This is a genomic window from Paraburkholderia fungorum, from assembly GCF_902833645.1.
GTDB classification, from domain to species: Bacteria; Pseudomonadota; Gammaproteobacteria; order Burkholderiales; family Burkholderiaceae; genus Paraburkholderia; species Paraburkholderia fungorum.
In genome coordinates this window covers 227,821-341,636 of sequence record NZ_CADFGE010000003.1, presented here as the reverse complement: position 1 = coordinate 341,636, position 113,816 = coordinate 227,821, and the positions used below count along the sequence as shown (strand labels likewise).

109 protein-coding genes and 4 pseudogenes (2 of these 113 only partly in view) are annotated in these 113,816 nt (G+C 62.2%); 65 read left to right on the top strand and 48 right to left on the bottom strand.

Translation table 11 applies throughout. From position 1 onward, the window contains the following. From HWX91_RS12700 to phnA, 3 genes are all read right to left on the bottom strand, one after another. Positions 1-143, bottom strand: the 5' portion of a protein-coding gene (locus HWX91_RS12700) for a 2-aminoethylphosphonate--pyruvate transaminase (RefSeq protein WP_042273624.1). Its footprint begins 1,021 nt before the window's first position; the window shows 143 of its 1,164 coding nt (coding positions 1-143); the start codon lies at positions 141-143; its stop codon lies off the left edge, out of view. A gap of 382 nt (positions 144-525) precedes the next feature. Next, positions 526-1,983 carry a phosphonoacetaldehyde dehydrogenase gene (gene phnY / locus HWX91_RS12695; protein ID WP_028194088.1) on the bottom strand — a complete coding sequence of 486 codons (1,458 nt, stop codon included), beginning with the start codon at positions 1,981-1,983 and terminating at the stop codon, positions 526-528. 34 nt (positions 1,984-2,017) lie between these two features. Then, positions 2,018-3,253 (bottom strand): phosphonoacetate hydrolase, encoded by a 1,236-nt coding sequence (gene phnA / locus HWX91_RS12690; RefSeq protein ID WP_028194087.1) that lies wholly within the window; start codon positions 3,251-3,253, stop codon positions 2,018-2,020. A gap of 426 nt (positions 3,254-3,679) precedes the next feature. Between phnA and HWX91_RS12685 the strand changes: the two genes are divergently transcribed. The 9 genes from HWX91_RS12685 to HWX91_RS12645 all read left to right on the top strand — a co-directional run bounded on the left by HWX91_RS12685 (position 3,680) and on the right by HWX91_RS12645 (position 14,102). Continuing rightward, positions 3,680-4,771, top strand: coding sequence for a putative 2-aminoethylphosphonate ABC transporter ATP-binding protein (locus HWX91_RS12685; RefSeq protein ID WP_028194086.1), 1,092 nt, complete (start codon positions 3,680-3,682; stop codon positions 4,769-4,771). Next, positions 4,768-6,495, top strand: a complete 1,728-nt coding sequence (locus tag HWX91_RS12680) for a putative 2-aminoethylphosphonate ABC transporter permease subunit (RefSeq protein ID WP_028194085.1) — start codon at positions 4,768-4,770, stop codon at positions 6,493-6,495. Before HWX91_RS12685 ends, HWX91_RS12680 begins: the two co-directional genes overlap by 4 nt. A 31-nt stretch (positions 6,496-6,526) precedes the next feature. Beyond that, on the top strand, positions 6,527-7,915 hold the full coding sequence (locus HWX91_RS12675; RefSeq protein WP_028194084.1) for an FAD-dependent oxidoreductase: 1,389 nt from the start codon (positions 6,527-6,529) through the stop codon (positions 7,913-7,915). A 36-nt stretch (positions 7,916-7,951) separates the two neighbouring features. Further along, positions 7,952-8,191, top strand: a complete 240-nt coding sequence (locus tag HWX91_RS12670; RefSeq protein WP_028194083.1) for a hypothetical protein — start codon at positions 7,952-7,954, stop codon at positions 8,189-8,191. A gap of 250 nt (positions 8,192-8,441) precedes the next feature. Beyond that, positions 8,442-9,449, top strand: a complete 1,008-nt coding sequence (locus HWX91_RS12665) for a putative 2-aminoethylphosphonate ABC transporter substrate-binding protein (RefSeq protein WP_042273802.1) — start codon at positions 8,442-8,444, stop codon at positions 9,447-9,449. Between the two features lie 209 nt (positions 9,450-9,658). Further along, entirely contained in the window at positions 9,659-10,378 is a 720-nt protein-coding gene (locus tag HWX91_RS12660; RefSeq protein WP_028194081.1) for a phosphonate utilization associated transcriptional regulator, read from the top strand. Between the two features lie 274 nt (positions 10,379-10,652). After that, a complete protein-coding gene (locus HWX91_RS12655; RefSeq protein ID WP_244144058.1) occupies positions 10,653-11,150 on the top strand; it encodes an amidase family protein in 498 nt (165 codons plus the stop codon). A gap of 494 nt (positions 11,151-11,644) precedes the next feature. Further along, on the top strand, positions 11,645-12,877 hold the full coding sequence (locus HWX91_RS12650) for an alkaline phosphatase family protein (protein ID WP_028194080.1): 1,233 nt from the start codon (positions 11,645-11,647) through the stop codon (positions 12,875-12,877). A gap of 4 nt (positions 12,878-12,881) precedes the next feature. Beyond that, the gene (locus tag HWX91_RS12645) at positions 12,882-14,102 is read left to right on the top strand and encodes a cytochrome-c peroxidase (RefSeq protein ID WP_102857523.1); all 1,221 of its coding nucleotides are present in this window, start codon (positions 12,882-12,884) and stop codon (positions 14,100-14,102) included. Positions 14,103-14,314: 212 nt separating this feature from the next. On the opposite strand, the gene HWX91_RS12640 is transcribed toward HWX91_RS12645, so the two are convergent. After that, positions 14,315-15,286: a helix-turn-helix domain-containing protein gene (locus HWX91_RS12640; protein WP_028194078.1), complete on the bottom strand. Its 972-nt coding sequence runs from the start codon at positions 15,284-15,286 to the stop codon at positions 14,315-14,317. Positions 15,287-15,379: 93 nt separating this feature from the next. Here HWX91_RS12640 and HWX91_RS12635 point away from each other — a divergent pair, with 93 nt between their 5' ends. Then, positions 15,380-16,624: a DUF1479 domain-containing protein gene (locus tag HWX91_RS12635; RefSeq protein WP_028194077.1), complete on the top strand. Its 1,245-nt coding sequence runs from the start codon at positions 15,380-15,382 to the stop codon at positions 16,622-16,624. Positions 16,625-16,968: 344 nt separating this feature from the next. Then, complete coding sequence (locus HWX91_RS12630; RefSeq protein WP_042273620.1) at positions 16,969-17,808, top strand: FkbM family methyltransferase; 840 nt, start codon at positions 16,969-16,971, stop codon at positions 17,806-17,808. 40 nt (positions 17,809-17,848) lie between these two features. Here the strand turns inward: HWX91_RS12630 and HWX91_RS12625 are convergent, their stop codons facing one another. Beyond that, on the bottom strand, positions 17,849-18,850 hold the full coding sequence (locus HWX91_RS12625) for an AraC family transcriptional regulator (protein WP_028194076.1): 1,002 nt from the start codon (positions 18,848-18,850) through the stop codon (positions 17,849-17,851). A gap of 246 nt (positions 18,851-19,096) precedes the next feature. On the opposite strand from HWX91_RS12625, the gene HWX91_RS12620 reads away from it, so the two are divergent. The 9 genes from HWX91_RS12620 (at position 19,097) to HWX91_RS12580 (ending at position 27,834) form a co-directional block, all read left to right on the top strand. Next, positions 19,097-20,152 carry a beta-keto acid cleavage family enzyme gene (locus HWX91_RS12620; protein WP_028194075.1) on the top strand — a complete coding sequence of 352 codons (1,056 nt, stop codon included), beginning with the start codon at positions 19,097-19,099 and terminating at the stop codon, positions 20,150-20,152. A 153-nt stretch (positions 20,153-20,305) separates the two neighbouring features. Further along, positions 20,306-21,625 (top strand): MFS transporter, encoded by a 1,320-nt coding sequence (locus HWX91_RS12615; protein WP_028194074.1) that lies wholly within the window; start codon positions 20,306-20,308, stop codon positions 21,623-21,625. A 113-nt stretch (positions 21,626-21,738) separates the two neighbouring features. Beyond that, positions 21,739-22,719, top strand: coding sequence for a quinone oxidoreductase family protein (locus HWX91_RS12610; protein ID WP_028194073.1), 981 nt, complete (start codon positions 21,739-21,741; stop codon positions 22,717-22,719). Positions 22,720-22,729: 10 nt separating this feature from the next. Then, positions 22,730-23,578 (top strand): TauD/TfdA dioxygenase family protein, encoded by an 849-nt coding sequence (locus HWX91_RS12605; protein WP_028194072.1) that lies wholly within the window; start codon positions 22,730-22,732, stop codon positions 23,576-23,578. A gap of 19 nt (positions 23,579-23,597) precedes the next feature. After that, complete coding sequence (locus HWX91_RS12600; RefSeq protein ID WP_028194071.1) at positions 23,598-24,158, top strand: RBBP9/YdeN family alpha/beta hydrolase; 561 nt, start codon at positions 23,598-23,600, stop codon at positions 24,156-24,158. Next, on the top strand, positions 24,145-24,507 hold the full coding sequence (locus tag HWX91_RS12595) for a Rieske (2Fe-2S) protein (protein WP_028194070.1): 363 nt from the start codon (positions 24,145-24,147) through the stop codon (positions 24,505-24,507). The genes HWX91_RS12600 and HWX91_RS12595 overlap by 14 nt, the downstream gene beginning before the upstream one ends. 42 nt (positions 24,508-24,549) lie before the next feature. Next, on the top strand, positions 24,550-26,178 hold the full coding sequence (locus HWX91_RS12590) for a 3-(methylthio)propionyl-CoA ligase (RefSeq protein WP_028194069.1): 1,629 nt from the start codon (positions 24,550-24,552) through the stop codon (positions 26,176-26,178). Positions 26,179-26,271: 93 nt separating this feature from the next. Next, positions 26,272-27,417, top strand: a complete 1,146-nt coding sequence (locus HWX91_RS12585) for a porin (RefSeq protein ID WP_028194068.1) — start codon at positions 26,272-26,274, stop codon at positions 27,415-27,417. Positions 27,418-27,447: 30 nt separating this feature from the next. After that, a complete protein-coding gene (locus HWX91_RS12580) occupies positions 27,448-27,834 on the top strand; it encodes a BON domain-containing protein (protein WP_028194067.1) in 387 nt (128 codons plus the stop codon). A gap of 54 nt (positions 27,835-27,888) precedes the next feature. Here the strand turns inward: HWX91_RS12580 and HWX91_RS12575 are convergent, their stop codons facing one another. After that, positions 27,889-28,413, bottom strand: coding sequence for a thioesterase family protein (locus tag HWX91_RS12575; RefSeq protein WP_028194066.1), 525 nt, complete (start codon positions 28,411-28,413; stop codon positions 27,889-27,891). A 314-nt stretch (positions 28,414-28,727) separates the two neighbouring features. Here HWX91_RS12575 and HWX91_RS12570 point away from each other — a divergent pair, with 314 nt between their 5' ends. Beyond that, entirely contained in the window at positions 28,728-30,407 is a 1,680-nt protein-coding gene (locus tag HWX91_RS12570; protein WP_028194065.1) for an ABC-F family ATP-binding cassette domain-containing protein, read from the top strand. Positions 30,408-30,818: 411 nt separating this feature from the next. Next, entirely contained in the window at positions 30,819-31,499 is a 681-nt protein-coding gene (locus HWX91_RS12565; RefSeq protein WP_028194064.1) for a hypothetical protein, read from the top strand. Between the two features lie 168 nt (positions 31,500-31,667). On the opposite strand, the gene HWX91_RS12560 is transcribed toward HWX91_RS12565, so the two are convergent. Then, positions 31,668-32,177: a hypothetical protein gene (locus HWX91_RS12560; RefSeq protein WP_127837969.1), complete on the bottom strand. Its 510-nt coding sequence runs from the start codon at positions 32,175-32,177 to the stop codon at positions 31,668-31,670. A 340-nt stretch (positions 32,178-32,517) separates the two neighbouring features. Continuing rightward, on the bottom strand, positions 32,518-33,429 hold the full coding sequence (locus HWX91_RS12555; RefSeq protein WP_028194062.1) for a LysR family transcriptional regulator: 912 nt from the start codon (positions 33,427-33,429) through the stop codon (positions 32,518-32,520). Between the two features lie 95 nt (positions 33,430-33,524). Between HWX91_RS12555 and HWX91_RS12550 the strand changes: the two genes are divergently transcribed. Beyond that, positions 33,525-34,811: an MFS transporter gene (locus HWX91_RS12550; RefSeq protein WP_028194061.1), complete on the top strand. Its 1,287-nt coding sequence runs from the start codon at positions 33,525-33,527 to the stop codon at positions 34,809-34,811. A gap of 30 nt (positions 34,812-34,841) precedes the next feature. Here HWX91_RS12550 and mug read toward each other — a convergent pair whose 3' ends face one another. Then, positions 34,842-35,420, bottom strand: a complete 579-nt coding sequence (gene mug / locus HWX91_RS12545; RefSeq protein ID WP_042273616.1) for a G/U mismatch-specific DNA glycosylase — start codon at positions 35,418-35,420, stop codon at positions 34,842-34,844. 95 nt (positions 35,421-35,515) lie between these two features. Further along, a complete protein-coding gene (locus tag HWX91_RS12540; RefSeq protein WP_030099061.1) occupies positions 35,516-36,277 on the bottom strand; it encodes a CerR family C-terminal domain-containing protein in 762 nt (253 codons plus the stop codon). Between the two features lie 191 nt (positions 36,278-36,468). Here HWX91_RS12540 and HWX91_RS12535 point away from each other — a divergent pair, with 191 nt between their 5' ends. Genes HWX91_RS12535 through HWX91_RS12525 form a run of 3 tightly spaced genes read left to right on the top strand, consistent with a single transcriptional unit; the run spans position 36,469 to position 40,692 of the window. Continuing rightward, positions 36,469-37,611, top strand: coding sequence for an HlyD family secretion protein (locus tag HWX91_RS12535; protein WP_028194060.1), 1,143 nt, complete (start codon positions 36,469-36,471; stop codon positions 37,609-37,611). Continuing rightward, complete coding sequence (locus HWX91_RS12530; protein WP_042273612.1) at positions 37,589-39,208, top strand: MDR family MFS transporter; 1,620 nt, start codon at positions 37,589-37,591, stop codon at positions 39,206-39,208. The genes HWX91_RS12535 and HWX91_RS12530 overlap by 23 nt, the downstream gene beginning before the upstream one ends. After that, the gene (locus HWX91_RS12525) at positions 39,208-40,692 is read left to right on the top strand and encodes an efflux transporter outer membrane subunit (protein ID WP_375792408.1); all 1,485 of its coding nucleotides are present in this window, start codon (positions 39,208-39,210) and stop codon (positions 40,690-40,692) included. Before HWX91_RS12530 ends, HWX91_RS12525 begins: the two co-directional genes overlap by 1 nt. Positions 40,693-40,860: 168 nt before the next feature. Here HWX91_RS12525 and bamE read toward each other — a convergent pair whose 3' ends face one another. From bamE to HWX91_RS12510, 3 genes are all read right to left on the bottom strand, one after another. Next, positions 40,861-41,247 (bottom strand): outer membrane protein assembly factor BamE domain-containing protein, encoded by a 387-nt coding sequence (gene bamE / locus HWX91_RS12520; RefSeq protein ID WP_052719745.1) that lies wholly within the window; start codon positions 41,245-41,247, stop codon positions 40,861-40,863. A 139-nt stretch (positions 41,248-41,386) separates the two neighbouring features. After that, positions 41,387-41,842, bottom strand: a complete 456-nt coding sequence (locus HWX91_RS12515) for a DUF1269 domain-containing protein (RefSeq protein WP_028194057.1) — start codon at positions 41,840-41,842, stop codon at positions 41,387-41,389. A gap of 154 nt (positions 41,843-41,996) precedes the next feature. After that, positions 41,997-42,515 (bottom strand): YhbY family RNA-binding protein, encoded by a 519-nt coding sequence (locus HWX91_RS12510; RefSeq protein WP_028194056.1) that lies wholly within the window; start codon positions 42,513-42,515, stop codon positions 41,997-41,999. Positions 42,516-42,797: 282 nt separating this feature from the next. Here HWX91_RS12510 and HWX91_RS12505 point away from each other — a divergent pair, with 282 nt between their 5' ends. The 3 genes from HWX91_RS12505 to lon all read left to right on the top strand — a co-directional run bounded on the left by HWX91_RS12505 (position 42,798) and on the right by lon (position 46,337). Next, the gene (locus HWX91_RS12505) at positions 42,798-43,301 is read left to right on the top strand and encodes a DUF1269 domain-containing protein (RefSeq protein WP_028194055.1); all 504 of its coding nucleotides are present in this window, start codon (positions 42,798-42,800) and stop codon (positions 43,299-43,301) included. Between the two features lie 186 nt (positions 43,302-43,487). After that, positions 43,488-43,892 carry an Hsp20/alpha crystallin family protein gene (locus HWX91_RS12500; protein WP_028194054.1) on the top strand — a complete coding sequence of 135 codons (405 nt, stop codon included), beginning with the start codon at positions 43,488-43,490 and terminating at the stop codon, positions 43,890-43,892. A 33-nt stretch (positions 43,893-43,925) separates the two neighbouring features. Next, a complete protein-coding gene (lon, locus tag HWX91_RS12495) occupies positions 43,926-46,337 on the top strand; it encodes an endopeptidase La (protein ID WP_028194053.1) in 2,412 nt (803 codons plus the stop codon). Positions 46,338-46,376: 39 nt separating this feature from the next. Here lon and HWX91_RS12490 read toward each other — a convergent pair whose 3' ends face one another. Continuing rightward, on the bottom strand, positions 46,377-46,931 hold the full coding sequence (locus tag HWX91_RS12490; RefSeq protein ID WP_028194052.1) for a hypothetical protein: 555 nt from the start codon (positions 46,929-46,931) through the stop codon (positions 46,377-46,379). A gap of 70 nt (positions 46,932-47,001) precedes the next feature. Then, the gene (locus HWX91_RS12485) at positions 47,002-47,973 is read right to left on the bottom strand and encodes a Dyp-type peroxidase (RefSeq protein WP_208459033.1); all 972 of its coding nucleotides are present in this window, start codon (positions 47,971-47,973) and stop codon (positions 47,002-47,004) included. Between the two features lie 46 nt (positions 47,974-48,019). Between HWX91_RS12485 and HWX91_RS12480 the strand changes: the two genes are divergently transcribed. From HWX91_RS12480 to HWX91_RS12445, 8 genes are all read left to right on the top strand, one after another. Then, a complete protein-coding gene (locus tag HWX91_RS12480; RefSeq protein WP_127837968.1) occupies positions 48,020-48,238 on the top strand; it encodes a hypothetical protein in 219 nt (72 codons plus the stop codon). Positions 48,239-48,381: 143 nt separating this feature from the next. Continuing rightward, positions 48,382-48,723, top strand: a complete 342-nt coding sequence (locus tag HWX91_RS12475) for a hypothetical protein (protein ID WP_028194049.1) — start codon at positions 48,382-48,384, stop codon at positions 48,721-48,723. Between the two features lie 213 nt (positions 48,724-48,936). Beyond that, complete coding sequence (locus tag HWX91_RS12470) at positions 48,937-51,108, top strand: ATP-binding protein (RefSeq protein WP_028194048.1); 2,172 nt, start codon at positions 48,937-48,939, stop codon at positions 51,106-51,108. Next, positions 51,105-52,736, top strand: a complete 1,632-nt coding sequence (locus HWX91_RS12465) for a response regulator (protein WP_028194047.1) — start codon at positions 51,105-51,107, stop codon at positions 52,734-52,736. The genes HWX91_RS12470 and HWX91_RS12465 overlap by 4 nt, the downstream gene beginning before the upstream one ends. After that, the gene (locus HWX91_RS12460; protein ID WP_028194046.1) at positions 52,733-53,365 is read left to right on the top strand and encodes a response regulator; all 633 of its coding nucleotides are present in this window, start codon (positions 52,733-52,735) and stop codon (positions 53,363-53,365) included. Before HWX91_RS12465 ends, HWX91_RS12460 begins: the two co-directional genes overlap by 4 nt. 134 nt (positions 53,366-53,499) lie before the next feature. Then, on the top strand, positions 53,500-53,745 hold the full coding sequence (locus HWX91_RS12455) for a hypothetical protein (protein WP_042273609.1): 246 nt from the start codon (positions 53,500-53,502) through the stop codon (positions 53,743-53,745). 30 nt (positions 53,746-53,775) lie between these two features. Next, positions 53,776-53,985 (top strand): hypothetical protein, encoded by a 210-nt coding sequence (locus tag HWX91_RS12450; protein ID WP_028194045.1) that lies wholly within the window; start codon positions 53,776-53,778, stop codon positions 53,983-53,985. 157 nt (positions 53,986-54,142) lie between these two features. Then, complete coding sequence (locus HWX91_RS12445; RefSeq protein WP_028194044.1) at positions 54,143-55,015, top strand: hypothetical protein; 873 nt, start codon at positions 54,143-54,145, stop codon at positions 55,013-55,015. A gap of 49 nt (positions 55,016-55,064) precedes the next feature. On the opposite strand, the gene HWX91_RS12440 is transcribed toward HWX91_RS12445, so the two are convergent. Together HWX91_RS12440 and HWX91_RS12435 are read right to left on the bottom strand one after the other, a co-directional pair. Then, positions 55,065-55,904, bottom strand: a complete 840-nt coding sequence (locus HWX91_RS12440) for a transposase (protein ID WP_052660599.1) — start codon at positions 55,902-55,904, stop codon at positions 55,065-55,067. An 86-nt stretch (positions 55,905-55,990) separates the two neighbouring features. Next, complete coding sequence (locus HWX91_RS12435) at positions 55,991-56,368, bottom strand: hypothetical protein (RefSeq protein WP_244144057.1); 378 nt, start codon at positions 56,366-56,368, stop codon at positions 55,991-55,993. A gap of 160 nt (positions 56,369-56,528) precedes the next feature. On the opposite strand from HWX91_RS12435, the gene HWX91_RS12430 reads away from it, so the two are divergent. Continuing rightward, complete coding sequence (locus tag HWX91_RS12430) at positions 56,529-56,930, top strand: DUF302 domain-containing protein (protein WP_028194043.1); 402 nt, start codon at positions 56,529-56,531, stop codon at positions 56,928-56,930. Positions 56,931-56,939: 9 nt separating this feature from the next. On the opposite strand, the gene HWX91_RS12425 is transcribed toward HWX91_RS12430, so the two are convergent. After that, positions 56,940-57,233, bottom strand: a complete 294-nt coding sequence (locus tag HWX91_RS12425; RefSeq protein ID WP_028194042.1) for a DUF1330 domain-containing protein — start codon at positions 57,231-57,233, stop codon at positions 56,940-56,942. Between the two features lie 339 nt (positions 57,234-57,572). On the opposite strand from HWX91_RS12425, the gene HWX91_RS12420 reads away from it, so the two are divergent. The 8 genes from HWX91_RS12420 (at position 57,573) to HWX91_RS12385 (ending at position 67,701) form a co-directional block, all read left to right on the top strand. Then, positions 57,573-58,736: a porin gene (locus HWX91_RS12420; RefSeq protein ID WP_081832895.1), complete on the top strand. Its 1,164-nt coding sequence runs from the start codon at positions 57,573-57,575 to the stop codon at positions 58,734-58,736. Between the two features lie 78 nt (positions 58,737-58,814). Continuing rightward, positions 58,815-59,705, top strand: a complete 891-nt coding sequence (dapA, locus tag HWX91_RS12415) for a 4-hydroxy-tetrahydrodipicolinate synthase (RefSeq protein ID WP_028194040.1) — start codon at positions 58,815-58,817, stop codon at positions 59,703-59,705. A 42-nt stretch (positions 59,706-59,747) separates the two neighbouring features. Next, positions 59,748-60,917: an iron-containing alcohol dehydrogenase gene (locus HWX91_RS12410; protein WP_028194039.1), complete on the top strand. Its 1,170-nt coding sequence runs from the start codon at positions 59,748-59,750 to the stop codon at positions 60,915-60,917. After that, positions 60,914-63,262 carry a 4-hydroxythreonine-4-phosphate dehydrogenase PdxA gene (gene pdxA, locus HWX91_RS12405; protein ID WP_081832894.1) on the top strand — a complete coding sequence of 783 codons (2,349 nt, stop codon included), beginning with the start codon at positions 60,914-60,916 and terminating at the stop codon, positions 63,260-63,262. The genes HWX91_RS12410 and pdxA overlap by 4 nt, the downstream gene beginning before the upstream one ends. 143 nt (positions 63,263-63,405) lie before the next feature. Further along, complete coding sequence (locus HWX91_RS12400; protein WP_028194037.1) at positions 63,406-64,830, top strand: sodium:solute symporter family protein; 1,425 nt, start codon at positions 63,406-63,408, stop codon at positions 64,828-64,830. Positions 64,831-64,864: 34 nt separating this feature from the next. Then, positions 64,865-66,043, top strand: coding sequence for a sialidase family protein (locus HWX91_RS12395; protein WP_028194036.1), 1,179 nt, complete (start codon positions 64,865-64,867; stop codon positions 66,041-66,043). Between the two features lie 149 nt (positions 66,044-66,192). Then, positions 66,193-66,960, top strand: coding sequence for a DeoR/GlpR family DNA-binding transcription regulator (locus tag HWX91_RS12390; protein WP_028194035.1), 768 nt, complete (start codon positions 66,193-66,195; stop codon positions 66,958-66,960). A 45-nt stretch (positions 66,961-67,005) separates the two neighbouring features. Next, positions 67,006-67,701: an SDR family NAD(P)-dependent oxidoreductase gene (locus HWX91_RS12385; RefSeq protein WP_028194034.1), complete on the top strand. Its 696-nt coding sequence runs from the start codon at positions 67,006-67,008 to the stop codon at positions 67,699-67,701. A gap of 75 nt (positions 67,702-67,776) precedes the next feature. Here the strand turns inward: HWX91_RS12385 and HWX91_RS12380 are convergent, their stop codons facing one another. The 3 genes from HWX91_RS12380 to HWX91_RS12370 are packed head-to-tail and all read right to left on the bottom strand — an operon-like array spanning position 67,777 to position 71,253. Further along, entirely contained in the window at positions 67,777-69,087 is a 1,311-nt protein-coding gene (locus HWX91_RS12380; RefSeq protein WP_028194033.1) for an MFS transporter, read from the bottom strand. 31 nt (positions 69,088-69,118) lie between these two features. Beyond that, positions 69,119-70,024, bottom strand: a complete 906-nt coding sequence (locus HWX91_RS12375) for an HpcH/HpaI aldolase/citrate lyase family protein (RefSeq protein WP_042273605.1) — start codon at positions 70,022-70,024, stop codon at positions 69,119-69,121. Continuing rightward, the gene (locus HWX91_RS12370) at positions 70,021-71,253 is read right to left on the bottom strand and encodes a Zn-dependent hydrolase (RefSeq protein ID WP_028194032.1); all 1,233 of its coding nucleotides are present in this window, start codon (positions 71,251-71,253) and stop codon (positions 70,021-70,023) included. The genes HWX91_RS12375 and HWX91_RS12370 overlap by 4 nt, the downstream gene beginning before the upstream one ends. A 141-nt stretch (positions 71,254-71,394) precedes the next feature. Here HWX91_RS12370 and HWX91_RS12365 point away from each other — a divergent pair, with 141 nt between their 5' ends. Next, entirely contained in the window at positions 71,395-72,348 is a 954-nt protein-coding gene (locus tag HWX91_RS12365) for a LysR family transcriptional regulator (RefSeq protein WP_028194031.1), read from the top strand. 58 nt (positions 72,349-72,406) lie between these two features. Here HWX91_RS12365 and HWX91_RS12360 read toward each other — a convergent pair whose 3' ends face one another. From HWX91_RS12360 to HWX91_RS12345, 4 genes are all read right to left on the bottom strand, one after another. Next, entirely contained in the window at positions 72,407-73,333 is a 927-nt protein-coding gene (locus HWX91_RS12360) for a 2-hydroxyacid dehydrogenase (protein ID WP_028194030.1), read from the bottom strand. Positions 73,334-73,355: 22 nt separating this feature from the next. Next, positions 73,356-74,159 carry a class II aldolase/adducin family protein gene (locus HWX91_RS12355; RefSeq protein WP_081832892.1) on the bottom strand — a complete coding sequence of 268 codons (804 nt, stop codon included), beginning with the start codon at positions 74,157-74,159 and terminating at the stop codon, positions 73,356-73,358. Between the two features lie 102 nt (positions 74,160-74,261). Beyond that, positions 74,262-74,945 (bottom strand): RraA family protein, encoded by a 684-nt coding sequence (locus HWX91_RS12350; RefSeq protein WP_244144056.1) that lies wholly within the window; start codon positions 74,943-74,945, stop codon positions 74,262-74,264. A gap of 21 nt (positions 74,946-74,966) precedes the next feature. After that, complete coding sequence (locus HWX91_RS12345) at positions 74,967-76,319, bottom strand: MFS transporter (protein WP_042273603.1); 1,353 nt, start codon at positions 76,317-76,319, stop codon at positions 74,967-74,969. Between the two features lie 204 nt (positions 76,320-76,523). On the opposite strand from HWX91_RS12345, the pseudogene HWX91_RS12340 reads away from it, so the two are divergent. The 4 genes and pseudogenes from HWX91_RS12340 (at position 76,524) to HWX91_RS12330 (ending at position 78,100) form a co-directional block, all read left to right on the top strand. Then, positions 76,524-76,864, top strand: a pseudogene (locus tag HWX91_RS12340) (PadR family transcriptional regulator). Beyond that, positions 76,861-76,956 (top strand): annotated as a pseudogene (locus HWX91_RS41455) (DUF1700 domain-containing protein); the annotation flags it as partial. The pseudogenes HWX91_RS12340 and HWX91_RS41455, both read left to right, overlap by 4 nt. 35 nt (positions 76,957-76,991) lie before the next feature. After that, complete coding sequence (locus HWX91_RS40665; RefSeq protein ID WP_244144055.1) at positions 76,992-77,315, top strand: hypothetical protein; 324 nt, start codon at positions 76,992-76,994, stop codon at positions 77,313-77,315. A gap of 17 nt (positions 77,316-77,332) precedes the next feature. After that, positions 77,333-78,100 carry an SDR family oxidoreductase gene (locus tag HWX91_RS12330; RefSeq protein ID WP_028194026.1) on the top strand — a complete coding sequence of 256 codons (768 nt, stop codon included), beginning with the start codon at positions 77,333-77,335 and terminating at the stop codon, positions 78,098-78,100. A gap of 227 nt (positions 78,101-78,327) precedes the next feature. Here the strand turns inward: HWX91_RS12330 and HWX91_RS12325 are convergent, their stop codons facing one another. Continuing rightward, positions 78,328-78,900: a chromate transporter gene (locus tag HWX91_RS12325; RefSeq protein WP_042273601.1), complete on the bottom strand. Its 573-nt coding sequence runs from the start codon at positions 78,898-78,900 to the stop codon at positions 78,328-78,330. A gap of 2 nt (positions 78,901-78,902) precedes the next feature. Then, positions 78,903-79,469 (bottom strand): chromate transporter, encoded by a 567-nt coding sequence (locus tag HWX91_RS12320; RefSeq protein ID WP_028194025.1) that lies wholly within the window; start codon positions 79,467-79,469, stop codon positions 78,903-78,905. A 204-nt stretch (positions 79,470-79,673) separates the two neighbouring features. Between HWX91_RS12320 and HWX91_RS12315 the strand changes: the two genes are divergently transcribed. From HWX91_RS12315 to HWX91_RS12305, 3 genes are all read left to right on the top strand, one after another. Continuing rightward, the gene (locus HWX91_RS12315) at positions 79,674-79,820 is read left to right on the top strand and encodes a hypothetical protein (RefSeq protein WP_156034495.1); all 147 of its coding nucleotides are present in this window, start codon (positions 79,674-79,676) and stop codon (positions 79,818-79,820) included. Between the two features lie 192 nt (positions 79,821-80,012). Further along, positions 80,013-80,726 (top strand): alanyl-tRNA editing protein, encoded by a 714-nt coding sequence (locus HWX91_RS12310; RefSeq protein ID WP_028194024.1) that lies wholly within the window; start codon positions 80,013-80,015, stop codon positions 80,724-80,726. 28 nt (positions 80,727-80,754) lie between these two features. Further along, positions 80,755-81,609 (top strand): AraC family transcriptional regulator, encoded by an 855-nt coding sequence (locus tag HWX91_RS12305; protein WP_028194023.1) that lies wholly within the window; start codon positions 80,755-80,757, stop codon positions 81,607-81,609. A gap of 37 nt (positions 81,610-81,646) precedes the next feature. Here the strand turns inward: HWX91_RS12305 and HWX91_RS12300 are convergent, their stop codons facing one another. From HWX91_RS12300 to HWX91_RS12240, 13 genes and pseudogenes are all read right to left on the bottom strand, one after another. After that, positions 81,647-82,045, bottom strand: coding sequence for a hypothetical protein (locus tag HWX91_RS12300; RefSeq protein ID WP_028194022.1), 399 nt, complete (start codon positions 82,043-82,045; stop codon positions 81,647-81,649). Between the two features lie 103 nt (positions 82,046-82,148). Next, positions 82,149-82,817, bottom strand: coding sequence for an RraA family protein (locus HWX91_RS12295; RefSeq protein WP_028194021.1), 669 nt, complete (start codon positions 82,815-82,817; stop codon positions 82,149-82,151). An 8-nt stretch (positions 82,818-82,825) separates the two neighbouring features. Then, positions 82,826-83,866: an amidohydrolase family protein gene (locus HWX91_RS12290; protein ID WP_028194020.1), complete on the bottom strand. Its 1,041-nt coding sequence runs from the start codon at positions 83,864-83,866 to the stop codon at positions 82,826-82,828. A 40-nt stretch (positions 83,867-83,906) separates the two neighbouring features. Beyond that, positions 83,907-85,244, bottom strand: a complete 1,338-nt coding sequence (locus HWX91_RS12285) for an MFS transporter (protein WP_028194019.1) — start codon at positions 85,242-85,244, stop codon at positions 83,907-83,909. 183 nt (positions 85,245-85,427) lie between these two features. Beyond that, complete coding sequence (locus HWX91_RS12280; RefSeq protein WP_028194018.1) at positions 85,428-86,327, bottom strand: LysR family transcriptional regulator; 900 nt, start codon at positions 86,325-86,327, stop codon at positions 85,428-85,430. Beyond that, a pseudogene (locus HWX91_RS12275) lies at positions 86,324-86,834 on the bottom strand (LysR substrate-binding domain-containing protein); the annotation flags it as partial. The pseudogene HWX91_RS12275 and the gene HWX91_RS12280, both read right to left, overlap by 4 nt. Before the next feature lie 217 nt (positions 86,835-87,051). Beyond that, complete coding sequence (locus HWX91_RS12270) at positions 87,052-88,524, bottom strand: NAD-dependent succinate-semialdehyde dehydrogenase (protein ID WP_028194017.1); 1,473 nt, start codon at positions 88,522-88,524, stop codon at positions 87,052-87,054. A 280-nt stretch (positions 88,525-88,804) separates the two neighbouring features. After that, complete coding sequence (locus HWX91_RS12265; protein WP_028194016.1) at positions 88,805-89,134, bottom strand: hypothetical protein; 330 nt, start codon at positions 89,132-89,134, stop codon at positions 88,805-88,807. Between the two features lie 139 nt (positions 89,135-89,273). Then, positions 89,274-90,632: an MFS transporter gene (locus HWX91_RS12260; RefSeq protein ID WP_028194015.1), complete on the bottom strand. Its 1,359-nt coding sequence runs from the start codon at positions 90,630-90,632 to the stop codon at positions 89,274-89,276. A 78-nt stretch (positions 90,633-90,710) separates the two neighbouring features. Beyond that, entirely contained in the window at positions 90,711-91,931 is a 1,221-nt protein-coding gene (locus HWX91_RS12255; protein WP_028194014.1) for a porin, read from the bottom strand. 315 nt (positions 91,932-92,246) lie between these two features. Continuing rightward, on the bottom strand, positions 92,247-92,591 hold the full coding sequence (locus tag HWX91_RS12250) for a cupin domain-containing protein (protein WP_028194013.1): 345 nt from the start codon (positions 92,589-92,591) through the stop codon (positions 92,247-92,249). Between the two features lie 59 nt (positions 92,592-92,650). After that, positions 92,651-93,640: a M14 family metallopeptidase gene (locus tag HWX91_RS12245; protein ID WP_028194012.1), complete on the bottom strand. Its 990-nt coding sequence runs from the start codon at positions 93,638-93,640 to the stop codon at positions 92,651-92,653. Positions 93,641-93,677: 37 nt separating this feature from the next. Beyond that, positions 93,678-94,760, bottom strand: a complete 1,083-nt coding sequence (locus tag HWX91_RS12240) for a tartrate dehydrogenase (RefSeq protein WP_028194011.1) — start codon at positions 94,758-94,760, stop codon at positions 93,678-93,680. A gap of 123 nt (positions 94,761-94,883) precedes the next feature. Here HWX91_RS12240 and HWX91_RS12235 point away from each other — a divergent pair, with 123 nt between their 5' ends. Continuing rightward, a complete protein-coding gene (locus tag HWX91_RS12235) occupies positions 94,884-95,825 on the top strand; it encodes a LysR substrate-binding domain-containing protein (protein WP_028194010.1) in 942 nt (313 codons plus the stop codon). Positions 95,826-95,881: 56 nt separating this feature from the next. Here the strand turns inward: HWX91_RS12235 and HWX91_RS12230 are convergent, their stop codons facing one another. Then, the gene (locus tag HWX91_RS12230) at positions 95,882-96,586 is read right to left on the bottom strand and encodes a response regulator (protein ID WP_028194009.1); all 705 of its coding nucleotides are present in this window, start codon (positions 96,584-96,586) and stop codon (positions 95,882-95,884) included. Between the two features lie 4 nt (positions 96,587-96,590). Then, positions 96,591-98,345 carry an ATP-binding protein gene (locus HWX91_RS12225; RefSeq protein WP_221306721.1) on the bottom strand — a complete coding sequence of 585 codons (1,755 nt, stop codon included), beginning with the start codon at positions 98,343-98,345 and terminating at the stop codon, positions 96,591-96,593. Between the two features lie 177 nt (positions 98,346-98,522). Here HWX91_RS12225 and HWX91_RS41295 point away from each other — a divergent pair, with 177 nt between their 5' ends. Together HWX91_RS41295 and HWX91_RS12215 are read left to right on the top strand one after the other, a co-directional pair. After that, positions 98,523-98,885 carry a DUF2866 domain-containing protein gene (locus HWX91_RS41295; RefSeq protein WP_375791902.1) on the top strand — a complete coding sequence of 121 codons (363 nt, stop codon included), beginning with the start codon at positions 98,523-98,525 and terminating at the stop codon, positions 98,883-98,885. A gap of 175 nt (positions 98,886-99,060) precedes the next feature. Further along, positions 99,061-99,399, top strand: a complete 339-nt coding sequence (locus HWX91_RS12215) for a hypothetical protein (RefSeq protein WP_028194007.1) — start codon at positions 99,061-99,063, stop codon at positions 99,397-99,399. Here HWX91_RS12215 and HWX91_RS12210 read toward each other — a convergent pair. Together HWX91_RS12210 and HWX91_RS12205 are read right to left on the bottom strand one after the other, a co-directional pair. Then, entirely contained in the window at positions 99,373-99,600 is a 228-nt protein-coding gene (locus HWX91_RS12210) for a winged helix-turn-helix domain-containing protein (RefSeq protein ID WP_081832891.1), read from the bottom strand. The two genes, HWX91_RS12215 and HWX91_RS12210, sit on opposite strands and share 27 nt — an antisense overlap. Positions 99,601-99,617: 17 nt before the next feature. Next, a pseudogene (locus HWX91_RS12205) lies at positions 99,618-99,977 on the bottom strand (POTRA domain-containing protein); the annotation flags it as partial. A gap of 337 nt (positions 99,978-100,314) precedes the next feature. On the opposite strand from HWX91_RS12205, the gene HWX91_RS12200 reads away from it, so the two are divergent. The 3 genes from HWX91_RS12200 (at position 100,315) to HWX91_RS12190 (ending at position 103,341) form a co-directional block, all read left to right on the top strand. After that, complete coding sequence (locus HWX91_RS12200; protein WP_028194005.1) at positions 100,315-100,512, top strand: hypothetical protein; 198 nt, start codon at positions 100,315-100,317, stop codon at positions 100,510-100,512. Next, positions 100,505-100,912: a hypothetical protein gene (locus tag HWX91_RS12195; RefSeq protein ID WP_028194004.1), complete on the top strand. Its 408-nt coding sequence runs from the start codon at positions 100,505-100,507 to the stop codon at positions 100,910-100,912. The genes HWX91_RS12200 and HWX91_RS12195 overlap by 8 nt, the downstream gene beginning before the upstream one ends. A gap of 146 nt (positions 100,913-101,058) precedes the next feature. Further along, positions 101,059-103,341, top strand: a complete 2,283-nt coding sequence (locus tag HWX91_RS12190; protein ID WP_028194003.1) for an LPS-assembly protein LptD — start codon at positions 101,059-101,061, stop codon at positions 103,339-103,341. Between the two features lie 18 nt (positions 103,342-103,359). Here HWX91_RS12190 and HWX91_RS12185 read toward each other — a convergent pair whose 3' ends face one another. The 4 genes from HWX91_RS12185 to HWX91_RS12170 all read right to left on the bottom strand — a co-directional run bounded on the left by HWX91_RS12185 (position 103,360) and on the right by HWX91_RS12170 (position 107,316). Next, complete coding sequence (locus HWX91_RS12185) at positions 103,360-103,857, bottom strand: Lrp/AsnC family transcriptional regulator (protein ID WP_028194002.1); 498 nt, start codon at positions 103,855-103,857, stop codon at positions 103,360-103,362. 53 nt (positions 103,858-103,910) lie between these two features. Continuing rightward, positions 103,911-105,308 (bottom strand): aspartate aminotransferase family protein, encoded by a 1,398-nt coding sequence (locus HWX91_RS12180; protein ID WP_028194001.1) that lies wholly within the window; start codon positions 105,306-105,308, stop codon positions 103,911-103,913. A 190-nt stretch (positions 105,309-105,498) separates the two neighbouring features. Next, complete coding sequence (locus HWX91_RS12175) at positions 105,499-106,425, bottom strand: 2-hydroxyacid dehydrogenase (RefSeq protein ID WP_028194000.1); 927 nt, start codon at positions 106,423-106,425, stop codon at positions 105,499-105,501. A gap of 6 nt (positions 106,426-106,431) precedes the next feature. After that, positions 106,432-107,316: a GNAT family N-acetyltransferase gene (locus HWX91_RS12170; protein ID WP_028193999.1), complete on the bottom strand. Its 885-nt coding sequence runs from the start codon at positions 107,314-107,316 to the stop codon at positions 106,432-106,434. Positions 107,317-107,613: 297 nt separating this feature from the next. Here HWX91_RS12170 and HWX91_RS12165 point away from each other — a divergent pair, with 297 nt between their 5' ends. The 5 genes from HWX91_RS12165 to HWX91_RS12145 form a co-directional block, all read left to right on the top strand. Next, positions 107,614-109,089 (top strand): aldehyde dehydrogenase family protein, encoded by a 1,476-nt coding sequence (locus tag HWX91_RS12165; protein ID WP_028193998.1) that lies wholly within the window; start codon positions 107,614-107,616, stop codon positions 109,087-109,089. Positions 109,090-109,297: 208 nt separating this feature from the next. Beyond that, positions 109,298-109,966 (top strand): haloacid dehalogenase type II, encoded by a 669-nt coding sequence (locus tag HWX91_RS12160; protein WP_028193997.1) that lies wholly within the window; start codon positions 109,298-109,300, stop codon positions 109,964-109,966. 60 nt (positions 109,967-110,026) lie between these two features. Then, on the top strand, positions 110,027-111,301 hold the full coding sequence (locus HWX91_RS12155; protein WP_028193996.1) for an NAD(P)/FAD-dependent oxidoreductase: 1,275 nt from the start codon (positions 110,027-110,029) through the stop codon (positions 111,299-111,301). Between the two features lie 68 nt (positions 111,302-111,369). After that, positions 111,370-112,986, top strand: coding sequence for an ABC transporter substrate-binding protein (locus HWX91_RS12150; protein WP_028193995.1), 1,617 nt, complete (start codon positions 111,370-111,372; stop codon positions 112,984-112,986). A 109-nt stretch (positions 112,987-113,095) separates the two neighbouring features. Further along, positions 113,096-113,816, top strand: the 5' portion of a protein-coding gene (locus HWX91_RS12145) for an ABC transporter permease (RefSeq protein WP_028193994.1). 233 nt of this gene lie beyond the right edge of the window; the window shows 721 of its 954 coding nt (coding positions 1-721); the start codon lies at positions 113,096-113,098; its stop codon lies beyond the right edge, outside the window.

The window sequence follows — 113,816 nt, the reverse complement described above, 5'->3', positions numbered from 1 at the left end:
TCGACGAAGTTCGCGTCTCGCGAGCCCCAATCGTGCAGCATCGCAGCCTTGACGGTGCGCGAGGTAGTAAGCGGCCCGGGAGTCAGCAACAACGGATCGCCCGTTTCGGAAGCAGCCACTGCGGTATATGTTGAGCTGGTCATCAAAGTTCTCCTCTGCAAGTCCGTTTGGCACCTGTATCGACGCATGAAATTCGCGCTAAGGTTTGCAACAAAGTCAGTCGATACGCCACAAAAAACACATTCTATGTCTTAGGGAGACTGCCTCGGAGAGTCCGGCGTTCCCCGTAGCATGGTCCGGATGCGACGTAGTTAAGTGAAAGCAGCAACCATAGCAGTGGCCGTTCATGCGCGCTAGAGCAAGCACCTTGGTCAAGCTTGAATTGAGCGAGGGCGCCGACGCCGGTGCGGCCATAACGATCGCGACGCCCAGACGAAGATGCGTGCGCGAATGGAGGAGAACATGTCGGAATCATTCTTCCCGATGTTCGCGGCGTTCGCCGGAGACACCGGGAAAAATCGATACTCAACTCCAGGGCAACGAGTATGTCTTCACGTGAGTGAAACTCTTCATCGCTTCCTGCACCCCTTCCTTGTAACCCAGACCCGAGTCCTTGATGCCGCCGAACGGCGTGAGTTCAAGCCGATAACCGGGTACTTCACGCACATTGACACTGCCGACTTCAAGTTCGGCGATGAAGCGCGTGATGTAGTCCATCCGATTCGTGCAGACCGAGGACGACAGTCCATAGTCGGTCGAATTCGAGATCCGGATCGCGTCGTCGATGTCGCGGAAGCGGATAACTGGCGACACCGGTCCGAAGGTTTCGTATTTGACGAGCGGCATATCGGGCGTCACGTGGTCCACGACGGTCGGCGAGTAGAGCGCGCCTTTGCGAATGTTGCCGTACAGCAGTTTCGCGCCGCGGCTCACCGCGTCGTTGACCTGCGCTTCGAAGAACTTTGCTGCGGCCTCGTCGATGACGGTGCCCATATCGGTGGCCGGGTCTGCCGGGTCGCCATAGCGCACCGCGCGGGTCTTTTCCACCAGCAACTCCACAAAACGGTCGGCCACCGCTTCATGCACCAGCATCCGCTTGACCGCCGTGCAGCGTTGGCCGGAGTTCTTGTACGAGCCCGACACGGCGAGCGTGCTGGCCTCGTCGAGATCGGCGTCCTCCATGACGATAATCGGGTCGTTGCCGCCAAGTTCGAGCACTGCACGCCGGTAGCCCATTTTCTCGGCGATGTATTTGCCGATCGGCACGCCTCCGGTGAAGGTGATCAGATCCACATGCTCGTTGGTGATCAGTTCGTCGGCAATCTCTTTGGGGTCGCCGGTGAGAACCTGCAGCATTTCCTGAGGCAGGCCGGCGGTGTACAGGATGTCGGCGAGCAGATAGGTGGACAGCGGCACCTTTTCCGACGGCTTGACCACGATCCGGTTGTTCGTCGCGATGGACGGCACGATCTTGTGCGCGACCTGGTTCATCGGGTGGTTAAACGGCGTGATGGCGGAAATCACGCCCAGCAGAGGATCGCGCAACGTATAGACGCGCCGTTTCTTGCCATGGGGCGTCAGATCGCAGGAAAATACCTGGCCGTCGTCCTTGAGCGCCTCGTTGGCGCCGAAGATCAGCACGTCGCTGACACGGCCCGCTTCGTACAGGGAGTCCTTCCGGCACAGCCCGGCTTCGGCGGTAATCAGCGCGGAAATCTCTTCGGTGCGCTCCCGCACGATCTCGGCGGCGCGCCGCAGGATCTGCGAGCGCTCGTAGCGGGTGAGTCTGGCGCGGTAAGCGTGGGCGTACGCGAAGGCGCGCTTCACGTCGGCGAGCGTCGCCTTGGGCACGGTGCCGACCAGTTCGCCGTTGTACGGATTCAGAACCTCGATGACCTGTTCGCGCCGGATCTGTTCTCCGCAGATTCGAAGGGCTTCATGACGGACCGGCAAAGATGGCCGCGATTCCACGATGGCATTCATGCTGTCTCCTGATGTGCAAGAAGGTTATTGACGACTATTGAAGGTGGTTGAGCGCGAGGTCGAGGATGTCGAAATTGCGCAGACGCTTTCTCTGGGACACGGCCTGTGTCACCGGGCGGCTGAAAAGCAGCGGCACTGTCTGTTCGGAGAGACCGCCGTGCGAGCGCAGCGGGGCATTGAGACCCGACAGGTCGTGGCGCGATTCGCTGGTGCCGAGCACGACATGCCGCCCGGAAACCACGATGATGTCGCCGAGTCGATCACGCGGCAGCTCGAAGCGCTCGCAGCCTTCCGCGCCAGTGAGCGCCAGTTCGATGCCTGTGCGCTCGCGCAGTTTGGCCAGTACTCGAGCCTGATCGACCGAAGCCGGCAGGTAGATCGTGGCAAACGAGCCCAGGGCTCCGTGGTGCACCACATACGGATCGGTAATCGGCAGGATCACACGTGCCACGCCGGCGCCGAGCCATGCGTCCAGTTCGTCCTGCAGATAGATCACATTCGGCTTGCCGGCCGCGTCATGCTTGTCGTTCATGCCGTGGTCCGCCGTAATCGCGACGGTGGCCCCGAGTTCGGCCATGCGTTGCAAGTAGGGGTCCATCATTTCGTAGAACGCGTTGGCCCCGGTGCTGCCCGGTGCGCACTTGTGCTGCACGTAGTCGGTGGTCGACAGGTACATCAGGTCGATGGGGCGGGTCTCGAGGAGGCGCACGCCGGCCGCGAACACGAACTCGGACAGGTCGGCGCTGTACACGTCCGGCACCGGCTTGCCCACCAGCTCCACCACACCTGTGATGCCGTTTTCGGCCTGAGTGACTTCATCGGCTTTCTCGGACGAGAAGCAGATACCGTTCAGTTTGTTGCCAAGCAGGCGGCGCAGTTTGTCCTTCGCGGTAACGACCGCGACCTTTGCACCCGCATCGGCGAACGCGGCCAATACCGTCGGTGCGCGCAGGTACTTCGGGTCGTTCATCAACACTTCGGCGCCGCTCTCGCGATCGAAGAAGTAGTTGCCGCTAATGCCGTGCACCGAGGGGGGCACGCCCGTCACGATCGACAGGTTGTTCGGGTTCGTGAAGCTCGGTACGACACAGTCGCCTTTGAGCGCGGCTCCATTTTCCAGAATCCGGGCCAGAAACGGAGCGACCCCGGCGCGAGCCGCCTCCGTCAAATAGTCGTATTCGCAACCGTCCACACAGACCACGACGAGAGGCTGGTCCATCCACCGGTAGTCACGCCCATTTACGTTGAGCGTTCGAGTGTTCGTGTTCATGAGGTTTTCCTTTGAGCGATCAGGTGAGGGTTGAGAGCGGTATTCCGATGCGCCGGGTTTCGCTGCGAGCGGTCTGAATTAGGGGTTTCCACGGGACGCATCGAAAAGTGTTTTTGCATGCTTGACATTAAACTTCGTGAATCGTAGATTGTCAACAACATGCAGATGGCAAAATACACTCTACGGTTACACGGCCCGCAAGCCCTCAGCCGGGCGAAATTTCGTGGGCATCGACGTATGGGGTCAGAAGGCGGCCGTGTCGGTCGAGCGGATGAGTGTTCTTGCCCGATAGCCATGGGTTCGGGAGGAGACCGCGCGACCGCGAAGCCGTAGTCGCCGTGAAATCAAGGAAGTGCGGGCGTTGTCGGCTAAGACCAGGAAGGGCCAGAGCACGGCGGCGGAACAGTAATTTCCAGGAGGATGACGATGTTGGATTACCTGCGCATCGAAGGGATTCACAAGCAATTCGGTTCGACCCCGGTTCTGAAGGATGTCAATCTGACAATCTTCAAGGGGGAAATGGTCTGTTTTCTGGGCCCTTCGGGTTGCGGCAAGACCACCTTGCTGCGAATCATCGCGGGTCTGGAGACGCAAAGCGCGGGCACCATCGCGCAGGCCGGCAAGGACATTTCGATGCTGCCGCCCATGCTGCGCGATTACGGCATCGTGTTTCAGTCGTACGCGCTGTTTCCGAATCTCACGGTCAACGAGAACGTCGCCTACGGTCTGACGAACCGGAAAGTGCGCAAAGCGGTGATCCGCGAGCGTGTGGCCGAACTGCTCGCGCTCGTCGGTCTGCCCGATAGCGGCCCAAAACATCCCGGTCAACTGTCCGGCGGCCAGCAGCAGCGCATCGCTCTCGCGCGGGCGCTGGCTACTTCGCCCGGTCTGTTGTTGCTCGACGAACCTCTGTCTGCGCTCGATGCGCGGGTGCGGGTTCGTTTGCGTCAGGAGATCCGCCAGCTGCAACAGCGTCTCGGGGTGACGACGATCATGGTGACGCACGATCAGGAGGAGGCGCTTTCGATGGCCGACCGCATCGTGGTGATGAATCACGGCGTGATCGAGCAAATCGGCACACCGACCGAGATTTATCGCGAGCCCGCAACGCCGTTCGTTGCCGACTTTGTCGGCAAGGCCAACATTCTGCCGGCCACCGTGAGTGCGAACGGCGCGATCCAGGTGGGTGACGTCGGCCTGAACTGTGTGAAGGTGAGCGAGTCGCTCAAGGGCGGTTCGCGAGTGTCGCTGTTCCTGCGTCCGGAGGATCTCGTCGTGCGGGGCGTCGACACGAAAGCCGGCAACACGCTGAGTGGCCGTATCGGGAAGCTGGAATTTCTGGGAGCATTCTGCCGGGTCAGCGTTCAGGTGGACGGCATGCCCGGGACCGAAGTACTGGCCGATCTGTCGTATCACGATATGACTGAATTCGACCTGCAGGAAGGCTCGGTGCTTAATCTCGCTGTCCTCGGCAACCGCGTGCGGATCTTCGGTGAAGACCAGCGGAGGGTGCAATGAGTACGACACTCACCGAACCGGGAAAAGACGCGATGCTTGCCGAAGTGCGGCAACGTACTCACTGGCAGGATCGCATCGGCCATGCCGGGATGCTGCTGATGGGATGTTTTCTGCTGCTGGCCCTGCTTGCGCCGCTCACGATGGTCATCATGCGATGCGTCGAGGATCGCGATGGGCGCTTCGTCGGTCTCGCCAATTTCACGTCGTATTTCCGGACCCCGGCACTGTGGAATTCGGTCGGACATTCGCTGTTCATTGCAGTCTCGGTGACGGCGATTACGATTCCGCTCGCCTTCACGTTCGCGTACGCGCTAACGCGCAGTTGCATGCCGCTCAAGGGACTCGTGCGCAACATCGCCCTGATTCCGCTTCTCGCACCGACGCTACTGTCGGCGGTGTCGTTTATTTACTGGTTCGGCAACGCGGGTTTGTTGCGGCGCTGGACAGCCGGTCACAGCATCTATGGCGCACCGGGAATCATCGCCAGTCTGGTGTACGCGGCAATGCCGCACGTGCTGATGATCCTGATTACTGCGCTGTCATTGACGGACGCCCGCCTGTATGAAGCCGCAGACGCAATGGGTACGAGCCGTTTGCGCAAGTTCTTCACGATCACGCTGCCCGGCGCGAAGTATGGGCTGATCAGCGCGACCATGGTGGTGTTCACCATCTGTGTGAACGACTTCGGCGTACCGATCGTGATCGGCGGCTCTTACAACGTGCTGTCCACCGACGTGTACAAGCTCATCGTCGGTCTGCAGGATTTCAATACCAGCGCGGTGGTGAGCATCTTGCTGCTGTTGCCGGCACTCCTTAGCTTTGCTACCGACTTTTTCGTCAGGCGCAAACAGCGTTCGCTGCTTGGCGCGCGCTCGGTGCCATATGAACCTAAGAGGTCGCGCGGTTTCGACCTGGCGATGCTGGCGTACTGCAGTGTCGTGTGTTTTCTGATGATGGCGATTGTCGGGATTTCGATTTATGGCTCGTTTGTCCACTTCTGGCCGTACAACCTGACGCTCGGGCTGAGTCATTACCGGATGGGGCTCATCGGCGCGGGCATCATCGGCGCATACAAAAACAGCCTGGAAATGGCGGCGCTGGTCGCGACAGCGGGGACTATGCTGGTGTTTGGCGGAGCCTATCTGATCGAGAAAACGCGCGGTATGGATTGGCTGCGCCCAGTCATCAATCTGTGCGCGGTTTTGCCGATGGGTGTGCCGGGTCTCGTACTTGGGATTGGTTATATCTTCTTCTTCAATCATCCGGCCAATCCCCTTAATTTTCTCTACGGGTCGCTGCCGCTGCTTGCCATCGTCACGATCATTCACTACTACTCGTCGAGCCATCTGACCGCCATTACCGCGCTCAAACAGATCGACAACGAGTTCGAGGCGGTATCCGCGTCGCTGAAAGTGCCGTTCTATGCCACGTTTTTCCGCGTCACCGTGCCGGTATGTTTGCCGGCCATTCTGGAAATCAGCCGCTATTTCTTCATTAACGGCATGACGACGATCTCGGCGGTTGCCTTCCTTTATTCGCCGGGGACGCAACCGGCGTCGGTGGCGATCCTGAATCTCGATGAAGCCGGACAAATCGGGCCGGCCGCGGCGATGGCAACGCTGATTGTGGTGACCTCGACCCTCGTGTGTGTGCTCTATGCGTTAGTGAATCGCTTTCTGTTGGCACGCACGCAACGCTGGCGCTATACGTCGCGCAACCGATAACACACCCTGGCAGAGCAAACAGGAAATAACGATGAGACCTTTCTGGCTTGAACAGGCACTGCGCGGCGAAGCGTCTGACGCGCCGGCTTTGCAGGGCGCGGTAAACGCCGATGTGTGTATCGTCGGCGGCGGCTTTACCGGTCTTTGGACAGCGCTGCAATTAAAGCGCGCCAATCCGCATCTGGATGTCGTGCTGATCGAAGCGGATATTTGCGGTGCGGGTGCGAGTGGCCGTAACGGCGGTTGCTTGTTGACCTGGGAAACCCGTTTTCTCACACTGCGCCGACTATTCGGCGAAAGTGAGGCACTACGGCTCGTAGAGGCTTCTCGCCAGACGGTCGATAAGATCACGGCCTTCTGCCGCGAGCATCGAATCGATGCGCAGATTCGCGTCGACGGCACGTTATACACCGCGACGAGCGCCGCTCAGATCGGCAGCGCCGAGGCCGTCAAAGCCGCGTTGGATGAACGCGGCATGGGCTCATTCGTCAGTCTCGACGTCGAAGAAGTCCGCCGGCGCGCAGGGTCGAAGCGGCACCTCGCGGGTGATTTCTCGCCTGTCGCCGCGACGGTGCAGCCCGCCTTGCTCGTGCGCGGATTGCGGCGCGTCGCCTTGGAGATGGGCGTTCGCCTGTACGAGAAGACCGCCTTCGAATCGCTGAGTTATGTGCCGGGTCCGCTGGTCCGCACGACGTACGGAGAGGTGCGCGCAAAGCGCGTTGTACTGGCGATCAACGCGTGGATGGCAAAAACCTTCCCGCAGTTCGAGCGCAGCATTGCGCTCGTATCGAGCGACATGATCATCACCGAACGCGCACCTGAAATTCTGGAGCGTCTGGGATTCAGGAACGGTCTGTCGGTGCTGGATTCACGGACCTTTGTCTACTACTACCGCACTACGCCCGATGGCAGGCTGATGCTCGGCAAGGGCGGCAATACGTTTGCGTATGGCGGCCGCGTGCTGCCGGTATTCGATCAACCCTCGCCGTATCGGGCGGCGCTCGCGCGCGATCTGAGCGGTTTTTTTCCTGAACTCGCGTCGGTGCCGATCGCCGCAAGCTGGAACGGGCCGTCAGATCGGTCGGCCACCGGATTGCCGTTCTTTGGCCGGCTCGACGAACGGCATGACGTGTTCTACGGCTTCGGCTATTCAGGCAACGGCGTCGGTCCGAGCTATATGGGCGGCGAGATCCTGTCTTCACTCGTACTCGGTCTCGACAATGCATGGACGCGCTCACCGCTCGTTCGTGGGCCGCGCGGCGTGTTCCCGCCGGAACCGATTCGCTACGTGGGTTCACTGGTCGTACGCGACGCGATTCGCCGCAAGGAAAGCGCGGAGGACGCCGGCGCCAAACCCTGGTTCTTCGATGTCGCGCTCAGCCGTCTCGCGCAAGCGGCGGGCAAGTCCGACAAGGCGTGACATCTATCAGATCTACTAACAGTACGGAGACGAAACGTGAATGCGACCTTTCACGCGCCGGAGGATCCGGCTTACGAGTTCCGCACGTTCTACCAAAAGGTCAGGGCCAAGGGCTTCATCCTTTACCAGGGAAACCTGACTGAAGTCGATACGTTTCGTGTCGGATGTATTGGTGACGTCGACCGCGATGTCATGCGCAGCGCAGCAAGGGCGATCGAGAAAACACTCGCGGAAATGGGCGTGAAGCAGATTTCACCCCACAAGATCGTCGCGTAAGAGCACGAAGACGGTTGCGTCGCCCGCGCGGCTCACCTGGGTGTTGGTGGCAATTTCGTTAGCGTTCTGGATTGAAAGGCGGACTGGCCACTGTTGTCAGCGGCAATCTCATCACGTCAGCGCATTGATACGCCGGCGACGGTGAGGTCTTTGTGAAAAATCCTCATACCGGGAGTAAGAAATGTTCAAGCAAACAGTCACCGCTCAGCGCAGCGCGCGCCCTTTGCACCGTGTCCGTACGATCGCGCTAATGACGACTGCCGCGATAGCGCTGCTGGTCGGCAGCACGGCTACGGCGGTCGCCAAGACCACGCTGCTGGTCTATACAGCGCTCGAGGACGAGCAACTCAAGCCGTACGCGGACGCATTCGAGCAAGCCAACCCGGACATCGAGATCAAATGGGTACGTGACTCGACTGGCGTGATCACAGCCAAGATTCTTGCCGAAAAGAACAACCCCCAGGCCGATGCGATCTGGGGCCTCGCGGCCACCAGCATCGCGAAGTTCGAAAGCGACGGCATGTTGTTGCCGTATGCGCCGAAGAATCTGCCTGCCATGAGCGCTGCGTACCGCGACCCTAAATCGCCGCCGAACTGGTTTGGCATGGATGTATGGGGCGCGACGATCTGCTTCAACACCGCGGCTGCCGCGGAGCAGCATTTGCCTAAGCCGCAGAGCTGGCAGGACCTGACGAAACCGGTCTACAAGGGCAAGATCGTGATGGCGGACCCTGCCTCCTCGGGGACGGGATATTTCGACGTGACCGCATGGTTGCAACTGTTCGGCGAGCAGGGCGGCTGGCAATTCATGGATGCGCTCGACAAGAACATCGCGCAGTACAACCATTCGGGTTCCGCGCCGTGCACGATGGCTGCATCAGGTGAGTATCCAATCGGAATCTCGTTCGAATACCGCGCGGCTACCCTGAAGGCGCAGGGCGCACCGATTGATCTTGTGTTCCCGAAGGAGGGGCTGGGTTGGGATCTGGAGGCGTTCGCGATCATGAAGAACACGACGAAGCTGGACGCGGCGAAAAAGCTTGCCGACTTTGCGTCGAGCCGGGAAGCGAACTCGCTGTACGCGAGAAGCTATGCGATCACGGCAGTGCCTGGGACGGCCAAACCGCTGCCGAATGTGCCGGCGAATTACGCCAGCCTGCTGGTCAAAAACGACTTCACGTGGGCGGCAAACAACCGCGCCAAAATCCTTGCGCAATGGGCTCAGCGCTATTCGTCGAAGAGTGAGACCAGGCAGTAGCCCGGAAAATCAGCGCGAAGCGACCAAAGAGAACTTGCGGATGCGCCGCGCCGCAATGGATCTTTCCACTGACGCCTATGCCGCTGCCGGCGCGACCCTGTCTCCAGACGTTCCTGCGGCACTCTTCAAATGCCTTACCCAGCCGTCATTTTGTTGACAGTTGACGATTCAGTCTGCTAATGTTAGACATTAATTCTGCTCTGTCCGCCATGAGTGACGCGCCATCGATCGGTACAATCCAGTTGCTTAAAAAGCACTCGCTTACAACGCTGGTGCAGGACGAGCTCGAACGCCTGATTCTGCGTGGCGAACTCGCTCCGGGTGACAAGCTGAACGAGGCACAACTGGCCACTCGGCTGGGCGTCTCGCGCGGTCCGGTGCGGGAAGCTTTTCGCGCGCTCGAACAGGCGGGATTGCTGCGCACGGAAAAGAATCACGGCGTATCGGTGAAGATGTTGTCCCTTAAGGAAGCGGAAGAGATCTATCAGGTCCGCGCCATGTTGGACGAACACATTGGCCGATTGCTGGCCAATGGTATCTCGGCCGAACATCTGAACTCGCTGCGCCAGATTGTCGAGTCGATGAAACGCGCGCAGAACAGTCACGACGCGCAGACTTACGGCCACCTGAACCTGCAGTTTCATGACACGATGGCTGCGGCGGTCGGCAACGAGAAATTGCTCGATACGTACCGGGGTCTCGTCCGCGAACTCAGTCTGTTCCGGCAAACAGCCCTGACGCTTGACGAAGAAGCGATCGAGCAGTCTGCTCACGAGCACGAAGCGATCATCGAGGCAATTGCCGCTGGTGATTCGAATCTCACTGAGAGTTTGATCCGAAGCCACCTGGATCATGGCCGGGAACGCATACGGCGGTCGCGTCAGGTCCGCGAGGCGAACGAGCAGAGTTCGGTGCCCGAGGTGAATTGAGCGGCTTGCTTGCGCAGTCGCTCAATGTCCCGCTCGCGAAACCGGCCAAGTTCGATGATGTCGAATCGGTGGGTGTAGTAATCGAGCGTCTCCGCCTTCCCCAACACGATGACGGTCTCCGCCGCGCTGCCATGTCGATGAAGATGTGACTCGCGTCACTGCTCGTCCGAGTGTCCCCAACTGGCCTCGAGATTGGCTTGAGCGAATATCCGCATAGGCGCTGGTGCAGGTGCACGGTCCGTGATCAGCAAATCGACCGGATCTGGTGCGGAACGTGGAATTCGGGAGCTGGAACGCGCTTGCCGGCTTGGGGCAACACGGCGGCCTGGTGGCGGCGGAGGCGTGGGCATGGCACGTCGATCTGATCGCGAGGCAGGGGAATCGGTATGACCTGCGGGTTTTGTCCCGCATCCGTTTCGGCAGCCAGCAAAGTACGGCGGAGTACCAGCGTACCAAGGCGCGCCGTGCGCTGTTATGCCGGCAGGCTGACGGCGAGTTGCAGCCGTCCGATGCGATGGTGTGTCCAACTGTGCCGATCGTTGCCCCACGGATTGCGGATCTGGCTGATGAAAGTGTCTATACGTCGACAAATCGGCTGCTGCTGCGCAATCCGGCAATTGCCAACATGCTCGATCTATGCGCGTTATCCGTGCCTTGCCATGAGGCAGGCAAGGCACCGGTTGGCCTGATGTTGATGGGGCGGCACATGGGCGACCGGCGTCTGCTTGCGATCGGTGCCAGCGTCGAAGCGGTTCTGCGTAAAACCGGCTGACTTCTTCGTGCATGGAATCAGCGCACGGCGCCTCTTTGCTATCGCCGACAGCGCGATCCTGGCGGCCCGATCCCTGCGGCCTGATGCACCGTTATGCGCGTCCGTCGCTCGCGGCCCTCATCTGCCCGAAGCGTCCACTCCATGATTGAAGTCCCGCACCGCTTGACAGATTTGCTCTGCTGTATTCACGACGAACGGACCGATTGAACCGGTGGCCGTGCCGTTGTCGCTGCGCCGGCAGCGTGGACCGCGGAGCTGCAGTCGTCGTTTCTCCCTAGTCGAGATGGACTACGTGCGGTTAAGCCTGCCATGTTAGCCTCGCCATGCACCAAAAACGGCGGCTCCGATCGCGGGATACACCGGTTCTTTTGCCAATGGGCCGTGATGGGTGATCGCGGGTTAATCGATTCAATCTGATTTAGTTCGGTATACAAAATAATAGAAAGGTATATCGAACCAATCAGCTTGGTAAAACACAATTAAAAGGGAAAGGAATGTCAAAACGCACCCGGATGCGCACACTTTTCGCTGCCATTTCTGCCGCCTTAATTGGCGTTATCGTTGCCGCATGCGGCTCATCGTCTTCATCGATCGCACAGACCGGGCAGCAGCAGATTCGCCACGTCTTCGTCATCACGCTCGAAAACGAAAACTACGCGACCACGTTCGGCGCCAATAGCAAGGCGCCATATCTGTCGCAGACGCTGGCTTCGCAAGGCGCGTTGGTGCAGCAGTACTACGGCACCGGGCACGTGAGCCTCGACAACTACATCTCGATGATCAGCGGTCAGGCGCCGACGCCGGAAACGGATAATGATTGCCCGATCTATCAGGATTTCACACTGACCGGCATGACGCCCGATGGTCAGGCGATCGGCTCGGGCTGCGTGTATCCGGCCAGCATCAAGACATTGCCGGACCAGTTGAAGGCCGCCGGCTACACCTGGAAGGGCTATGAAGACGACATGGGTAACGACCCGACGCGCGAAGCCGCTACGTGCGGCCACCCGACGCTCAACACGACCGACCTCACGCAGATTGGAGAAGCACCGAGTGCAGCGGTACCGCAGGGCGATCAGTACGCGACGCGTCACAACCCGTTCATGTACTTCCACTCAATCATCGATTCGCCCGATTGCGGCCAGAACGTCGTAAATCTGAACAGGCTCACCACCGACCTGCAGTCGATCTCGACCACCGCCAACTTCAATCTGATCACGCCGAACCTGTGCGACGACGGTCACGATTCGCCGTGCGTGAACGGCCAGCCGGGCGGTCTGACGAGCGCGAATACGTTCCTGCAGAAATGGGTGCCGATTATTACCGCCTCGCCGGCATTCCAGAAGGACGGCCTGCTGATCATCAACTTCGACGAAAGCAGCTACGCGTCCGTGACCCAGCCTTCGGCGGGCCAAACGCAACTGACCTTTGCGGGGACAACCTGCTGTAGCCAGCAGCCCGGCCCGAATCTGCCGGCGTTCCCGCAGACTTCGTCGCTGTCATACAAGGGCGCGACGATCAACCTGACCAAGCAGAGCTTCGGCGGCGACCAGACCGGCGCGGTGATGATTTCGAGGTTCATCAAGCCGGGGACGGTGTCGACGGTGCAGTACAACCACTACTCGATGCTCAAGAGCATTGAAGACATCTTCCAGCTGGGTTATCTGGGCTACGCGGGGCAGGCCGGCCTGGTCGGATTCGGCAACGACATCTTCACGAACCTCTAAGCCGATGATGGTCTCCGCAACGCGATTCGCAGCGCGCGCTGTACTGGCGGGCGCTGCACTGCTACCGATAGCAGCGTGCGCGACGCCCAACGACGCACAGCCCGTCTACAGCGACGCCGCGGCGCTCGGCAAGCTGATGTTCTTCGATGCGTCGTTGTCGGGCTCGGGCAAGATGTCGTGCGCGAGCTGCCATAGCCCGTCGCACGCGTACGGCCCGCCTAACGGGCTGGCCGCGCAGTTCGGCGGCCCCGACATGCACCGGCAAGGCACGCGCGCCGTGCCGAGCTTGCGCTACGTGCTGAACCGCACGCCGATGTGGAGTCATGCGCAGGCGGCCAGCCTGTCCGAGCGGCTGAGCGAGACGGACAACGCACCGGTTGGCGGCTTCGGCTGGGACGGGCGCTTTAACCAGTTGCACGATCAGGCGAGCTTCGCGCTGTTCAATCCCAATGAGATGGCCAACCGGGACCCGGCAGCCGTCCTCGCGAAACTGGAGCGGGCGCCCTATGCCGCCCGCTTCAGAGAAGTGTTTGGCCAGAACATTTTTGCCGACCGCACCAAAGCGTTCGCGCAGGCGATGGCCGCGATCGAGCGTTTCGAGCTCGAAGATCCAAGCTTCCACCCCTACACCAGCAAGTTCGATTACTACCTCGACGGCAAAGTGCAACTGACGGCGCAGGAGTTGAGAGGCAAGAAACTGTTCGACAGCCCGACGGGCGGCAATTGCGCCTCCTGCCACATCGACCAGGTAGGCGTCGACGGCTCGCATCCGCTTTTCACCGACTTCAACTTCCAGGCGCTCGGTGTGCCGCGCAATCCTGAGTTGCGTGCGAACGCCGACCCGAAGTACTTCGATATGGGGTTGTGTGGGCCGTTGCGCACGGATCAGTCGGGCGACAAAAGCAACTGCGGACTCTTCAAGTCGGTGTCGCTGCGTAATACGGCCACTCGTCGGGTGTTCTTCCACAACGGCCGCTTTCATACGCTGAAGGACGCACTGCGCTTTTACGTGCAGCGCGACACCAATCCGGCGAAGTGGTATCCGAAAGACGCGCACGGCAAGGTCGATAAATTCAACGACCTGCCGGTTGCGCTGCGGGTGAATGTCGATACGACCGATGAACCGCTCACGCGTAAAGCGGGCGAGCGTCCCGTGTGGTCGGAGCAGGATATCGACGACGTGGCTGCATTTCTTACGACGCTAACTGATGGATACAAGCGCTAACGGCTTGCAGATTCTGAGCGGCGGCAACCTGAGGCACTGGTAAGCCGCCCACCAGTTGCCGCGCTTTCGCTTCCAGAATCTGCTTCGCGTCAGAGTGAACCGCGTCAGCCTTCGCGAACAACCCGAGTCTCGAACATGAGTACGTCCGGGCAATTCGTCCTGGCGCACTGCCGGTCCGCCAGCGCCGCAAATTCCTGAAGCGCGCGGCATGATTAGCCAGTCTCTGAGTCGTCTCGCTGACCCGCCAATGTCCGATGCCTTTGAAGCGATGGCGATCGTTCTTTCAGGCGCGCATCTACTTCCTGATCCGCCGCGCCCGCCGATGTGAACAGCCGTCGATATTCAGCCGGCGTGGTTTGTTTGGCGGCCCTGAACTGCCGATTGAAATTGGCGATGTTCGCGAAGCCCGAACGGGTCGCGATGACGGCGACCGGCAGAGCGGTATCAGACAGCATCCGGCATGCGTGCCCGATGCGAACCCGGGCGATATAACGGCCGACGCTTTCACCGATATGCTGAACGAAGTAACGCGTCAGTGTGCGTTCCGACAGGCTCGCAGCCGCGCAGAGTTCCGAGATGCGCAGCGGTTCGGCAAAGCGCGCATCAATCATCGAAAGAACCCGGTTGATCCGTTCGGGTTCGTGGCCGGACGGCCCCGTGGCAGGATGATTGAAAGCACTGGGCGAGGCGAGCGGTTGGCCCGGTGCGTCGGCGAGCATGCACAATATATCGAGGGCGGCGCTTAGGCGCTCGCGTGCCTCGTTCGAGAGTAATTGCGTCAGACGCTCACGCATCGATTCGCCAGCAGGCGGCTCGAACGCCAACCCACACGCGGCCCTGCGTAACAGCTTGCGCAGCGGTTCGTATTCGGGGCAGCAATCCGCCATACGCCGCGCCCAATCGCCGTCGAACCAGATAACGATGGCGACCTGCGGCGCAGATGGGTCGATCGAACGATTCGATGCCCAGGTGTGGGGAAGATCCGGCGGCACGAGGACGAGATCCTCGGCTTCATATGCGTTGACCGAGTCGCCGATGTAGCGCTTGCCATGGCTGTTCATTGTCAGCGTGAGCTCGTACTCGGGATGGTGATGCCACTCGAACGGAATACGCGGAAGCCGCCGATGGTAAACCCGGAGCGAACAGTCCTTGCCGAACTCGACGTGTTCATAGGCTGGTTTCATGGCCGGAAACGCAAATTAATTGGCTGAATAGTATCACCATGGAGTGCGTTCACATCATATCCTCGCCCATATCCAATCGATAGGGAGACAGTCATGGCGTTGAAAATCGAGGACCTGCCGAGCGCGATCCGGCAAGCGAAAAGAACGTTGCGCGCAGCGTTGCCGAACTACCGGGAGGTCTTCGCCGAAGTCGAAGAATCGATCGGCGCCGAGGCGCAACGAATCGCCGCGCAACGCGATCGAGGTGAGGATGTCATTCCCGAGATCCAGTTTTCCGACATCACCGAACAACGCGTCACCGCGGACCAGATTGCGCTCGTCAAGGCACGCGGTGCATGCGTGATCCGGAAGGTATTCCCTCGTGCGCTGGTGCAGGGCTGGGACGAGGATATTGCCCACTATGTCGATCGCAATAACCTCGACAAGCACCTGGAAAACCGCGCCGAAGACAAGTACTTTGGACAACTGGCGTCCAGCAAGCCGCAGATCTATGGCGTGTACTGGTCGAAGCCGCAAGTGCTGGCCCGTCAGTCGGCTGCATTGACCGAGGCACGTGTATTCCTGAACCGGTTGTGGCGCAACGAGAGCGAGGGCCGCGTGCACTTCGATCCGGAGCGCGTGCCGGCTTATGCCGACCGATTGCGCCGCAGGCCACCGGGTTCCGCGTCGCTCGGCTTGTCGGCGCATTGCGATGGCGGCTCGGTCGAGCGCTGGATCGAAAGCAATTTCCGCCAGGTGTATCGCCATGTGTTCGCGGGGAACTGGCGAGACTACGATCCGTTCGACGCGGCGTTCCGACCTGACGTGGAAGAGATCGCGTCGCCCGCCGTATGTTCGATGTTTCGCACGTTCCAGGGCTGGACCGCCCTGACGCCGCAAGGTCCGGGCGACGGCACGCTGCAACTCGTACCGATTGCCAACTCGATGGCGTACATCCTGCTGCGCGCGCTACAGGACGATGTTGCCGAGGACGACCTATGCGGTGCGATGCCTGGGCGGGCGCTGTCCATCAAGCCGGAGTTTCATGCGCCGTTGTTCGAGGCGCTGTCGTCGATTCCCAAAATGGAAGCGGGCGACACGGTGTTCTGGCACAGCGACGTGATCCACGCGGTCGAAGACGAACATAAGGGCGCGGGTTACAGCAACGTGATGTACATCGCCTCGGCGCCCGCATGCGCCAAGAACGACGCTTATCTGAAGCGTCAGTTGCCGAGCTTTCTCAAAGGTGAAAGCCCGCCTGATTTCCCGGCCGATCATTTCGAAGTGGATTTCACCGGACGCGCGACGGTTGACGATCTGACACCGCTTGGCAGCGCGCAACTCGGGTTTGACCTGTAGCTCGAAAAAGACGCCTTACTCGCGCCGAAACGGGCACGCATGCGTGCTCGTTATGGTCGATTGCGAGTGTCTAATTCTTCAGAGGAAATCTCGTCAATTTACGAGGATGTACGCTTTTTGCGGACTACTCGCTGTCACGCTTTCTGGCTGCTATTCTGTTGAGCATCATCGTCGGAACCCATGCCACGAACCGCCTTATTCTCCATTGAAGAACCCGGATCGCCTCGATCCTTGCAGGCCGTATATGGACCGGCAGCAATCGTATTTCCCCAAGTCTCGCTACACGTGGCCGCAGATGCAGCAGGATTCCGACCGCACTCAACGCGCGAACAGGAGGCTTTGTCATGTCCATGCTTCAACGAGTTGCCCGATTGCCAAAGAAGTCCTTCGATATGGTCAAAAACGCCACCGTGATTGACAAGCGAAAGCTCTATGCGACATGGGAACATATTCAACTGACAAAACTACTGGCGTACCTCGATGTCGATTGCGTTTTCGATATCGGGGCCAGCCAGGGCGAATACGCCGAGATGCTGAGAAAGAAAGCGGCTTATAAAGGCTACATTTTTTCGTTCGAACCCAATCCGCACGATGCCCGTATCGCTCGGGAACGCGCCGAGGGCGATGACAAGTGGACCGTAATTGAGCTAGCCATTTCGGAGTCGGACGGCGACGCACAGTTCAATGTGATGCGTGCAAGTCAGTTCAGCTCACTGAGCGCGCCGAAGAATGACGATGTCGAGCTGTTCCGCCATGTGAATTCGGTCGCGGAGACCATTACGGTAAAGACAGAGCGCCTTGAAACCACGCTACGGCGCTTGCGCGCCGAGTACGGATTCGAACGCCCGTTTCTGAAAATGGACACGCAAGGTTTCGATGTCAAGATCGTGCAGGCCTCAGCGGGCATCATGCGAGAGTTCGTTGGGATGCAAAGCGAGTTGGCGATCGCGAAGCTTTACGAGACCTCGGTCGACTTTCGCGAGGCCATCACGGAGTACGAACGTTGCGGATTTTCGCTCAGTGCTTTCGTTCCAAACAATTCGGGACATTTCCCCTGTCTTCTGGAGATCGATTGCGTGATGATTCGCTCCGATCTCGCGCCAAGTTGGCTCGCTCTCGGTAACGCGCCCGAAAGTTCGGCCTTCCCGGTGTTCGATCCGAACCAGGTATGGTGGACGTCCTGAAAGGGCGCATGCGCATTGCGAGGTGTTTCGCGCAACGCGATCATTTCAGATGACTGTTGCGCCAGTCACGCGGCGTCACGCCAAAGCGTGAATTAAACCAGTTCGTGAAGGAACCCTGCTGCGAATAGCCTAGCAGTGCGGCAACCCTTCCGATGGGATAGCGTGGATTGCTCATGTAGCGCACGGCAAGTTCGCCTCTGACTTCCTCGACCAGACGCGAGAAGCTGGTCTGCGCCAGTTCAAGTTGGCGTTGCATGGTGCGAACGCTTAGACGTAGATGGCGGGCAACCCGTTCGACGGTGGCCTGCTCGATGGGCAGCAACAAGTAGATCGCCTTGCGTACTTCCAGCGCGGTCGAATCGACACCCGTCACGTTGAGTGAATCCGCGAGGCTCTCGGCATATCGCACCAGCTCCGGGTCAGCGGCGGGATTCGGGTAGTCGAGATCGGCGGCCGCACACACGAAGCCATTGAAATCGCTACCGAACTCCAACGGACAGCCGAAGAACCGGCGATGAAACGTCAGGTCCTTCGGTCCCTGATGAACAAAATGGACTGCGCGCGGTTTCCAGTGATCGCCAAGCAGGGCGCTCGAGTGGCGCCAGAGAACACCGACCGCGAGTTCGATCGCCTGATTCGTTGGGATGCCCGGCTCGACGACCAGTTCTTCGCGGATGGTAACCGTTTCGCCCACGTCCTCGACGTACACAGCAAGCGCTTCGTTCAACAGATGCCGGTACTCTGCCGTGGCCAGCAATACCTCGCGCAGTGTGCGCTTGTGCGCGAGCAGGACATTGACCACCCCGGTACCGAACTTCTGCCGGGTCTCGGCCATCTGCAGTGCGAAAGTCGGGCATGACGCCTTTTCGGCCGTCAGTTCCAGCAGTCGGCACGCAGCGGCTGCCGGAATGCGATCGTCCGGATTCGCAAGCGCTGCGGTATCGATTCCGACCTGCTGTGCAAGCTCGACCGGGTTCAGTCCGGCCCGCCGCGTCACATCGAAATAGCCGCTCATGGCCACCGAGCGCAACATCGTTTCCATTGCTGTGTCTCCGCGCCCGTCTCGCAGGCTGCGCCGCTGTGTCCGGTCATGAAATGCCTGCTGCGCGCCCATACTGGTGTTAACACGCAGTGGCATGAAATCCTAAAAGGATGGCGCCCAATCACAAAAGTGTAACGCAGGATTGCCGTATCGTGCGATCTCAACGGTTCATCATGTTCCGACCAGTTTTGATGCGGCGAGCCGTGCCGCGAGCGTCGGAACACCGTCCCCTAATTGGAGAACACGATGCAATTCCTCGACGATTCGCTGCACCCCGAGAACCAGGACAAGGTTGTCATCACGACTGCTCCCTACGGCCCGGAATGGATGCCCGAAGACTTTCCGGAAGACATTCCGGTGACGATGGAGGAGCAGATCCAGAAGGCCGTCGATTGCTACAACGCCGGCGCGACCGTCCTGCACCTGCACGTGCGTGAACTGGATGGCAAGGGCTCCAAGCGCCTGTCGAAATTCAACGAACTCATCGCGGGCGTGCGCGCGGCCGTGCCGGACATGATCATCCAGGTGGGCGGTTCGATCTCGTTCGCGCCGGAAGACGACGGCCAGGCCGCGAAGTGGCTGTCCGACGATACGCGTCACATGCTGGCCGATCTCGATCCGAGGCCGGATCAGGTGACGGTGGCGATCAACACCACGCAGATGAACATCATGGAATTGCTCTATCCGGCGTACCTGGAAGGCACCTCCTTGTCCAATCCCGCGCTCATGGCCGCTTATAGCGAAATGACGGTTCCGGCCGGTCCGGCATGGGTCGAGGAGCACCTGCGCCGCCTGCAGGCCTCGGGCATCCAGCCGCACTTCCAGCTCACGGGCATCCATGCGCTCGAGACACTCGATCGTCTGGTGCGCAAAGGCGCCTACAAGGGGCCGCTCAATCTGACGTGGATCGGGATCGGCGGGGGCTTCGACGGCCCGAACCCGTTCAACTTTTTCAACTTCGTGCACCGCGCGCCGGACGGCTGTACGCTCACGGCCGAGTCGTTGCTCAAGAACGTATTGCCGTTCAACATGATGGCGTTGTCCATGGGCCTGCATCCTCGCTGCGGCATCGAAGACACGATCATCGACCAGCACGGCAACCGGATGACTTCGGTGCAGCAGATCGAGCAGTGCGTGCGCGTGGCGCGCGAACTGGGCCGCGAGATTGCGTCCGGCAAGGAGGCGCGCGACATCTACCGCATCGGCGTGCAGTACGAAACGGTCGACGAGACGCTCGCGGCCAACGGCATGGCGCCGAATCGCAAGGTTGGCGTGAAGAATCTGCCGCTGCGCGCGGCGTGAGCGGTTGGAATGCCGCTGACGCTTTGCGGATGTCGAGTTTCAAGGTAGGGCTCCCCGGTATGCCGGGGAGGGTTGCACGGTATCCATAAAGGCCGCCTTTGCCCAACTGGTCAAAGGCGGTCGCCAACGAGCTGGACACGAAGGAGACGACTCATGTTCACGCATGCCGAGCCGACGACGGCCGATGTTTCGACGACGCAAAAAGACGTGCGCGCGTATGCGTGGGTGGTATTTGCGCTGACGGTCGGCTTGCTGCTTTCTGACTACATGTCGCGGCAGGTGTTGAATGCGGTGTTTCCGATGCTCAAGGCCACATGGAACCTTTCCGACACCCGGCTCGGTTCGCTGAGCAGTGTGGTCGCATTGATGGTCGGCGTGCTCACCTTTCCGCTGTCGGTGCTTGCCGACCGCTGGGGCCGCGTGAAGAGCATCGTCCTGATGGCGGCGATGTGGAGTCTCGCGACGCTCGGCTGCGCGCTCGCGACGAACTATGGCGAGATGCTGCTCGCGCGCGCCTTCGTCGGTATCGGTGAGGCCGCCTATGGCAGCGTCGGCATCGCCGTCGTCCTCAGTATCTTTCCGGCGCGGCTGCGCTCCACGCTCACGGCAGCGTTCATGGCTGGCGGGGCGTTTGGTTCAGTGCTGGGTATGGCGCTAGGCGGTGCAGTCGCCGCTCACCTGGGCTGGCGCGCGGCGTTCGGCGCAATGGCGGCCCTGGGGATCGTGCTGCTGGTTCTCTACCGGTTTGCCGTCACCGAAAAACGGCTGGCGCTGCTGCAGCCTGCCAGTGTGAGCCGGCAAGCGCAGGGCCACGGTGTATGCATGAGCTTGCGCGCGCTGATGAAAGGACTCTTTTCGACGAAGTCGGTCGTATGCGCCTACGTTGGCAGCGGCATCCATCTGCTGGTCCCGGCAGCCGTATGGGCGTGGATGCCCAGCTTCCTGAATCGCTACTACGGCATGTCCACCGGCAAGGCCGCCATGAGTGCGGCAATGTTCGTACTGGCAACCGCTTTCGGCATGGTGGTGTGCGGGATTCTGACCGACCGGCTCAGCAAGCATGGACGGGAAAGGAAGTGGAGCACGGCCATCGCCTTCTGTCTGATCTGTTTCGTGCTGCTCACGATCGGTTTCCGGATGCCGGCGGGTCCGGCACAGCTCGTCGTGATTGGCGCCGGCATGTTCTTCAGCGCGGGCGCGACCGGCCCCTCGGGTGCAATGGTGGCGAACCTCACCCCGCCGTCGATCCATGCGTCGGCATTTGCCACCCTGACGCTCGCGAACAACCTGCTGGGGCTGGCCCCCGCTGCCATCCTGACGGGTATCGTCGCTGACCGGGTCGGGCTGCTCGGCGCGCTGCAATTCGTGCCGTTCGCACCGCTCGTCGCAGCGGCCGCCTTCTTCATCGGCAAGCGGAATTACGGCGTCGACCTCGATCGCGTGAGTGCCCTGCGTGAACAGGCCGGCTGCTGACCCGACCGTCACCCGCGAGGTCTGGACCTGACAAGTGCGCCTGAGAGCAGGACAGGCAGGTCCGTCACGCGCCAAATAAATTCGCAGTTCAAGTAAAGGATAGGAGAATCGATATGGCAAAAGCAGTGCGTTTCCATGAAACCGGCGGACCCGAAGTATTGCGCTATGAAAACGTTGAAGTGGGCAATCCCGGTCCTGGACAGGTTCGCTTGCGCCACGAGGCAGTGGGCCTGAATTTCGCCGACACCTACTTCCGCACCGGCCTGTACCCCGTGCCGCTGCCCGCAGGCATGGGTGTCGAGGCTGCAGGCGTGGTCGAGGCAATCGGCTCCGAGGTGACCAACGTCGCGGTTGGCGACCGCGTGACCTATACCGGCTTTCTCAACACACTCGGTGCCTACAGCACGGAACGCCTGGTCCCGGCGGCGCCGCTCATCAAGCTGCCGGCTGCGATCTCCTGCGAAACCGCTGCCGGTATGACGATGCGAGGCCTGACCTCGTCATACCTGATGCGCCGCATTCATGATTTCAAGGCGGGCGACACCATCCTGCTGCATGCGGCCGCCGGCGGTGTCGGCCTGATTGTGTCGCAATGGGCGAAGCTGCTGGGCCTCAACGTGATCGGCACGGTTTCGAACGAGGCCAAGGGCGAGGTGGCTCGTGCGCATGGCTGCGACCACATCGTCTACTACAGCCGGGAGGATGTTGCGAAGCGCGTGCGCGAACTGACCAACGGCGTCGGCGTGGACGTCGTGTTCGACAGTGTCGGCAAGGATACTTTCGAGTCATCGCTCGATTCGCTCCGGCGCCGTGGCCTGATGGTCTGCGTCGGCACAGCCTCCGGGCCGATCCCGCCGTTCAATCCACAGATTCTGGCAATGAAGGGCTCGCTCTACCTGACGCGCCCCGCGCTGGCGGACTATATCGCGGACCCCGCCGAGAAGGACGCACTCGCCGGCGAACTCTTCGGACATGTCGCCGCGGGCCGCATCAAGATCGAACTCAATCAGCGTTACGCGCTGGAGGACGCGGCGCAGGCCCACCGCGACCTTGAATCGCGCAAGACGACCGGCTCGTCCGTCTTCGTCATCTGAGGAGAACAGCATGCGAGTCGAACAATTGACGTGCGCCATCGGTGCCGAACTGGTCGGCGTGAATCTTGCCGATGCCATCGACGACGACGGCCTGTTTGCAGAAATCCGCGCGGCGCTGCTCAAACACCGGGTGTTGTTTCTGCGCGATCAGAACATCTCGCGCGCCGAGCATGTTGCGTTCGCGCGCCGTTTTGGCGAACTGGAGGACCATCCCGTTGCCGGCAGCGACCCGGAATATCCTGGCCTCGTGCGCATCTACAAGAACCCGGATCAGCCCAACGACCGGTATGAAAACGCGTGGCACTCGGATGCCACCTGGCGCGAGGCGCCGCAGTTCGGCGCTGTCCTGCGCTGTGTGGCGTGCCCGCCCGTCGGCGGCGACACGATGTGGGCAAACATGGTCCTCGCCTACGAGAACCTGCCCGACCACGTCAAGCTGCAGATCGCGGACCTGCGTGCTCGCCATAGCATCGAGGCGAGCTTCGGGGCTGCAATGCCGATCGAAAAACGTCTGGCGCTCAAGACGCAATTTCCTGACGCGGAACATCCGGTTGTGCGCACGCACCCGGAGACCGATGAGCGTGTGTTGTTCGTGAACGCCTTTACCACCCATTTCACCAACTACCACACGCCGGGGCGTGTGCGCTTCGGGCAGGACGCCAATCCGGGCGCGAGTGACCTGCTGCGTTATCTCGTCAGCCAGGCCTATATCCCCGAGTACCAGGTCCGCTGGCGCTGGAAACCCAACAGCATCGCGATCTGGGACAACCGCAGCACGCAGCACTATGCAGTGATGGACTACCCGCCGTGCCACCGCAAGATGGAGCGCGCCGGAATTATCGGTGACAAGCCGTACTGATGGGCCAGGAGGCCGCTTCATGACTCTCGACACAACACCGACCATCCTGCTGGTGCCGGGCTTACGCGACCACGTCGCGGAGCATTGGCAAACGCTGCTGGAGCAAAAGTTGCCCAAAGCGGTCTCGGTGCCGCCGCTCGAGCACGACAAACTCAGTTGCGCGGCACGCGTCGCGGCGCTCGATGCCGCACTCGCGAAAATCGATGGTCCCGTGATTCTGGTTGCGCATAGCGCCGGCGTGATGATCACGGTGCATTGGGCCCAACAGCATAGCCGCAAGATTCACGGTGCATTGCTCGCCGCTCCGGCCGACCTCGAGACGCCGCTGCCGGCAGGCTATCCGGCCTTCGATGCGCTCGCTCAGAACGGTTGGCTGCCGATTCCACGCGAACCGCTGCCGTTTCCGAGCATCGTCGGTGCGAGCCGCAACGATCCGCTCGCGCAGTTCGAGCGCGCGGCGGCGATGGCGAACGACTGGGGCAGCCGGCTCGTCGACCTTGGCGAAGTCGGTCACCTGAATCCGGCCGCGGGGTTTGGTGAATGGCCGATGGCGGAGGCGCTGATCCATGAACTCGTCTGATCAGATACCGGTTGGCACGGTCGATGAAATCGGACCAGGCCAGCGAAAACGGGCCTTCATCAATGGCCGCGGCATTGTCCTTTTTAATATCGACGGCGCGATCCACGCGATTGACGACTCGTGTCCCCACCAGGGCGCCTCGGTCGCAAACGGTCATCTCGACGGGTGCGTGCTGAGCTGTCCGGCGCATGGTCTGCGCTTCGACCTTCGCACCGGTTGCATGCCGGGCGCCAGTGGCTTGAGCCTGACGACATTCCCAGTCCGTGCCGTTGACGGAAAGCTGTTCGTGAGTCTCGAGAACCCGGTCGCCGGGGCCGCGCCCGCACCGGCTTGCAATGCGGCATCGTGATCCATGCCGCGCGGGAACACACCGCCATTCAGGGGAACAAGGATGCAAGGTTTGATGATGCAGCAACCGCTGCTGATCGCTTCGCTGCTCACGCATGCTGAACGCCATCACGGCGGCCAGGAAATTGTGTCGCGACGGGTCGAGGGTGACATCCACCGGTATCGGTACCGGGATCTTGCGCAACGCGCGCGCCGCATGGCCAACGCGCTCGCAAGCCTCGGTATCCAGCCGGGCGAGCGGGTAGGCACGCTGGCGTGGAATGGCTACCGGCATATGGAGCTGTACTTCGCCGTGTCCGGGGCCGGGTCCGTATTGCATACGCTCAACCCGCGTCTGCATGTCGATCAGCTCGCGTACATCATCGAGCATGCGCAAGATCGCGTCGTGTTCTTTGACCTGACGTTTCTGCCGCTGATCGAGAGCGTCGCGCCGCGCGTCAAAAGCCCGAAAATCTTCGTCGCCATGACAGATCGCGCGCACATGCCTCGAGACCTTGATCTGGCCACGACGCTGTTGTGCTACGAGGATCTCGTCGACGGACACAGCGATGCTTTCGACTGGCCATTGCTGGACGAAAATAGCGCGTCATCGCTGTGCTACACGTCCGGGACGACCGGCAATCCTAAGGGCGTGTTATACAGCCACCGCTCGACCCTGCTGCACACCTACGCGGCGGCGTTGCCGGATTCGCTGAACTGTTCGGCGCGCGATGTGATCTTCCCGGTCGTGCCGATGTTCCATGTGAACGCATGGGGATTGCCGTACATCGCCTGCATGGTGGGGGCGAAGCTGGTGTTTCCGGGGCCGGCGCTGGATGGCAAGTCGCTTCATGAACTGATCGAGGACGAACAGGTCACGCTGTCGGCCGGCGTGCCGACTGTCTGGCAAGGACTGCTTGCGCATGTCGACGCAATTGCGGGTTCGTTTTCGTCGATGCAGCGCACGATTATCGGCGGCGCTCCCTGCCCGACGGCAATGACGGCAGTGTTCCAGGAGCGTCATCGCGTCGACGTCGTGCACGCGTGGGGCATGACGGAATTGAGCCCGGTTGGCACCGTCTGCAGTTTCAAGGCGCATCAGGTGTCTCTGCCCGTGGAAGAGCGCTACGCGCTTCAGGCGAAGCAGGGGCGCCCGGTGTTCGGCATCGACATGAAGATCGTCGATCTGGACGGCAACGCATTGCCGTGGGACGGCGCCGCAACGGGCGATCTTCTCGTGCGCGGTCATTGGGTCACGCGGGAATATTTCGGCGGTGACGACACGCCGCCGCTGCGCGACGGCTGGTTCCCGACCGGCGACGTCGCGAGGATCGATCCCGACGGTTTCATGCAGATTACCGATCGCAGCAAGGATGTCATCAAATCCGGCGGCGAATGGATCAGCTCGACCGACATCGAAAATGTCGCGTACCTGCACCCGGAAGTCGCGACAGCGGTATGCATCGCCGCGCGGCATCCGAAGTGGGACGAGCGGCCGCTGCTGCTGATTGTGAAGAAGCCAGGTAGCGCGCTCGTCGCCGAGGAACTGCTTAGCTTCTTTGACAACCGGGTTGCCAGGTGGTGGAAACCGGACGCTGTGGTGTTCGTCGAGTCGGTTCCGCTCGGTGCAACGGGCAAGATTCTGAAGAACCAGTTACGGGACCAGTTCGGCGATCATTACCTGTCGGCCTAAGACACCGGAATCGCAGCAACACAGTTTCATCAGAGCAGCAAGCCATAAGCCGCCGGGCACCGCCCGGCGAGCATAAAACCTGGAGGAGACGAAATGAAATTGAAATCAAGCTGCTTGGTAGTGCTGATAGTTTTTTCGGCGTCAGCTCATGCCCAGTCATCCGTTACGCTCTACGGCGTGGTGGACAACGGACTCCTGTATCAAAGCACGTCGGCGGCGACGTTCCAGCCGACCGCGCGTAACCAGGGGCATGTCTACCAACTGAAGGACGGCGGTATCTATTCCAGCTACTGGGGCTTGAAGGGAATCGAAGACATTGGCGGTGGCTACAGGATTACGTTCAAATTGCAAGGCTCGTTCAACACCACGACCGGCAAATTCGGGCTTTCCGACACGCCGGGCACGACCGCGCTTTTCAACCAGTATGCGACGGTCGGCGCGACCGGACCGTTTGGCACGTTCGACGCCGGCCGGCAGATCATCCCGATGATCTACGCGATGGCGGAAACCGATGTGCGCGGCGCGCAGTATTTCGGCAGCATCCTGACTGCGTGGCTCGGCATCAACCAGGCAGCGGGCTGGGCCGGCACCAGCACGAATGCGCCAATCGGCGCGCTCTATGACAGCAACGCGCTGGTGTACAGTTCGCCGAAATTCTATGGTGCTTCGCTTGCGCTGGAGTACGCGCCGGGTGGCGTCGCGGGACAGTTCCAGGGCGGCACGCGCGAGTCGGCCGTGCTCAAGTACTCGAATTACGGTCTGAACCTGTCCGCTGTGTACTACAACGGACATGACACCAATCCGTATCCGCTGACCTATCCGGCGGCTCCGGCTACGCCGGCGACAGGCCAGAGCAATAACCGCTTCTACTATTTCGGCGCGATGTATACGATCAGTGGGTTTTCCGTATCCGCCTCGTACGGCATCGGCAAGAATCCGGCGAAGAGCAGCACCGCTGACTTCGAAATGGTGTCGGGTGGCCTCGGCTACCAGTTCAATCCGCACTTCAAGATCACCTCGGGCTACTACTACCTGAAGGACCGGAACCACTCAGCGAATCATTCGAGCGAAGTATCGGTGGGTGCCGAATACAACCTGTCGCAACGGACCAAGGTATATGCGCAAGTCGGCTACGTCGACAACAAGGGGACGATGAACCAGACGATCATCTATGGGGCACCGGTTGCGCCGGGTGTCTCCACCACTGCGGCCATGATCGGCCTGCGCCATAACTTCTGATTTCGTCACCCTCATCAAGCGGAGCAATCCATGAAAACAATCAAGATACTTGGGCTGGCTGTCGTCACATTGTTTGTTTCAATGTCCATGGCCACGCGGTGCCAGGCCGGTGAGGCAGCCAGTAGCTCGTCCAGTGCGCAAGGTGCATCCGCGGCGCCGGGGTCGGGAGCAGCGGCGCCCATGGGCAGGAAAGCGGATCGTGCGCTGCGCCGGAAGGTTTATGCTGCCATCGGGAAGTACAAGGAAATCGGCGCCGGAGACATCAGTGTCATCGCGAAAGACGGCGCGGTGACACTGAATGGCACGGTCACGGAAGCTGCCCAGATCGGCAAAGTCGAGGCGATCGCGCGGGGCGTTCCCGGCGTGACGTCAGTGACCAACAAGCTGACGGTGAAGAAGCCATTTGGAGGCATGTAATCTGCCGTGGTCAGAGGCGGGGTGGTGCGGGGCGGGCGAGGCCGAAAGCGAAGACTACGTCGACGCCATACCTCCTTCAGCCGCACTCCATCCCGCAACCCATCCAGGCAACTCCGGCGACTGCTGCGTAATCTCCGCCAACTGCAGCAACTCCGCCGTCGTTACGGTGCCGCCGCTTCGCTTCAGGAAGCGTGCTCGCACCACGGCCAATGCGACTTGCACATCATCGCGCACGAACCCTTGTTCGATGAAGATATGCTTTTCATCCCAACCGATCACGCGAGTCTGGACGTTATAACGGTTGCCAAGCTCAAGCGACCGGTGAAAACGCATCGTTTCCAGCGTGACGACCGGATACCAGCCACGTGTCTTCAATTGCCGCCATAGGCCACTACGCATCATCAGATCTACGCGAGCGAGGTCCAGAATCGTGAAGTAACGGCCGTTGTTCATATGCAGCAACACATCGAGGTCGTTTAGCCAGACACGAAAAGGCGTGACACACGTATCGAGCACGTGCAGCCGACTCCGGTGACGACTGGTGAGTACCACAAGCAGCAAACGAATTAATAGACTCATGCGAAAACCTGAAGATAGGAATGCGCCGCGTGCGGCATGGAAACGTGAATGGTAGTCGCGCAGGCTGCATCCGAGGCGAAGATGGCGTAGCAAATCTGTAGAACACTCCCTCGAAAGGAGGCGACGTGCCGTAGTGAATCACGCTATAGGCAACGGCGTCGGCGCGCAGTCGCATGGATTTGCATAAGCTTTCGCTTGTGCTCGGCACGCCGGCGCCTCCCAGGCGCAAGCGGTTTTTCACCCATGCGGCCAGAAAAGAGTCAACCCGCACGTCCGGTCGGCTATCATGCCTATCCTCTCCGAAGTAGCCCTCTATGATTTCCGTCCGTAATGTCACCCTGCGCCGCGGCGTCAATGTCGTACTCGATAACGCGTCCGTCACCTTCACCCCCGGCGAAAAGGTCGGCCTGGTCGGCCGCAATGGCGCCGGCAAGTCCTCCTTCTTCGGCCTTCTCAACGGCACGCTGCACGAAGACAGCGGCGAGTTCTCGATTCCCGCTGCATGGAGGATGGGCCAGGTTGCGCAGGAAATGCCGGAGACCGAGCAAAGCGCGACCGACTTCGTAATCGAAGGTGACACGGTCCTGCTGGCCGCGCAGGCCGAAGTGGCCGCTGCCGAGGCCAGCGACGACGGCATGCGCATGGCGCACGCGTACATGGCTCTGCACGACGCCGGCGCACACGATGCTCCTGCACGTGCCCAGGCGCTGATCCAGGGCCTGGGCTTTAGCGCTGCGCAGCTCGACCAGCCCGTCAACAGTTTCTCCGGCGGCTGGCGTATGCGACTGCAACTGGCGCGCGCGCTCATGTGTCCGTCCGACTTGCTGTTGCTCGACGAACCGACCAATCACCTCGACCTCGACGCGTTGGTCTGGCTGGAAGCGTGGCTCAAGCGCTATCAGGGAACCATGGTGGTGATCAGCCACGATCGCGAATTCCTCGACGCGGTGACGCAGGTGACAGTGCACGTCGACAACGCCAAACTCGTGCGTTACGGCGGCAACTACAGCAAGTTCGAAGAAATGCGCGCCGAGCAACTGGTGTTGCAGCAGGCCGCGGTGGCGAGGCAAGCGGACAAGATCGCTCACCTGCAGAAATTCATCGACCGTTTCAAGGCCAAGGCCTCGAAGGCGAAGCAGGCGCAGAGCCGGGTCAAGGCGCTCGAACGCATGGAGAAGATCGCACCGGTGCTGGCCGATGCAGAGTTCACCTTCGAGTTCAAGGAGCCACTCAACGTCCCGAACCCGCTGTTGTCGATGCTGGACGCGAGTTTCGGCTATCCGGCGCCGGACGACGCGCCGCTGGGCACGCCGCCGACGGTCATCGTGCGGGGCATCAACCGATCCGTGCTGGCCGGCCAGCGCATCGGCATTCTTGGCGCCAACGGCCAGGGCAAGTCCACTCTGGTGAAGACGGTGGCGCATGAGCTGGCACCGATTGCCGGCGAAATCAGCGAAGGCAAAGGCCTGAACATCGGCTACTTCGCACAGCAGGAACTCGATGTGCTGCGTCCTCTGGACACGCCGCTGGAACACATGATCCGTCTTGCCAGGGACACGCCGGCGCACCTGCGCGCGCCTGGCCAGAGCGGCACCGAACAATCGCTGCGAACCTTCCTCGGCACCTTCAACTTCAGTGGCGACATGGTCCATCAGGCGGTCGGCACGATGAGCGGCGGCGAAAAGGCGCGTCTCGTGTTGTGCATGATCGTGTGGCAGCGTCCCAACCTGCTGCTGCTCGACGAACCGACCAACCACCTCGACCTGGCCACACGCGAAGCGCTCGGCATGGCGCTCAACGAATTCGAAGGCACGGTGATGCTGGTCAGTCACGACCGGTCGCTGCTGCGCGCGGTATGCGACGAGTTCTGGCTCGTCACCAAGGGTGGCGTCGAGCCATTCGACGGCGATCTGGACGATTACCAGCAGTTCCTGCGCGACGAAGCCCGTCGCATGCGCGAACAGGCGGCCGGGGAGCAGAAGGTAGTCGCCTGAACTAACCCCCTGGCAGTTCCAGTCTGGAAGCTGCCAGCCTCGGCCGGAAAGACGCCCGTATAAAAGGCCTCGGTCTGCTCTGGCGTGCCGCCGCAATCGCCCGCCTCATTGGCATCGCAAAACTCAACGGCGTCGATCCTGACGCTTATCCGCGCTTCGTGCGTACACGCATCGCCGACCCCGATCAACCGAATCAACGAACTCACACCGTGGGTCGTTGGCGCTCAGTTCGGCTCCGCAACCTGAAGAATCGCAATCTCCAATCAGGACGCCGCTGGTGTCACGCTTACTGCACACCGTAGGAAACGCTTGGGAAACGATTGCCTCGTAACCTGGCGGGAGGACGAAGCCAGGCTCGCCAGCAGGCTCTGACGGGGGCTCTCCGCGAACGAATGACAAACGGGAGGTTTCATGTACACCAAGGGCAACGCCACCGTTATGAACAAATGGGTTCGGGCTTTTTTCGACGGCCCTGAGCATTCGGGCAAGAAGTCGGATAACAAGCGATACGATGAACCACCGGCCGAGGGTTTGACATTAAAGGAAGGGCAAGCGGACAGGAGAAATACCAATCAGCCGCTTGCCGGTGAGATACGCCAGACGATTCAAGGCAAGAGGCAGCTGCTAACGAGTCTCTTGCAGAGGCCGCCCACTCCCGCTGAGATGGGTGAAATTATTAAAAAGCAGGGACTCCGAGGCGGCAATTGCGCCGAAATGACATGGCTTCTCTGTTTCGCCTTTCAAAGCAAGAAATTAAACATATGGATCGCCATCATCGACGATCCCGGAGACCACCAGTTCTGCATCCTGATGAAGGGCACGCCCGCGTTCGGTTCGATCAAGACGATGGACTACGCGGGTGACGACCAGTGGATCATCGATCCGTGGGCCAACATCGTCTGCAAGCCGGCCGAGTTCTTTACCGCCTTTGGCGACAAGATGAAAAAGTGGACCGACCATGGCAAACGGATTGGTGTTCCAAATAGCGCGAAGACCGGGTACGTTTGGACGCCGGGCACGGATGCAAAGTACTTCAAGGACAACACCGAATCCGGCTTGCAGTACCGGAAAGGGTGGGGCTTCGCGACCTGATTACAAGCCGCAAACTCTCAACGATCAACAGGCTGCGACCCGGTGCCCCGGCCGTAGCCGCCGAGGGTGACAGATCGATGTTTCCCGTTCAACTGGTCGCGCCGATTATGCCTTTATGCAGGTAGCCCCGCGCGAACTGATCATCGCCGGCTTTTTTACTGGTAAATCTCAGCACGAAAAACTCCCACTTGTCGCCGGAACGTTTGCCGAACGTGGTCGCGATCTGTTCGTCTTGCTGTCTGCGCTGTTCGTCGCGGCCGCCTTGGCCCGCGCTTGCCGCATTGGCATGCACGGCGAGGCACACACGCCGTCCGCAGTGACGGAGCCGGCGCCGAACGTGCAGCCGTCCATTGCAGCGGTAAACATCCACTCGGCGCTCTTGTGCAGAACGCCGCCGCAAGTTTTATTCTGCATATAGGGCAAGTAGTACGCGCGCAGGGCGAATGGGTCTTTGTTACCACCCCTGACCAGCGCGAAGACGTCGCCTGTCGTTGAATTCGCGTTCGGCACTTTTTTCACGGTGACGGGACTGACAGGCGCTGGCCTGATAACGAACGCTTCCCCGCCGACAGCCGGAAGCAGATATTCCTGGCGAAGCACGTTTATGCTCGGATAAACCACATTATTCGAAAGAAAATCGTACGGATCACGCTGGAACTCTTCCTGAGGGGTGCTCATAGTCGTAGTTTGTCCATGGAGAGTGCGTGAGGAAACCGGCCCAAAAGGTGTGACAACCGGCCAGACCGGGTCGAGGAGGATTTCGCCCGTTTCCGTACGCGGGCACCTTCGCCGAAATGATTGCGCAGGCGCGTTCCCAAGTCGTTTCCGTAATCTACTTATCGCCTTCGTCCAGTTGCTCCCTGGCGGCGAGACTGTTGAATCCGCCCCGCATGCCGGTGGCGCGTCAGTGCGCGACGCGCTCGTGCATTGCCGGGATTTGCTGGCTGTTCAAACTGATTCCGTTAGCGCGGCCGGATAGACGGAACCAGACCCGCCCGGACAGAGCGAGGCTGAGCGGCTACGCGCTGCGCTCCAGATCGCTCTCCATTTTCTCCACAAGCGCGTCGCGCATCAACGCAACGGGCCGCACCAGGCGACCGGGCAGCATGCCGTGCACGAGCCACACGTTGAGCACGTTGTGGAAGTCCGTCACGTCGATGCGCTGCAGCGATTCACGGTAGGCGCTGCGCTCCAGCATTTCCGGCACGGCGAGCCCGATGCCCATGCCCCGGGCCACCAGCGAAAGCTGCAACTCGGACCCAAACGCCTCGACCGCGACGTTGAACTGCAAGCCGGCCGACGACATCGCCCGACTCAGCGCGGACCGCATCCCGCAGCCGTCCTGGTTCAACACCCATGGATGACGCGAAAGCTCGGCGAGCGTCGTCGGTTCGTCGGTCAAGCCGAAAGAACGCGGCGCCACAACGATGGCCCGTTTGTCGCCGAGTCGCGCGGCCGTCATCGCTTCGGGCAGGGGAATGCCGACGGGTAACAACACGACGGCCGCATCCACGGCGCCACGCTCCACGTTCTGCAACAAGCCCGGCGACCAGCCGGCGGTCACGCGCAGCGTCAGCTTCGGAAAGGCACTACGCAAACGGTCGACGGGCCGTTCGAGCGCGAGTTCGGATAGAAACGGTGGGACGCCGATTCTCAACTCTCCGGTCGATTCGCTATCGGGCGACGCCACGGCCATCAGGTCGTCGACGGCGCGCAGTACCGTGCGCGCCAGACCGTACACCTCATTGCCCGCCGCGGTCGGCTTGAGCGGTTTGCTCTGGCGGTCCAGCAGCTCCGCGCCGAGCATGGTCTCCAGATTCTGAACGCGGCGCGTGAGCCCAGGCTGCGTGAGAAACAGCTTCTCCGCCGCCCGCACCATCGATCCGCTTTCGACCACCGCCACGAAAGCCTGCAAGTCACGCGTGTTCATAACTAACTCGCATAAAGATTATCGACATATTTCAATTGTCGCATAACATCGTCATCCGTACGATAAGCCGGAGCTAATTCAACCGGAGTGGAACGATGAATCAACCTGCCGAGACGCCTGCGCGGCCCTTGCCTCCCTTGTCTGCCGCGACCGTACCTTCGCCGGCGCCGGCTGCCGGCCTGACCGCGCCGCTCACGCTGTTTTTCGCGGCGGCGGTCGGATTGATCATCGTGAACCTGACGGCGGCGCAACCATTGACGGGGCCCGTCAGCCGCGCGCTGAACCTGCCGCCCGAACTCGCCGGCCTGATCGCCATGCTGCCGCAGTTGGGCTACGCGGCCGGGCTGCTTCTGCTCGTGCCGTTGTGCGATCTGCTCGAGAACCGCAAGCTTATTTTTCGGACGCTGATGTGCTGTGCGGTGTTTCTCGGCATTGCGGCGCTCGCCCGGTCGGGTTGGCTGTTTCTCCTGTCGGTGTCGCTGGCGGGCGCGACGTCGAGCGTGATTCAGATGCTCGTGCCGATGGCGGCGTCGATGGCGCCTGAACACGGACGTGGGCGGGCAATCGGCAACGTGATGAGCGGGCTGATGATCGGGATTCTGTTGTCACGCCCACTTGCCAGTGTGATCGCGGGATCGTTCGGCTGGCGCGCGTTCTTCGGCATCGAGGCGTGCGCCGACGCGCTGCTTGCCGTGGTCCTGTACACCCAGTTGCCGACCCACCGGCCGCTCGCAACGGCCCGTTATCCAGCGTTGCTGCGCTCCCTGTGGACGCTGCTGCGCACCGAACCCATCCTGCAACGCCGCGCCACGCTGGCGGCGCTCGGGCTTGGCGCGTTCAGCGCGTTCTGGACCGCCATCGCCTTGTTGCTGGCGCAGCCGCCGTTCTCGCTCGGCATGCACGGCATCGCCGGGTTTGCACTGGCGGGTGCGAGCGGGGCGATCGTCACGCCACTCGCCGGTTATCTCGGCGATCGCGGGGCGCAGCGCATCACACAACTGATCGCGCATCTGTTGATGATTGCGGCTGTGCTCGTCATGGGCGCGGCCGGTGCGGGCTGGGGCGGATTCCCGGTCACCACGCATCCCGGTCTCGCACTCGCGCTGCTAGTTGCCGGCGCGGCAGCGCTCGACGCGGGTCTGATCACCGATCAAACGCTCGGACGGCGCGCGATCAATCTCATCAACCCGGCGGCGCGCGGCCGATTGAATGCGCTCTTCGTGGGTATTTTCTTTATCGGCGGCGCGCTCGGTGCGTTGCTATCGGGGGCGGCCTGGGCGTGGGCCGGATGGAGTGGCGTTTGCATCGTGGTATTGGGGTTCACGATTGCGGCGCTTCTGTTCGGATTCTTTGACCGGGCCAAAGCGTCGCGCCAGAACTGACCATCTTCAGTTTGATAAACGGGGCAGATCTCACTGACGCGGAACATCGCGCAGACCTGCTTCGGCCGGCGCCAGGGCCAGACGGAGTTCCCGATAGGCCGTCACCAGCGCGTCAAGGCTAAATGTCCGGTTCAGGCCGCTGGGATTGGGCAACACCCATACGCGGGCGCCGCCGAATAATGCCGGTTGCGGACCCCAGTCGATGTCGCGCGTGCCCGACATCGCGCTGAGCGCCATCTTGCCGAGGAAGGCAACGCAGTGCGGCGCATATCCTTCGATCTTCCGCTCGAATTCGATCGCGGCGGCTTTGAATTCCCCTTGCGACAGTTCGTCCGCTCGTGCGGTCGGCCGCGAGACCACGGTGGTCAGCCCACAGCCGTACTGCAGGATTGTGCGATCGTCTTGAGGATCGATCTGTCCAGGCGTAAAACCGGCCAGATGAAGGGTCCGCCAGAACCGATTGCCTCTGCCGGCAAAGTGCCGGCCGGTCGACGCCGCACGGAGACCCGGATTGATGCCGCAAAACACCACTGATAAACCCGGCGCCAGGATATCGGAAAGACCTTGAAGCGAATCGGAGTGAGTCACGGATGGGCTAAGCCTTTTCATGGAGTGCATTCGCGCGACAGCGGTTCGAAGGTAAGTCCACCTAGACCCTTTCTCGTCAGGACCACGAATGCCGCCTTGATCGCGGTGTTTGGGGATCACGGCTGCTTGCGTGGCTTTTCCTTCACCGTGCGAGCCACGGCAGCGGCACACCCCTCGTCACGTTCCCGGCTCCATTGTTCGAGCAATATGCGCGTCTGGTCGCGGATGGTCGACTTGATCTGTTCCATGTTCTCCGCGTCCATGCTTTTCCAGCCGAGCATCGACAGCGTTGAGCGTTGCGCGACGTGGAAAATCACCAGTTGCCCATGCAGGCTGAAGTTGCGGATCAGCGTGACCGGATCATCGGCGGCGCGCCCGGAAATTCGCGCGACGAGCGCTGCGGTTGCATTGGTGAGCGGCTGACGGATCCGGCTCGCCAGAATCCGCGTCGCGCTTTCGGGTTCCTGTCCGGCCTGCTCGCGCGCGAAGAAAAGCCGCCGGCCGCGATTCTCGCCTTTCGCGAAAACGCCGTCCGCGACCGCTCCCTGAATGCGGATGTAGGCGTCGATCAGCGCCGCGGTGCCGGCGTTTTCACGCAATGCTTCCTGCGCATCCGCGATAGCTGGCCCGAAGGTCTTCCACGCATCGTCGGCGAGCGCTTCGACGCACGCGCGATACACCCCTTCCTTGTTCTCGAAGTAATACTGCAGCGCGGGTGCGTTGACGCCCGCGAGAGCCGCGATGTCGCGCGTCGAAGCGCCTTCAAAACCATGTTCGCCGAACAGTTCTACCGCCGCTTCGATGATTCGCCGACGCGTCTCGTCGCCGCGCGCATAGCCGCCTTCCGGCGGACGGCGCAGCCTCTTTGCGGTGTTCATGCATTGCTCTCCGCGTTTCTTTTCGTTGCGCCCCAAAGGCATTTCTTTGACGGGAGCGCCCCTTAGTAAGTCTTTGTGGGGAAGGGCGCCTCGGCCAGAACCTCTGGGAGGATTTCTTCCGAAATATATCACTTGACACAATTGTACCAACTGGAATAATTTTGCCGGACAGAAATAATTGGACTAACAAGATGTCAACCACCGCAGGTTCTCCCTCCCGTCCGCTACCGGCAGAAGATACGCCGGCATCAAATGCCAGGCGTCCCAGCCGGCGAACGGTGCTGCTCGCGCTCGGCATCGTCGCGCTGATTGTCGGGGCCGTCTGGTTCGCCCGCTGGTGGACGGTGGGGCGCTTTATCGAATCCACCGACGACGCCTATTTGCAGGCCGACAGCGTCACGGTCGCGCCCAAGATCGCCGGCTACGTCACGGAGGTTTACGTCGCGGACAACCAGGTCGTGAAGCCCGGCGACCCGCTGGTGCATCTCGACGCCCGCCAGTATCAGGTCGCGCTCGACCAGGCGCGGGCCACGATCGATGCGCGCAAGGCCGATATCGAACGCGCGCAGGCGGACATCAAGCAGCAGCAGTCCAATATCGCGCAGGCACAGGCACAGCAGCAGGTCGCGCAAGTGAACGCCCACCATGCGAGCGACGAAGTGCGGCGCTATGCGCCGCTCGTCGCAACCGGCGCCGAAACGAGTGAACGGCTGGCGGAACTGACCAGCAGCCGTGATCAGGCAAACGCCACGCTTGCCGCAAACGCCGCAGCGGTCGCCGCCGCGCGCTCGCAGATCGGCTCGGCCACCGCGCAGCTCGCGCAGGCACGCGCACAACTTGAAGCGGCCGAGGCAAGCGCGCAGCAATCGCAACTCGATCTCGACAACACCGTGGTGCGCAGCGTGCTCGGCGGCAAGGTCGGCGATCGCACCGTGCGGGTGGGTCAGTACGTGCAGCCCGGCACGCGGATGCTGACGGTCGTGCCGGTGCAGAACACCTATCTGCTGGCCAATTTCAAGGAAACGCAAGTGGGCCGGATGCGTGTCGGCCAGCCGGTGGAATTGCACGTCGACGCGTTGCCCGGTCATACGCTGCATGGCGTGATCGACAGTTTCTCACCCGGCACGGGCTCGCAATTCGCGTTGCTGCCGCCGGAGAACGCCACCGGCAACTTCACGAAGATCGTGCAGCGCGTGCCCGTGCGGATTCGCATCGATACGGGTGCGGAGACCCGCAGCGTGCTCCTGCCGGGACTCTCGGTAACCGTGGATGTCGACACGCGTTCCGCGCGCGATCGTGACTCACGCATTGATGCCGAGAATCATCGTGGCTGAACCGGGCAACGCTACGTCCGCGAACCCGGCCGCACCGCACGCCGAAGAGCGTGCCAGCGTAGGTGACTGGATCGCCGTCGCGGCAGGCGCGCTAGGCGCCTTGATGGCGACGCTCGACATCTCGATCACGAACTCCGCGCTGCCGCAGATTCAGGGCGAAATCGGCGCTACCGGCACGGAAGGCACGTGGATTTCAACCGGCTATCTGATGTCGGAAATCGTGATGATTCCGCTTGCGGCATGGCTCACGCGCGTGTTCGGCCTGCGCAATTTCCTGCTGGCGAATTCCGCGCTGTTCATCGCGTTTTCAATGATGTGCGGCTGGTCGCACACCTTACCCATGATGATCGCCGGCCGCATCGGCCAGGGTTTCACCGGCGGCGCGCTGATTCCAACGGCGCAGACCATCATCCGTACGCGCCTGCCGCTATCGCAGTTGCCGGTCGGCATGACCATGTTCGGCCTGATCGTCTTGCTCGGACCGCTGCTCGGGCCGGTGGTCGGCGGCTGGCTCGCGGAGAACATTAGCTGGAGCTGGTGCTTCTTCATGAATCTGCCGATCTGTCTGGCGCTGATGACGCTGTTGATCGTCGGTCTGCCGTCGGACCGGCCGCACTGGGAGGCGTTTCTCAAGGCGGACTGGCTCGGCATCGTCGGCCTCGCGATCGGTCTGAGTTCGCTGACCGTCGTGCTCGAGGAAGGTCAGCGCGAGCGCTGGTTCGAATCCTCGATGATCGTCGCGCTCACCAGCTTGTCGGTCTTCGGCATGCTCCTGATCGCCGCTTCGCAAATGACCGCGAAGAAGCCGATCGTGCGCCTGAGCCTGATGCGCAACCCGAATTACGCGAGCGTGATTGTGATTGTGTCCGCGGTCGGCGCGGCGCTGTACGGCGTGTCGTATCTGGTGCCGCAATTTCTCGGCGTGGTGGCGGGCTACAACGCGGAACAGTCCGGCGCGATCATGCTGCTTTCCGGGCTGCCCGCTTTCATGATCATGCCGATCCTGCCGCGTCTGCTTGGCAAAGTCGATTTCCGCGTGCTGGTGATCACTGGGCTGGTGTTGTACGCGATCAGTTGCATGATCGACATCAGCCTGACCGCGCAGAGCGTCGGACACGATTTCGTCTGGTCGCAACTGATACGCGGCACCGCGCAGATGCTCGCGATGATGCCGCTCAATCAGGCGTCGATGGCGGCCGTATCGCGCGAAGATTCCGGCGACGCCGCCGGTCTGTACAACATGGCGCGCAACCTCGGCGGGTCGATCGGCCTCGCGATCATCGGCACCGTGATCGACCGGCGCACCACGTTTCATACCGCGATGATCCGCGAGTCCGTCAGCGCCAATTCGCTGATCGGCCAGGAGAGCCTGGCGGGGAGCGCGGCGAACTGGTTCGCCCACACGGGCGACATGGCGTACTCGCAGATGCGCGCGCTTGGGCAACTCGGGGCACAAATCCAGCAGCAGGCCGTCGTGATGACCTATTCGGAAACCTTCTATCTGCTCGGCATCGCGCTGCTCGCCTGCATTCCGCTTGCGCTGTTTCTGAAAACGCCGCGCCGCAATGCGCCGTCGCCTTCGTCTGCCGGACACTAATGTCTTATTCCAACATGATGTTTATTCGTCCCTCGTGTTTCGCCCTGACTGCCGCCGCGCTTCTGTCCGCCTTGTCGGCTTGCACGGTCGGCCCGGATTATCACGGCGCGCCCGTGGTTGCACAGGACGCCCGCAACAGTACGACCTTCGTGCGTACGCCGGCCTCCGGCATGGCTGCAACGCGCGCGCCGAACCAGTGGTGGCTCGCGTTCAACGACCCGCAGTTGAACGATCTGATTGCCGCCGCCTTTGCGCACAGTCCCGACGTGCATATCGCACAGGCGCGGCTGCGGGAATCGCGTTCGCAATTGCAGGTGCAACGTGCGAACGAGTTGCCGAAGGTGTCAGGCGCAGTCGCCGCGGTGCGCATGCGCGAGCCTGATCTGAGTTCGCTCAGTTCGGGGAGCTCCTCAGGCGGAAGTGGCTCTTCGACGGGGCGCGGTCCGCTGCAGCTCTATACCGCGGGATTCGACGCCACGTGGGAAATCGACCTGTTTGGCGGCACACGGCGCGCGATCGAAGCGGCGTCGGCGGATGCGCAAGCAGTCGACGCCGATCTTGCGGACACCCAGGTATCGCTCGCAGCCGAGGTTGCGCAGACCTACGTGGAACTACGCGATCAGCAGACGCGGCTTGAACTCGCACGGCGTCAGGCGGAAACCGAGCAGAAGATGTTGACGCTCACGCAGCAGCGGCGTGAACGCGGTACGGCGGCGGACATCGATGTCGAACGCCTGAGCACGCAGGTCGAGAATACGCGCGCGACGTTGATTCCACTGGATGCCCAACTCACCGATTCGCTCGACCGCCTGGCCGTGCTCACCGGCCGTGAACCGGGCGCGCTGGACGCACAGCTTGCCGCCGCGCGGCCGCTGCCGGTGTTGCCGGAGACGGTCGCCGTCGGCGATCCGTCGGTGATGCTGCAACAGCGCCCCGACATTCGTGCGGCGGAACGGCGTCTTGCATCGAGCAATGCGCAGATCGGTGAACACATCGCCGATTTTTTCCCGAAGGTGACGTTGCTCGGCGATATCGGCTTTAGCGCGGGCGATCCGGGCCACCTCGTGCGCAAGAACAATTTCAGTTGGATCGGTGCGCCCTATTTGCAATGGAATGCGCTCGATTTTGGGCGCACGCTGGGCAGCGTGCACGCGGCTGAAGCATCGCGAGACGAAGCCGAGGCGCGTTATACCAAAGCGGTGCTCGGCGCGTTGCAGGACGCGAATTCATCGCTCTCGCGTTATGGGCATCAGCGTGAGCACGTCGTCGCGTTGCAAAAGGTGGAGGCATCCGCAACGCACTCGGCCACGCTGATGCGGCAGCGCTATTCCGCGGGCGTCGCTACATTGATCGATCTGCTCGATACGCAACGCACGGAATTCACCGCGCAGCAGAACGTCGTGGCCGGGCAGGCCGAGTTGCTGAAGGACTTTGTGTCGCTGCAGAAAAGCCTCGGCTTAGGCTGGCAAGCGCCGCAAACTTAGTGTGCCGCCGCCGTTTTTCGCTCAGAAGGTTTCCCGATCCGCTTTTGCCGCATCGGCTGCGAGCGCCGGTGCTTTGTCAGCCAGGGTGGCTGGAACAAGCTTCGGTCGGGGGGCGCGACGCGCGGCAGCAATCAACTGAAGGCGGATGAGCGCCCCGCGCCCGTTTACTTATGGCTGCCGGGGCGTCTGCGGAGCGAAGCCCGAAGAAACGGTATGTGAGTCCCGCAATATGCCGTCCGGCCCGAACTCGAAACTGATCGTGGCGGTAGGCGCGGCATTGTTGCCGCCCACTGTCGGATTCAGGTTCGAAAGAAAAAGCGCCGAAAGCGGCCGTGCCTCGGTGGATGCATACACCAGGAACGTCGATCCATTTTGCAGGATGGAGCTTGACGACGGCGTGCCCAATCTCGCAAGCACTTGCTGCTCGGTCGTTACGCCCGGTTTGAAGTCCGATACGTCCTCGGGTTTAATCTGCTGCGCCATTGTCGACGTGCAGCCGGCCAGCAAACACACGTATACGATCGACAGACTCATTATGGTTCGCAAGCCGCTCATGCCACCTCTCCTTCGTCGAGTGTCTGGGTCATTTTCATCAATCCGGAACGGATGCGATCATAACAGGCCGCGTGGACGGTTTAATGTCCGATGCGTCAATCCAGAACCCTATCAGGCCGGTGCACTGCGCTTGCCCGGTTCACGCACCTAGTGGCTTGCGGTAGACGATTCCATGATGAGCGGCAACGACTTTGTCGAGCGCTGCAGGCGTCGCTTCGCGAGCCTCGAGAATGATTGCAAACGATCCCGGCGCGAAGTCGCCGCTGACGGAGTCGACGAATTCATGATCCAGGATGTCGACGAGCGCAACGCCGGCTAACCCGGTACTCGCCCCTATCGTGAAACCGAGCAGGGCGCCGGACGGTCCACCGAGCATGCCAATCAGGCCGCCCGTTATGGCACCGATTACAACGCCCCAGAATGGCTGTGTCTTCGTGCCGAGCAGGCTCACTTTTCCGGCCAGGTCTTTTTGAACCATCACGCCGCTGTCGATCTTGAAGTTCGCGTCTTCTCCCTCGAGTGTCCGGAAATCCGCGGCAGCTTTTTCCGCATCGGTGACGTTGCTGAAAACCGCGACGATCAATTGTTGGGTCATCGTAAAGTACCTCTCATGAAAAAATTCATGCGTTACAGGTTGCCTTTCGGATGAAGTGCACTGGCGTCACGCATGAATACTGCTCGAAAGGAAGTACCAGTGCAATGCGCACGAGATTGGTTTGCACATGCTTCGCGGGCCATCGGCGTGCGGATTATTTGTGGCCCTGACTCTGGCGCTTCGCGCTCGTCTGGCGTTTCTTCGCACGTTTGACGTTGCCGCCCGCGGTCACGCGCTCGTTGCCGCGGACCAGCAGTTTTCGACGCTTCGAACGGCGTATCGCCGGTGCATTGGGCGAGCGCTTGACGACCTTGACGACGCGCGGCGCAGCACCTTTCCTCGCCACGCCGGTATCCGCGCGGACGCCATGCACGCCGCGCATGGCATCGGACTCGCTCGCTTCAGGTTTCCAGATCACCAGCAGCTTGCCGATATGCTGGATTGGGGCGGCATCGAGGCAGCCGCAAATCTGCTCGCAGATTGCATCGCGTGCGCCGCGGTCGTCGTCCGACACGCGGATCTTGATCAGATTGTGCGCTGCGAGGTGGACGTCGATTTCGGCGAGCACAGCATCGGTCAGCCCTTCGGCGCCGATCAGGACGACGGGCTTGAGCGCCTGCGCCTCGGTGCGCAGCGCGGCGCGCTCGGCGGGAGTCAGAGAAAGGGCGGGCATCGGGACGATGAAACGAGTATGGCCACACCAGAGAGAGCTAGCTGTCTGACATTCTCGCCGCGATTAGCGGCTCGCATCAATAGGCGTTGAAAACGATAGTAACTATCGGGCGAATTGATAAGTACATCGACATTTCGGTCTCTATTGCCCGCGTTCATCCTGACTATAATCAACGGGTCCAACCTCGACTTCTGGACCCGCCGGCCTGAGGCGCGGATGGCGTAGCTGTCATCTCCGAATTCACGTTCTGATCACCACCTTCCACTCTGTTGAGGCCATGTCATGTCTACGTTGATTGCGATTACCTACCAGGACTTGGCGGTTGCAGAAGAGGCATTGAAGGAGTTGCAGACACTGCAAAGCGAATACCTTTTGCAACTGCAGGATGCGGTCGTCGTTGAGCGCACGGCCGACGGCAAAATCAAATTACATCAGACGGTAAACCCAACCGCGGCAGGTGCGCTGAGAGGGGCATTCTGGGGCGGCCTGATCGGTTGGCTGTTTCTCAATCCGTTGCTGGGCGCCGCGGTGGGATCGGCATCCGGGGCATTGGCGGGCAAATTGAGCGAGCACGGTGTCAATGACAATTTCATGAAGTCGCTGGAGCAAAAAATACAGCCTGGTGCGGCCGCGCTGTTTGCGCTGCTTAAGGATGTGACGCTGGATAAAGTGGAAGCCGATCTCGCGAAACTGGGCGGGACTGTGCTCTACACCAATCTTTCGCTGGATGACGAATTGAAGCTGGTGGAGGCGCTGTCCAAAGCCCAAACCACAACGAATGGATAGCATGGTTCGGACACGCAGCGAGTGCTGTCACGTGCGGTGTTACCGGCCCGGGCGCGCGACGCGCAGTTCCGGCACAGCGCCTCGCGTTCGCTGCATTCGTCTGTGCTGACTTGACACGCGTGCGGGCTTGGCCTTTGATAAATGGACAGCCAGCGTTGGGCTGACAGAACAGGCAGGGAGCCAGCCGTGACCTTCACCCGCCATACCATGATGTGGGAAACCGCCGTCGACGCACTCGAGCGCGCCGAGCGCATGCATCGCCAGTTCTTTCGTTTAGCGGGGCAGCGTGCGCGGGCGCCGGTATGGGAGCCGCCCATCGAGGTGTACGAGCAGGACGGCCGGCTGGCGATCGTGGTCGCACTGCCGGGCGTGTCGCCCGATAGCTTGAGCCTGGACCTCGAAGGCGCGATGCTGATCATCGCGGCTGAGCGAACCATGCCTCGGGCCTTCGCGGGGGGCGTGATCCACTGCCTGGAAATTCCGTATGGCCGCTTCGAGCGACACATCCGGCTTCCGGCCGGGCACTATCGCCTGGCACGGCGCGATTTCGAACATGGTTGCCTGTTGCTGGACTTCGAGAGGCTGGATTGAGCCCGGCAGGCTCGGGCGGTTTGAGGAGCGAAGATGAGCACGGACAGTGACAGTGTGGCCCCTGAGACCAATCCGGCGAGCCCGGAAGCGGAGCCTATGCCCGCACTCCCCAAGGACAGCCTGATCCTGCTACCGGTGCGCAATGCCGTGTTGTTTCCGGGTATGGTGTTGCCGCTCATGGCGGGGCGTGGGCAGACCAAGGAAGACGTGCAAGCTGCGATGAAACGCCAGCAGCCCCTGGGCATCGTGCTGCAACGCGATCCGCAGGTGCAGGACCCGTCCTTCGACGGTCTCAACACGATCGGCACCGTCGCCAACGTGCTGCGCTACATCACCAGTCCGGAGGACGGTGCACATCACCTGATATGCCAGGGGGTAGAGCGCTTCCGGCTGGTCGCGCCGGTGGCGGGTCTCGGGTTCAGGGCCGCCAAGGTGGAAATGCTGCCCGATACCACGCTTCGCGACTCCGCTATCGACGCGCGCACGCTGGTGCTGAGGCAGCGCGCGGGGGAAATGATCGGGCTGCTGCCCAATGCCGGAGGCGAGCTTGTGCGGGCCCTGGATGCGATCGAGTCGCCTGGCCTGCTCGCCGACACCGTTGCCGGCCTGCTCGAAATCCCGCCGGGCCGTAAGCAGGAGATCCTCGAAACGCTCGACCTCTGCAAACGGCTGGACAAGGTGCTCGACGCCGTCGCCGGCCGGATCGAAGTTCTGCGCCTGTCGCAGGAAATCGGCGAGCAGACACGCGGCCGGATCGATCAGCGCCAACGCGAGATGATGCTGCGCGAGCAGTTGAGGACCATCCAGCAGGAACTCGGCGAGAACGTCGAAAGCCGCGAAGAAGCCCGCAAGCTGGCCGAGGCGATTGACGCCGCGCATATGCCGCCGGATGTCGAAGCGCATGCCCGCAAGGAACTCGGCCGGCTGGAACGGATGCCGGAGGCATCGTCGGAATATTCGATCAGCGTGAGCTACCTCGAATGGCTGACCGAACTGCCCTGGGCGCTTGCGCCGGAGGCGCCGATCGACATTGCCCGTGCAAGGCAGATTCTCGACGACGCGCATTTCGGCTTGGAAAAGGTCAAGCGCCGCATCCTCGAGTATCTCGGCGTCAGAAAGCTCAATCCCCAAGGCAAGGCGCCCATTCTTTGCTTTCTCGGCCCGCCTGGCGTGGGCAAGACATCACTGGGACAGAGCATTGCGCAGGCACTCGCGCGGCCGTTCGTACGGGTGAGTCTCGGCGGCGTGCATGACGAATCGGAAATCCGTGGCCACCGGCGCACGTATATCGGCGCCATGCCCGGCAATATCGTCCAGGCGATCCGCAAAGCGGGGGCGCGCAATTGCGTCATGCTGCTGGACGAACTCGACAAGCTCGGCCATGGCGTGCATGGCGACCCGGGCGCGGCGATGCTCGAGGTTCTGGACCCCGAGCAGAACGCCACCTTCCGGGACAATTACCTGGGGGTGCCGTTCGACCTCTCCGCCGTCGTGTTCGTTGCCACGGCCAATCAGCTCGAAGGTATTCCCGGGCCATTGAGGGACCGCCTCGAAATTCTCGATTTACCCGGCTATACCGAGGCCGAGAAGTTTCAGATCGCCCGGCGCTTTCTGGTTCCACGCGAGTTGGAGGCGTGCGGGCTGACCCCCGCACAATGCGAACTGAGCGACGAGGCGCTGCGCGCCATCATCCGCGACTACACACGCGAAGCAGGCGTGCGCAGCCTGGAGCGGCAGATCGGCTCGGTATTCCGCTCTGTTGCGTTGCGCGTTGCCGAGGACCCGGCCACGCGTGAACGGATCGAACCCGATCGTTTGGCGTCGATATTGGGGCATCACCGCTTTGAGCGCGAGATGGCGATGCGCACCAGTTTGCCCGGCGTGGTGACCGGCCTGGCATGGACACCTGTTGGCGGCGAACTGCTTTTCATCGAAGCCAGCAGCACGCCCGGCGGGGGCCGGCTGGTGCTGACCGGCCAGTTGGGCGACGTGATGAAGGAAAGTGCCCAAGCCGCGCTGACCCTGGTCAAGTCGCAATGCGAGGCGTTGCATATCGACTGTACGGCCTTCGACAAGCGCGACATTCATGTCCACGTGCCGGCCGGCGCGGTCCCGAAAGACGGCCCCAGTGCCGGGGTGGCCATATTCAGTGCAATTGCATCGCTGCTGATGGGCCGAGCCGTGCGCAGCGATTGCGCGGTGACGGGCGAGATCAGTCTGCGTGGTGTCGTTCTGCCGGTGGGCGGTATCAAGGAAAAGGTGCTGGCCGCGTTGCGCGCCGGTATCGGTACAGTACTGCTGCCGGCGCGTAATGCCCCGGACCTCGAGGACATCCCCGTCGATGCACGAAACCAGTTGCGCTTTGTGCTGCTGGAAACCGTGAGCGACGCACTGAGCGAGTTAATCGGGAGCAAGCCTTCGGGTATCGCTGGCATCGCGGACTGACGAGCCGCCGCGGCGACGTTTTCGCTCACACCGGCAGGGCTACCTGATCGGCTCGGCACGATCGCCCGCGAGCAGCAGTTGCGGACGTTGCGAGAATGACCATCGGCCCTCTGCGCGCTCGAGTATCCAGACCATGTCGAAGCGCTCATCCGGCCATGCAGCAGGAACCGCGGGCGCGCCGGGCACGTGTCCGATCAGCGATGGCAGTACTTTGTGCTCCCACGCGATCAGCACGATGCCGCGTTGCGTCAGCACATCCGTCATGAGCGCAGCCCCATCGTCCTTCAGGTATGTCGCGATGTAGTTCACCTGCGATGTTTGCCGCAGCAGCGCAACGAGCGGCGTCACGGTCTGCATCGAGCGCTTGCTCTTACTGGCGGGACCGCTTCCCGCGGCGAATATTGTGGCCGGCGTGAGACGCTCGGCACGCGTCTCGTCGATCGGACAGAAGAATCGTGCCAACGCGCCGGCACGCTGCCAGCCGCGAACCGCCAGACTTTCCTCGTCGGCCTTGCCGTCCGCTTCGATCCCGAGACCCGCGCTGGCGTCGGGTTTCTCCGCATGCCGGATAAACATGATTCGATCAGGTGCCATGTTGCCTCCGTAAGCTTGTTGGCGCGCGTTCTCTCAGTAGAACAAATAGTCTCTGTACATGAACGCTCCGTCAATCGCCCAGGTCGCTCAGGAACTTGCGGGCCGGCGCGAAGAAGGTCACGCCGGCGACGGCCTTCGAGAAGTCCAGGATCCGGTCGTGCAGCGGCGGAGGATTGCCGATGAACATCCGTTCCAGCATCTTCTCGATCACCCAGAGATGACGTGAATAGCCGATAAAGTAGGTGCCGTACTCGCCGCGGCCGGGGATCGCGAACGGCATGTTGTCGCGCAGGATGTCGTGCTCGCCGTCGGCGTCTTCGATCGTGCAGAGCGTCTTGTGCGACTTCTGGCCTTCTGTTGCGTCCGGCAACTCGACGTTGTCGAACTTGGTGCGCCCGATGATCGCCTCCTGAGCCTCCACGGTCTGCGCGCGCCAGGCCGCGAGGTCGTGCAGATACTTCTGGATCACGACGTAGCTGCCGCCGGCGTAGGCCGGATCTTCGTCGCCCACGATCGTCGCGGCGGGCAGGCTGAGGCCGTCGGGGTTCGCAGTACCGTCGATGAACTCGAGCAGGTCGCGTCCGTCGAAGTAGCGAAAGCCGGCCACGTCGTCGACTGCGGTGACGGAGTCGCCGAAGGCCTCGAGCAGAATCTTCTCGAACTCGATGATCAGGTCCGTGGAGTCGGCACGGATGTGATACAGCAGATCGCCCGCTGTGGCCACCGCCGTGTGCGTGGCGCCTCGCACTTCCCGGAACGGCGCGAATTCGCTGGGCGCGGGTTTCCCGGTGAGCGGCCCCCACACGCGATGCGAAATCCCGACGTTGCAGGTGAACACGGCCTGATTGGCCCGGATCCTGACGTTCTTGACGAGGTCGTCGATGCTGGCGACCACGGAGCGGGCGGTGGCGATCGACGCGGCATCGTCCTTGACGACGAGGACGAGGAACGCGGCGGCCGCCGACAGGGGCGCATCGATGTACTGCGGCTCGGTATCGAGTGCGTGCTGGGCGGCGGAGATCTGCGAAGATATCGGGCTCACGGGCGACTCCTCTGGCTAGATGGGTGAGCGGTACATGGCGCATTGCTTGGCAAGCAACGCGTCTTTATATGCTTACACGAATCGCGGCACGCTGCCGCTGCATGGCAACGCCATCCATCTGCTTTGGATCAGCATGGACGCAGAAGCGGAATGCGGCTTGCCGGTGATACGGATTCCGGAAAATTGCGGATTGATCGGGGTGCGGGATATTCATCATACGGAAGGATCGTCAGGCGGATTTCGACAGGGTGCAGAGCATGTCTGACCTGAGAGCCTTGACGGCGGCATTCAGGATTTCCTGACGGTATATTCAGCAGACCGGAAGTGCATTTTTCCGGGCTTCCTGACTGCGTGCTGCCGCCGGCGTCCCTACGATGATTTATCGTCGTCTTGTTCAATGGGCTTTTCATGAGCGGTCATTCAGAAAGTCACGAACGCGTGTTTGAACGCCTGAACGCCGCGTGTCAGCACCTGTTCGAGTCGTGGTGCGAAAGCCGAAGTGTCGTTCCGCTCGGTTACCTGTTGCATAGCTGGCCGTTGCCGGATAAGGGGCACGCCTCCGTGAAACGGTTGGCGGACGGCTTGCGCGAACTCGGCAGGTCGAATCCCGACGCGCTTGGCGGACGCATCTGGCCGGTCCTCTGCGAACTGGTTTCCTGCATCGATGAGATCGTGTTGTATCCCCGGATCTATGTGCAGAAGGCGGTAGCCGATGCGCCGCCGGTGGTGCGGGTCCTGTACGGGATATAAACGCTCTTCTTCGGAGGAGTCAGCGCGCGTTTCATTTCGCGTGAGCGCCGCTAAAGCCCGGGGGAAAACCCCGAATGGGCTCACCATCGACTGGCCAGGCAGGCGCAAACCTTGAATTGCCACCTGCCGACGCGGCGCCCGACGTGTCGGTATTCCGCTGCGGCAACGAGTGCAGAATAGACGAAACTAGAACCGTAGCACTCGCGGGGATGTATGAAGCACAATCTGTTCGACACATGGTGGAGTTTGATCGGCCGCTTGCGGGGCAGCCTTGTGTTGCGGCTGCTCGTGACGGTGCTGCTGGTCAGTTGCGCCGTCACTGTGCTGTTGACAGGCTTGCAGTTGTACCGTGACTACCACCTTGGAGTCGAGCAGATCGAGAGCCGCCTCGCGGACATCGACCGCAGCAATCGCGACAGTCTCGCTGAAGCCCTCTGGCGCTTGGACCGTGCCCAACTGCAACTGGAACTGAACGGCATTCTGCGTCTCGCCGACATCCGCGCCGTGGAAATTCGCGAGGCGGGGGCGACGGGACAATCCGCCTACATCAGCGCCGGCCAGCGCTTGGCCGGCCCGGTCGTCGCCCGCACGTTTCCGCTGGTCTACAGCGTACAGGGCAAGGAGCGGCAGATCGGCGAGCTCTACGTCGAGGCGACGCTGCTCGATCTGTACGACGAGCTAATGCGAACCGCCGCGATGATTCTGGTCACGCAGGCCGCCAATACCTTCCTCGTCTCGCTGTTCATCGTCTACATCCTGTCCCGTCTCGTGATGCGGCACGTCGCTGCGATTGCGCGCACGGTGGAAAGCTACGATTTCCGTAAAACGCCCCAGCCGTTCATGCTCCAGCGGCGCAAGCCCCGCGAGCCGGACGAACTCGACCGCGTGGCGGCCGCGTTCAATACGATGAGCGCGCGTTTGTATTACGCGTATCGCGACGAGCGTGATGCCGCGGCTGAACGCGAGGCCCGCAATCTGGCCGAAGCAGCCAACCGGGCCAAAGGCGAATTCCTGGCGAACATGAGTCATGAACTACGCACACCGCTGAACGGCATTCTTGGCTATGCGCAGATCCTGGCGCGCGATCCGATGCTGAGCGAGCGGCAGCGCGAACGCGTCGAGGCGATCCGCAAAAGCGGCGAACATCTGCTGACCCTGATCGAAGACACGCTCGATTTCGCGAGAATTGAAGCGGGCAAGCTGCGAGTCGAAATCTGTGACGTGCGTCTGGCCGGGTTTGTCGATGTGATTCGGGAAATCATCGGCGTGAAGGCGGAGCAAAAGCGTCTTGGCTTCATCTGCGAGATTGCCGCGGATGCACCTGCGGGGGTGCGTGCCGATGAGCGGCGCTTGCGCCAGGTGGTGCTCAACCTGCTTGCAAACGCGGTGAAGTTCACCGATTCTGGTTACGTCGGCCTGTATATCTCGAGGTCGGCGTCGAACCGTGTCTGTTTCGAGGTGCGCGACACCGGGATCGGCATCGGTCCCGATCAGTTGAACACGATCTTCGAGCCCTTCGAGCAATTAGGCGCAGCCGAGCGGCGGGCCGGTGGGGCCGGCCTCGGTTTGGCGATCAGCCGGGAGTTCGTGAGTGCGATGGGCGGCAAGATCGAGGTCGAAAGCCGCGTCGCGCAGGGCAGCGTTTTCCGCTTCGAACTGCCGGCGGCGAACGTGCTGCTGGTATCACATACAGCCAAGGCCACGGCCGCGGCGTCGCGCCCGGATGCCGTGCAGGGTTATGAAGGGCCGCGCCGCAAGGTGCTAGTGGTCGACGACGTCGAGATCAATCGCGCGATCGTGGTGGACCTGCTGGGCCGTCTCGGCTTTGCCACGGTCGAAGCGGAAAACGGTCGTGAGGGTTTTGAGAAGGCGCAGCACGAACACCCCGCACTCATTCTCACGGACATCGTGATGCCCGAAATGAATGGACTCGAGCTGACCCGCAAGCTGCGCCAACTGGAGGCGTTCGCCCAGCTCCCGATCATTGCGATGTCCGCCAGTCCTTCCGGAACCAACCGGGCGATGAGCATGGACGCGGGCGCCAACGCCTTCCTGTCCAAACCGCTCGATCTCGAAGCGTTGCTGACCCAGATCGCCATATTGCTCGGACTAACCTGGATTCAAGCGACGCCGGCATCGTCCACGCGCGCCAATATGCCCGGGATCGGCCTCGCGGCCGTGCCCAGGCAGCAGATGGAAGAGCTCCATCATCTCGCCCGCCTTGGCGACATGCATGAAATCATTGTCTGGGCCGAGACAATGGCGGCGCGCGATCCGCGTTACCACGCGTTCACGGCGCCGTTGCGCGCGCTCGCCCGGGACTATCAATCGAAGGCTATTCTTCAGTTGGTCGAACGATACCTGAATGTCGAGCCCAAGCCATGAACGAAGCCAACGCAGAGGCCGGCGAACGGCCGACGATCCTTATCGCGGACGACACGCCCGCGAATTTCGGTGTGGTTGTCGATAGCCTGACAGAGCGCGGTTTTCGGGTACTCGTTGCACTGGATGGCGAAGAGGCGCTCGAACGCGCGCTGTTTTCACAACCCGACCTGATCCTGCTCGACGTGAAGATGCCGGGTATCGACGGCTTCGAGACCTGCCGGCGGCTCAAGGCGAATGAGCGCACACGCGATATCGCGGTGATCTTCATGACCTCGTTGACGGGCGGCGACGACATGGTCGAGGGCTTCTCGGCCGGCGGCGTCGATTATGTGGCGAAGCCCGTGCGCGTCAATGAAATGATGGCGCGAATCGAAACTCACCTCGCGCTGCGCGTGATGCACCGGCAACTGGTCGCGCAGAACCGCCAGTTGCTCAAAGAGGTGGCGGTGCGCCAGCAGGCCGAGACCGAATTGTCGCTCGCGCGCGATGTCCTCGAACAGCAGGTCGAGCAGCGCACGAGGCAACTGGCGGAATCGAACGCGAGGCTGTCCGCCCAGGTCGACGAACGCCGCCGGGCGGAAGCGAAATTACAGGCAAGCGAAGCGCGTTTTCGCACGATTGTCGAAACCAGCCCCATTCCGTTGTGCATCACGTCGATGCCCGAAGGCGTCATTCTGTACGCGAATGAACCGCTGCGCGAACTGTTCGGTCTCGACGCGCGCGCGGGCATGCTGACCAATATCGTCGACCTCTACGTGGATGCCGGCGATCGCGACCGGCTGGTCTCGCATCTGCGCAATGAAGGCAGCTTCAGCAACAGCGAAGTCCATTTGCGGCGAGCTGACGGGTCGTCGTTCTGGGCCATGGCGACCGCGCGCGTGGCGACCTTCGACGATGCGCCGGCGATCTACGTGGGCCTGAACGACATCACGGCGCGCAAGCGCATCGAGCAGGAGCTATTCGAATCGCGCAATCAGTTGCGCGAACTGTCCGCGTACATGGAGGCGATTCGCGAGGAGGAGCGCAAGCGTATCGCGATGGAAATTCACGATGAACTGGGCCAACTGCTGACCGCCTTGAGGATGGATGTTTCGCTGCTTAAAATGCGCCTCGGCCACGATTCCGATGCGATGCGCAAAGCCGACGACATGCGTGAACTTGTCGAAAAAACGATCTGGATGGTCCGCAACGTCGCGAACCATCTGCGGCCGGTGGCGCTGAACTTCGGGGTGGTGTCGGCGCTGGAGTGGCTGGTTGAAGATTTTGTGCGCCGTAACGGCATTCCGTGCCAGTTGCACATCAACGGCGGCGAGCCTGTGTTGCCGGAAGCCTGCGCTACGGCCGTGTTTCGCATTGTTCAGGCCTCGCTCACCAATGCCGGGCGCCATGCGAATGCGGCGCGAGTCGACGTGACGCTGACCAGCAACGCGGCCGCGCTCGACCTCCACGTGAGCGACGACGGCTGCGGTTTCGATCCGGTCGTGGCGAGCAGGGGCTATTCGTACGGTCTCCTTGGCATGCAGGAACGCGCCCGCCTGATCGGCGGCGTGATGACGATCGACAGCGCACCCGGCATGGGCACAGCCATTTCCATTCACATTCCGCTCACAGGCGGGGAAAACACATGATTAACGTTCTGATTGCCGACGACCACGCTGTCGTGCGGGGCGGCCTGAAACAGATTATCGCGACGACCGCCGACATCGTCGTCGCCGCCGAGGCCGCGCAAGGTTCGGAGGTGCTCGACTGGCTGCGTACGAAGCGCTTCGATCTGGTGTTGCTTGACATGACGATGCCCGGGATCAGCGGGGTCGATCTGATCCGGCGCGTGCGTGCCGAGCAACCTCCTTTGCCGATCCTCGTGCTGAGTATCCACAACGAGGCGCAGGTCGTTTCGCGCGCGCTGCGAGCAGGGGCAACCGGCTATGTGACGAAAGACAGCGATCCCGACGTGCTTCTCGCGGCGATCCGCAAGCTGGCGGGAGGCGGCCGCTTCATCGATCCGAAACTGGTCGATGCGATGGTCTTCGAAACCCATTCCGGCGACGCGCCGCCGCACGAGGTTCTGTCCGACCGCGAATTCCAGGTGTTACAAATGCTGGCGGCCGGCCAGGCCATCAACGAGATCGCCGAATCATGCTCGCTCAGTGCCAAGACCATCAGCACCCACAAGATGCGCTTGATGCAGAAGCTCGGCCTCAACAACAACGCCGAGCTGATCCGATATGCAATCAGGCACGGTCTGGTCACGGAGTAACGCGCGCGATTCAGGAAATCCTGAGCCTCGAAGCAGTGTTTCCTGAATGCACAATCCATTGCTCCTGACGGAAAAAAATATCCCGTTGGCCCACGATTGTCAGACGCGAACGAGTTGCGCGAGGGGCGGAAGCGATGGCAACGAGAGACTCATTGCGCGGCTTGCGCGAGAAATTGCAGGCAACCGCGGGCGCACTGCCGGCCCGTTTGCTCGCGCTGCATGCCTCGCGGGACGGGACGAGCTGCCGGGTCTGCATCGAAGTCAGCCGGCCCGGCGGTCCGATCGTGTTGTTCTTCTACCGGCACGGCGACGGCACCTGGCATGTATTCCCGCCCGTGGACAATCTTGGCAGGATGGGCTTTGAGCGGCTCGTGGCGTGATCTGACAGCGCCGGACAAGGGAGGTCGTGAATGAGCGCGGAGCACTCGGCGGAGTTGTCGAAGCACGAGACGGAATTGCGTGTGTGGATGAGCGAATGGTATGACCATGCGTTTTCGACCGGCTTCATCCGGCCGCCTTTCATACTCGACGACGCGACCGCCTCGAGGCTGGAGGGCTATTTCAACGTAGGACTGACGCCCGTGGAAGGGGTCAACGCAATGTTCGGCGCGGTTCACTGATCACGCCGGCGCACTGAAGCGCCTGCTGCGGCAGCGGGAAAGCACGGTTTGCCAGTATGCGTTACGCATGGCACGATGAAACACCGTTCAGGTGCGCACCTGAGCGGCGATGCGCCAATCCGGGCGCACCATCCCGTGTCGAGAAACCTTTCCATTCATGCATCGCAGGCGTTTTGTACTGGCCGCGCTGGGCGCCGCGGGCTTGGCGCTTGGCACGCCTGCCGCGTCGGCCGGGCCTTTCAGTATCGTCTATCCACGCATTCGTCCCGGTGGGGACGTGCATGCCGCGTTTGCGCTCGCTGTCCTCGATCTGGCGATGAAAACGGCGCAAGCCGCCTATACGGCGCAGCAGACCGACATTGTCATGGAGCGTGGCCGCGCGCTGGCCGAACTGGCAAACGGCAACAATACGATCAATCTGCACTGGACGAGCATGGAGGCGAGGTCCGAACGCGGCCTGAACGTGGTGCGGATTCCGATCCATCGCGGGTTGATCGGCTATCGGATATTCATCATAAGAAAGGACCGGCAACGCGATTTCGACAGAGTCGAGCGCTTTTCGGATCTGAAAGCGTTCACGTGCTGTCAGGGGCTAGGATGGATCGATACCGACATCCTGCGGACAACCGGTCTGGATGTTCAAACGTCGACTTACGAGTCGCTGTTCGAAATGACCCAGAGCGGGCGGGTTGACTATTTTCCAAGAGGCGTGGTTGAAGCGTTCGCCGAACTGGAGGCTCGCCGGCATCTCGAGCCTGATCTGGTCGTAGAGAACCGGCTGATGCTGAAGTACCGGTCCGATTTTATTTTTTACGTCGCGACGGGCCACGCGGCGCTCGCGCAGACGATCGAGCGGGGGCTCGTGCTGGCGTATCGCGACGGGACTTACATGAAACTGTTTAATTCGCATCCCTACATTCAAAATGCGCTGGGCCTCGCAAAACCCGCGTTGCGCAAGACCTTTCAACTGGATAATCCCTACCTCTCCGAAGCGGACCGCAGAATTCCAGACGAGTACTGGATGCTCTGAGAAATCGTGATCGCGCGGGCGTGCCTTTAATGGACCGCTGTGCACCCGCTTACCCTGAGCGGAGTTTTCGCTGCCAGAGATCGTTCTCGAGCTCGGCGTCCTCGCTATTGTTGCCGAGTGCCTCGTCGATCCAGCGCCGCGCCCATTCGAAGGCATATTGCTGGGCCGCCTCGCTGTTCCTGAAGCTTGGGCCAATCAGTCCGGAGCGCGCCATCCGCCGGGCATCCCGCACGATCTCGGCCCAGCCGCGGAAGCGGCCGTTGGCGACCGGATCGGCGACGAGATAAATAACATAGCCGCGCGGATCGAGTTCGCATCGGCCGTTCGACGCAAGACCCATCCAGGGCGAGACAGTCCGATGAAGGATCTGCGGGCGCTCGGCCGGCCCGCAGGACGAGACATGCTCAGGCCGGGTGTGCGAAGCATTCGGCAACTGCTGTGCGATCCGGGTGAACGTATCCATCGTGAGACGCGGCCGCCGTGTGGCCTCCGGTGTCTGCCACGCTGCCTGATCTTTCCAGAATACCTGCCGAAGGCCCTCGTCCCTGGGTTGACGCTCAATGGTCCTTGGCGCGGCATGGCGGAGTTCCGGCAGGCCGTCCGGCCCGCAGCGAAACTTGCGGCCGGCGTTTGAGAGAAGCCGGTGCATTTCCGCGAGGGCACCGGTCGACCGCCATTTTTCGAGGCTGCGCCGGCATGTCGGCACGGACGGGAAAGTGCCCGGCAAGCGTGACCACGATTCGCCGGTGGTGAGGATCCACAGCACGGCATTGGCCACGAGTCGCACTCGCACACGAGGCCGGCCGCGTTGCCCATGAGCGATGATCGCATCCGACAGGATGGGCGCTAACTGCCGCCATTCCTCGTCGCTGATTTCGTTGAAATGCACGCTTTCTCCCCTGCCTGTTGCCTGTTGCCGGTTGCCGGTTACCTGTTCACTGGCGCGAGGCCCTGCTTCTCCGGTCGCGCTACGTGCTACGCATTGCCCGTCGCCCACGTCGACTGGGACGAGAGCGACGATAGCGACGAGAGGGCAAGCAGATCCTCGACGCAATCCGACAGTTCGCAGAGTTCCTCAAACGAGGCGCCCCTGGCGTCGTACAGATGATGCCGTCGGAGATCGCGCAGCGCGGTGGCGAGACGCCGAAGGGATTCCGGGTCGCTATTCGTCAACGGCCAACCGCTTAGCAGATGCCTCAACGGCACCACGCTTCTGCTTTCGCACCACACGTCGAAGAAATTCAGGCACATCGTGTTGATATGCTCGACGGAATTCTCGCGCTCGGACAGGTAAGGGAACATGACAGCCCCAGGCAAATGACGGTAGACGATGCATGCATCGTATGCGGTCATTTATTCCGGGGCTGTCGGGACATCGAGAAAAAATGGACGGTCGATGCTGAACTTCGGGTCAGGAAATCCTTACGGATCGCTTCGTTGAAGTTGGCAAATCGCGGAATCGGCGACTAGAACGAAGGAGGGGATAACAGACGTCAACACTCGGAGGAAATCCATGTCCGCGCTCACCGCCGACAACGGCATTGTCAATGTACCCACGCAACGCACGGTCGAGCAGGGCGCCGACGCGTTTGCGTCGCTGATCGAAGCGAAGCACATCATCCTGTTTGCCCGTATCGATTTCGCCGCGGATGCGCAGCGCGCGGGGCTGGCGATGCCGCCGTCGCAATTGCTGGTGTTCGGCAATCCGCGGGCCGGGACGCCGCTGATGCTGGCCGCGCCGAGCGTGGCGCTCGATTTGCCGCTTAAGGTGCTGGTGTGGCAGGACGAAGCCGGCGAGGTGTGGTTCTCGTATAACGCTACGAGCTATCTGCAGGCGCGGCATGGCGCGCCTGCAGAGTTGATGAAAGCGATCGACGGCATCGGCGCACTTGTGCAGGCCGCCGCGGCCACCTGAGCGTACGCGTTACTCGGCGCCGCGAACGATGCGCAGATCGCGCTCGGCGCCGTCGGCCAGGGCTTCAAGCGCTTTCTTGTAGGCGTCGCTTTCATAGGCGGCAACGGCCTGTTCGTAGGTCGGAAACTCGATCACGACGGTCCGTTCCTTCAAACCTTGCTCACGAACTTCTTCGGCCGCGCTGCGGACGATGAATTTGCCATTAGCTGCGGCCACCGCGGGTGCTGCCAACTGTGCGTACGCGGCCAGCTTCGACGGGTCCTTGATCGCGCGGTACGCGGTTACCCAATATCCCTTGCTCATCTGAATCTCCTGGTTTTGCGGCGTGAAAGTAGTGGTCGCGTTGCAAAGCAACGACGCGGGAATTATGTCACTTCGAGCAACCTCCTACCCGATAGCCACCTCCCGCCGACTGTTTTGTGTCCCGCTGCATCGGCTGCGTGATCGGTTGACGCAAAATTGATCGAATCAATCGTTTTCATGATCGAATCAAAAAAAATACTTGCAAACGACTGAATCGATCATTATATTGACCGAATCGGTCGTTTATATTGAGCGAAACGCTCACGTCAGCAGGCCTCGACCGTCTGCAAGTGGCCGAAGCGCCATGGCCTGCCATCAAGAAAAATCACGGAGACACAATTGAAGAAGCGTTCCTTCCAGGTCCTGGCCACATTGGGCGTACTCGGTGCGGCCACGACCAGCGCGCACGCGCAAAGCAGCGTTACTCTGTATGGATTGATCGACACGTCGCTCGTCTATTCGAACAGCCAGAAAGGCCACTCGAATCTCCAGATGTCGAGCGGCACCTTGTCTGGCAGCCGCTGGGGATTGCGCGGTCAGGAGGATCTGGGCGGCGGCCTGAGCGCGCTGTTTGTCCTCGAGAATGGTTTTAGCAGCACGGCCGGCACGCTCGGTCAGAACGGCCGTGAGTTCGGGCGCGCCGCTTATGTGGGTTTGAGCGGCGGTTTCGGTAAGGTGACAGCGGGGCGGCAGAACGACACCTCCGCGGATTTTCTCGGTGCACTGACGGCGGCCAATCAGTGGGCGGGCGGTCTTGGCGCGCATCCGGGCAATACGGACAACCTTTACGTGAATGAGCGGATTAGCAATAGCGTGAAGTTCACCAGTAATGACTATGCGGGTTTTCGCTTCAGCGGCTTGTACAGCTTTGGCGGCACCGCCGGCGACTTCTCGAATAACCGCGTCTGGGGGCTCGGCGCCACCTATGCGAACGGTCCATTCGTGGTTGCGGCGTCCTATATGAACGCCACTACGCCGAACACCGGACTGTTCGACGGCACGGCCGGTACTGCGGCGATCTCGCCGAACAACACCCCGATCTACTCCGGCTACGCGTCCGCGCGTACGCTTCAGATCGCGGCGGTGGGCGGCGCGTACACGTTCGGGGCGGCCACCTTTGGGTTGATCTACTCGAACTCGAAGTTCAAGGATCTGGGGTCGGGCGCGGCGTCCGCACCCGTGGCGCGTTTTGCCGGCGATACCGCGACCTTCGATAACGTCGAAGCCAACTTTCGCTATCAGCTGACGCCGGCCACGCTGCTCGGTGTGGCCTACAACTACACCCGTACGCACGGCGCCGGCGACGCGCACTACAACCAGGTGAACGCCGGCGCCGACTACTTCCTGTCGAAGCGCACCGACGTGTATCTCAGCGCCGGCTGGCAGGCGGCGAGCGGGATCGATTCGACGGGCCGCGCGGCAACCGCGGCGCTGTGGCCCATTACGGCGTCGAGCACCTCGCATCAGTTCGTCACGGCGCTGGGCTTGCGTCACAAGTTCTGAACGATTCGAGCAGTCTGATTAAACAGGAAGGCCTCGAGCCACAACCTCGAGCCTTTCTTCGTAGAAGTGGAGTCGAGCATGACAGTCTTGTTCAAAGGGATCATTCCCGCCCTCATCACGCCGATGACGGCTTCGGAAGAGGTCGATGAAGCGGGTTTGCGCGCACTGATCGAACGCCTGATCGAGGCCGGTGTGCATGCGCTGTTCGTGCTCGGCACCAACGGCGAATTCATCGCGTTGAACGAAGCGGAGAAACTGCGGATCGCAAAAATCGCCGTCGACCAGGCGCGCTCGCGCGTGCCGGTGATTGCCGGTACCGGCGCGTATGCCACGCGCGACGTGATCGATCTGAACAGCAAGATGCTCGACGTGGGCGTGGATGCGGTGTCGGTGATCACACCGTATTTCAACGGCGCGACGCAGCCGGAACTGTTCACGCACTATGAACGGATCGCGCGGGCCACCACCTTGCCGGTGATGCTCTACACGATTCCCGCGAAGGCCGGCATCACCTTGACCGTGGACACGGTGCGCCGCCTGGCCGAGATCCCCAACATTCGCGGTATCAAGGATAGCGGTGGGGATTTCGACCGTTTGCTGCAACTGATCAATCTGCGCCGCGACGATTTCGCGGTGTTCACCGGCACCGACTCGATGATTCTGTGGACCCTGATCGCAGGCGGCGACGGCGCGGTGGCCGCGACCACGAATGCGGTACCGGATATCGTCACGTCGATCTGGAAGCACTTTCAGGCTGGCGATATCGCGGCCGCACGCAAGGCGCAGGAATCGCTGCGCGCGCTGCGTGACGCCTTCGCGCTCGGCACGATGCCGGTGGTGCTGAAGACCGCGGCGCAAATGCTCGGCATGCCGGCCGGTCCGGCGCGTTCACCCGCCCAGCCGCTCGATGCCAATGCCCGCGCCCGTCTCGAACAGGCGCTCGCGGTGTACCGCGACGCGTCACGTTAAAACACCTCGGCCACGCCGCTCTATCGCCAACCACTTACCGTCATGACCTCGACCTATCACTTCCAGACCGTCAAGCACATCGTGCACGGCGCGCACAGCCTTGACCTGCTGGCTGACAAACTTGCCTTGCTCGACACGCCGGTCAAACGCATTGCCTTGATTACCCAGCCCGCGATGGAGCAACTCGGTGTGATCGATCGCGTGACGGCCGCACTTGCGCAGAAAGATGTCGAAGTGCTGATCGTGCGCGATGTCGAACCTGAGCCGACCATCGGCAACGTGGAAAGCGTGTTCAGCGAGCAGATCGCACCGTTCGCGCCGCACGCGATCCTGTCGATCGGCGGCGGCAGCGTGCTCGACGCGGCCAAACTGTTTGCCGTGCGCCTGACCAATGAGCAGCCGCTGCGAGAATGGCTCGGTATCGATCTGATCAGGAAACCGGGTGTGCCCTTGATCCTTGTGCCGACCACCGCCGGCACCGGTTCGGAAGTCACGCCCAATGCAATCGTCACGTTGCCGGACGAGGCCCTCAAGGTCGGCATCGTGAGCCGTCATCTGTTGCCGCAACTCGTGATTCTCGATGCCGCGCTGACGCTGAAATTGCCGAAAGCGATTACTGCGGCGACCGGCATGGACGCGTTCGTGCATTCGCTCGAATCGTACATCTCGACCAAGGCCAATCCGGTCAGCGATATGTTCGCGATGGAATCGATGCGGCTGATCGGCGCGAACATCGTCGAAGCGTACGAGCACGGCGAATCGATCAAGGCGCGTGAAGCCATGATGCTCGGCTCGATGTACGGCGGCCTCGCATTGACGGCGGCCGGCACGGCCGCGGTGCATGCGCTCGCGTATCCGCTCGGCGGCATGTTCAATATCACGCACGGCGTGGCGAACGCGATGCTGTTGCCGCATGTGATGGCCTTCAATATGGATGCCTGTGCGGGCCGGCTCGCCGACGTCGCGCATGCGCTCTCGCTCTGCGCGCACGACGACAACGAAGAGGCCGCCGCGCGCAAGCTGATCGAGCGGATCAACGAGTGGACGGCGGCGGTCGATATTCCCCAGGATCTGCGCAAGTTCGGCGTCAGCGAAGACGACCTCGATGCGCTCGCGGTGGCGGCGGCGAAAGTCAAACGGCTGCTCGGCAACAACCCGAAACCGCTTTCGCTCGACGACATGAAGGCAATCTATCGCCGTCTGCTGCCATGAAGCCTGCACGCGAACGCCGCTTGCGGCTCCTGATCATCGGCGACGATCTGTCGGGGACAGCCGACTGCGCCGTGACAGGCGCGCGCCTCGGCTTGCGCAGTGTCGTGATGCTGGATGCGAGCGCGTCTTCGGCGGCTGCAACGCGCGAAGCGAACGACCCGCACGATGTGACCGACGCGCTCGACGTGCTGGCTGTCGACGCCGATTCGCGCCGGCTGGATGCTACGTCGGCGGCGCACCGTCATGCTGACCTGTGGCGCGAACTGGGCTGCGCGCAGACGAAGCTCTACAAGAAAGTCGATTCGACGCTGCGCGGCAACTTCGCGGCGGAAGTGGCCGCGCTTGTGCCGCTCGCCGGCATGGCGATCGTGGCGCCGGCGTTTCCAGCCGCCGGCCGCACGACACGCGACGCACGCCAGTGGCTGAACGGCGTGGCGGTGGAAGACACCGAGGTATGGCGCAACGAAGGGATCGGTGGCGAAGCGAATCTTCCCGCGATGCTCGGGCAATACGGCGTGCACGCGGTTGCGCTCACGCTGGCCGAGGTTCGGGCGGACAGCGCTCTGCTGGCAGAGCGGCTCGACACGCTGCGCGAGGCCGGGATTCAGGCCGTGGTGTGCGACAGCGAAACGGCGGACGACCTGCACCGGGTCGCCCGCGCGTCGGCAACGTTGCGCGGCGTGTTCTGGGTCGGCTCGGCAGGGCTCGCAGGCGATCTGATGTGCGCATTGAATCTGGCCGATGCGGTGCAGCTCGCCACACCGGCGCAGCACACGCCGGGTCAGCCGGTACTGACCGTGGTCGGCAGCATGTCGAGCATGTCCCACGCGCAGATCGAGCGGCTGAAAACAGAAGCGGGCAGCGCGCTGGTTGCGTTCGAAGTCGACACGCGGACGCTGCTCGCCGAGCCGCCCACGGAAGCGAATGCGAATCTTCCGCGCAAGGTGAGCGCAGCGCTGCAACAGGGGCGCCACGTGGTCGTTTCGCTGAGCCAGTCCGATCGCAGCAGCGTCGCCGACGGCCTGCTGTTCGCCCGGCGTCTCGCAGCATTGCTTGCGCCCACGCTGCCGTTCGCCGGCAGCGTAATCGCCACCGGCGGCGAGACCGCGCGCGCGTTGCTGTCCGCTGCCGGCATCGGCCAGTTGCGGATTGTCGAAGAAATCGAAAGCGGTGTGCCGCTGCTGCACGCGGATCACAACGGGCGCCGCCTTTACGTCGTTACCAAAGCCGGCGGTTTCGGCCATCCCGGCACGCTTCATGTTGCCTGGCGAAAACTCGCCGGCGTTCAACGCCTTGCCCGGCCTATCGAGGCCACCCTCAAAGGACTTACCACCATGACCTATCGTCCAGTTATCGGCATCACCATGGGCGATGCTGCCGGCGTCGGCCCCGAAATCGTCATGAAGGCGCTGGCCCATGCCTCCGTCTACGAACAGTGCCGACCGCTCGTGATCGGCGACGCCGCGCGTTTGCGCGATGCGGGCCAGCGCGCGGGCGCCGCGCTCGAAGTGCGCTCGATCGACAGTCCCGCGGACGCCGGCTTCGAGTGCGGTGTGGTCGATTGCATCGATCTCGGCCTGATTCCGGCGGATCTGCCATACGGCAAGCTCTCGGCCATCGCGGGCGATGCGGCGTATCAGTACATCGCGCGCACGGTCAAACTGACCTCGGCCGGCGAACTGGACGCGATCTGCACGGCGCCGCTGAACAAGGAAGCGCTGCACGCAGGCGGCCACATTTTCCCCGGGCATACGGAGATGCTCGCGCATCTGACGGGTATCGACGAAGTGTCTATGATGCTCGTCGCGCCGAAGCTGCGCGTGATTCACGTGACGACGCACATCGGCCTGCTCGATGCGATTCGGCGCATTGAACCGGGGCTCGTGCAACGGACCATCGAGCGCGCGCATGAAACGCTGGTGCGTGCCGGGATCGACAGCCCGCGCATCGGCGTCTGCGGGATCAATCCGCATGCGGGCGAGAACGGCTTGTTCGGCTACGGCGAGGAAGAGGAAAAGATCATTCCGGCGGTGCAGGTGCTGCAGGCGCGCGGCTGGGACGTCGAAGGCCCGTTGCCCGCCGACACGCTGTTTTTCCGCGCCGGCCGCGGTGACTTCGATGTGGTGGTCGCTATGTATCACGACCAGGGCCACGGTCCGGTCAAGGTGATGGGCCTCGAGGCTGGCGTCAACGTGACTGTCGGTCTGCCGGTGATCCGCACCTCGGTCGATCACGGGACGGCCTTCGACATCGCCGGCAAGGGGATCGCCGACGAACGCAGCATGCTCGAGGCGCTGAAGCAGGCACTCGATCTCGCGACGCGGCACTCCGAGCAGGAAGCCTGAGCGCGGGCCGCAAACCGGTAACAACCGGCAACACCTTGCCGCTCGTGCGGTGGAAACAGATTCTCGGCCGGCGAGAAGGCGGGGACACGCCCGGCGGCCGAATTTTCGATGCGAAGACGTCGTCAAAATACATTGGAGACACCATGGCAACTTTTAGCTACTGGGACACAGCGATCATCATCGGGATGGTCGTGCTCTACATCCTGCTGACCAGCTGGTTCAGCGTCCGGCTGCGCAGCCGCAATTCCGAGCAGTTCATGGTGGCGTCGCGCTCGATGCCGGCCATGGTCGTCGCGGTATTGCTGATGTCGGAGTTCATCGGCGCGAAGTCGACGATCGGTACCTCGCAGGAAGCGTTCAGCGCGGGCATCGCGGCGTCGTGGTCGGTGATCGCCGCGTCGATCGGCTTTCTGTTCTTCGGCCTGTTCATGGCCAAACGCCTCTACAGTTCGGGTGAATTCACGATCTCCGGATTCATCGCAATGAAGTACGGCAAGCGTGCGAAGCTGGTCGTCTCGGCGATCATGATCTATGCGCTGTTCCTCGTGAACGTGGGCAATTATGTGAGCGGCGCAGCGGCGATTTCAACGGTGATGCGCATCAACCTGCCCACCGCAGCGGTGATCACCGCGATTGTCAGTACCGTGTATTTCGCCTGGGGCGGTTTGAAGAGCGTCGCCTATCTGACCATCGTGCATAGCGCGGTCAAGCTGATCGGCATCGCGATTCTGGTGATCGTGGCGTGGCAGATGACCGGTGGCATCCAGCCGATGATGGCGCAGATGCCCGAGCATTACTTCACATGGAACGGCTCGCTGAGCAACGGTACGATCGGCGCGTGGATCATCGGCACGGCCGGCGCGATCTTCTCGACCCAGTTCATCATTCAGGCGATTTCCGCGACCCGTTCGCCGGCGGCGGCGCGCAATGCCTCGCTGCTTGCCGCGGCGTTATGCGTGCCGATCTCGATCGCGCTGGGTTTTCTCGGCGTCGCGGCCAAGTTTCTGTTTCCCCACATCAAGAGCCTCTATGCGCTGCCGGTGTTCCTGCAGCATATGAATCCGCTGCTGGCCGGCGTGGTGACGACTTCGCTGGTGGCGTCGATTTTCGTCAGCGTGTGCACGGTGGCGCTTGCGATCGCATCGCTGGTGGTGAAGGACTTCTATGTGCCGCGTTACAACCCGACGCCAGACGTCGAATTGCGTATGACGCGCTGGATTTCGCTGGTGGTCGGACTCGTGCCGCTCGTGTTCGTGCTGTTCGTTCCGCAGATTCTCGCGCTGTCGTTCTTCACGCGGGCGTTGCGGTTGACGGTCTCCGTGGTGGCCTTGATCGGCATCTATCTGCCATTCTTCAACAGCAGCCGTGGCGCAATGGCCGCGCTGATCATCGCAACGATCTCGACGACGGTCTGGTATCTGCTCGGCAATCCGTTCGGCATCGACAACATGTATGTGTCGCTGGTGACGCCGGCTATCGTAATCGTGCTGGAAAAGTTGCTGTTTCCGTCGGGTTCCAAGCCTGTCGGCGCGAGCGGCGAGCGGCTTCAGCATCGTGAATCACATTGAAGTGACGTATTCAGGAGAACCCCGGATGACTTCCATCCTCGCAGAGACCCCGGCCTCGACGGCGTGGGACAGCCACGTACGCGTGACCTACGCCGACGCGCAACGCCGCGAAGCGTATTTGCCGTCTCCATGCGTGCAGAATCACGCGGCCAATCTGCATGCGCTGCCTGATGGCGACCTGCTGTGTGCCTGGTTCGGCGGTACGCAGGAGGGCATTCCCGACGTGTCGGTCTACATGTCGCGCTTGCGTGCGGGTGCCGGCGTCTGGTCCGAGCCCGAGAAACTGTCGAACGACCCGACGCGCTCCGAGCAGAATCCCGTGCTGTTCACCGCGCCCGATGGCCGCTTGTGGCTGACTTATACCGCGCAGTTGTCCGGACATCAGAACACCGCGATTGTGCGGCGGCGCATCTCGTCCGACGGCGGGATGAGCTGGGGACCGATCGAAACGTTGTTCGATCGCGCGGGCACCTTCGTGCGCCAGCCGATCGTCGTGATGCCGGACGGCGCGTGGTTGTGTCCGGTGTTTCTGTGTCGTACCGAACCCGGCGAGCGTTGGATCGGCAACAACGATATCAGCGCCGTGCTCATTTCCGAGGACCAAGGACAGTCGTGGCGCGAATATGAGGTGCCCGATAGCGTGGGTTGCGTGCATATGAACGTACAGGTGCTCGCAGACGGCTCGTTGCTCGCGCTGTTCCGCAGCCGCTGGGCGGACTTCATATACGCGAGCCGCTCGAAAGATGGCCGCACGTGGAGCGCGCCGCAAGCAACCACGTTGCCGAACAACAATTCGTCGATCCAGTTCGTGTCGCTGAAAAATGGCCATCTCGCGCTGGTGTACAACGAGAGCGACGCGTCGCATGCCACCGGGCGGCGCGCCTCGCTGTACGACGATATCGAAGACTCCGAAGACAGCGGCGCGTTGCGCGACCAGGGCGCGTCGGCACGCGGCAGCGCGTTCTGGGGCGCGCCGCGAAGCCCGATGTCACTGGCGATTTCCGAAGACGGCGGCCACAGTTGGACACGTCGGCGCACTCTGGAAATCGGCGACGGCTACTGCATGACGAACAACTCGGCCGAGCAGCGTAACCGCGAGTATTCGTATCCGTCGATTGTGCAATCCGCCGACGGCGCATTGCATATTGCTTTCACTTACTTCCGTCAACGGATCAAGTACGTGAGCGTCGACGAAACGTGGGTGCGCGGTTGAAGTCGTAAGTCAGGCAGCAGGGGGGAACGGCCGGTTTTGAGCGAACCGGAAAGGGACGCGGCGTACGAATGGAAATTCGCTACACTAGGCACACTTTTTCGCGCGCTGCTGGCGCGCTGTCGCTTAACCGGTTCCTCCGATCCAAGATCATGAAAGTTGCGAAACGCCGCGAGGCGATGCTTCACGCTGTACTGGGCGGGATGACAGATGTCGGTACGCTGTGCGAGCACTTCGGCATGTCCGAGGCGACCGTGCGGCGGGACTTGCGGGCACTCGCGGACGACCGCCAGATTCTGCGCACCTATGGCGGCGCGGCAGCGGTCAGCGCGCATGAACCGGAAGCGTCGCTCGACGAGCGCAGCGAGAGCTTTCGCGAGCAGAAGGATGCGATCGCGCGCGCCGCGCTCCTGCATGTCCAGGAGGACGACACGCTGTTTCTCGACGGCGGAACGACCACGGCGGCGCTGGCGCGGCAATTGATCGGGCATCGTTCGATTCACGTCGTGACCAATAACCTGCTGGTGGTCGGCGCGCTCGCCGCCAGCAAGGTGCGGGTGACGCTGATCGGCGGCGATATCCGCTCGTCGAGCATGAGTACGCTCGGGCCGCTCGCACAGCTTGCGCTGAGCCGCCTGAGTTTCGACAAGGCGTTTCTCGGCGCGGACGGCGTGACAGCAACGCGCGGCCTGTGTGAGGCGACGGCCGAGCAGGCGTATCTGAAGGAGTGCGTGATCCGTCAGGCGGCCAGTGTGTTCGTGCTCGTCACCGCCGACAAGCTCGGCCGCGCCAGCCAGCAGCATTGGACGCCGCTCGAGCGCGACTGGACCTTGATCACCGATAACGCGGCTCAGCCGCAGGAACTGGCCTTGTTCGACGAACGGGGCGAGGTGACGGTGGAGACCGTGGCGGTTCGATAAGCGTTCGCGACGTCTCTCCGTGACCGTTTTTCAAGGAGAAGCGGAGTGACAGCGAAAGCAGGTGGACAACGGCATGCGGTGGTGACGGGGGCGTCGTCGGGAATCGGCGAGGCGATCGTTCAACGTCTGCTGGAGGATGGGTGGCGTGTAACGGGCTTGTGCCGGACACCGGCAACGCATCAGGTCGAGCGCCTGACCATCGCTCCCGTCGACGTAACTGATTTTGCCGCGCTGGAGCCCGTGGTCGACGCTATCGGCGCTTGTGACGCGTTCGTGCATGCGGCAGGATTCATGCGCACGGCGCCGCTCGGCGAACTCGCCGCCGAAGACGGCGCGGCGATGTGGCGAATTCATGTCGACGCAGCGGCATATCTCGCCAATGCGTTGTTGCCGAACCTGGCTGCAGGCGGCCGTATCGTGCTGATCGGCAGCCGGACCGCGAACGGCGCTGTCACCCGCAGCCAATACGCGGCGACCAAAGCGGCGCTGGTCGGCATGGCCCGCTCCTGGGCCGCCGAACTTGCTCCGCGCGGCATCACCGTTAATGTGGTGGCGCCAGGCGCCACCGATACCCCGCTGCTCAGCCATCCCGCGCGAGCCGGTACCCCGCCTAAATTGCCGCCGATCGGCCGCTTCGTCAAACCGTCGGAAGTGGCGGCGCTGACCGCCTTTCTGCTCGGCGCCGAAGCGGGCGCGATTACCGGGCAACAGATCGTGATGTGCGGAGGAGCGTCGCTCTAAGCGCGCATGACGTCGATCGAAGGCGCGTTGCCGGCCGGATTCGCGCCGCGCCTGATCATCCCATGCCAGCCGGCGCTAATTGACAAGCATCGCAGTCGGTTCCTCCGCACGGATCCCCTTGCGATACCGTCCAAGCCCCACGATTCCAATCAGCGACACGGCCGAAAGCACCGTGAAGAACAGCGCCAGCGGCAGCCACTCGCCCTTGTAATTCTGCGCGAGCATCGTGCCGATCAAAGGCGTCGTCCCGCCGGCAATCGTCGCGCACAGTTGATAGGCGATCGAAATGCCGGAGTACCGGACCTGCGTGGGAAATGCCGGCGTCATGAAGCCGGCGATGACGGCGTAAGTCGCGGACAGCACCACCACCGCGAGTGAGATGCCTGCCACGATCGCGGCGGGGTTTTGCGTCTTGACGAGCAGGAACATCGGGTAAGGCGTGAACATGGACACGAGAGCCGCCCAGGTCAGAAAGCGGGTTTCTCCAACGCGTTGGGCCAGCAGGGCTGAAATCGGTTGCGATGCCAACTGGATGAGGGTGACGACAAACAGGCAATCGAGAATGAACGATTTCGACATGCCGAGATAACCGGTGACATACGAAATCATGAACGTGTTGGTGAAGAAGAATCCGGCGGAGCCGATCGTCGTGGCCATTGCCGCCATCACGATCGGATACCACGCGGTGCGCAGTACTTCCTTGACGGGCGACTTCAGCACCTCGCGATTCTTGCGAAGCTGCTCGAACTCGGGCGACTCCTTGACGCCGAGACGGATCGCCATGCCGATCAGCAACAGCACGAAGCTGGCCAGAAACGGCAGGCGCCAGCCCCAGGCCACGAAGCTGTCGTGATCGAGCGAGGTGACGAGCCTGAATGACACCAGCGAAAGAATCAAACCGACCGGGCTGCCCATCTGCGGCATGGACGCGAAGAACGTCTTGCGTCCCGCCGGTGCGTGCTCGCTTGCCATCAGCACCGCGCCGCCCCATTCGCCGCCCACGGCAATTCCCTGCAGAATCCGCAGCAGCACCAGCGAAACCGGTGCCCAGATGCCGATGCTGCTATAGCCCGGCAGCAGGCCGATGCCGGTCGTGGCGATCCCCATCAGGAACATGGTCAGCAGCAGCATTTTCTTGCGGCCGAGCTTGTCGCCGAGATGACCGAAGACGGCGCCGCTCAATGGGCGCGCAATGAAGCCGACGAAGAACGTGCCGAACGAGGCCATCGTACTGAGGAAGTGATTGCTGCTCGGGAAGAACACGTCGCCGAGAACGAGCGCGGCGGCCGTCGCATAGGTGTAGTAGTCGTAATACTCGACGGCCGTGCCGATAAAAGCAGCGGTGGCGGCGCGCACAGGCTGATGCGTCTGTTCAGAATGGGACATGGGGAATCCTGTTGACTAATGTTGGCCGGCCCTACCCGTTGCGGCCGTCGTCGAAGGCGCGCAGCAGGGCGTCACGGGCGATCAGGCGTTGCGCGTTATTGCGCTCCGGGTAGTCGATCCATATCGAGCCATCAGCGGCAGACGGATTCGCCTGCTGGGCGGTATGCGCGTCGATCAGCGCATGCGCCGCCCGCACGTCTTCCGTCGAGGGTGTCAGCGCACGGTGAATCGCCGGCACATGCTCGGCAAACACGACGCTTTTCGAAGCGAAGCCGAGTTGCGTGGAGATGTCCAGGTCCTGCTCGAGCACCTGTGCTGAGCGGTACGTACAAGGGAGATCGATCGGCACGCAACCGGCCGCAACGCACTCGATCAGAAAGCGGCTGCGTGCGTAAAGCAGTTCGTTGCCGCCAGGCGTGCGGCGTGCGCCGAGATTTGCCGCGAGGTCCTCGACCGCGAGCATGCAGCACTTTATGCGTGCTCCCACGTGCAGCAGCGCGCCCAGATTGACCAGACCCTGCGCGGATTCGATAACTGGAACCACCTCCGTCGAGCCCGCCGGAATACCCAGCTTGCGCTCGATGACGGCGAGCGCATCGTCGAGCGCGGCCAGTTGGGCCGTGCTTTGCGCGTGCGGCAGAAAGATTGCCCGTGGCTTGCCGGGCATGATGCCTGCGAGATCGGCATGGCCGTCGTGTTCCAGTGTGTTGATCCGTACCGAGGCGAATATGCCGTCGCCGGCTGCTTCGCGCAGCAGCATGACAATGCGCTCGCGTGCTTGAGGCCGCTCCTGTGGCGAGGTCATCTCTTCCAGGTCGGCGACCACAGCGTCGGCGCCGCTGCGCAGCGCAGCGGCGTGGGCCGCCGCATTGTTGCCGGGTACGAAGAGCCATGTACGCCGCACGCCCGGCGCACGCACCGCTTGACGGGTGTTCATGCGGCTTGTCCGGCGCGTGCCAGCATCGCGTGAAGCAGTACATCCGTGCCCCGTCTGACGTCTTCCGGCAACGCGTCTTCGGCTTCGTTATGGCTCAGACCGTCGACACAGGGGATGAAGATCATCGCCGTCGGACAATGTTTGGCGAGATGGATCGCATCGTGCCCGGCGCCACTGATGATGCGCTGATGCGGATAATCCAGCGCCTCCACCGCGTTGCTGACAGCCGCAATGCACTGCGGGTCGAACGGCGTGGCAGGGCTGACCCAGTGCTGTCCAATTTCGACCGTCAGGCGGCGGCGCTTCGCAATCGCGTCGAAGCGTTCGCGCAGCGCTGTTTCCATGTTGCCGATGAGTGCGTCGTCCGGGTGCCGCAGGTCCACGGTGAAGGTCAGGTCGGCGGCAATGGTGTTGCGCGAGGCGTTGCGTATCTGCAATTCGCCGATGGTGGCGAGGCCCAGCGGGAAGAACTCCGCTGCGATGCGCTCCAGTTCCGCAGCCATTTCCGCGCTCGCGAACAGCGCATCGCGGCGGTACTGCATCGGCGTCGTGCCCGCATGCGCCGCCTGGCCACGCACGCGCACGTCGAGCCAGCGAATTGCCTGGCCACCTGTCACGACGCCGATCGGCACGCCGCTCTCCTCGAGCACGGGCCCCTGTTCGATGTGCGCTTCGAAATAGGCGTCGAAGACGATGCCGGGCACGGCGCGCGTGCCGGCGTAGCCGGTGGTTTGCAATGCCTGTTCGACCGAGGTGCCGCTGGCGTCGCGCGTGTTCAGCGCCTGCGCGAGCGGCATGACGGCGGTGAAGGCCGCCGATCCGAGCATGGCCGGCGTGAAGCGCGCGCCTTCCTCGTTGGTCCATACGACGATCTCGATGGGCTTCTCGGTTTGAATGTCCGCATCGTTCAGCGTGCGGACGACTTCGAGCGCGGCGAGCACGCCGTAGACTCCGTCGAAGCGGCCACCTTCCGGCTGGGTGTCGAGGTGGCTCCCACTCGCGACGGGTGCCGCGTCGTTGCGTTTGCCGGCGCGCCGCGCGAAGAGATTGCCCACCTTGTCGACCGACATCGTGAGCCCGGCTTCGACGCACCATTGCGAAAAAAGCGCCCGGCCGGCCGCGTCCTGCTCAGTCAGCGCGAGGCGCCGCACACCGCCCGCGGGCGTGGCGCCGACGGCGGCCATGTTCATCAGGCTCGTCCAGAGCCGCTCACCATTGATTTTTAGCATCACATACTCCTGAAGCCGCGGCGCAATCGCCACGTCGGGTTCGTCGTGATGCCTTTATCGGTAATCAAAAATGATAAGTCTAATTTCTAATTCTAATCCTCAGTATAATTTTCGTGGATGATGTGAACAGTGAGGCTCATCGTGAGCAAAGACCGCCCGGATACTTACCTGAACGACCGCCTTGACTGGAACCTGCTGCGGACTTTTCTCGCCATTGCGAAAGAGGGCAGCGTGAGTCGCGCGGCAACGCGTTTGCATCTGACGCAGCCTGCCGTGAGCCAGGCGTTGCGCCGTCTTGAGGAGCAGTTGGGGTTGCGCCTCGTAGACCGCCACGGTCCGCGTATCGAGGTCACGCAGGCCGGTATCGAAGTGAAACAGATTGCTGAAGACGTGTACGGCACGATCTCGCGCCTGTCGCTTGCCGAGGTGGATCGCGATCACGATATCTCCGGCATGGTGCGCGTGAGCACCGTCAGCGGCATCGATTTTCCGGCTTACGACACGTTTCTTGCGGAGTTCCATCGCACGTATCCGCGCATCGAACTCGAAAGCCAGGAAATGCGCAGCGCCGACGTGGTGAACAGCCTCCAGCAAAAGTCCGCAACGCTGGGACTGACGCCGCGGCGCGCGTTGCCCAAACGGCTCGACAGCCGCGTGTTTTTGCGGCAACGGTATGCACTTTTCTGCGGACGTCATCATCCGCTCTTTGGACGCAGCGACATTCAGCTGGCCGACCTGGCCGGCGAAAAATTCGTCTCTTTCACCGGCGACAAGGTGGGCGACCACATGTCGCCACTCACATTCTTTCGTGACGAGATGGGTTTTACGGGGCGCGTGGTCGGCTCATCGTCGAGCATGACCGAGGTGCGGCGTTTCATCTTCGCGGGCTTCGGCATTGGTTGCCTGCCGGAACACGTGGTGCGCGACGACATCGCTCAGGGCCGCTTGCAAAGGCTGCCGCCGGACGGCGGCGTGGCCGACCTCGATATCTACATGCTGTGGTCACAGGACCGCAAGCTGAGCACGGCCGAAGCCGCGTTTATCGATGCGTTGAATGTGTTCATAGATGGCCAGACGGAAGCCGCCGAACTTTAGCGCTTCGTCTGGCAGCCGAACCCAATAACCGTGGTCGACGACCGTTCGATAACCGCACTCAATAACCGCGCGTGACGTCGACCAGGTTATGCAGCGGTTCGCCGCGGATCAGCCTGCGTGCGTTGTGCGCCACTTGCGCGCCGATCGTCGCCGAGCTTGCGACCGACGCCATGTGAGGCGTCACGATCAGATTCGGCGCGCGCCATAAATGATCTTCAGGCGGTAACGGTTCGGTCGGGAACACGTCGACGATCGCACCGCCGATCTGTCCGCCCGTGAGTGCCGCGATCAGATCCGCTGGCACCAGATGCTCGCCGCGGCCAACGTGAATCAGTTTCGCGCCCGGCCGCAGGTGTTCAAAGGTATTCGCGTTGAGAATCCAGCGGGTTTCGGGCGTGAGAGGCAGAAGGCACACGAGGATGTCGGTCCCCTCGAGAAATGGCTTGAATTGCTCGGGACCGGCGAAGGTCGTTACGCCGGGAAGCTCACGGGGCTTACGCGCCCAGCCGCGCACCGCGAAACCGAAACGCTGCAGGTCCGTCGCGACGCGGCTGCCGATTTCGCCGAGTCCCATGACGCCCACCGCGCATTCGGACGCATCGCGCTGGTCGTGGCGAAACCAGCGGTCGAGACGCTGATTGGCGAGCACGCGGTCGAGTTGACGATGAAAGTGCAGCACGCCCCACGTAACGAATTCGCTCATTCCGCGTGCGTGTTGCGGATCGACGACCCGGCATAGCGGCACGGCAGGCAGGGCAGGGTCCGACAGAATGTTGTCGACGCCCGCGGCGATGCTATGCACGAGCCGTAGTTTCGGCAGCGCTGCCAGCGCGCCGGCCGGTGGATTCCAGCACACGGCGATTTCCGCATCGCCGGCGGATTGCTCGCCGTGCATCACGACGTCGAGGTCGGGAGCCGCGTCCTGAATCGGCTGCACCAGATGTGACATGTCGTAGTCACGGCTCATCAGAACAAGTTTGGTCATTGCGTTGAATCGGAAAGCGGGCCTAGTTGCGGTAGTCGGATTGCGGATCGTCGATCAGCCGTAATGCCGCGCGCCACGCCAGCTCCGCAATTTCCGCGGAGTCTGCGCGGGAAAACTGGCTCGCGGTCAACTCGCACACTTCCCGCGGTGGAATGCGCAGCGCGCTGCCGCCGGCCAGCGCCTGAATTTGCGCCTGGCAGGCCCGCTCGAGGAAATAGATCTCGTGGAAGGCTTCGGCTGCCGTGGCGCCGGCCGCCAGCAGGCCGTGATTGCGCAGAATCATCGCCTTGCAGGAACCGAGATCGCGCACCAGACGCTCGCGCTCGCCGAGTTCGAGCGCGATGCCTTCGTAGTCGTGGTAGGCGAGCTTGCCGTAGAACTTCAGCGCATGCTGACTGATCGGCAGCAGCCCCTGTTCTTGCGCCGATACCGCTGTGCCGGCAGCCGTATGCGTATGGATCACGAAATGCAGGTCGTCGCGCGCGGCGTGAATGGCGGAATGAATCGTGAACCCGGCGGCGTTCACGCGAAACAGCGCGGGCTCGCTGCGCGCGCGTTCGTCGATGACGTTGCCGAGATGATCGATCTTCACGAGGTCCGACGCGCGCATCTCATGGAACAGCACACCATAGCGGTTGATCAGAAATGCCGGCGGCTCGCCCGGCGAGCCGGGCAGGCGCGCCGTGATATGCGTGTCGATCATGTCGGTCATGCGGAAGTGCGCGGCCAGCCGGTACAGCGCCGCCAGTTCCTCCCGTACCTGCTGTTCGGTGCCCAGCGGCGCCTGTTTGTCGCTTATGCGATCGGATGTTGGCGTGGATTGCATTGCAGAAGTCTCCGAAAGTCTCACTTGCTGTATGTGGCTGGATCGCTATATGTCGCGCACGTAGTGTTCGTTAGCGTGCCAGTATCCGTCAATTTCATTGTTCTAATGCTGATCATTAGCGGCGCGAATATTTGCCGGCATGAAGCATTGCAGAACCTCGTGGACCGGTTCTTTGGCGTTAAGCCGGGCAAGGATCGTGGGCTCCGCGCGATCGGACGCGAGCGCGAGGTCGATCACCGCGGCGAGTGCCGGTGCGGGCGCGAACAGCACGCCGTTGTCGTCGGCCAGCACGATGTCGCCCGGGCGCACCATGATCCCGCCGCACGCCACCGGTTCGTCGAACAGACTCGACGCCGTGTCGCGTTTCTTGGTCGTCAGTAAAGAGGTGCCTCGCGCGAACACCGGCAGCCCCGTGCCGCGTAGTTCGATGAGATCGGTCACCACGCCGTCGACGATCACGCCGCGCGCGCCGGCGTTGAGCGCCGCGCATGCCGTGACCGCGCCGACCGGCGCATGCGTGTGGTCACCGTTCATGTCGATCACCAGCACGTCGCCAGGTTCGAGTTGCGACAGCGCACGGTTCACGGCAATGGCGTCGGGCGACAGCAGCTTGAGCGTCACCGCGCGGCCGATCACCTTCACGTTGGGGACCATCGCGCGCAGGCGATGATCCGCGAAGCCGTTCTCCAGAAAATGCCCGAGCGTCGGGAAGCTGACGGCTTCAAGGCTGCGCAGCAACGATGATTCCGCGGTGGCTGGCATGAGCGAGATCTTTTCCGTTTCCATAACAGGCTCCATAGCAGGCCTTCACGAAAGGCTCGCCGTGGCGGCACGGGCGCGCGCCGTCGACGAGATATCGCGGCGCAGCGTCTCCGTGAGCAGCAGGAGCGCGATGACCGAGACGGCCGCCGAGCCCATCATGTACCACGCTACCGACGAACCGCGGCCGGTGGCGGACAGCAGTGCCGTGGTGACAATCGGCGTAGCCGCGCTGCCGAGCAGTCCGGACAGCATATAGCTCACCGAGAGACCGGAGTAGCGCACCTCGGTACCGAACAACTCGGCGAGGAAGGTGGCGATAGGGCCGTAGTTGGCCGCAAAGGCGGTCATCATCAGCAGATAGCCGAGCAATGCAAACGAAAATTCGCGCGTATCCAGCAGCCAGAAAAGCGGAAAAGCGAGCAGGGCTTCCGCGACGATGCCGCCGATAATCACCGGCTTGCGGCCCACGATATCGGAGAGCTTGCCGAACGCCGGCAACAACACGATACAGAGCGCGCAGGCAATCAAGGCAATCGAGAGCATCGCGTTACGCGAAAAGCCAAGAGTCTGCGTGCCATAGGTGAGCCCGAAGGCAACGATCAGGTTGAACGAGGTACCCGTCGACATGGTCGCGATGCCGCCGAGCAGAACCTGCTTCCAGTAGCGCGTGAGTACTTCGGCGATCGGCAGTTTGACCTGAGCGTCCGCTTCCTTGACCTTGCGAAAAGACGGCGTCTCCGACGTATTCAGGCGGATATACAGACCGACCCCCACAAGCAACGCGCTCGCGAGAAACGGAATACGCCAGCCCCACGAAAGCAGGGCTTCGTTCGACAGCATGGCATTGCTGACCAGAAACGCCAGATTGGCGATCAGGGTGCCGGCGGGCACACCGATCTGCACCCACGAACCATACAGTCCACGCTTGTTGGCCGGGGCGTGTTCCACGGCCATCAGCACGGCGCCGCCCCACTCTCCGCCGAGCGCGAGTCCTTGGATGACGCGCAAGGTGAGCAGCAGAATGGGCGCCCAGATTCCGATCGACGCGTAGTTCGGCAGCAGGCCAATCGAGAACGTCGCAACGCCCATGATGATGAGCGAGACCAGCAGCATGGCCTTGCGTCCGAGACGGTCGCCAAAATGCCCGAACAGCGCGGCGCCGACAATTCGCGCCAGATAGGCGGAGGCGAACGTGCCGAACGCCAGCAAGGTGCCGACGAGAGGCACAAAGCCGGGAAAGAACACCTTGTTGAAGACGAGCGCCGAGGCGGTGGCGAAAACGAACAGGTCATACCACTCGACGGTCGTGCCGATCACACTCGCTACGGCGATCCGGTTCATGTTGGCGGGGGCGCTGTCCGAAGGCGGTGGTGGCTCCGCGGGGCGATAGGACGTCATGGGTTTCTCCTTGGGGCATGGCGGTTGCAGTGGATGAACGCAGCCATTGCGCGCATGGCCTGGTGCCTTTATCGGAAGCCAAAAACAATAAGTACAAGTCTGTTTTCTAATCCTTTGTATTAATGCTGCGAATGATCGCAGGGTAGTCTCGTCCTGTGCATAGAACAGTACCTTGCTATGCACACTGATATGTAATGGAACTGAATGAAAACGCAGATCAAGAAGGGAACCCTCGACATGTGCGTGTTGGCTGTCCTCGCCGGCGGCGACAGCTACGCCTACGAGCTCGTCTCGACGCTCTCGGAAACCATGGAAATCAGCGAGGGCACGATCTACCCGCTGATGCGCCGCTTGCAAGCCGAGGCATGGTGTCGACGTATTTCGTGGAGTCCAGCTCGGGGCCGCCGCGCAAGTATTACTCGCTGACAGCGGCGGGCCGCAACAGTCTGGCGGAGATGCGAAGCGAATGGCGCAGTTTTGTCGATGAAGTCAATGGCGTGCTGGCCTTGTCCGGTACGTCCTCAGGAACAGGGGAAAAGCGATGACGCAGGACGCATTCATCCAGCAATTGCGCCACGAACTGCGGAGTCTGCCGAAGCAGGTGGTCGACGAAATCGTCGCCGACTACATTCGGTACCACGTTCGATGCACTTTCGTGAAAAGGAAGCGGTCGTGAACATGCGCTATTCAGGCAGTACGGCAATCCCGGCATACCCGCGACCTGCGTGCGGGCTGACCTGTCCAGACAGCCGCGTGGTCAGTGTCCGGAGTGTGGCCGGCTGGCTTGCGGAGGGATTCCGTATCGCTCGCAAGAACCCGGTGCTATGGCTTGCGGCGATTCTCACGTGGCGCGCGCGGGCGGGCGCTGCCGAGCCTGGTCTTATCGACGATATGATGGAGTTGCGTCTGATCATCGAGCCGAACGCCGCGAGGCTTGCCGCCAAACGCGCGACCGCTGACGGAACCGCGAGGGGCGCACTCGCGCCTCGTTTCTGAACATCGCAAGGACACACATGACACAGCTATTCGATCTGAGCGGCCGCACGGCGCTCGTTACCGGCTCGGCGCGCGGCATCGGCTTCGCGCTCGCCGAGGGGCTGGCCGCGGCCGGTGCGAACGTCATTCTGAATGGCACGCGCGCCGATACGGTGGCGCAGGCGGCCACCCGTCTGAACGACAAGGGTTTCAACGCGCAAGGCCGGGCGTTCGACGTGACCGACGAACAGGCGGTTGCCGAGGCATTCGCGCAGTGGGATAAGGACGGCGTGCAGATTGATATCGTGATCAACAATGCCGGCATCCAGTTTCGCAAGCCGCTCGTCGAACTGGCATTGAGCGACTGGCAGCGCGTGATCGACACCAATCTGACAAGCGCGTTCATCGTCGCGAAACAGGCCGCACGCCGCATGATTGCGCGCGGCACGGGCGGCAAGATCATCAACATCGGCTCACTCACGAGCGAGGCCGGACGCGCGACGGTCGGCGCCTATACGGCGGCGAAGGGCGGCATCAAGATGCTGACCCGTGCGATGAGCGCCGAGTGGGCGGGCTCGAACATTCAGGCGAACGCGATCGGGCCGGGCTACATCCTGACCGACATGAACAAGCCGCTGATCGAGAATGCCGCTTTCGACGCATGGGTCAAGAGCAGCAATCCTTCGCAACGCTGGGGCAAACCGGAAGAGCTCGTCGGCACGGCGGTGTATCTGGCTTCGGCGGCGTCGAGCTATGTGAACGGGCAGATCATTTACGTCGACGGGGGCTGGCTGGCCGTTCTTTAGATACCGATTCGCGCAAGTAGAGAAAATCGGGTCGTCATTAGCCGCCTCGACAATCGACATCCTGGTTTCCTACAAACCGCGGTCACTCAGCGAACCATGAACGCCTGACACACATCGCGGTCTTAGTCGCATGCAGCGAGGTCCGATCGCGGCTCGCGAGCCTGGTGGACAGCACGGCTGCTCACGTGCAGCCGGTGAAGCGCATGAGACCAAACGTAAAACCGCGCCTAGCCCGCCGTATGTACCTGGAACATGGCTGGCAGGCTCGCACTGAGTTCGGACATGCCGAGCAGCAGCAAGGCCCCGCAAAGCAATAGAACGAGCGGGTTGATTCGGGTACTGAGCAGCGTTACGACTGAAGCAATCGCAATCGCTTTGGCCGGAAGGCCGCCGTCCAGCGACTTCAGCAGAACCCATCCGGCGGCGAGAATCATGCCGGAGGCGACGGGGCGCAACCCACGCTCGAGCGCCAGTTGCCAGGCCGCGCCCTGATAGCGTGCCCAGACGTGGGTTACCCCGTAGATCAGGAAGCCGGTGGGCGCGAGCAAGGCCAGCGTGGCCACCACGGCGCCCCAGAACCCGGCGATCTGCCAGCCGATCAACGTGGCCAGCAGCGAGCCCGGGCCTGGCGCCATGCGTGAAATCGCGAAGTCGACACCGAACTGCGCATGTGTCATCCATCCGTGCACGTCGACAACCTGCCGTTGAATATCGGCGATGATGGCCTGGCCGCCGCCTATCGTTACCAACGACAAGGGCGCAAAAACAGCGGCAAGCTGTAGAAGAGCGCGATTCGACATGGCTATGCTTTGCGTAGTTTGATGTATTCGACCAGCACGCTCAGACCGCCCGCGCCTATCACGACCCACACCAGCGGCAGGCGCAATATGCCGACCGCGACGAAGGTGCCCGCGAGAAAGAGCAGAGGGAGGAGTTTGCGTGGCACTCGCAGCGCGGTCGTCACGCCCATCGACAACGACAGGCCGGTGGCCGCCGCGGCCGCACCGGCGAGCAGGATGTGAGCGAGCGGGAAGTGCAGCAGATGCTCGAAAACCGTGCCGAGAACAATAATCAGAATGGCGGGCGGAACGATGATGCCGGTGACGGCCAGCAACGCGCCGCGCCAGCCGAGCAGACGGTGGCCGATCCAGATCGCCATATTCTTGACGTTGATGCCAGGCAGCGCCTGCGAGATGGCGAGGCCGTTCAGAAAGTCTTCTTCGCCGATCCAGTCGCGATCCTGGACGAATTCGCGCAGCAGCCAGCCGCTCAACCCGCCACCAAAACTGGTGAGCCCGATGCGGCTGAATATAAGGAAAAGCCCGGTGAGGGTAGGCGGTCGACTCGTGTTGGCAATTTGTTGGGACATCGAATCTTCCAGTCAGATTGACGGTTGACGGGCGAGATGAATGTTTTGCCAGGGCTTGCCCGTTGCCGTACGCGCTGAAAAATTATATCAACGGCGAGTCTCTTTCTGGACGGCATCTTCAGGGCGAATCAATCCTGGTCTCTCAACGTGTGAGAGTTCGCAGGCAATTCTCGCAACCACAGTATTCTCGCGATCAGGTGTGCGATGTCGTTCATCGCGTATCCCGACCGCGTCAGCCTGTCGGCGGCCGCTGGGCTGATCCGCGATGACCTGCATGTCATCAATACCGACCTGATCCGCGATGACCTGCATCTCACCAATACCGACGTCGGCCTCGTATTCGCCGCGTGAGCGGCTTGCGCTGTTTCACGACAATACGACCGTCCTTCATCGGCTTTGAGCGACTTCCTCAGCCGCGGTCCGGCCCCGATTATTCTGGTTATTCCGATGATTCGACCTGCCGAGGGCATTTTTGACCAAGACGGCGTCCCATGAGACTGAGTATGCTGGGCGTCATCAGTCATTTCCTGCGGGGACTTCAAGGTGGCGCACTATCTTTGCCATGAGCAGCCGGACCTGCTCGAATTCGAAACGAGCGTGATCGCCTCGCGCCCCGGCGCGGTCGTGCTGGGGCGCACGGCCTTGCATCCGGGCGGCGGCGGCCAGGTGTCGGACGCGGCGGTGCTGACGCACGCGCAAGGCGTCGCGCACATTACCGGCGTGGCGCCGGAAGGCGGCATGCTGTGGCATCTGCTCGACGAGCCGCTCGAACTGAATGGCGCCGTGCACGTGGCCGTCGACGCGGCCCGGCGTGCCACCGTCGCCCAGCTTCATACCGCCACGCATATTCTTAACGCTCTCGTCTATCAGCGCTTCGCCGGGGCGCTCGTGACCGGCGCGCAGATCAATGCCGACGGCACTGCCCGGATGGATTTCGATCTGCCCGAAGCGGACAACGACGCGCTGCGCCTGCTGGAGGAACCTGTCAACGAGGTGATCCGCAGCGCCATGGATGTGCGAACCTATTACGTCAGCGCAGCGGAAGCGAAGTCGACGCAGGGTCTGATCCGCAGCCTCTCGGTGGCGCCCCCGCCGACCTCCGACGGCACCGTGCGAATCGTCGAGATCGGCGACCTGGACCGGCAGGCCTGCGGCGGCACGCATCTGACCAATACGGCGCAATCGAGACCGATCCGCATCGTGAAGATCGAGAACAAGGGGCGTCGCAATCGCCGGGTCAGAATAGAATTGGTGTAACAGGCATTCCGGAGCGTTGAGAGCGGCCATGGACACATCGGACAAAGGCGAACCAGAGGTAGTGTGCTGGCGGGACGGCGCGCTGGACGGCGCCTGTCTCGCGATCGCGCGCTACGGCGATCACAAATTCGATCGGCATCTGCATGACGAACTCGTGATCGTCATGACGCAAAGCGGCGCGGGGCAATGTCATACGCGTACCGGCACCGACGTCGCGGGACGCGGCAGCGTGCTCGTGTTCGGCCCCGGCGAGTATCACAGCGGGGAGGTGTGGGAAGGCCGCGAATGGAACTATCGCGCCATCTATCTCGACATGGAAGGGCTGGGGGCACTAGGCGCGGTGTTCTCGCCCGATTCGCGTGACGACACACCGCTGCTGATTCCACCAGGGCTCTACCAGGACGCGCATCTTGCCGGTCTGCTGACCAAGGCGCATGCCAGTCTCGACGAACACGGTTCGGTCCCGATGATGGAGCGGCAGGCGAACTGGTGGGCCGCGATGGGAATGCTGGTCGGGCGCTATGGGCAATCGCGGCACGAACTCGGCGAGGGTCGCCGCGAAGCCCGCAAGATGGCTCAAGTGCGCGAATACGTCGCCGCCAACTATGAGCGCGATATCCCGGTCGACGAACTGGCTGAACTGGTGGGGCTAAGCCGTTATTACCTCACGCGCGCCTTCTGCAAGGAGTTTGGACTGCCGCCGCACGCCTATGCAACGCAGGTGCGGCTGCTCGCCGCCAGACGCATGCTTGCGGCGGGGGAGAACGCGGCAACGGCCGCGGCGGCTGTGGGGTTTTACGATCAAAGCCATCTCAACCGGCTTTTCAAACGGGCCTATGGGATCACGCCGGGGACGTATGCTGCGCTAAAGCCTGGGCATTAGGTCAGGTGCGAGTTGCCGGCATTCGGTGCTGCAAGCTTTAATCAGGAAGCGCGACGTCTTCGATCAGCGCCGACTGTACGGCGCGAATCCTGCGATCGACGAAGTAGCCGCCGCCTTCCGTGTAGCGCAGATAAAGCCGGCTGCACAACGTGCACTGCCAGACAGCGCAGCGGTTATACGGGAAGTGCCGCGGCGCGATGGGAGCGTCGGCCGACCAGTAGTTCGTCTTGCCCGGCAGGTACTCGCCGAACGTGGGTTCCGGATCGTCTTGCGGCGCGAGCGTGCCGACTTCCTCGAACTGCGTTTCGTCAAGTGACAGCGGCTGAGATTGCCAGCCGTCCAGCGGTGTCCTCGTACACGAGCATGGCGCGGCGGCGCGCTGTTCTGCACGTTGCGCGAGTTCAAGGAGCGTTGCAGCGTTCAGATATTCCGCCATGGAGCACACAGTTCCTGCAGGGTTGAGCCGATGATACGGCGCGCGGCGCGTGGGATGCGACCGTATCCTCAGCATCATGCCCGCTCACGCGCCGCGCGTGAAGTCAGTTGTTCATCATCCGGTCGCGCTGCGGCACGACCCACGAACGGTCGAACGATCCATTCGCGATCGATTTCAACGCCGCGGTTTCTTTCGCATGCTGCCGTCGTGCGCCTTCGATCACCGCTTCGACGTCCGCAGGCGAGATCGCGAGCAAACCGTCCTCATCGCCCACGATGAGATCGCCCGGATGAACCACCATTCCGCCGACCGTGACCGGCACGTTGATTTCGCCCGGTCCGTTCTTGTACGGTCCGCGATGCGTCACGCCACGCGCGTACACCGGGAAGTCGCGCTGACGCAGCGCGCCGACGTCGCGGATCGCCCCGTCGATCACGAGCCCCTGCACGCCCAGGCTCTCCGCGAAGCTGGCCATGATCTCGCCCATTAGCGCTTGAGTCAGTTCGCCGGCGCCGTCGATGACCAGCACGTCGCCCGGCCGGCAAAAGTCGAACGCGCGGTGGATCGCGAGGTTGTCGCCGGGGCGGGTGTGAACGGTGACCGCGGTGCCCGCCATCGGCTTCGGCTGATGATACGGCCGCAAGCCGACCATGCCGCTCGCTCGCGCCATGTTGTCGCTGAGCAGCGAAACCGCCAGTTCACGCAACGCGTCGAGCGTGGCCGGATTGGCCTGGGGCGCGGATGCGTACTCGCGCCAACCGATGGGATTGATTGCGGAATTCATACTGTTGCCCCCTGTGTGGCGAATTGCTGTTCGAGTTGACGCGACAGCCGCGGGTACACCGCGCGGGCGTTGTCTTCGTAGATACGTTGACGATCCGCGGCACTGAGCCATTCGATTGCGTCGATGTAGCGCCGCGTGTCGTCGTAGTAGTGGCCGGTTTCCGGATCGATACCCTGAACCGCGCCGATGGTTTCCGACGCGAACAGAATGTTCTCGACGGGAATCACCCTGGCGAGCAGTTCCGCACCGGGCTGGTGATACACGCAGGTGTCGAAGAACACGTTCTTCATCAGGTACTCGCTGAGCAACGGCCGCTTCATGTCCTGCGCGAGTCCGCGGTAGCGCCCCCAGTGATAAGGCACCGCGCCGCCGCCGTGCGGAATGATGAAGCGCAGACTCGGGAAGTCTGCGAACAGATCGCCTTGCAGCAACTGCATGAATGCGGACGTGTCGCCATTGATGTAATGCGCGCCCGTCGCATGAAAATTCGGGTTGCACGACGAGGACACGTGAATCATCGCCGGCACGTCGAGGTCCACCATCGCTTCATAGAGCGGATACCAGGAGCGGTCCGTGAGCGGCAGTCCCGACCAGTGTCCACCGGACGGGTCCGGATTCAGATTGCAGCCGACGAAGCCCAGCTCTTCCACGCAACGCCGCAATTCGGCGATGCAATTGGCTGGGGCCACGCCTGGCGCCTGCGGCAACTGGCACACACCGACGAAGTTGCGCGGAAACAGCGACACCACGCGATGAATGAGGTCGTTGGATTCGCTCGACCAGACCGCGTTGGCCTCGGCCGTGGCGAGGTGGTGACCCATGCCGGCGGCGCGCGGCGAAAAAATCGTGAGGTCGGTGCCGCGTTCGCGCTGGATGCGGATCTGGCCGGTTTCGATGCTCTCGCGAATTTCGTCGTCGGTAATCGTGGGGCGCGGTGGCGGTGAAGCGCCGTCTTTCAGCGCGGCGATCTGCTGCGCGCGCCAGGCCTCGTGCTGCGGCGGCGAGGTGGTGTAGTGACCGTGGCAATCGATAATCATGATATTGAAAACCCGTTGGGTGTGCTTGTGAATGCTTGGATCAGGTGCGGGCCGCCGGGTCGCCGGCCGCCGGATCGCCGGCCGCGAGCGAGGTGCTTTCATCTTCGGCCGGCGCGACGCGCATCACGAGTGCAATGATCGTCGCCACCACCAGAAACGCGGCGATGGTCAGCAGGGCCAGCTTGAAGTTGCCGGTCGCATTGCGCACCAGGCCTATGCTCCAGGGGCCGACCAGGCCGCCGAACTGCGCGATGGTGTTGATCAGCGCGATCGTCGCGGCGCCCGCGGCGCCGGTTCTGAACGACGACGCCAGACTCCAGAACAGCGGATTGCCCGCATAGATGAACAGGCCGGTCAGACACAGCAGGGCATACGCGATCACGGGATTCGGCGCGTAAGCGCTGCCGGCGATCGCCAGCGCGCTCATGCCGTACACAAAGGCGAGATGCTTCTTGCGGTCGCCGGTGCGGTCGGAACTGCGGCTGATCAGGAAGGTGCCCAATACGCCGAGCAGCGGCGGCGCGGCGGACAGAAAACCGACTTCGATATTGCTCAGATGACCGAGGCTCTTGACGATCTGCGGCAGCCAGAGGAACAGGCCATAGATGCCGACCAGCGCGCAGCCGAACAGACACGCGAGACTCCAGACGCGAATGTCGCTCGCCACGCGCAGCAGCGGAAAATGGGTGTTGCCGCCCACCGTCTCGCGTTCGGCGGCGAGCGTCGCTTCGAGCCAATGTTTTTCTTCGTCGGAGAGCCAGTTGGCATCGGCCGGACGTTCGGTCATGATGCGCAGCGTCAGCAGACCCAGCGCCATCGCCGGGAGGCCTTCGAGAATGAACATCCACTGCCATCCCTGCAAGCCGAACACGCCGTTGGCGTAAGTCATCAAGGTTGTCGAGAGCGGACCGCCCAGCACCGCCGAAAACGAACCGGCGATGATGTAGCCGCCCACCGCGCGGGCACGGTAACGTTCCGGAAACCATTTGGTCAGATAGACCGCCACGCCCGGCAAAAAGCCTGCTTCCATCACGCCCAGCAGAAAGCGCAGCACATAGAAGCTCGAATCGTTGAAGACGAACGCGGTGGCTGCCGCGACCGCGCCCCACGTCAGCAGGATGCGCGCAATCCAGCGGCGCGCGCCGACCCGATGCAGCAGCAGGTTGCTCGGTACCTCTAGCAGCATGTAGCCGAAGAAGAAAATGCTGCCCGCGAAGCCGAACACGGCTGGACTGAAACCCAGTTGCCTGTTCATGTCCAGCGCGGCGAAACCGATGTTGATCCGGTCCAGATAATTGAAGAACATCATCGCGAAGAGCAGGGGCATTAGTCGCCCGTACACCTTGCGCATGGTTGCGGTTTCGTCGAATGAGGTCATGCTGTCTCCTACCGTGCCGCGACGGCCGGAGCCGTGGCTGCGTTCCTATAGTTGGCCTGCCGGATCGAACGCCGGCAGTGTCCCGTTAGCCGCGCATTTTGACGGCTAAAGCAGAACCTTCATGATAAGAACGCCTCTACACGGAGTCCAAGACTGCTTGCTTATGCTTGTATAGGCTTTTGCTTATAGTGTCGCGTCGGCAAGCGGGGCGGGGAGGCAGGTGAGAAAAGCACGCAGATGAGGCGACGCGTCGTCGGTACGGAAGGTGGCGGCGAGCGTGGAGCGGTATGACGAACCGGGACCGGAGAGGTGACGGAACACGACGTCGGCGCGTCCATGCCGTGCAACGGATTCGCCGATAAACGTGACGCCCAGACCCGCGGCCACGAGTGCGATCGCGGTCTGGATTTCGTAGGCCTGGTGAGCGATGACCGGCGTTACGCCCGCATCGCGATAGAGCGTTTGCACCGAGTGTTTGAACTGTGCGTTCTGGTGCTTCGGATACAGAATCAACGGCGTATCGGCGAGATCGGCAATCCGCACGGTCTTGCGCGCGGCAAGCGGATGACCCGCTTCGAGCGCGACCATGACGCGCTCGCGCAGTAGCGGATAAGAGGTGCAACCCTCAACCGCGAGCGGCTGCCGCCCGATTCCGATGTGAATGCGCATGTCGCGCAACGCATCGGTTTGTTCTTCGGTCAGCAACTCGAAGAGCTTGAGTTCGACCTGCGGGAACGCGTTGTGAAATGCCTTGAGCGCGGGCGGCAGGATGCTGTACATCGACGAGCGCGTGAAGCCGATGCTGAGCCAACCGCGCCGGCCGACACCGATCTCCTGGGTCGCCAGACTCGCCTGTTCCAACGAACCCAGTATTTGACGCGCCTCCGTGCAGAGATAGTGGCCGGCTTCGGTCAGACTCAACGGGCGCCGCGCCCGATCGACCAGTTGCGTGCCGAGCCGTTCCTCCAGCGAGCGGATCTGCTGGCTGAGCGCGGGCTGAGCGATGTGCAGCCGCTCGGCCGCGCGGCTGAAATTGAGTTCTTCCGCCAGGATCACAAAGCACTGTAAAGCCCGAAGATTCATACAGGTTTCGCCTCAGTGTCGGCCGAAGGCCGATGGAACAGGGTGTAAATCACATCGAGGAGCCATGCAATGCCCGGGTCCGCCCCTCCTCGGGAAAATGACCGCGAGATCGGTATGTTGAACGATTTCGGGCGCCACCACAAAATGCGGCAGGCGCAAGACGATATCCCGGCGCAGATTCAGCTCTTCCAGCCATTGCTCGACCATTCTGTGCCCGGTCGCGTTGGTGCTGGCGTACACGCAGCGCAAGCCCGCGAGGTTCTCCTTGGTCGGCTTCTGTTTGCGCAGCGGGTGGCCTGCCCGCACCACGCAGACGTGTTCGTCGACAAGGAGCGTCCTGCTGACGCAACCCGGATCGAGACCCGGCACATAGCCGAGCGCCAGATCGATCTTGCCGCTGTGCATGGCGGCGCTGACCCAGTCTACCGGGAAGTTCGCGATCTCGATGCGGATGCCGCGCGCGTTCTGTTCGAGCATGGTGAGAAGCGGCGGCAGGAAATAGAACTCCGGCGCTACGAATCCGGCAGGCATGGCCGAACCATGGAACCGCGAGAAAACCCGGTCAAATTAGGGACAAAAATGAGCGTCATGAATGGGGTGCATGACGAGGGAAGGGTGACGGCGGGGGGCTGACTGAGCGCTCACGCCCCGCGTGAAGCGAGGCGTGAGGTCGGATGGGATGGCGCGCTAAGTGAAGGAACCGGCAGGAACCGGCGGGAACCCGTCAATCCAGTCCGCCCTGACACGTGTATTTGATCGACATGTAATCGTCGAGCCCGTACTTCGAACCTTCGCGGCCGTAACCCGATTCCTTCACGCCGCCGAACGGCGCGGCCTCGCTCGACACCGCGCCTTCGTTGATGCCGATGACGCCCGCTTCGAGCTGACTCGCCACGCGATTGATGCGCCGTACGTCCTGCGTATAGAAATACGCAGCGAGGCCGAACGGCGTGTCGTTCGCGAGGCGGATCGCTTCGGCTTCCTCATCGAAGCGGAACAGCGGCGCGACCGGACCAAAGGTTTCTTCGCAGCAGACGAGCATGCCGTCCTTTGCATCGGTCAGCACGGTCGGCGCATAGTAGTTTGGGCCGAGTTCGGCCAGGCGCTTGCCGCCTGTCAGCACTTTTGCACCGTGTTTGACGGCGTCTTCTACATGGCGGGCAATCTTGTCGATGGCGCGTTCGTTGATCATCGGGCCGATCTGCGCGTCCGGATCGGTTGCGGGTGCAACTTTCAACGCGCCGACGCGCTGCGCGAGCAGATCGGCGAAGCGTGCATATACGCCGGATTGCACGTAGACCCGGTTCGGGCACACGCAGGTCTGGCCGCCGTTGCGGAACTTGGCGGCCATCAGGCCGGTGACCGCGGCGTCGAGGTCGGCGTCGTCGAAGACGATGAAGGGCGCATTGCCGCCCAATTCCAGCGACAGCTTCTTCAGCGTGCCGGCCGATTCGCGGGCGAGGTGCTTGCCGACCGGCGTGGAGCCGGTGAACGTGATCTTGCGCACGCGCGCGTCGGCAAGCCAGTCGGCGACCGCCGCAATACCCTGTTCGCGCGAAGCCGACAGCATGTTCAGCACACCGTCCGGCAAGCCCGCTTCCTGAGCGAGCGCTGCCAGCGCGAGCGCGGTGAGCGGCGTGTCTTCCGCGGGTTTGGCCACGACCGTGCAACCCGCGGCGAGCGCGGGCGCGATCTTGCGCGCGATCATCGCCAGCGGGAAATTCCATGGCGTGATCGCCGCGACCACGCCGACCGGTTCCTTCACGGCGCTCATGCGTTTGCCGCGCTGTTGCTGCGGGATCAGATCGCCGTAAATGCGGGTCGCTTCGTCGGCGAACCAGGCGACGTACGACGCACCGTAGGCGACTTCGCCACGGCTTTCCGCGAGCGGCTTGCCTTGTTCGGTCGACATCAGTTTCGCGAGGTCTTCCGTATTGGCGACGATCAGCGCGTGCCAGCGGCGCAGAATCTCGGCGCGTTCGCGCGGCAGCTTATCGCGCCACGCGGGGAAGGCGCGGGCGGCGGCGTCGGTGGCGGCGCGCGCGTCCGTGGCGCTGCTGTTGGCGACTTCGACGATCAAGTCGCCGGTGGCCGGGTTGGTGACGTGAAAGCGGGCGCGATCGGCGGCGTCGACCCACTTGCCGTCGATCAGGTTGTGCGGGTGAATCAGGTCGTGACGAGTCAAAGCGAGAGACATATCGGTTGCTCCTTCGAGGGCTTCTGGACGAGGCGAGGTGGGTCGTCGATGCGGCGGCGCGGCCGCACACATACGGTCGATCTGGTCGACTGGCAGATTGATGCTACGCGCACGCCGCAGTGGATGAAATCATCGCATGGGGGCGTTGACGGTGCGCGGAGCGTTATTTTCGGGTTGCCACAGCATTTTCTGCTGTGGCGGCGCTACGCAGTGTCGTCGTTACAGGCGGCTTCCCGCGCCTGTAGTATCGAAGCACGTAAAGCCGCGCTGAGTTCCGGGGTCAATGATCCGCTGCCTGCGCCTTGTGCTGGTCCGCACACTCCGAGGTAAACGCCATGCTGGCCTGATCGGGTGTCATATGCGGGGCGCCGGGGCGGTAGATTTTCTCGATGATGCCGTAGACCGCCTGGCGGTCGGCTTCATTCGTGTAATATTTTTTCGCCTGGTCGAGCGCTTGCGCTTTGGTCTTCTTGTGTGCGCGCCACGACGCTACCTGACCGGCAATGTCGCCGATTGCAAAACATTGATTGCTGACCGTCTGCGCGACGGCTTCAACCGCAGGTTGAGCGAGGCACAGCGCGAGCAGGGCCGATACAGCTACGCGTTTCATTACTGGAGTCCTGTCGTTAGATGGACGACGGCGCAAAAGCGGTGGTATTTCCCATCGCGGCAACCGCACGAATCAAATAACGGCGTAGTGTATCGGGAAGTGAGGCGCGGTGCTTTTCACCCGTGCCTCACTCACCTTTTCAATGTCCAAACGACTCCGTTTTCGCTCCAGCCTCCGCCACCACATGCGGGCGTGCCGCCTGTTTGATCAGCAAGGCCACGCACGAAATCAGACCCGCCATCGCGACCATCGCAAAGATACCGCCAAAGGTGAAGTGGCGGCGCGTCAACTCGGCCACGAGGAACGAACCCGCGATCCCGCCGAAGCGGCCGATCCCCAGCATCCAGGCCACGCCCGTGCCCCGGCCCTGGGTCGGATAGAACGCCGCGGCAAGCGCCGGCATCGACGATTGCGCGGTATTCATCAGCACACCCGCCACGAACACGATGAACACCAGCGCGCCGACATTGCCGACCGCCTGGCCGATAAAGTACACGCTCACCGCCGTCAGCGCGTAGCAGGCCGCGATGATGCGGTTCGCGTTGAAGCGGTCCATCAGCACGCCGCACAGCACGGCGCCCACGCCGCCGAGCGGGAACAATGCGGAAATCAGCGTCGCGCGTTGCGGCGTGAGTCCGGCATCCTTCAGCAGAATCGGCATCCAGTTGATCGACGCATAGAAGATCACGAGACCCATGAAGTAGGCGATCCACAGCATTACCGAGCCGATGATGTACGACCGCGAGAGCACCACGCTCATGCCCTTGCCGCCGGTTTGCGGTGCGGTTTCGGTCATGACGAAGCTGCCGGCCTGCGCCGCTTCGCTCGAAATACGCGCCAGCGCGGCACGAATCCGTTCGACCGGCTGGCTGTTGGCCACCATGTAGCGGACCGATTCCGGCATCTTCAGCACCAGCACGATCAGCAGCAACAGCGGTGTGACACCGCCGAGCAGCAGCACGCTGCGCCAGCCGAAGTGCGGAATCATCCACGCGGCGAGAAAGCCGCCGAAGGCGGCGCCCAGCGGAAAACCGCAGAACATCAGATTGATCACGGTCGCGCGGCGGCGATCCGGGCAGTACTCACCCATCATCGTTACGGCGTTCGGCATGGCCGCGCCGAGGCCGACACCGGTGACGAAGCGCAGGATGGTCAGGTGTTCGATGCTGTTCGAGAACGCCGAGGCGAAGCAGGCCACACCGAACAGCAGCACCGAGCCGAGCAGCATCGAGCGCCGGCCGAGCCGGTCGGACAGCGGACCTGAGCCGAGCGCGCCGCACGCGAGGCCGAACAGCGCCGCGCTGAGCACTGGCGCGAGCGCCGGTCTCGTGATGCCCCATTCGGAGATCAGCGACGGTGCAATGAAGCCAATCGCCGCTGTGTCAAAACCGTCCAGCAGGACGATGATGAAACACATGAAAAAGATGAGCCACTGGAACGGCGAGAAGGGATGGTCGTTGATAAACGTTTGAACGTTCACGGCGGTGCTGCGGCTCATGTTGGTCTCCTCACTGCTGAATGCTGAAAGGCCTGCCGTCGCGGCAAGCCTTTTCTTTCTTTTACGATCGTACGCCGCTTAGAAGCGATGCACGATGCCCACGCCGGCGGCGAACTGGCTGCGCGACGACGACGGCGCGCTCTGGAAGCCGTCGCCGATGGTAGCGGTGGCCGTTATGACGTGGCCCGAACCCGCCGTGCCGAGCGTGTTGCCGTTGGTGCGCTGGAACGCCTGCAGCGCATAGAGGCCGGTGCGCTTGGACAGTGCATAGTACTCGGACAGGTTGACCTGCTGGTACTGTGCCGAACTCGTGATGCCGTTCGCCTTCGTGGCGCGCGTGTAGCTGTAGCCGGTCGCGAAGTCCCATGCGGCCGTCGGCTTCCAGTGCAGCACGACGCCGGCCGTATTGAAGATCGCCGTATCGCGGAAGCTCGAACCCACCCCCGGAATGTACTGCACGTTCGAGTATGCCGCGGACACGTCCCAGCCGTTACCGAAGTTATAGCCGCCGGTGACCGCGAAGCGCTGTTGCGCCTGTGCCGTCTGATAGCCGTTGGTGACAGCCGAGACGCCCGGTTGCGCGCCGTTGTTCGACACGGTCGAATCCGCGCCGTACGCACCGCCGCCCAGCGTCGAATTGTTGATGCGCATGAAGCCGACTGCGACGCCAACCGGACCGTTGAGGTACTGGATCGCGCCGCTCCATGTCGAGCCGCGGTTCAGGCTGCCCGGTACGCCGCCCACCGAATACGAGCCGCTGAACGTGAAGCCGTACAGTTTCGGTGATGTATAGACCAGCGAATTGTTGGCGCGGTAGATCGTGTCGAGTGCGTCGACGTCGCCTGGGTGCGCGCCGTAGTAGCCGGTTAGCCACGTGGTCGGGCTATACGGCGACAGCAGCGTGTAGTACGCGGTGTATTGACGGCCCGCGGTGAACGTACCGCAGGTCGGGTTCGTCACGCCGACCCAGGCCTGGCGGCCGAACATCGCGTTCGTATATTGCTGTGCGCCGGTGGTGGAATTGAAACCGGATTCCAACTGGAAGATGGCCTTGGTGCCGCCACCGAGATCTTCTCCGCCCTTCAGGCCGAAGCGGCTGCCGGCCCACACGCCGTTGATCATCTTGACGGCGGATCTGCCGCCGGAAGTCGAGCCGAGAGACGGCGCCTGGCTGGATACATAGCCGATACCCGTATCCACGATACCGTACAGCGTGACACTGCTTTGTGCGAATGCGGACGTGCTGGCCAACGTTGCGATCGCGCAAGCGATCCGGGTCATTGTGATGTTGCGATTCATGCGGAGCTCTCCAATTCGACCTGCCTGACCTGCGAGAGGATCTGGGCGACCCGGTCGTCGAAATTTTTATCAGTTTTGTTCGTATATAGAACTGTGATTCTTTATGCGAACAAGCGGCACTGTAAGCAGTTTGATAATGAGGAGCAACGCGGGATTACCCGAGCATGTTGTAGATGCGCGTCGAATTGGGGGGGCGGGGCGCCGGAACGGCTGTGGATGCCGCGGCGCAACCTGCGCTGGGCGTGGAATGCAAAGAAGGGAGCGGGGTAGGCAAGCGCCGGGACGCGGCGCTCAGGTCATTCTTTCAGGCGTTGCTTAAAAAATCACATAAACCTTTCGCATAGTCTCTTCGACTTCCCAAAGTCCCTCTGTATTGGCTTCGAAAAAGAGCGTGTCACCGCTTTCAAAATGGACGGTCTCTTCGTTATCGGGCGTGAAGCGCCCACGCCCCGCGAGAAAGTGCATGACTTCGGCCTGCTTGATCGCGCGGCGGTACGTACCTGGCGTGCATTCGAAAATACCGGTGTCGACGGCCTCACTGCCCTTGATGACGCGTTGCACGCCCGAGATCTGCAGCGGCGTCGTGCCGGGCAGTCCTGCCGTGCCCCAGTCCTCGAGATTCTGCAGATTCACGCTTTGCCTGATGCTTTGTACCTTCATCTTCACGTTACCTTTTTGAATGTGCTCGAGCCGATTCATCGGCCAATCGTGATCGTGTATCAGTTCGTACTCGCGCCGGTATTCGGCACGGTTCGTTCGATCTTGCCCAGCCGCACGACCGTAACCCCGGGCCGCAATTGCCGCAGCGACGGCATCACCAGCATGCAATTGTCGTAAGGCGTGACCACCGCTTCGCCGTTCGACCAGCCGATCACCGCGCCGGCATCCGGAAACGCTTCCAGGCCGGTATAGGGCGCCGCGAAACGGAAGTCCATGCTGGTCGCCACCACCGGCTGCGTCACGCGCACGATTTGCTGGGCAGGCGGCAGCGGTGCGAGCCAGCCGTCCGGCAGATCGGCTTCGTCGATCGTGCCGGCCAGCAGCAGGAAGCGCGCGGTCGTGTCGCGCGCCACGGTAACCGCGCTGCGTTCCCAGTGCTGGCCGCATTCGATCAGCAACGCGTTTTTCGTGCTGTCCGCGTTGCCGAAGCCTTCGTAATCGCGCATGCGGCGGCCTTCGGGATGGCCCTCGTCGCAGATCACCGTGGCGGGTGTGCCGAGCCGTACCGCAAGGTCGATACCTTTTTGCAGCGGTCCCGCCACGATCAACGGCTTGCATTTTTCATGCATCGAATGCAGATCGAGCAGCATGTCGACCGTGTCGATCACCGGGCGCATTTCGCGCGCGCGAGCCAGTTCGCTCGACGTGCGCGACGTATCGTCGAGTGCCGCCGCGGTCCAGACGCGATTGAAGTCCTGATCGACGAAACGCGCCGCGTCGGGTTTCGCGGGATCGAAGCGCCGATAGGCGGCGACATTCGCAAAGGCGAGCGTGAGGCGTCCACGACGCGGCCTTAACGCGCGGCGCAACAGTTCGTCGACGACGATCGCGCCGCACACTTCGTTGCCGTGCGTGAGCGCGTTGATCATCACATGCGGACCCGGTTCACCGGAGTCGAACGTATGAACGTAGGCAATACCCGATGACGATTGTTCGTGAACCGAAATATCGGGGAATGCGACTTCGATAGGATAGGCTTCGGTGCTCATTCGAAAGTGACCTCGCAGAGAATTGGGATCGACAGGCTCAGGCGAGTTTGGCCGCGATGGCCTCGCCAACTTCCGTAGTGTTCGCCTTGCCACCGAGGTCGCCGGTATGCGGACCTTCGATCAGCGTTGCTTCGATCGCGGCGAGAATCGCGTCGTGCGCCTCGCGCTCCTTGCCCTCGTGATTGCCGAGGAAATCGAGCATCATCGCGGCCGACCAGATCATTGCAATCGGATTGGCGATGTTCTTGCCGGCAATGTCGGGTGCCGAACCGTGCACCGGTTCGAACAGCGACGGAAACTTGCGGTCCGGATTCAGATTACCCGACGGCGCAAGGCCGATCGTGCCGGTGCAGGCAGGACCGAGATCGGAGAGGATGTCGCCGAACAGATTGGTGGCGACCACCACGTCGAAGCGGTCCGGGTTCAGCACGAAGCGCGCGCAGAGAATGTCGATGTGCTGCTTGTCCCACGTCACGTCCGGATACTGCGCCGCGATGCCGGCCGCGCATTTGTCCCACCACGGCATGCTGATTGCGATGCCATTGCTCTTGGTCGCCACGGTGATCTTCTTGCGTTCGCGCCGTTGCGCGAGATCGAATGCGAACTTCAGCACGCGCTCGCTGCCGTGCCGCGTGAACACGGATTCCTGCAGCACGAACTCACGCTCGGTGCCTTCGAACATCACGCCACCCACCGACGAATATTCGCCCTCGGTATTTTCGCGCACGATCCAGAAATCGATGTCGCCCGCCTTGCGGCCCGCGAGCGGCGAAGGCACGCCGGCGAAGAGGCGCGCAGGGCGCAGATTGATGTACTGGTCGAATTCGCGGCGGAACTTCAGCAGCGAGCCCCACAGCGAGATATGGTCGGGCACCGTGTCGGGCCAGCCGACCGCGCCGAACAGAATCGCGTCGGCGGATTGCAGTTGCGCTTTCCAGTCGTCCGGCATCATCTTGCCGTGCTTCGCGTAGTAGTCGCAGCTCGCCCATTCGATGTGCTGATACTCCAGCTCGATACCGAAGCGTTTTTTTACCGTGTCCAGCACGCGAATCGCTTCAGGCATCACCTCGACACCGATGCCGTCGCCGGGTATGACCGCGATCCGATAGGTCTTCGCCATGTTCCTGCTCCTCCGTTGGGACATTTGAGTTTCGATGACGGTTATTTTATTCCTGCTGTTTACGCTTAAAATGACTGCTTTAGTTAAGCCACTGTGCACGATTCGTGTACAAAGCAGCCGCCCATGAATGCCGTCCCGTCACCCGATCTCGACGATTTGCGCGTGTTTTGCGAGGTGGCGCGCAAATCGAGTTTCAGCGCGGCGGCGGAGGCGCTGTCGGTCTCCCCGGCCTATGTCAGCAAACGCATCAACGTGCTCGAGACTACGCTCGGTACGCGCTTATTGCACCGTTCCACCCGGCGTGTCGCGATTACCGAGGCTGGCGAACGTGTCTACACGTGGGCCGAAAAGATTCTCGACGACGTCGACCAGCTGGTGGAAGACGTCTCCACCACGCGCCGCATTCCCGGCGGCAAGCTGCGCATTTCCAGCAGTTTCGGCTTCGGCCGCCGTTTCGTTGCGCCCGCGCTGGCCCGGTTCTCCGAGCGCTATCCGCAACTGAGCGTGCGGCTCGATCTGTTCGACCGTCTCGTCGACGTGGGTGGCGAGGGCTTCGACCTCGATATCCGTATCGGCGACGAGATCGCCCCGCATCTGATTGCCAAACGGCTCGCGTCGAATCATCGCGTACTGTGCGCGTCGCCAGGGTATCTCGCGCGGCACGGCACCCCGCGGCAGGTCGCCGATCTGTCCTCGCATGCGTGTCTCGCGATCAAGGAACGCGACCATCCCTTCGGTTTATGGCGCTTGACGGTGCGCGGCGAAGCGGCGTCGATCAAGGTCACGGGACCGTTGTCGACCAATCACGGCGAAGTGGCGGTGCAATGGGCGTTGGCCGGGCGCGGAATAGTGCTGCGTTCGATGTGGGACGTGCGGCCCTTGCTCGACAGCGGCCAGTTGCAGCAGATTCTTCCCGACGTCACGCAACCCGCGAACCTGTGGGCGGTGTACCCCGCGCGGCTCGCTCAGTCGGCGAAAGTGCGGGTGTGCGTCGATTTTCTGAGCGAGGAGTTCGCGCAATGGAGTCCGCCGCCTGACACAACGGTAGCGGTGCAAACGAGCTGAGTTCGAGAACCGCTGACGGCGAATCAGGATGGCATTGAGGCATCCCCTCACGGCGATCAGATTTCCAGACGGTAACCCACGCCGTACACGGACGCGATCGGCTCGCTGTCGGGCCGGGCTGCCTGCAGCTTGCGGCGCAGGTTCTTGATATGGCTGTCGATGGTGCGGTCGGTGACCACCCGGTGATCCGCATACAGATGACTCAGCAGATAGTCGCGCGAAAAAATGCGCCCCGGCGATTTCATCAGCAGCGCAAGGAGCCGCAACTCCAGCGGCGTGAGCTTGAGTTCCTTGCCGTCGAGTAAGGCGAGATGAAACTGCTCGTCGACTTCGAGACCGTGCGGCGCTTGCGGCACGCCGTCGGCCGTCGCAATCGCGGCCGCCGGCGTGGCCCGGCGCAGGATCGCCTTGACGCGCGCCACCACTTCGCGCGGGCTGAACGGCTTGCAGACGTAATCGTCGGCACCGATCTCGAGACCCAGCAGACGGTCGATCTCGTCGATGCGCGCGGTCAGAATGATCACCGGCAACGCGGAAAATTGCCGTAGCTCGCGGCAGATATCCATGCCGTTGCGCCCGGGCAGCATGAGGTCCAGCAACATCAGCGCAGGAGGCGTCGAGCGAATGAAGGGCATGACCTGCTGGCCGTCGTTGAGAATCGTGGTGGCGAAACCATCGAGGTGCAAATACGCTTCGAGCACGGCGGCGAGCTTGGGTTCATCCTCGACGATCAGGATGTGCGCGGGACGCCCTTCGGTCATCTTGTCAGTCTCCTTCCGGCGGAAAGCGCGCCGTGATCCAGACGCCGCCGAGCGGCGAGGCGGTGGCGCCGATCGTACCGCCATGCGCCGTCACGATCGCATGGCACAACGAGAGGCCGAGGCCCGCGCCGCCGTTCTGACGGCTGCGCGATTCGTCCACACGATAGAAGCGGTCGAACAGGTGATCGAGTGCGGCCTCGGGTACCCCGGGCAGCGAGTCCTGCACGTCGAGTTGCCAACCGCTGGCGCTTTGCGAAAGCGCTACGTGGACCTGGCCGTCCGGATCGGTGTAACGCAATGAATTCAGCAGCAGATTTTTCAGCAGTTGTACGAAGCGCGCGGGGTCGACCGCGAACGTCGTGTCGGCGATTTCCGGTGTGCAGGTCAGCTCGAGCGCGATTCGTTTCGCCTTGAACGACTCCCGCATGGCCTCGATCGAAGCTCGCGCCAGTTGCCCGACATGGGTCGGCGTCTTGCGATAGCTGAGTGCGCCGACATCGCTCAGAGAAAGCTCGTAGAGATCTTCGATGAGCTTGTTGAGCATGTTCACCTCGGTTTGCAGCGAGGTGAGCGAATCGCGGTTGAACACATGCACGCCGTCTTCGATGGCTTCCAGTTCGCCGCGCAGCACCGCGAGCGGCGTGCGCAGCTCGTGTGAAATGTCCGCGATGAAATCGCGCCGCGAGCGCTCGGCTTTCTGCAGTGAGTCGGCCAGTACGTTGAAGTCGCCTGCCAGCCGGCCAAGCTCGTCGCGCCGTCCGGCGGGCACCCGGGTCGTATAGTCGCCGCCGGCGAGGCGATGGGTCGCGTTCATCAGGCGTTTGACCGGCGCGAGCACGATGCGCGCGAGTATCAGCGCGACCAGCGCCGCGAGCACGACAGCAACGCCGGCGATCTGCCAGGTCGAGCGCTTCTGCTGAGCCTGGAAGGCGATGTCGGCCGCGTCCGAAAGGGTATCGGGCCCGTTCACGGCGAGCCAGCCCACGACCTTGCCGCTGTAGACAACCGGTCTCATCGCACTGCCCGGAGGCGGCAACTGGCCGGTGCTTGCCACCAGTTCGTGGCGGGCGTCGTAGAGGGTGACGGGCGGTCCCTCGGGCGGCGTGTCGCGCGCTCCACCGTCATGCTGCGACGAGGCGCTGGGCGGCGGCAACGAGGGCAAAGACGGCAAGGCGGCCGAAGGCGGCGCCCGGTCATACCGATTGTCGCCACTGACGACACCGCTTGCCGACACACGGTCACGCTCCATGGCGATATCCGGATTGGGCGGCGGCGCCGACGGCAGGCGCATGCCCCAGTGCGGCGATTCGGACGGCCCTGAGAGCGGCCCGAGCAGTTGCTGAACGCTGCCGCTCCCGGGAAAGGTTCGCCAGCCGGGCAGTTTGCCTGTCTGCGCCGTGGCGAGTTCCTCGCGCAGCGCGTCGTGTGCGGCGCTGTCGAGCAGCGTGACCCACACGTCGGGATGGTCCCGCAGAAAATTCCAGTTGCCGTGAGCGGCGTATTCGCTCGTGACCTTCGCCATGACGGCTTTGATGCGCCCGGCGTTGCGCTCCCGGACGTAATGCAGGAAGCCGTTTTCAAAGCTCACGCGCAGGGCATAGCCCATTGTCAGGGAAATCGCGAGGCATGCGACCAGTACCGCGAGGAACATTTTCCAGGTGATGCCAAAGCGTATGTCGATCCGCTGCTGCTGCCGCACGTGCGAGAGAAGGGTCCCGAAAGGGCGGCCGGGACGGATTCGGATGGTTTCACTTTGCATGGCTGAATTCTAGATGAATGCTGTGTCAATCCGCGGTTACCGGTGAATCTCCACAACTTCTCCATCCTTTCTTCGTTGTGTCTGCGTGTTGTCTGAATATGATGGCACGGCACTTTTAAGGTGGCCTGACGCAGAGGCCCTGTCCGGTGGTCAGTTCCGTGTTAGTGGAGCAATCTCATGCAAATGTCCTCATCTGTGAACCATGTCGAGCCGCGGGGTTTCCAACCTGGCCGCAAAACAGCCGCTGCTGCCGGAGGCCGTGGCAAGGCTCAAAACGGTGCCGGCGCGTCACGGCGAACAGACGTCGTGAAGATACGCGGCTGCCGCGTTTCGGCGCCGCTCATGCAACCTTGGGGCGAGTGCTGCCGGATTGTCGAGTGGATCAACAGAAACGGCGAGTATTCCTGCATCGCCGTGCGAGGCGCCGCCACGGTAGCCGAGATCAGGGAGCGCGTACGCGTGCATCGCAACGGCCAGCGTCATACGCTCACGGACGACCCCACCACGCCCGCGAACCGCGTGCGTCTGCGGCGCGGTTGAGCGCGGCCTGGCTTCGCGGTTGACCGCGTTGCCGGAAGCGGCTCGGTGCAGTCGCTCAGTGCAGCCGGCCAGCGCAGCCGGCCAGCGCAGCGGGAAGGGATTGTAATTCGGCCAAAAAAACTTCGGTCTCCTATGGCTGTCTGATTCACGGAATAAAACTGCGAGCGTTTCGTTTATGCGCATTCTCATACTCGTTCTCGCTGTGGTGTCGATCTGCTGCTTTTCGATCCGCCATGGTTTGCGCCCGGAGAGCGTCAATGCCCTCTGCCGAGGTAATGGCAGCGCTGCCGCAGCCGACGCGGATGATCTGGGCGGATGCTCGCCACAGATTCACTACGCCTCGGGGTTCAGGCCCGTTGTTCCGGCGGATTTCCACTACGGATTCGGCGGCCTGCTGGCGGCGACCGGTGGCCTGTATGACGATTATTTCGGCGCTATCGACCTGGTCGACGTGATCGACGCCGCGATGACCTTGCCGATCACGAAGCTAGCCGTGGCTCAGGACCGGAAATAGCGCGGTGTGGTGCGTACTATCGCGCCTGCCTTGCGAGGGTAGCGGTTCCGGCGAGGGGACGAACATATAGCCTCGTCCGCGCAAGGTCCGAATGAACCGGGGGGCGGACGGATCGGCGTCTATCACGCCGCGCAAGCGGCAGACGGCAACATCGAGACTGGCCTTCTGGCTCTCCGCTCTGCCCAACTGGCTGTTGACCATCGAACGCGTCAAGATTCCTTGGTCAGGTTGTCCTCGTCGAACTCGTGAATGCCGGCGAAATCGATCGTGCTTGCCGCCGGGCGTTCCTGAACCTGAACGATGACGGTCGTACCTTTAGCCGAGATCCTGACGTCGTTGAAGAATCCCGTCGCATAGAGCGCGCGAATGGCTTCGGAAGCCCTGTCGTCGTTGAAGGTGTTGCCTTGCTTGATAGCCAGATAGGCGAACAGGGTGCCGGGCTCGATGCGTTTGAGTCCCTCGATCCGGATGTCCTGCACGATGAAAGGTTGGGCCGCGTGAGCCGGCGCGGCGGTCAGCGTGATGCCGGCGAGCGGGAGCGCGCTCGCGATACGCCTCGTTAAAGCTTGAAGATTCATCTTGGGGTTCTGTCCTGATGCAGCGCGCGAGGCGCAAACAAGAACGCTTGACAGCGAGCGATGCATTCGAAACGAGGTTCCGTGGCTCTGGGAAGCGCGAAGTATAGGAGCGTTTTTTCCCGCTCTCTGTTACCGAAAACTTTCCGCCCATTAGGGTTGCTAACGTGTGTATTGCGCCGGTTGCTCAGCCTGGCGCGGATTACGGCGGGAGCGTGGAAATAATGCGTTACAGATCCGAAGGAAGCGTAGTGCGCCCGTAACCTGACGTGGTTCTTGCGCTGCTATCGTCAAATGGTCGGCTTCCGCTACCTGCGTAGCACCATTTGGAGAACGGGTCATGATCGAATTTCTTTCCCCGGCGGTTGTTGCGGCTGTCCTGCGCGTCAGCTCTTCGCCGATTTTTTCGGCACGTTTGGCCATGGCGTCGAAGCGCATGCTGCGCGACATGTCCGGGAGCACGGTGAGCGCCGCGCAGCGGCGCATTGTGAACCATGTCGCGGGCACACCGACGCAGGAGGGCGCACGCCGTGTCTGATCCGTCGACCTTCGTGCTGAACTCGATCAGCGACATGCAGCTCACCGCCGACGGCCAGTATCTGCTGATACACGGCAATCAACCTACCGCGGCGCTTCATCGTTCGGTGCTCAACGATCTGCTGGTGGCGCTGCCGAATGCGATCGAGCATGCCGACCGCGTGATTCATAACGATCGGGAGATGGGGTTCGCGCTGCACTGCCAGGGCTGGGAAGTGGGCAGATTGCACGGTATGGAAATGGTGGTGATCCGCTTCCGTTTATCCGGCAGCGCAGGGCTTTCGTTTTCCTTGCCCGCCGAACAGATTCCGCATCTTCTGCAGGCGCTGGGTGGTGCTGCGAACGCAGCAAGCGCGGCGGGCGAGGCGGATGCCCACTCTCACGACGTCACGCTCCAGTAGTACCGCGCGCAATCGCGGTGGTTCATCCTCGCGCAGCTCGGGGCTTCTGCTTGCCTTGATGCGTCTGTCATCCTTTCCGATCCCTATCTGTTTTGATACTACGCGGTGTATTTCGATGCCTACGTTTAAGGCCTCTCGTTTCGTTCATGCTGGGCGCGGTTGGATGCGTGCCGATTGCCGGCTACGCGCAACTGGCCGGCGCAGCCGCGATTCCGGAATCGCTCGATGGCGTCTGGGGCCTGCGCTTCGATCCACAACTGACGGAACATCCGCTAATGGCGGGCGTCGGGGCCGCGACTTCAGCGATGGCCGATTCGATGACCACCACGACCGGCACGGACGTTTCGCTGAAAGGTAACGCGCAACTGCGGCGCTACGCGTCGATCGTCAAAGGCGATGCGCTGCACTACGACGTCGATACCGACAAGGCCGATGCATATGGGCACGTGCAACTGGTCAAAGATGGCAATGTGTTCAACGGTCCGGACGCGCATTTCTACGTCGACGCGAATGAAGGAACGATCAGCGTGCCCAGGTACCGGTTTTATCTGACGGGCGGGTGGGGTAGTGCCCAGCGCGCTGATCTGGTCGATAACGAACGCACGGTCGTGCATCACGGTACATACAGCACATGTCAATGCGAGTCGGACCCGGCGTGGTATCTGAAGGCCTCCGAGTTCGACATGGATACCGGCAGCGATGAAGGAATCGCGCACAACGGTGTGCTGTTCTTTCAGGGGGTGCCGCTGCTGGCGAGTCCGTGGTTATCGTTTCCGTTGTCCGGCGCGCGGCGCAGCGGCTTCCTGCCGCCCACCTTCTCGTTCAGTTCGACCAATGGCGTCGACGTCGCGTTACCGTATTACTTCAACCTGGCGCCGAATTACGATCTAACCCTGACGCCTCGCATCATGTCGAAACGAGGCGAGATGTTGACGGCAGACTATCGTTATCTGCAACCGAACGATTCAGGGTCGATATCAGTCGCGTGGCTGCCGCACGACGCGATCACCAACACCGACCGTTACTCGATTGCGGTGAATCAGACCTGGAAGCTCGGTTCGGGCTTTGGCGCCTACGTCAACTACAACCGGGTTTCGGACTCGACGGTGGTGACCGATCTTGCGTCGGGTGTCGCGTTTCCGACCGGGTCCACCACGCTGTATCAGCAGGAAGCGGGTTTGACCTACTCAAACGGACCGTGGAGCGTGCTGGCTCGCGAACAACGCTGGCAGGCCTTTACCAGCGACTCGACCTATAACCGCGAACCGCAGGTCAATGTCAATTACGCGCGCTATAACGTGGGCGGCTTCGACTTCGGCGCCGAAGCGGATGCGACGCGCTTCACGATTTCGACGGCGGATGCGACGCAAGGCAGCCGCTTTGTTTTCGACCCTTACGTCAGCTATCCGATCGAGCATCCCGGCTGGTTCATCACGCCCAAGCTCGCCTGGCATTTCGCCGCGTATGACCTGACCACGATCGGGTCGAACGCGCCCGCCGGCCAGCCTAAGACGTTCGACATCAACGTGCCGACCCTCAGTCTCGATTCGGGAATGCGCTTCGAACGCAGCGTGCGGCTTTTCGGGCAGTCGTATATCCAGACGCTCGAACCAAGGCTGTTCTATGTGTACACGCCTTACCGCAATCAGTCGTTCGCGCCGTTGTTCGATACGGCGACGGCCGACTTCGGGCTCGCGGAACTGTTCATGCCGAACAGCTTCGTCGGCAATGACCGGGTGTCCGATGCCAATCGCCTCACGGGCGCCCTGACCACGCGCTTCATCGATCCTGCGAGCGGCGATGAGCGAGCCCGTTTCGTTCTGGCGGAGCAGTACGATTTTCACACGCCGCAGGTGACCCTCAACGTTGGCGATCCCATTGGTACAGTCGCCCGCACCAGCGTGATAGCCGGTGCGTCGTACAAGCTGGGCCAGGGTTTCTCAGCAGAGCAGGCGGTGGAGTACAGCCAGGCCAACCACTACCTCACGAATGCCGAAGCCGGGTTCGGCTGGTCGCCTGCTGCACGGCAGGTATTGAATGTGGCGTATCGCTATACGCGCGCCAATAGCACGCTGGACTATCAACCGGTCAATCAGTTCATCGTGTCCGAGCAATGGCCGCTGCTGCACAACGTGGTCAGCGTTGCGCGGGTAAATTACGACATGAGCGCGCATCGCTTGATCGCAGGTTTGCTGGGACTTCAATACGATACGGATTGCTGGTCGCTCGGCGTGGCGTTCGAGAAGTACACCAACGCGACCTCGACCACGGTGCCCAGCACCGGCACGCGTGTGCTGATGCAACTGCAGCTCAAAGGTTTTTCGCAGGTCGACAACGGCCTGCTCAACCAGTTTCGCGCCAATGTGCCGGGTTATACGCCGGCCAGCACGGGAAATGAGCCGACCTCGCGCTTTAGCGATTATCCGTAACGGGTGCCGGCCGTTGCATTAGGTGTGATTCTGCGAGAACAACGTTTCGAGCGGGTAGTGGCTCTTCACGAACGGCGACTTGATGATGACGTAGCTGAAGTACTTTTCGATGCCGATGTCGCGCTCCAGCAGCCCCTCGATGATGCTCTGATAGTGGCTCACGCTGCGCGTGACGAACTTCAGCAAATAGTCATAGCCACCGCTCGCCAGATGACACTCGACGATCTCGTCGACGTCCTTGATCGCATTCACGAACTTGATGAAGTCTTCGCGCCGATGATCGGCCAGCGTGACCTCGGTAAACACGATCTGCACGTCGCCGAGCTTTTCGAGCTGAATCTGCGCACCGTAGCCGACGATATAGCCGGCCTTCTCCAGACGCTTGACCCGGATCAGGCAAGGACTGGGCGAAAGGCCGACCGCGTCGGCAAGCTCGACGTTGGTTATGCGGCCTTTCTTTTGCAACTGGGAAAGTATGCGCAGATCAATCCGGTCCAGCTTGCTGTCGCTGCTCATCGTAACGGTGTCGCTCCGGCGAAGGGTGAAAGGGTCTCGAAGAGTCCTCTACTCTAGCACGCAGTGGCATGAATTTTGACGTTCAACGCGGCCCGAACATCGGCTTGCGCGAGAACGTCGTCGAGGGTCTTTTCGAGGCGTTCGAACATCAGATCGAACTCTGCCTCGGTGTACGACAGCGCCGGCGCAAAACCGAGAATGTTGTCGCCGAACGCGCGGAAAATCAGGCGGTTTTCATACGCCGCGGCGGCGATCCGTTCCGACAGTTTCAGCGACGGATCGAAACCGGCTTTGCTGTCCTTGTCCGACACCAGTTCGAGCGCGCCGAGCAGGCCGCGGTGGCGCGAGTCGCCCACCAGCGGATGCGCGAGCAGCGCGTCGAGGCCGCGTGCGAAGCGCGGGCCACGGGCGACGCCGTTCGCGAGCAGGCCGCCTTCGTGATAGAGGCGCAGTACTTCGAGGCCGATCGCGGCGCTGACCGGATGCGCCGAGTACGTATGGCCGTGGCCGACCACCGCTTCGGCGTCGCCGTCCGCGATGCCTTGATAGATTTCGTCAGACATCAGCACGGCGCCCATCGGCGCATAACCGGCGGTCAGGCCTTTCGCCACGGTCATCAGATCCGGCTCGACGTTTTCACCCTGGCAGGCGAATAGCGGACCCGTACGGCCGAAGCCGGTAATGACCTCATCGGCGACGAACAGAATGCCAAGCTTACGGCAACTGTCGCGCATCGCTTTCAACCAGCCGACCGGCGGCACGATTACGCCGCCCGAGCCCTGGATCGGTTCGCAGAAGAACGCCGCGACGTTGTCCGCGCCGAGTTCGGCCACTTTCGCTTCGAGCGCGGCCACCGAAGCGGCGATCAGCGCGGCGTCGTCGGCGAAATCGTTACGGTAGGCATACGGTGACGGCAGATGATGCTGGTTCGGCAGCGGCAGATCGAAATTGCGGTGAAACGCGGGCAACGCGGTGAGCCCCGCGCCCATCGTCGATGAACCGTGGTAGCCGCGTTGCAGCGCAATGATGTGTTTCTTCGCCGGGCGACCGGTTGCGTTGAAGTAGTGTGTGATGAAACGGATCGCCGAATCGACCGCATCGGAGCCGCCCAGCGTGAAATACACATGTTGGAGCGACGCGGGCGAGACCTCTACCAGCTTTTGCGCCAGTTCGATTGCCGGAGCCGAGCCGAAATGGAAATAGCTGGTTGCGTAGGGCAGTTTCTTCATCTGCTCTGTGGCGGCATCCACGATGCTTTGCTGGCCGTAGCCCACGTTCACGCACCACAGACCGGAGAAGGCGTCGAGCAGCTCGTTGCCGGCCGCGTCGCGCAGGAACGCGCCGCGGGCGGACTCGAGGACGGTGACGCCGCGAGCTTCGTGCGCGCGGTAGCTGATAACCGGGTGAATCAGATGTTTGCGGTCGGCTTCGATGAGCGAATGATTCGGCATGATGGTTCTCGTCGCGGGAAGGGGCTGTTGACCGTTCCATACTACTGACCCACGACGATTGCCTGCTCACCTAAACAATTGTCCGAAAAGCGCGTGCGACGCGTTTTGATACCGGGTCTCGGCATTTTCTGCTGCGGACGCTGAAAAGCCGCGCCGCGCGGGCGTTTCGTTCAGCGCCGCGGCGGCGCGTTCAATACCCTTGAGTCCGGTCGATCTGGCCGAGCATCGGCAGGCCTTCGCGGTGACGGCGCAGATTCTCGAGCACCACGTCGACGGCGCTTTCCGGCCGTGTCGCGCTGGCGATATGGGGTGTGATGCGGACCCGTGGATGCGTCCATAACGGATGCCCGGCGGGCAGCGGCTCGGGATCCGTAACGTCCAGAATCGCGCTGTTTAGTTGGCCGCTATCCAGCGCAGTCAGCAGATCCGTCTGGTTCAAATGCGGACCGCGTCCGGTTTGAATCAGCGACGCGCCACGCGGCAGCTTCGCAAACAGTTGGGCATCGAGCAGGCCGCGCGTTGCCGGCGTGAGCGGCAACAGGCAGATCAGGATGTCGGTGCGGGCGAGAAACGGGTCTAGCGCGCCTTCGCCGGCATAACATTCGACGCCTTCGATCTCGCGTGGCGAGCGGCTCCAACCCGCGCACGCGAAACCGAATAGCCGTAGTTTCTCCAGCACGGCCGTGCCCAGCACGCCGAGCCCCAGCACGCCAATGCGGCGTTCACTGGCCGGCTTGAGCGGCAGTTCGCGCCAGACCTGCTGTTGTTGCTGAAGACCGTAGTCGAACAGATCGCGATGAATCGTCAGCACAGCTTGCGTGACGTATTCGACCATGCCTTCGATGATGCCCGGCTCGATCATTCGCACCACCGGGATATGCGCCGGCACGCCCGACAGGTCGAACTGATCGATGCCCGCGCCGACCGAAAAAACGATTTCCAGGTTCGGGAACGTGCGAGTCGGATCGTGCGGCGGCTGCCAGGCGGCGAGGTAGCGGATTGCCGCCGGGTCGCCGTGATCGGGCCAGATATGAAATGGCAGATCGGGCGCTTTCTGCGCGAAGAGTCTGGCCCAGTGCGCGCCCCGCGCCGGGTCCGCTTTATAAAGGAAGGCCATGATGGATCAGCAGATCGCCTGATTGATGATGCCGTATTGCAGGTAAGGGCTGCTTTTGGCCGCTCCCGCGAGATCGGCCGGCGTGGCGTGCCGAACCATCTTGACGACCGTATCCACCCGTGGAATCCCCAACTGCGTGAGCCATTCGGTCAGCCCGCTCTCGCCCGGCGTGTCGATGCGTACGAACACGCCTTCGTTGAGCGCCAGCCAGTGGCTGATCAACGCCTTGGCGCGGCTCGAATCCTCCGACGCGGGCGCGACCACCGGCCCAATCGCAAAGCCTCTCCCGAAGCGACGAAAGAGCGCGAAGCCCACCAGTTCGCCGTCGCGATCGAGGGCGATGCCGTCGGCGGCGTTCAGCAGTGCGGGCAAGACGTCGCCGCGGTCGAGGCCGCTTGCCTGCGACGCCAGTTCGACCAGCCGCGCCGTGTCGCTCGAGCCGAGCGGGCGCAAGCGCTCGCCGGGCGGCAGGGAAACCAGCGGCGGCTGGAATGCCGCGCCTTGATGCTGGTCGAGCGTGCCGACCGCGCGAAAGCCGAGCTTCTCGTACAAAGGCTGACCCGCCGGTGTCGCGTGCAAAAACGTGATGCGGCCGCCGAGTTCCTCGAGCACCAACTCCATCAGTTTTCTGCCGATGCCGCGCCCTTGCTGTTCGGGGGACACGATCACCATGCCGAGCGAGGCCCGGTCGGCGCCGTATTTCCAGCACAAGGCCGTGCCGATCACGCCATTCGCGTCTTCCGCGACAAAACCCACGCCCAGTTGCGCGACGAAACGCCAGTCGTCCGCGCGATGCGGCCATTTGAGCTCGACCGTCAGCGCGTGCGCGGCCGCAATGTCGTCCTGGGTGAAAGGTCGATAGGTAATCGAACTGGTATTCGAATCGGACACGCCGTACTCCCTGAATGGCTGAAGGCTTACGCCGCCACTTTGTCATCCGGCGCGTGGCGTGACTAGGACGATCTTTTTATCCGGGCCATGCATCAGGGCCGCAGCGCGAATCGATGCAAAACACTCAGTCTGGGCGCGCATTACAAGCGTGTTCTGCTGCGCGGGGATTTTTGTCGGCGACATATGCCGCGCCCACGGCTCTACGATTTTGTCATGGCGGCGGCGTTGTTCGGACACACCCTGGACGCACCGCCCGGGACTAACAGCAAGTAGCCAGTCACACAGGAAACCTTTCTCATGGACAGCTTCAATCCGGACGACGTCGCGGTTCGCAGCGGACATTTCATCGGCGGCGAGTATGTGGAAGGCGGCGAGCCTCGCATCGAGGTGCTGCGCCCCTCGGACGGCGTGGCCTACGCTTCGTTGCCGCTCGCCGACGCCGAAATGGTGGATCGCGCGGTGCAGAACGCGTGGCAGGCGTTCAGAACCAGCGCCTGGGCGCGCATGGCGCCGCGTGAGCGGGCGAAGATCCTGCGCCGTTTCGCCGACCTGGTCGAAGCCGATGCGTCGTATCTGGGCCGTCTGGAGGCGCTCGGTTCAACCCGGCCGGTTGCTCAGGCGATTGGCTGGGACGTGCCGTTCACCGCCGAAGGCATTCGCTTCTACGCTGAATTCGCCGATAAGCTGGGCGGCGACGTGGCGGCAACGGACCATGACCATCTCGGCATGACGATCGCCGAGCCATACGGCGTGATCGGCGCGATTGCGCCATGGAACTTCCCGCTGGTGATGGCTTCGTGGAAGATCGCGCCGGCTCTCGCCGCGGGCAACGCGGTCGTGCTGAAGCCCTCGGAGATGACGCCGTTCTCGGTGTTGCGCCTGGCCGAACTGGCGGTGCAGGCGGGGGTGCCGGCGGGCATCTTCAACGTGGTGCAAGGCGACGGCCGCGTCACCGGCGACGAACTGGTGCGCCACCCGAAGATCAGTAAGGTCACCTTTACCGGCTCCACGCGCACCGGCGCCGCGATCATGGCTGCCTGCGCGCAAAGCGGCACCAAGCCGGTCACGCTCGAACTCGGTGGCAAGAGTCCGCAGATCGTTTTCGCCGACGCCCCGCGTCTGGACGATGTAGCACGCCGGATCGCCGGCTCGATCACTGGCAATGCCGGCCAGGTGTGCGTGGCCGGCTCGCGGCTGCTGGTCGAGCGCAGCCTCGCGGAGCCGTTGGCCGAGCGCATCGGCAAGGTCTTCGCCGAATTGAAACCCGGCGCGACGTGGGCCGCCGGCACCACCTTGTCGCCGATCATCTCCGCGCCACAGGCGGCGCGTATCGAAGGGATCGTCGGGCGCACGCTGGAGGCAGGTGCGACGCTGCGTTACGGCGGCGTGCGGAGCGGCGCCGGCGCGGGGGCGTTCTATGCCCCGACTTTGCTCGCGGACGTCACCCCCCATTCCGAAGCGGTGCGCGAAGAAGTCTTCGGCCCCGTGCTGACGTTGCAGACCTTCGACACCGAAGAAGAAGCGCTCGCGCTCGCCCAGCATCCCGACTACGGGCTTGCCGCTGGCGTGCATACCGCCGACCTCGGCCGGGCGCTGCGCTTCGTGCGTGGCCTCGAGGCGGGGACGGTCTGGGTCAACCGCTACGGCCGCACCTCCGACTTCATGATTCCCACCGGCGGCTACAAGCGCTCCGGTATCGGCAAGGACCTCGGCCGTCAGGCCTACGAGGCAAACCTGCGCTTCAAGAGCGTGCTGATCGACCTGCGGCCTTAAATCCCGCAACACCAATACGGGCGGGGCTTCCAGCCCGCCCACCGCAGACTGTGCTGCGCGACGGCCTCAAAACGCATGGTTTGTGTCACCAGCCGCACTCGAATCAGGAACATCTGTGTTTTTGCACTGATTAAATCTTTAACAGGAATTAGCTTCTCTTTCGCCACTGAACTCGCTCCCGGGTTCACCACCACGACAGGACTGCACCATGATCGAATTCGAACCGAAATACATCACCTTCGACTGCTACGGCACGCTCACGAAATTCCGCATGGCCGACATGACTCGCGAAATGTTCGGGCACCTGCTGAACGCCGACGACCTGGAAAAGCTCGTGGCGTTCTACGCGGGCTATCGCCGCGACGAAGTGCTGGGTGCCTGGAAGCCGTATCGCGACGTGGTGGTCAACGCGCTGCGCCGCGCCTGCAAGCGCATGAACGTCGCGTTCGATGAACAGGAAGCCGAGAATATCTATCTCGCCGTGCCGACCTGGGGCCCACACCCGGACGTTCCGGAAGGTCTCTCGCGTCTGGCGAAGAAGTACAAGCTGGTGATTCTCTCGAACGCGTCGAACAACCAGATCCAGAGCAACGTGGACAAACTCGGCGCGCCGTTCCACGCGGTCTTCACGGCCGAGCAGGCGCAGTCGTACAAGCCGCGCATGCAGGGCTTCGAATACATGTTCGACCAGTTGAACTGCAATCCGGAAGACGTGCTGCACGTGTCGTCCAGCCTGCGCTACGACCTGATGACCGCGCACGACCTGGGCATCAGGCACAAGGCCTTCGTCAATCGTGGGCATGAGCCGTCCACGCCGTACTACCAGTACTACGAAGTCAGCGGCATTCCGCACCTGGCCGCGGAACTCGGCCTGTAACGGTAAGCGTTGTCTGCGCATTCATCGCCTCGCTCATTGCCCATCTCAAGGACAGACCGGATGAAGCTCGATTCCTATTGGCTCGACACCGCGCCGCCGTTCGTCTCGGCGTGTGAAGGTCCGGTCGAGGGCCAGGCCGATGTCGTCGTGATCGGTGGCGGCTTCACCGGGCTGTCGGCGGCGCAGGCGTTGGGCAAACGCGGCGCCTCGGTGACCGTGCTCGACGCGGGGCGCATAGGCGGCGGCGCGTCGGGGCGCAACGGCGGGCAGGTCAATACCGGCGTCGCGCAGGACTTTGTCGCGCTGGTCGCGCAACTGGGTGTGGAGCGGGCCAGTGCCTGCTACCGCGCGTTCTCGGATGCAGTCGATACGGTCGAGCGGCTGATTCGCGAGGAACAGATCGATTGCAATTACAGCGCGACGGGCAAGCTGAAGCTGGCGTCGAAACCGCATCACCTCGCGCATCTGGAGAAGACCGCGGAGTTGATCCGTCGCGAAGTCGATACGGATATCGAACTAATTGGACGTGAGCGGATTCGCAGCGAAATCCAGTCGGACAGTTTTTACGGCGGCTTGCTGCAGCGCCACGGCGGCCAGATGCATATGGGCAAGTTCACCGTCGGACTGGCCGACGCCGCGGTTCGTCGCGGCGCGAAGCTCTATGAAAACGCGGCAGTCACCGCGATTGCGAAGGATGGCAGCGGTTTCAAGGTCACCTCGGCGCGCGGCGAAGTGCGCGCGAGGCAGGTGCTGATTGCCACCGGCCCGTCGCGGCACGGTCCGTTCGGCTGGTATCGGCGGCGGCTCGCGCCGGTGGGGTCGTTCATCGTCGTGACCGAGCCGCTGCCGCCGGAACTGCTGGCGCGGGTATTTCCTAACCGCCGCGCGTACACCACCACGCGCCTGATGCACAACTACTTCCGCGTGACGCCGGATTCGCGTCTGCTGTTCGGCGGCCGGGCGCGCTTTACGGCATCCGAGCGGCCGTCGGACGCGAAGAGCGGCAGGATTCTGCAGCAGGGGCTGGCCGCGATGTTCCCGATGCTGGCGAAAGCACGCATCGACTACTGCTGGGGCGGTCTCGTGGATATGACCGCCGACCGTCTGCCGCATGCCGGCCAGCACGACGGCATCTATTTTTCGCTGGGCTACAGCGGCCACGGCACGCAGATGTCGACGCATATGGGGCAGGTGATGGCCGACGTGATGGACGGCCACGAAGAGCGCAATCCCTGGCGGGAGCCGGATTGGCCCGCGATTCCGGGCCATACCGGCAAACCCTGGTTCCTGCCGCTGGTGGGGACGTACTACCGCATCAAAGATATTTTCTATTGATTGTTCCTTGTTGTACCTGCCACTAAAAAACCACGCAGCTATCCCTGTCACCCTCGCGGAGAAGTTCGATGAATAAGGAAACCTCGCAACATGACGCTCTTCGACTCGGCACCGAGTTGGAGCGCCTGACGTCAAAAGGCGCATCACGACGCCAGGTGCTGCGCGCGATGACGGCGGCCGGCATGATGTCGGTGACGGGCGCCGGCCTGTTGAGCGCGAGCGGTGCGGCCTTCGCGCAGGCGAAGCCGAAGCAGGGCGGCAAGATCCGGGTGGCGACGCAATCCGCTTCGGCCGCCGACACGCTCGACCCGGCCAAGGGCGCGCTCGGCACGGACTACGTGCGCGGCTTCATGTTCTACAACTGCCTGACCGAACTCGATTCGCATCTCGGCGCGAAGATGGCGCTGGCCACCTCGCTCGATACGAAGGACGCGACGGTGTGGATCGTCAAGTTGCGCACGGGCGTGCAGTTCCACGACGGCAAGCCGTTCGGGCCGGCGGACGTCGTGTATTCGATCATGCGCCACAAGGACCCGGCGACGGCATCGAAAGCGAAAACGCTGGCCGATCAGATCAAGGAAGTGAAGGCGACCGGCCCGAATGAAGTAACGATCACGCTCGAAGGCCCGAACGCCGACCTGCCCGTGATTCTCGCCACCTCGCATTTCCAGATCATCAAGGACGGCACCAAAGATTTCAAAACGGCGATCGGCACCGGTCCGTTCAAGGTCAAGGAATTCTCGCCGGGCGTGCGCACGGTCGGCGTGAAGAACGCGAATTACTGGAAGCCGGGCCTGCCGCATCTCGACGAAGTCGAACTGATCGGCATTGGCGACGAATCGGCCCGCGTGAACGCGCTGCTCTCCGGCGACGTGCAACTGATCAACTCGGTGAGCCCGCGCTCGACCACGCAGATCAAGAGTGCCGGCGGTTTCGGCGTGCTGGAGACGAAGACGGGCGAGTACACCGACCTGATCGTGCGCGACGAAGGCGGCATCACCGGCAACGACGATTTTCGGCGAGGCATGATGTATCTGCAGGATCGCGAGCAGATGCGCCGGGCGATCTTCCAGGGTTACGGCACGATCGGCAACGATCAGCCGATCGATCCGACCAACAAGTACTACCTGGCCGGGTTGCCGCAGCGAACGTTCGATCCGGACAAGGCGAAGTTCCATTTCCAGAAGGCCAAAGTCGGCAGCGCGCCGATGCAGATTTTCGCGTCGCCGGCGGCGGAGGGATCGGTTGAAATGGCGATGTTCCTGCAGCAGGTGGCGCCGCAAGCCGGTCTGAATCTGCAGGTGTCGCGCGTGCCGGCCGACGGCTATTGGTCCAATCATTGGATGAAGCATCCGCTGGGTTTCGGCAATGTCAACGCGCGTCCCAGCGCCGACGTGATCTTCACGCAATTCTTCAAGTCGGACGCGCCGTGGAACGAAGCGAACTGGAAGAGCCCGAAGTTCGACCAGATGCTGCTTGCGGCGCGGGGCGAACCGGACGACGCGAAGCGCAAGAAGATCTACGGCGACATGCAGGTGCTGGTGCATGAAACGGGCGGCGTCGGCATTCCGATGTTCCAGAGTTCGATCGATGCCTATACGTCGAAGCTCAAGGGGCTCGGCTCGATTCCGCTGGCCGGCCTGATGGGTTTCATGTTCGCGGAAAACGTCTGGCTGGATGCCTGAAGCGGGTCTGTCCGGTGCGCCTTGACAGACCACACCAGGCAACACAGGCAATACGTACGCCGCTCTCCCGCGGCGTGCGGCTTCAACCTCGGATAGGAGGCGACTTTCGATGAAAGCACACGCGCAACGACTCATTGCCGCGCGCCTTGGCCTCGCACTGCTTACGCTGCTGCTGGTTTCGGCAGTCGTGTTCGCCATTACCGGGCTGCTTCCCGGCGATGCCGCGCAGCAGGCGCTCGGCCAGGCGGCCACTCCGGAAGCCGTCGCGGCCTTGCGGCATCAGTTCGGTCTCGACCAGCCTGCGCTGCAACGCTATTTCGAGTGGCTCATTCACGTTGTCAGCGGCAATTTCGGCACTTCGCTGTCGAACAATCTGCCGGTCAGCGAGCTGATCGCCACGCGCCTGCCGAATTCGCTGGTGCTGGCAGGTTTGACGGCGCTGGTCTCGGTGCCGCTCGCGCTCGTGATCGGTATTTCGTCGGCGATGTTTCGCGGTTCGCTGCTCGACCGCACGCTCAACGTGCTCACGCTCTCGACGGTGGCCGTGCCGGAATTTCTGATCGCCACGATCGCGGTATTGATCTTCGCCGTCAAGCTGCGCTGGCTGCCCGCGCTGTCGTATCTCTCGGAGGTGCATTCGTTTGGCGCGCTGCTGCGCATCTACGCGATGCCGGTGATGACCCTGTGCTGCGTGATCGTCGCGCAGATGTCACGGATGACGCGCGCCGCGGTGCTCGATCAGTTGAATTCGTCGTATGTGGAAATGGCGATTCTCAAGGGTGCGTCACCGGCGCGCGTGGTGCTGCGGCATGTGTTGCCCAACACCATTG

Excerpts from the sequence above, each read along its gene's own strand:
- phnY (WP_028194088.1), bottom strand. The coding sequence starts at position 1,983 with ATGAATGCCATCGTGGAATCGCGGCCATCTTTGCCGGTCCGTCATGAA.
- phnA (WP_028194087.1), bottom strand. The coding sequence starts at position 3,253 with ATGAACACGAACACTCGAACGCTCAACGTAAATGGGCGTGACTACCGG.
- HWX91_RS12685 (WP_028194086.1), top strand. The coding sequence starts at position 3,680 with ATGTTGGATTACCTGCGCATCGAAGGGATTCACAAGCAATTCGGTTCG.
- HWX91_RS12680 (WP_028194085.1), top strand. The coding sequence starts at position 4,768 with ATGAGTACGACACTCACCGAACCGGGAAAAGACGCGATGCTTGCCGAA.
- HWX91_RS12675 (WP_028194084.1), top strand. The coding sequence starts at position 6,527 with ATGAGACCTTTCTGGCTTGAACAGGCACTGCGCGGCGAAGCGTCTGAC.
- HWX91_RS12665 (WP_042273802.1), top strand. The coding sequence starts at position 8,442 with ATGACGACTGCCGCGATAGCGCTGCTGGTCGGCAGCACGGCTACGGCG.
- HWX91_RS12660 (WP_028194081.1), top strand. The coding sequence starts at position 9,659 with ATGAGTGACGCGCCATCGATCGGTACAATCCAGTTGCTTAAAAAGCAC.
- HWX91_RS12650 (WP_028194080.1), top strand. The coding sequence starts at position 11,645 with ATGTCAAAACGCACCCGGATGCGCACACTTTTCGCTGCCATTTCTGCC.
- HWX91_RS12645 (WP_102857523.1), top strand. The coding sequence starts at position 12,882 with ATGATGGTCTCCGCAACGCGATTCGCAGCGCGCGCTGTACTGGCGGGC.
- HWX91_RS12640 (WP_028194078.1), bottom strand. The coding sequence starts at position 15,286 with ATGAAACCAGCCTATGAACACGTCGAGTTCGGCAAGGACTGTTCGCTC.
- HWX91_RS12635 (WP_028194077.1), top strand. The coding sequence starts at position 15,380 with ATGGCGTTGAAAATCGAGGACCTGCCGAGCGCGATCCGGCAAGCGAAA.
- HWX91_RS12630 (WP_042273620.1), top strand. The coding sequence starts at position 16,969 with ATGTCCATGCTTCAACGAGTTGCCCGATTGCCAAAGAAGTCCTTCGAT.
- HWX91_RS12625 (WP_028194076.1), bottom strand. The coding sequence starts at position 18,850 with ATGGAAACGATGTTGCGCTCGGTGGCCATGAGCGGCTATTTCGATGTG.
- HWX91_RS12620 (WP_028194075.1), top strand. The coding sequence starts at position 19,097 with ATGCAATTCCTCGACGATTCGCTGCACCCCGAGAACCAGGACAAGGTT.
- HWX91_RS12615 (WP_028194074.1), top strand. The coding sequence starts at position 20,306 with ATGTTCACGCATGCCGAGCCGACGACGGCCGATGTTTCGACGACGCAA.
- HWX91_RS12610 (WP_028194073.1), top strand. The coding sequence starts at position 21,739 with ATGGCAAAAGCAGTGCGTTTCCATGAAACCGGCGGACCCGAAGTATTG.
- HWX91_RS12605 (WP_028194072.1), top strand. The coding sequence starts at position 22,730 with ATGCGAGTCGAACAATTGACGTGCGCCATCGGTGCCGAACTGGTCGGC.
- HWX91_RS12600 (WP_028194071.1), top strand. The coding sequence starts at position 23,598 with ATGACTCTCGACACAACACCGACCATCCTGCTGGTGCCGGGCTTACGC.
- HWX91_RS12595 (WP_028194070.1), top strand. The coding sequence starts at position 24,145 with ATGAACTCGTCTGATCAGATACCGGTTGGCACGGTCGATGAAATCGGA.
- HWX91_RS12590 (WP_028194069.1), top strand. The coding sequence starts at position 24,550 with ATGCAAGGTTTGATGATGCAGCAACCGCTGCTGATCGCTTCGCTGCTC.
- HWX91_RS12585 (WP_028194068.1), top strand. The coding sequence starts at position 26,272 with ATGAAATTGAAATCAAGCTGCTTGGTAGTGCTGATAGTTTTTTCGGCG.
- HWX91_RS12580 (WP_028194067.1), top strand. The coding sequence starts at position 27,448 with ATGAAAACAATCAAGATACTTGGGCTGGCTGTCGTCACATTGTTTGTT.
- HWX91_RS12575 (WP_028194066.1), bottom strand. The coding sequence starts at position 28,413 with ATGAGTCTATTAATTCGTTTGCTGCTTGTGGTACTCACCAGTCGTCAC.
- HWX91_RS12570 (WP_028194065.1), top strand. The coding sequence starts at position 28,728 with ATGATTTCCGTCCGTAATGTCACCCTGCGCCGCGGCGTCAATGTCGTA.
- HWX91_RS12565 (WP_028194064.1), top strand. The coding sequence starts at position 30,819 with ATGTACACCAAGGGCAACGCCACCGTTATGAACAAATGGGTTCGGGCT.
- HWX91_RS12560 (WP_127837969.1), bottom strand. The coding sequence starts at position 32,177 with ATGAGCACCCCTCAGGAAGAGTTCCAGCGTGATCCGTACGATTTTCTT.
- HWX91_RS12555 (WP_028194062.1), bottom strand. The coding sequence starts at position 33,429 with ATGAACACGCGTGACTTGCAGGCTTTCGTGGCGGTGGTCGAAAGCGGA.
- HWX91_RS12550 (WP_028194061.1), top strand. The coding sequence starts at position 33,525 with ATGAATCAACCTGCCGAGACGCCTGCGCGGCCCTTGCCTCCCTTGTCT.
- mug (WP_042273616.1), bottom strand. The coding sequence starts at position 35,420 with ATGAAAAGGCTTAGCCCATCCGTGACTCACTCCGATTCGCTTCAAGGT.
- HWX91_RS12540 (WP_030099061.1), bottom strand. The coding sequence starts at position 36,277 with ATGAACACCGCAAAGAGGCTGCGCCGTCCGCCGGAAGGCGGCTATGCG.
- HWX91_RS12535 (WP_028194060.1), top strand. The coding sequence starts at position 36,469 with ATGTCAACCACCGCAGGTTCTCCCTCCCGTCCGCTACCGGCAGAAGAT.
- HWX91_RS12530 (WP_042273612.1), top strand. The coding sequence starts at position 37,589 with ATGCCGAGAATCATCGTGGCTGAACCGGGCAACGCTACGTCCGCGAAC.
- HWX91_RS12525 (WP_375792408.1), top strand. The coding sequence starts at position 39,208 with ATGTCTTATTCCAACATGATGTTTATTCGTCCCTCGTGTTTCGCCCTG.
- bamE (WP_052719745.1), bottom strand. The coding sequence starts at position 41,247 with ATGAGCGGCTTGCGAACCATAATGAGTCTGTCGATCGTATACGTGTGT.
- HWX91_RS12515 (WP_028194057.1), bottom strand. The coding sequence starts at position 41,842 with ATGACCCAACAATTGATCGTCGCGGTTTTCAGCAACGTCACCGATGCG.
- HWX91_RS12510 (WP_028194056.1), bottom strand. The coding sequence starts at position 42,515 with ATGCCCGCCCTTTCTCTGACTCCCGCCGAGCGCGCCGCGCTGCGCACC.
- HWX91_RS12505 (WP_028194055.1), top strand. The coding sequence starts at position 42,798 with ATGTCTACGTTGATTGCGATTACCTACCAGGACTTGGCGGTTGCAGAA.
- lon (WP_028194053.1), top strand. The coding sequence starts at position 43,926 with ATGAGCACGGACAGTGACAGTGTGGCCCCTGAGACCAATCCGGCGAGC.
- HWX91_RS12490 (WP_028194052.1), bottom strand. The coding sequence starts at position 46,931 with ATGGCACCTGATCGAATCATGTTTATCCGGCATGCGGAGAAACCCGAC.
- HWX91_RS12475 (WP_028194049.1), top strand. The coding sequence starts at position 48,382 with ATGAGCGGTCATTCAGAAAGTCACGAACGCGTGTTTGAACGCCTGAAC.
- HWX91_RS12470 (WP_028194048.1), top strand. The coding sequence starts at position 48,937 with ATGAAGCACAATCTGTTCGACACATGGTGGAGTTTGATCGGCCGCTTG.
- HWX91_RS12465 (WP_028194047.1), top strand. The coding sequence starts at position 51,105 with ATGAACGAAGCCAACGCAGAGGCCGGCGAACGGCCGACGATCCTTATC.
- HWX91_RS12460 (WP_028194046.1), top strand. The coding sequence starts at position 52,733 with ATGATTAACGTTCTGATTGCCGACGACCACGCTGTCGTGCGGGGCGGC.
- HWX91_RS12455 (WP_042273609.1), top strand. The coding sequence starts at position 53,500 with ATGGCAACGAGAGACTCATTGCGCGGCTTGCGCGAGAAATTGCAGGCA.
- HWX91_RS12450 (WP_028194045.1), top strand. The coding sequence starts at position 53,776 with ATGAGCGCGGAGCACTCGGCGGAGTTGTCGAAGCACGAGACGGAATTG.
- HWX91_RS12445 (WP_028194044.1), top strand. The coding sequence starts at position 54,143 with ATGCATCGCAGGCGTTTTGTACTGGCCGCGCTGGGCGCCGCGGGCTTG.
- HWX91_RS12435 (WP_244144057.1), bottom strand. The coding sequence starts at position 56,368 with ATGACCGCATACGATGCATGCATCGTCTACCGTCATTTGCCTGGGGCT.
- HWX91_RS12430 (WP_028194043.1), top strand. The coding sequence starts at position 56,529 with ATGTCCGCGCTCACCGCCGACAACGGCATTGTCAATGTACCCACGCAA.
- HWX91_RS12425 (WP_028194042.1), bottom strand. The coding sequence starts at position 57,233 with ATGAGCAAGGGATATTGGGTAACCGCGTACCGCGCGATCAAGGACCCG.
- dapA (WP_028194040.1), top strand. The coding sequence starts at position 58,815 with ATGACAGTCTTGTTCAAAGGGATCATTCCCGCCCTCATCACGCCGATG.
- HWX91_RS12410 (WP_028194039.1), top strand. The coding sequence starts at position 59,748 with ATGACCTCGACCTATCACTTCCAGACCGTCAAGCACATCGTGCACGGC.
- pdxA (WP_081832894.1), top strand. The coding sequence starts at position 60,914 with ATGAAGCCTGCACGCGAACGCCGCTTGCGGCTCCTGATCATCGGCGAC.
- HWX91_RS12400 (WP_028194037.1), top strand. The coding sequence starts at position 63,406 with ATGGCAACTTTTAGCTACTGGGACACAGCGATCATCATCGGGATGGTC.
- HWX91_RS12390 (WP_028194035.1), top strand. The coding sequence starts at position 66,193 with ATGAAAGTTGCGAAACGCCGCGAGGCGATGCTTCACGCTGTACTGGGC.
- HWX91_RS12380 (WP_028194033.1), bottom strand. The coding sequence starts at position 69,087 with ATGTCCCATTCTGAACAGACGCATCAGCCTGTGCGCGCCGCCACCGCT.
- HWX91_RS12375 (WP_042273605.1), bottom strand. The coding sequence starts at position 70,024 with ATGAACACCCGTCAAGCGGTGCGTGCGCCGGGCGTGCGGCGTACATGG.
- HWX91_RS12370 (WP_028194032.1), bottom strand. The coding sequence starts at position 71,253 with ATGCTAAAAATCAATGGTGAGCGGCTCTGGACGAGCCTGATGAACATG.
- HWX91_RS12360 (WP_028194030.1), bottom strand. The coding sequence starts at position 73,333 with ATGACCAAACTTGTTCTGATGAGCCGTGACTACGACATGTCACATCTG.
- HWX91_RS12355 (WP_081832892.1), bottom strand. The coding sequence starts at position 74,159 with ATGCAATCCACGCCAACATCCGATCGCATAAGCGACAAACAGGCGCCG.
- HWX91_RS12350 (WP_244144056.1), bottom strand. The coding sequence starts at position 74,945 with ATGGAAACGGAAAAGATCTCGCTCATGCCAGCCACCGCGGAATCATCG.
- HWX91_RS12345 (WP_042273603.1), bottom strand. The coding sequence starts at position 76,319 with ATGACGTCCTATCGCCCCGCGGAGCCACCACCGCCTTCGGACAGCGCC.
- HWX91_RS12330 (WP_028194026.1), top strand. The coding sequence starts at position 77,333 with ATGACACAGCTATTCGATCTGAGCGGCCGCACGGCGCTCGTTACCGGC.
- HWX91_RS12325 (WP_042273601.1), bottom strand. The coding sequence starts at position 78,900 with ATGTCGAATCGCGCTCTTCTACAGCTTGCCGCTGTTTTTGCGCCCTTG.
- HWX91_RS12320 (WP_028194025.1), bottom strand. The coding sequence starts at position 79,469 with ATGTCCCAACAAATTGCCAACACGAGTCGACCGCCTACCCTCACCGGG.
- HWX91_RS12315 (WP_156034495.1), top strand. The coding sequence starts at position 79,674 with ATGTCGTTCATCGCGTATCCCGACCGCGTCAGCCTGTCGGCGGCCGCT.
- HWX91_RS12305 (WP_028194023.1), top strand. The coding sequence starts at position 80,755 with ATGGACACATCGGACAAAGGCGAACCAGAGGTAGTGTGCTGGCGGGAC.
- HWX91_RS12300 (WP_028194022.1), bottom strand. The coding sequence starts at position 82,045 with ATGGCGGAATATCTGAACGCTGCAACGCTCCTTGAACTCGCGCAACGT.
- HWX91_RS12290 (WP_028194020.1), bottom strand. The coding sequence starts at position 83,866 with ATGATTATCGATTGCCACGGTCACTACACCACCTCGCCGCCGCAGCAC.
- HWX91_RS12285 (WP_028194019.1), bottom strand. The coding sequence starts at position 85,244 with ATGACCTCATTCGACGAAACCGCAACCATGCGCAAGGTGTACGGGCGA.
- HWX91_RS12280 (WP_028194018.1), bottom strand. The coding sequence starts at position 86,327 with ATGAATCTTCGGGCTTTACAGTGCTTTGTGATCCTGGCGGAAGAACTC.
- HWX91_RS12270 (WP_028194017.1), bottom strand. The coding sequence starts at position 88,524 with ATGTCTCTCGCTTTGACTCGTCACGACCTGATTCACCCGCACAACCTG.
- HWX91_RS12265 (WP_028194016.1), bottom strand. The coding sequence starts at position 89,134 with ATGAAACGCGTAGCTGTATCGGCCCTGCTCGCGCTGTGCCTCGCTCAA.
- HWX91_RS12260 (WP_028194015.1), bottom strand. The coding sequence starts at position 90,632 with ATGAGCCGCAGCACCGCCGTGAACGTTCAAACGTTTATCAACGACCAT.
- HWX91_RS12255 (WP_028194014.1), bottom strand. The coding sequence starts at position 91,931 with ATGAATCGCAACATCACAATGACCCGGATCGCTTGCGCGATCGCAACG.
- HWX91_RS12250 (WP_028194013.1), bottom strand. The coding sequence starts at position 92,591 with ATGAAGGTACAAAGCATCAGGCAAAGCGTGAATCTGCAGAATCTCGAG.
- HWX91_RS12245 (WP_028194012.1), bottom strand. The coding sequence starts at position 93,640 with ATGAGCACCGAAGCCTATCCTATCGAAGTCGCATTCCCCGATATTTCG.
- HWX91_RS12240 (WP_028194011.1), bottom strand. The coding sequence starts at position 94,760 with ATGGCGAAGACCTATCGGATCGCGGTCATACCCGGCGACGGCATCGGT.
- HWX91_RS12235 (WP_028194010.1), top strand. The coding sequence starts at position 94,884 with ATGAATGCCGTCCCGTCACCCGATCTCGACGATTTGCGCGTGTTTTGC.
- HWX91_RS12230 (WP_028194009.1), bottom strand. The coding sequence starts at position 96,586 with ATGACCGAAGGGCGTCCCGCGCACATCCTGATCGTCGAGGATGAACCC.
- HWX91_RS12225 (WP_221306721.1), bottom strand. The coding sequence starts at position 98,345 with ATGCAAAGTGAAACCATCCGAATCCGTCCCGGCCGCCCTTTCGGGACC.
- HWX91_RS41295 (WP_375791902.1), top strand. The coding sequence starts at position 98,523 with ATGCAAATGTCCTCATCTGTGAACCATGTCGAGCCGCGGGGTTTCCAA.
- HWX91_RS12215 (WP_028194007.1), top strand. The coding sequence starts at position 99,061 with ATGCGCATTCTCATACTCGTTCTCGCTGTGGTGTCGATCTGCTGCTTT.
- HWX91_RS12210 (WP_081832891.1), bottom strand. The coding sequence starts at position 99,600 with ATGGTCAACAGCCAGTTGGGCAGAGCGGAGAGCCAGAAGGCCAGTCTC.
- HWX91_RS12200 (WP_028194005.1), top strand. The coding sequence starts at position 100,315 with ATGATCGAATTTCTTTCCCCGGCGGTTGTTGCGGCTGTCCTGCGCGTC.
- HWX91_RS12190 (WP_028194003.1), top strand. The coding sequence starts at position 101,059 with ATGCTGGGCGCGGTTGGATGCGTGCCGATTGCCGGCTACGCGCAACTG.
- HWX91_RS12185 (WP_028194002.1), bottom strand. The coding sequence starts at position 103,857 with ATGAGCAGCGACAGCAAGCTGGACCGGATTGATCTGCGCATACTTTCC.
- HWX91_RS12180 (WP_028194001.1), bottom strand. The coding sequence starts at position 105,308 with ATGCCGAATCATTCGCTCATCGAAGCCGACCGCAAACATCTGATTCAC.
- HWX91_RS12175 (WP_028194000.1), bottom strand. The coding sequence starts at position 106,425 with ATGGCCTTCCTTTATAAAGCGGACCCGGCGCGGGGCGCGCACTGGGCC.
- HWX91_RS12165 (WP_028193998.1), top strand. The coding sequence starts at position 107,614 with ATGGACAGCTTCAATCCGGACGACGTCGCGGTTCGCAGCGGACATTTC.
- HWX91_RS12160 (WP_028193997.1), top strand. The coding sequence starts at position 109,298 with ATGATCGAATTCGAACCGAAATACATCACCTTCGACTGCTACGGCACG.
- HWX91_RS12155 (WP_028193996.1), top strand. The coding sequence starts at position 110,027 with ATGAAGCTCGATTCCTATTGGCTCGACACCGCGCCGCCGTTCGTCTCG.
- HWX91_RS12150 (WP_028193995.1), top strand. The coding sequence starts at position 111,370 with ATGAATAAGGAAACCTCGCAACATGACGCTCTTCGACTCGGCACCGAG.